Raw genomic sequence first — 113,251 nt, 5'->3', positions numbered from 1 at the left:
ATCCAGCAGGTTGCGGACCGCTTGGTCGGGGCCCGCAATGCAGTCGAGCAACAACCCGGGGCACAGCTCGAGGTGTTGGAATCGGATGCGATGACCGTGCTCGCCGGCCGAGCGGTAGGGGAGCGGCTGGCTGCGCGCGGTCGGGGAAGCCTGCCAGACGCAATTTTCTGTGCGAACGACCTCCTAGCCATCGGTGTCATGCAGGCGATCCTGTTGATTCGCGACTTCCGGATTCCTGAGGACCTCGCACTGATCGGCTATGACGACATCGACTTTGCGCAGTCCGCCGTGGTTCCCCTGTCAACCATCCGTCGTCCCACCCAGCTGATGGGGCGTACGGCGATTGAACTTCTTCTAGAGGAAATCGAGGACAAGGAGGCCAAGCACCGTCATGTGCTTTTTCAGCCTGAGCTTGTCGATCGCAGAAGCACGCTCTGAACCCTGCCCTATTGGAGGGCAGAACCTACATTCGGGGAAAGCGGCTGGAGACTACCGGTCGCCTGAAGGTCAGCACAACCGTTAGTTCAGGCCGCCCTAACCGCGTACAGAGTTCTGCCCCAGTGAGCCAGCGTGGGTCGTTGAGTTTCAATCGCGGTAGACGCAACAAGAACGCACGCGTCGCGGGCGGCGCGGATGGTAATCCCACCGCGCTTGAGAACAGGAGTCCTGGAATGGATCCACGTAAAGTCCCTGCTGCTGGATGAAGGATCAGGAACCCGCGCTGGTCTGCGGCCCTGCCGCGGGTTCAGCCGGACAAAGCCATCTCGTGGGTTGGATTCGGGTTTGGCTTGTTTGATTGGGATGCCGGTCTCGGGATACGGACGCCCGAGGTGCGTTCGATCGCATGATCGAGGCGGTCGTCGATGCTTGCTACGAGCCGGACGACGAGGGTCTCGAGTTGTTCGAAGTCTGCGTCGTCCCAGTCGCTGAAGATCGCTTCATACGCTGCGCTTGAGACCCCAACGATGCGCTCGGCGACTTCCTGCCCGGCCGGGGTAAGTCCGACTAAGCTCTGTCTGCCGTCCTCCGGGTCTGGCATCCTGCCCACTAGGCCAGCGATTTCAAGTCGTCGAACAATCTTGCTGACATTGGACCGACCCGTCCCGATCGCGTCAGCCATGTCTGTGGGACGTGCAGTGGTGCGGTAGATCAGCTGATTGAGCAGCAGGAACGCGGGCATATCTCCCGGCAAGGGAAAGTCACTTTCGATCATGATGCTTTCGCGTACTGCCGTGGAATTCATCGCCGTGACAAGCGCCTGCAGGGCAACAGAAAAGTCGGTTCCCTTCCCACGTAGTAGGGGCATCGAGGTGAGCTCCACGTCCCGTAGATCCACACTTTCTTGCGGTCTCCTTGCCATGGACTCATTATGCCGATACAGCGCCCCATTCCAAATGATTGTCTTCAGGACAATCAAGCGGTACAGTGATCTAAGTCTCCCGATTGATTCGTTTCAATTGCGGGTCGACTGAACCCCGGCTCCATCATTTTCTTCAAAGGAGAAGCTCGTGTCCCAGCTCGCATCGGACCGCAGGACCCGCCCCTGGTGGACTGCCATCGTGTCGGGGATGGCCTCGTACATCGACGCGGCCGCCATCGTCAGTTTCGGAACTGCGATGGTTCTCTACCAAGGGGCGATCGGTCTAACCCCCCTTGAAATCGGCCTCGCCTCGGGTGGTCTGACGCTCGGCATCGCGTTCGGCGCCTTGGGCGGCGGGCGGCTGGGCGACCGGTTCGGACGTCGGCCCGTCTTCACCATCACCATGATGCTCATTATCGTCTCCGCAATCGCTCTGGCGCTGGCCGGGTCTTTCCCCGTCATCCTGATCGCGGCACTGATGCTTGGTATCGGAACCGGCGCTGACCTGCCCGTTTCCTTGTCAACGATCGCCGAAGCCGCGTCGGATGAAAACCGTGGGAAACTCATCGGCTTCTCACACCTGTTGTGGTCTGCCGGAATCATCGTCTGCATGTTCCTCAGTGCCGGCGTAGCAAGCCTCGGTCAGCTGGGTGCGCAGATCCTCTTCATCCACATTGCCGTCGTCGCTGCCTTGGTCTTGGTCGGCCGTCTGACTATCCCTGAGTCAGCCACCTGGCTCACTGCACGGGACGAGCGCCGCCGAGGTATCAACACCGTGCGTGCAGACCGGGCCTCCGTCAAGGATCTGCTGCGCGGCTCGTACCGGGCGCCCTTCCTTGGCCTGCTTTTCTTCTACGCGCTCACCAACCTCGCTGCTAACACCGGCGGTCAGTTCGGCTCCCTCATCCTGGTGAATGCCGGGGGCGTGGACCTGCAGACCGCGACCCTGATCGGTTTGCCATTCATCCCACTGGGCATCATTGGCGCCTTGTGGTTCATGAAGATCGCCGACTCCGCGAAGCGGTTCACGTACTTCAAGATCGGTGCGGTCTGCTGGGTTGTCTCGCAACTGGTCTACGTATTCTTCGGTATCAGCGTCACCACCGCGATCGCCGCCGGGCTCATCGGGCTGGTGGGCAGTACCTTCGCGTCCGAGGGAATCATGAAGGTGTGGACCCAGGAACAGTTCCCCACCCTTCTGCGCACCACCGCCCAAGGCACCATCATCGCCGTCGCGCGTCTGTTCGCCGCCGCGCTGGCCACCGTGACCCCGCTGCTGGTCGCGTACAGCCCGACACTGCTTTACACGTTCCTCGCAATCGTCATCGCGGTCGGCTGCGGGACCGCCTGGAAAGTATTCCGAACCCGCGACCGTCACAACGAATTCGACAGCGAAGCACAGCAGGACCTCGAGCCCGTGGCTTCCTAGTCAACGACCTCACCAATCGCCACCCGGACCTTCAGCACACAAAGGGAAGCCAGTGGTCGATTTTTGGGAGCCAAGAATGTGCCACAGCCTGTGGCACATTCGCCGGTCGATAGGGTTGAGGCATGGTGTCTATAGAGATCGAACTGCCAGCGGGCTATCCTGAGCTGCCGGAAGCACTGCAGACCCGGATAGCCGGTACGCGAACCATGCACAACGAACCGTCAATAGATTGGTCATGACCTTCACTGGTCCCTGAGGAAGGACATCATCCCCCAGCAGGCGAGCCAAGCCTGGGGGCTGGCGTCATCAAGAGGCTCGCCGTTGATCTCGCGGCTTCCTTCCCTGATATGAGGGGTCTGTCGTACCGGAATCTGCAGTACATGACCGCCATGGTCCGCGCTTGGGCGAGGCTGAAAACATGCCACAACCTGTGGCACATGTGCCGTGGGGCCACAGCCGCATGATTCTGGACAAGGTATCCACCGGCGAGGAACGTAACTGGTATCCGGCCGCAGCTGTTCAACACCGGTGCTGGGACTGATCCCGCAACCTCCCCGTGGGAAACGTGAAGGTTGGTGTGGGCCTAAGCTTCGACAGCGACGGCCAGTCGATGATAGCCGTGTCCAAGAAAGCCGGTGCCAGCGTCGCGTTTGACCTCGGCCTTGACGCCACAACACCCGTTCTGGATCTCGGAAGCGACCGTGCCGACGCCAGGATCGCCAAACGAGAAAGCATGGAAGCAGTCAGCCTCTCCATATCGCCCAAAGTGCTCACCTACGGGGCAAGAAAGGCCTACGAGGGCTGGTGGTGGACAAAGGAAGTTGGCCCGGTAGACAGGTGGATCGATGAGCACCCAGTAGCCGACGTTGACCTGAACGACGTCCTAAAAACCACATTCAAGTCTTCTGAGCTGAGCCGCGCACCCCTTGATGTCTTCGCGGCCGCGACCGACCACCCTGTCCAGGTCACGCGTCGTGACGGTGAGTCTCTTGTGCTGATGTCCGAGAGCGCCGACAAAGCGCGTGATGCACTGCTGGAGCTGGCCGCACAGTTGGTTGCCGTCTCGACGAGCACCGAGGGGACCCTCGCGAGTCGCATGAGCGACCGCTTCCCTTGGATGCTGGCTCTCAGCCCCGCTGACCAGGAAGCCTGCGCGAATGCCGTACTGGCGGCAGCTCGTGCATCTTTTGCCACCCATCAGCCCCATCTGGCCGTCGCAGAACTCACGTCCTGGCGTGAAACGGCCACCGCCATCGCCGCCGGCTTGGGCAAGGAGCCGGTTGAATGGCTTGACGAATCTGAAGCTGTCGAGCGCCCCTAAAGCATGGCGAAGGAGTCGAAGGTTGAGCGGCCCACAAAAAAGAGCGAATACGACATCCGGTTTGCATCAGTCCAGGCCCGGAAGGGTTGGACGGACCTGGCTGCAACGATCAGGAACCCGCTGGCCGATGCGTGGGACTTCCTGACCCGGACACCTGAGCGTGTAACACCCACCAACTACCGAATGAAGGGTGATCTGGCGCTGGTGACCCGAAACGGCTCCACGCATGACCGCTGGCAGCAAAAGCCGACACTCAAGGGCGACGCCCGCCTCTGGTTCTACATCGAGGGACAGGTGGTCTATCTGGAGCAAGTCCATACCAGCCACCCAAACGAGACGAAGGAGCGCCTGTTCCTGGCTGTCCCAGAGAAGACCCCACCTGATCCGATTTCTCGGCATTGGCGGCGCGAGTCCGGTTAGGAACTCCCTGTCACGAGGAGGACAAGCTTCCAATTTGACTGCCCTGGTGACGCCGAATGGACGGCTATGGGCGCAGCAAAGCAACATCTAAGCCGGGCGGCAGTCAGCAGCGGTCGCTGCGGGAGACCTGCAGAACGACACCGACACCGCGAACGCTGCCGCAGTAACTGAAGATTCATGGGACTCCGGCGATCGTCGCGCGCAGCTCGCCGAGCGGCTCATGGACACGTTCGGGCACACCGACGAAGGGAAGGAAGCCGTCACCGCCGTTCTCGCCGCAGATCGAGACCAAGGCACGCATCCCCGGGAAAGCGTTCGAAGCGGGCACAAGCTCGTGAAGGGGAAGAAGTTCACCCGCCGAGGCGCAGGTCGAGAACGTGAAGTTGGCTTGGGATAGAGACGTACCCAGGTCCTGCTCGTCTGAGCATTGAGCGCTTCTCCTACCCCTCATCGTGCACATCATCGTGCAGGTGAAACGCGCACAACGATTCGTGAATGGTGCTGGAACCGACACGAACACTTTCGTGTCACGTTGAGGGTTTCGGCTTGAGGGCACGGTACGACCCCCTGCCGGTCGGAGGCACACGCCGAAGAGAGCAGTGAAAACACCGCCACTTATCAACGGAAGTCACAGGCGTGCCACCAACCGGCAGCGCTTCGAAGTTCCGAATCGCCAAAAACGACGGTTTTGGGCTGCCCTAAATTTCACGCCGCGCCCATAAAGAACGTCAAACCCCTGCTCACCACCTGGCCGGAAAGGCAGGCGTGCATAATTGCTAGATGATTCCCGCTTTGGACACGACCACGTCGTACCTGCCTCTCGGTCGGTACGCTTGTACGCTCGACGAGTTGAAGCAGCGGTACGTGGACGACCAAGGTTTGGCACCATCCTCGACCAGGGCAGAAATTTTCGAGGACCTTCTTGCCGCGCGGGAAATGTTAGATGATGTATCTAACGATCTAGTTGAGGTGGTGTGGGTAGGTGGAAGCTTCGTCACTGGCGTACTTGATCCTGACGACATCGACTGCACCTTCGTAATCAACGGTCCAGCATTCAAAGCGCTTCCAAGCAACCGCAAACGAAACCAAGTTTTGGACTTCAACAAACGAGGTTGGCTGCGGGGAAAGACCGGGCTGCGTGTTGAGTCTTACATCCTGATACGTGAACCCGTTGCCAATCCGTTCCAGGGTGGAGGGATTCACCCAGACGCAATTAATTACGTCAGTGTTAGAGGGGCATGGGATGACTGGTGGATGCGGGTGCGCACCAACCCGGACAAGACGTCGGCCCCGGTCGTGGAAGATGCGGAACCCAAACGAGGTTACTTGGAGGTGAGTTGGAAATGAGAAGTAAGCGTGATGTGAAGGCGCTTTGGGCCGCCATGGCTAAGGGAGAGCCCGAGGTTGACGAAAGCGTGCTCATCACCTCCTCACACGTGAACCTACAGACTGCCGCCAGGATCGCCGGTCTAAGCGAGCGCCTTGAAGACGTGGACCGCATGAGGCTTCGCTTTTCCGGACAGCCGACGGCGGACCACAGGCTTGGAGTGCGGACCGCGACTAAGGGCCTGCTAGCGATGCAAGAATCTCTTAGTTCCGTTGGTGCCAGCATTGTGGACCACATCGGGAAGGCAGGGCGTTGGCCGGCGCAAATTCTCGCCGCGACTGAGCTCAAATTCACGCCCCGCGTCCTCCCCGGCTCTATCGAATTTTCCCTGGTACATACGCCTCCGGGGAAAGATGGGGATGCCCTATTTGAAGTAGAAGAAGCGCCGCTCTTTGAGCAGTCTCTGAAGGCCCTTCTTACTCTGTTCGCAGACCTGGCGGACGACAGCCTTAGTCAGAAGACTGTCACAGATCAGTTGGCCAATTTCGGACCTCGCACCTCAAAGCATCTTTTCGATCTCGCCCAGGTCTTGATTTCTGAGGGCCTGTCGTTGGAGGTGGAGTGGCAATCTCCGGAGGGCCAGGTGAGCGCTGCTTCCATAGGCCGCCGCTCGGCCGCCTACTTGAAGGAACTGGCAAAGGCGAGTGCTTCGAGCACCTTTGAGCGGGTACTTGTTGGGCAGTTGATTACCGTGAGCGAGGTCGAGAAACAAGGGCTGCTGTTGGATGACGGTTCCAAAATTCCGTTTGAGGCTGACCCTGGCTTTCAAGACGAACTAGCAGCGCTTTACCGCCAGCGAGTTCAAGCCACTGTCGAGGAGACACTTATCGTTAATCTTTCCACCGGTGCAGAAAGCAGAAACTACATCCTGGCCGCACTTACCCCACTAGGAGCGGAATCAGCAGCTGCCCGATCTTCGAATTCCCGGGGACCGACAGCAACGGTGGGCACTGGCGACGCATCGAGTGTGGCGGATGCAGCAGAAGAGGAAGCTGTTCAATCAACGCCAGTAGAGGTGGAAGACGCCGCTGCTGACGCGCCAGCCCAGGAAAATTTGGGGTTGCGTAGGCCGCCCGGCGAGTTGCCTGACGATCCTCGACTTTAACTGCAAAGCCCGCCGATTACCGTGTCTGGACACCACAGGTTCGGCGGGCTTGCTTGTTTGGGGCGCTGGCGCCCTTCTTACATTCCACGTTGCAACCAGCGGTGCGAGAATGCCGCCAAAATACTGCTGAAGGTATCCCTAAGTGCTTGGACAAGAGAAACGGCCGGCCGGGCCTCTCGTGAGAGTTTGGAAGTCCGGTGAGGGATGGGTGACCGTGTTTCGACACTGAGGAGCGCGCGAAAGGAAAAGTTGCTAGCTACTGAGGACCTTAGTAGGTGTTAGCGATATAGACATCGCATGGCGCGTTGTGTGCCACGCTGTTTGCGACGCTCCCGAGAACCCGTCCTATGCCCCGCATTCTCCGGTTGCCAACTACGATCAGCGTGGCGTTCAGTCGGGTAGCTTCTTGTACCAGCGCATCGGCTGGCTTACCTCGCGCAGCGAAGTGAGTAACAGTCAAGTCAGACTCGGAGCTTTTGACGAGCATACCCGCGACCCGTTCGGCGCTGTCTGCTTGCGAGATGACTACCTGATCTGAACCTTCTCCGAGGACTTCTGTGCGATCGTTCTCGTAGGCTGTCACGACGTGAAGGGAAGCGCCTAGTGCTATGGCAAGGGACCGGGCGGTCTCGGCCGCGTTTTTGGCAGTTTCGCTGCTGTCAACTCCAACAACTATGACACCACTCAACTTAACTCCTTCATAGGTCATCTTCAGCGATGGTCAGCTTGACCGTCATCTTTGTTTGGTGGGACTGGGCGGGGACTTCGGCTTCTCCGGGCGCGTGAGATAAGCCCGCGTTGTTGTACGGAGTAGCTACCGGAAAGGGCGCGTGGTGTGCCGAGGATCGTCTCATCGCAAGAGGTGCCTCCCTTTTGCGCAGCGCCTCCGGATTATGGTTCGTACCTCTTGGGGCGTGAGCCCGCTGACAAGGGCAAGATCGAAGCTGTCACATGAGGTCGAGACATAGGCGCTTGCTATGAATACCGCTCGCTCCTCCTCCATGGCAGCCTTCTTGTGCGTCGCAGCAGCGAGCTCTTTTGCCACGGCTTTTAAGTTCGTTATCTGCCATTCCTGATCCAAACGGCTGCGATCAAGGTCCTCGTACGCACGTCCTATCGAGCGGACGGTACGTGCAGTCTCTCCACAGGCCGCAGCTACCCGTTTGTCCTGGATTCCATCGTTCAACGCTTGGGCGATGAGAAAGTTTCGTTGAGCAGTCAGCGTGCGGATGGTGCTCGAAAGATGGGACATCCTCGAACGCTTGTCCTCGAATTCCCTACTCAACTTCTGAGCTTCAGTTTCGGGAGGCCGCGATTTGGTTGCCTCTTTCTGGTTAGCCAGGCCCCCACCTTTGGACCGGTAGACGTACATACGGCAGTCCTTTCTACCTCTCGGGGGACACTCGTCCTCCTCCCCGTTACTCGCGAGGAGGGGTTCCTTTCGACGCTAGAGCACTGTCGGCTGCGGCGGCTAATACGCATTCCCGGTGGGGTCATAGGCGAAAGTTTTGATCAGATCGCAAGCTGGCCGCCCCTCTGCGACTTATAGCGGGCATTTTTGGGGATGTCATAAGAGTGGCTTATCTGCCCACGCACTATTGGTCTTATCCAGACGTAAAGCCAATGCATACGCTCGACTTTGAATCAGCCTGAGAAGGCAGCCGTTCAAGGAGGAAAATTGGCGCACTACGAGCCCGCCCAACGGGTCACTAGAATCAAAGCCTCAGCGAGTGTCGCCGCGGCAGCGCGAGTGCGTGAGCTTCGTGCTGGCGGACGATCAATCGTCGACCTGACTGTGGGTGAACCAGACTTCGACACCCCCGAGCACATCAAGCAGGCGGCGGTGGCTGCGATGGATGCGGGCAAAACGAAGTACACCTCGGTAAACGGCACCCCGGAGCTGCAGGCAGCAATCATCGGACGCCTGGAACGCCACACTGGGATTCACTATCAGCCGAACCAGATCACGATCGGCGGCGGGGCGAAACAGATCATCTACACAGCACTTATGGCTTCTCTCAATACGGGCGACGAAGTTATAGTCCCCGCGCCTTACTGGGTGTCCTACCCTGACATGGTTCTGGCTAATGACGGCACCCCCGTCATAGTGGAATGTGGGGAAGACGCTGGCTTCAAGTTGAGTTCCTCCGCCCTTGAGCAAGCAATCACTCCGCGGACGAAGTGGCTCATTCTGAACAGCCCTTCCAATCCCACGGGAGCGGTGTACGCTGCCACGGAATTGCGGGCTCTCGGCGAGGTCCTCAAGCGGTATCCCCACGTCCACGTCCTCACTGACGAGATCTACGATGAGATCTACTTCGGTCAGGGGCGCCTCACGAGTTTGGTAACGGAGGTCCCGGAGCTTGCTGAGCGCACGTTGCTGGTGAATGGGGTATCGAAGGCGTACGCGATGACTGGGTGGCGCCTTGGCTACGGCGCCGGTCCGGAGCCTGTGGTTGCATCGATCAATAAGCTGCAGTCGCAGGTTTCATCATGCCCGTCGTCAATCAGTCAAGCCGCTGCCGCTGCAGCCCTGGCTGGTGACCAGTCGTTTGTCACCGACAGTGTCAAGGTTTATAGGGAACGCCGCGACGTCGCGGTTGAAGAACTGAATGCGGTACCCGGTTTGTCTTGCGCTGCGGCAGATGGGGCATTCTATCTCTGGGTCAACTGTTCGGGCGTGATCGGCAAGGCGACACCGGACGGATCGATTATCTCCAGTGATCAGGATCTGGTGCTCTATCTGCTTGAAGCTGCGTCAGTGGCAGTCATTCAAGGCTCAGCTTACGGTCTCACACCGTACTTTCGCATGTCCTTCGCCACTTCACTCGAGACCATCAAAGCCGGCACGGCCGCGATAACCGACGCGATCGCAGCCCTAAAATAACCATGAAAGAGATGCCATGATCCATGTGAGAACAAAGTTCGAACGCCCCACGGCAGATGTCGTGGAACGACTCTCCGCCTTCTCCTCAGCGACGATTCATGAGGCTCAGGGCAGGCGCGGCGCGTTGAGCTCCAGAATCAAGCCGATATCGCGGGATATGTCGTTCTGTGGCCCAGTTGTCACCGTCCGGTGCGCTCCACAAGACAACTTGATGCTCCAGGTAGCGATCCACTACGCCCAGCGTGGAGACGTCATTCTGGTCGGCGCCGGTGAGTTCGAGGAAGCCGGCACCTTCGGTGACGTCCTTGGGAATGCTATGAGCGCTAAAGGGATCGCGGCGATGGTGACAGACTCAGGTGTTCGGGACACCGACGACTTGATTGAGCTGGGTCTGCCCGTATTCTCCGGAAGCATCAGCATCAAAGGTACTGTCAAGGAAACTCTTGGGCCGGTGAACCACCCTCTGGTGTTTGGCGACGAGATCATCTACCCAGGCGACATCCTCCGAGGAGATGCTGATGGGGTAGTAGTTGTCCGACGTGAAGAGGCAGAGGAAGTGATCTCCCTTTCCCAAGCCCGAGATGACGCCGAACGAGACCTGATCCGGGCTTACCACGCCGGCGGCACCACGATTGAGCTGTGCAAGCTCACAGAGGTCCTGAAGTCGAAGGGACTTCTCGTCGAGGACTGACCTTCACCTGGAACAGAGAGGGTTCAGCACGCGATGGACAGGGGCCGCTCACCTACGGTGAGCGGCCCCTTTTCCGCTGCAACAGCTCAAATTCGTGGCCACTGTGCCCCAATCGACGCGCCACGCACAAGAACCCATTCGGTGCTGACCCCTTTATGGGCGGGCATGATGCTTCCTTTGAAGATGAAAAGAGGTTCAACGCGGGTGTCGACCGGACGCCATAAACCGTTGCGAGGACAATGGCAACCTGTACGGGATTTCAAATCCTCAGCAATTGAACTACGCTTTTTCATCCTCATTTTCCTCACGCTTATCCCAACTTGATCGTCGGGTATGACAACAGCCGGTTACTTAATGTTATTGGCCCTGCAGCGGTATGAATAAGACGAATGATGACTGCCTTGATAAGAAGAATCTATGGATGAGTCTTACTCGTTCTCACCGTACTGTCTGACCAGTTGGACCTGAAGCATCTCGCGCAAGAGCAGCAGTACGGCAGAAGCGGCCTCAGAAAGCGGCTCGTGATCCGGAGTGCACAGCGCTATACGTACTTGTAGCGCCGGGTCGCGGACCCTTAAGATCTGAAAGTTCTCGTGCGCGAAAAGCGCATCTGCCGCTGATTTTGGCAGGATGGTTGCTCCGACGTTCTGCTCAATCAGGCGAGCAAGAGACGGCACTGACTCCACTTCGCCCGCTAGCTGCAGCTTCAAGTTTTCTTTCTGGAAACCCTCCTCAATGACCTGTCGAAGCGTGTGATTCCGCTCCGGAAGGAACAGAGGGACGTTGGCAGCCTCGTCGAGGGAAATGCTGCCCTCGATAGGTGCGAGGGGTACCTCCGGAGAGCATACGAGGTGCAAGTCTTCGACGATCATCGTTGTGAACCGGACCCCGCGAATAGGGCCGGGCTCGTAGATCAGTGCCATATCCAGGCGGCCGTTTTTTATTGCCTCACTTAGGACACCACCGAATATCTCGGTCAGATGGAGCGTGATGTCCGGGTATCTCTGGCGAACCTCCGTGACGATGGCCGGTGCCAAGCTGGAAGCCATGCTGTAAGGAGCGATGGCGATCGAGACACGACCTGACGGTGTGGCTCCTGAGGACGCCACATCAAGTTTGGCTTGATCGACCAGTCGCAAAATGCTCTGGGCATGTCGGTACAGAGTATTGCCGGCTGCGGTGGGAGTCACTCCCTGTTTACTGCGCACAAGGAGCCGCTGTTTGAGTTCGTTCTCCAGCGAGGACAACTGCTGGCTCAGGGCCGGTTGAGCCACGTGCAGTGCGGCGGCAGCCCGGGTGATGCTACCCGAGTCAACAATCTGGACAAAGTATGCAAGCTTTCGCGTATCCATCTCAAGGCTCCTCAGGGCCCGCGTCGTCATAACCAAACCGTATGTGGGTACACATAACTGATCTTTGTGTGATGACCATCTCAGTCGTAGATTTAGAGCCTGAGCCGGTTATCGATGGTCTAATCATACGGCCGACCGAGAATCCGGGAAATGTTATCGCCCAGAGGCTTGTGAATTACTCTGAATGACTTCGATTGAAGCGATAACGAATGTCCAGATACAGGGCGCCGCAAAGAGGCGGAGATAGAAATCAAGACTCGGTGACTTCACTTAGTGAAAAGGATAGACATGAAGAAAACTTTCAAAGTCGGTATCGCAGCATCGCTGGCTATCGCATCAGGATTTGGGCTCTCTGCGTGTGGTGGTAGCAGTGGGGAAAGCTCAGGCGAGTCGAATTCTGCAACCTCAGGTGAGGTGAGCCTGATCGCTTATTCCGGTATTTGGCAGGACCAGTACATGAAGGCGGTCATCGAACCCTTCGAAGAGAAGTACCCCGACATCGATATCAACTTCGCTTCCAAGCGTTCATCCGCCGAGATGCTCAGTGCCCTCCAAGGCCAGAAAGGCAGCCCCGCAACTGATGTCGCCATCATGGATATCTCCGTATCCGAGAGCGGGAACGACCAGGGCCTGTTTGCGCCGCTGGATGCCTCCGCCGTTCCCAATCTAGAGAACGTTGGAGATGAGTTTCAGAACAAGGACGGATTCGGTCCCGTGGTGATGGCGGACGCTATTGGTCTGCTTTACGACAAGGAGACATTCCCGGAACCGCCGAAGAGCTGGGACGTCCTCTGGGATCCTTCATACGCCGGCAAGATCAACGTCAACGCCCCACCGTCGCTGCTGGGCCTCTCCCTGACTGCCATCACCTCCAAGATGGAGGGTGAGGACTACACGCAGAGCATCGACAAGTCGGTCGCAAAGTTGAAAGAACTAGCTCCTTCAGTGCAAACCTTTGCCCCTAACCCGGATGAGTACCAGAACGTCATCACCGGCCAGACTGTACTGGGTCTGGGACAGAACGCTCGAGGTCAGTACTACAGCGATGAGAGCAACGGAAAGATGGGCGTTACCTTCCCCGAGGAAGGAACCGTCTACCAGATGAACACCATCAACCTTGTGCAGGATGCTCCTAACAGCGAGGCGGCGAGGACTTTCATCGATTACGCGCTGTCACCAGAGGCGCAGTCAGCGTTCGCCGAGGCACTCTTCTACGCACCAACCGTATCCAATGCCGAGCTTTCCCCGGAGGTACAGGAACGCGTGGTGCCGACGGACGGTTCCTTGAACATCATCCCGTTGGACGTTGCCTTCCTTGCCTCGGCGCGAGATGAATGGACCGACGTCTGGAAGCGCGAAATCATCAGCAATTAATCCAGTCGCTATCGCGTCCGCTGCAGGAGACCCAACATTATGAATGCTTCCAAACTGTCCATCGTCGACCTGACCAAGAGGTACGCGCCGGGGATGGAACCAGCCGTCAACCGACTAAACATGCACGTCGAGGAGGGGCACCTCGTTGCGCTGCTTGGCCCGTCGGGCTGCGGAAAAACCACAACCCTGCGAATGGTTGCAGGCCTGATGGATCCAACTGCCGGCTCTATCATCGTTGACGGCAACGACATCACGCACACTCCCGTGAACAAGCGCGGAATGGGCATGGTTTTCCAGTCCTACGCGTTGTTCCCGCACATGGACGTTGCTGAGAACGTCGCGTTCGGCCTACAGATGAGGAAAGTGTCGGGTGCCGAACAGCGCCGACGGGTTGAAGAGGCGCTGGACATGGTCCAGCTCGGCCACCTCGCCAAGCGACGGGTACGAGAACTTTCTGGTGGCCAGCAGCAACGCATAGCCCTGGCGCGTGCGCTTGTTGTGGAGCCCACCCTCCTCCTCCTCGATGAACCTTTGTCCAACCTGGATGCGAAGCTTCGCGAGACCATGCGCAGTGAAATCAGGTCTATCCAGCAGCGGACGCGAGCGACCACGCTTTTCGTTACCCACGATCAGGACGAAGCGTTGGACATGGCGGATCGTATTGCCGTCATGAACGGCGGCCTTATTGAACAATTCGGCTCACCAACCGAAGTCTACGAGCGACCCCACACACGCTTTGTAGCTAATTTCATCGGCCAGGCCAACTTCCTTAAGGCGACAGTGTTGTCCGAGGACGGGCCGGCATCCGACAACGAGCGTTTCTACAAGGTGCAGGTTCCAGGACTCGGCCGGTGCGGCGCTGTCGGCCAGCCCGGGCTAACCGGCACATCCCAGGAGCTGGTCATACGACCGCACCGCCTGAAAGTCGCCCTGCAGGCAAAACCAGAGCACGACCCGTTGGCGGGAACAATAGAGCGCATCAGTTACACCGGTGACATGCTCGGGCTCTCAATCAATCTCGCCGGACAGGTAATTGACGCGCAACTTCTCACCTCAAGCGCCGAGGTTCCGCAGCTCGGTGACTCCGCATATCTGAGCTGGGAGCCGGCTGACGCCTACCTGATCCCGGAGTCTACTGCTGAAGCTGGTGCACAGTGAGCACGTTGGCGCAGGAAAGGAAGGATTTTCGGCCGAAAGGGGAAGGAGAGCTTGAACGGGCAAAAGCTACCCGCGACCGGCGCACCTACCTGATCTTGCTGTTGCCAGCGCTGCTAGGACTGCTAGTAAGTTTCGTATTCCCGCTGGTCTACATGATCCGGATGTCATTCAATAGGGGAGCCCCCGACGGCGTGGTCGAGGAGACTTTTACCCTCGACACTTACGCACAGCCCCTCTCGGATCCTTACTACTGGAACGTGACACTCGATACGTTCCGCATGGGCGTAGTGGTCGGACTCCTCTGCGTGCTCGTCTCGTATCCCATCGCGCTCTTCCTAGCACGGACGACGAGCAAGTGGCGCGGCATCTTGATGGCGATCGCGATCGCACCGTTGCTCACCTCAGCTGTCGTGCGAACCTATGGATGGATGGTGATCCTAGGAACAAACGGTCTGGTGAACTCTTCGTTGCAAGGGCTCGGAGTCATCGAAACACCGTTGAACTTGGCCAACAACATGACCGGGGTAACGATAGGGCTGGTCGAAATATTCATGCCCTACGCGATACTCGCGATGATCTCCGGCTTCGGGCGCCTCAATACGCAGCTTGAAGAGGCCGCCGGGTCACTTGGCGCCAGCCGGTGGAAGGTATTCCTCCGGGTAACGCTGCCTCTGAGCCTTCCGGGTATCCTCACTGCCTTCCTCATGGTCTTCGTACTGTCGATCAGCACGTTCATCACTCCAAGGCTCCTAGGTGGAGGTGTGGTCCAGGTGCTGGCAACGGAGATCTATGACCAAACAACCGGCTTGCTCAACTGGCCATTCGCAGCTGCCCTATCGGTAATCCTGCTAATCCTCTTCGGCGCAATCGTCGCGCTATATCAGCGGGTAACAAAGAAGCTTGGAGACCAGTGATGAGCGAAATTCGCGAATTCAAACCACGAGTCAATCTAGCGAAACCGCTATTCGGGGTCCTGGTATTTTTTCTGTACCTTTTCCTACTAGCTCCGCTGATCATAGTCTTCGTCATTTCATTCGCATCCAACCAGTTTCTGTCGTTCCCACCAGATGGCTTCACCCTGGATTGGTACAAGGCATTGCCCGAACAGCGTGCCTTCACAGAAGGCATGAAGGTCAGCCTCATCGTGGCCGCAGCCGTCACGGTGATAGTCCTTCTAATCGGCGTGCCCGCGGCACTGGCGATAGACAGGTACAAGTTTAAAAGCACCGGCGCAGTACTGTCCTTCTTCCTCTCGCCTCTTCTTGTTCCGAGCATCGTGCTCGGCCTCGGCATGGTGTTACTGTTCAGCCCGCTCGGCTTAACGAATACCTACGCGGGAATCATTATCGGGCACGTCGCAATCACCTTCCCCTTCGTCGTCAGGACCACGTTGATGAGCCTGGCAACCTCAGACACGTCCTGTGAATCGGCTGCTCGAGTGCTCGGGGCCGGCCCTTGGACTGTGTTCCGTCGAGTGACTCTGCCCATTATCCAACCAGGAGTGATTGCTGGCGGCGTCATAGCTTTCATCGTCTCGTTCGACGAGGCTGTGATAGCACTCTTCGTCGCGGAATCCGGGCTGCCTACCCTCCCGGTGCAGGTTCTTCGCTACGTGGAGAACTCGGCGGACGCTGCAGTAGCGGCTCTTTCGGTCATCCTCATCCTCTTTTCCCTCCTTGTTGTAGTGATCGTGGAACGAGTAATGGGCCTGCGAAAAGCTCTATAGAACCGGGCATATCGGATTGCTATCCGGACATATCAAATAGGTCTTTGTCTCCCGATTCAGGCAGTGCAACGATTGATTGTATTATTCGGCCCGAATCGGTTTCCATACAACCTGCCAATAAGTTCTCACCGAACCTCCCGGCTGAGGCGCTCGAAACAATATATATTTCAGGAAGTGGTAACGGTGAATCAAATGATTGACCTGGTAGCCGACCTTGGCGAGGGATTCGGTGCCTACGCGATGGGCAACGACGAGCAGTTGCTAGAGATCGTCTCGAGTGCCAACATCGCATGCGGGTTCCATGCCGGCGATCCGGACATCATGGACAGAACTGTCGCAGAATGTGTGCGTCGAGGCGTTGGGATTGGTGCACACCCGAGCTTCCCGGATCTCAGAGGGTTCGGCAGGCGAACAATGGAGCTCAGCTCCGATGAAGTCCGAACGGATACCACATATCAGGTTGGGGCACTGACGGCTTTTGCCGCTCACCACGGTGGCACGGTTTCGCACGTCGCACCGCATGGCAGGCTAGGGAACCTCGTCGCGGTAAGAGCCGATTACGCGGATTCGGTTGCATGCGCCGTAGCCGGCGTCGATGACAGCATGGTAATCGTTGCGCAGGAAGGTGAGCTTTCGATGGCAGCCCGCCGTCATGGGTTGCGGGTGGCGATTGTCGGCATAGTTGACCGGGCCTATCAGGACGACGGCACTCTCGTGCCACGAAATCAACCCGGTGCAGTCCTGCACGACCCGCGGCACATTGTCGATCGGACCGTCCGGATGGTGTGCGACGGGATGATCGAGAGCGCCTCCGGTGCTGATGTGGAGGTCAACGCTGACAGCATTCTGCTGCACGGAGACAACCCCGGTGCGGTGGACCTCGCCCGGCTGATCCGCAAAGAGCTCGAGGCTGCAGGGGTGCGCATCGCTCCGGTTCGCGACGTCCTGGACGCGAAGTAGAAGGCGGCCCAGAGATGTCACGCGTACGTGCAGAGCATGTCGCAATTCAGGAGTGCGGAGACGCGGCCATCCGGGTCGAAGCGGCGTCCTCCAATACGGAGGACAACTGGTTGACTGTACATGGGTTGGCGAACTGGCTGGAAGAGTGCGGTGCAGAAGGCATCCTCGCAGCGGTGCCCACTTATGACTCGGTGCTGGTGGAGTTTGACCCCTTCGTCATCTCGGCGCGCCAGGTTCGAGCCTTCGTCGGGCTGGGTCTGCGCGATGAACGATCACAGGACGGTACGTCTCCCCGGGAGTTTGTTGTCCCGGTAGTATACGGAGGATCCTTTGGGCCGGACCTCGAGCGAGTCGCCGCCCATCAGGGCATCTCGCCAGAAGAAGTGATTGCACTTCACTCAGGCAAGACCTACACGGTCCGCTGTCTTGGTGCGCCGGCGGGATCACCAATGATGGACGGGCCGGATTTCCCCAAGCCAGTCCCGCGCCTTAAGGATCCCCGGGTCAGTGTGCCCGCTGGAGCGGTATCCGTCGCGGGCCGCCAAGCCGTCATAGCCCCGGCCGTCGCGCCGGGCGGATGGTGTGTCATTGGACAGACTCCTCTGAGGGTGCTGGATATTGAAGGGCCCTCTCTTGTTCCCTACCGGCCCGGTGACCTCCTGCACTTCGAAGCAGTGTCCATTGACGAATACAAGCTGCACGAGGGACGGAAAATGGAGCCGAAAGGATGAGCGGGCAAATCCTAATCACCCAACCCGGGCTTTCGGTGATTACCGACCTCGGCCGCTCCGCTGGACCGAAATTCGGGCTCCCGGTGAACGGCGCGCTCGACCAGTACTCAGCCCGTGCCGCTAACATCCTCGTCGGCAACGTTGATAATGCTCCGCTCATCGAAATCACAGCGCTGGACTTCCGGATGATCCCGCAGACAGACGTCCTGATCGCTGTCACGGGGGCATCCTTGCAACTCATGGTCGGTGGCAGGGCGTGCAAGCAGTGGGAGCCAGTGTCCGCCCGAGCAGGGGATCAGGTTGTCATACGCGGAATACACGCTGGACTCCGCGCTTATCTCGCAATTCACGGCTCCGTAGAAGCTCCCATGCTTCTCGGTAGTTGCGCGCCGGACACGGTGGTGGGATTCGGCATGCAGCTAGGGGAGGGGACCATCCTTGATGCCCGACGCACCGTGCAACCTCTTCGCCACCCGCACTTCGATCTACCGCTGTTCCGGCTCCGCCTGGAACGGCCCAGGATGGACCGGGATCACCTCATTGAAGTTACTGATGGACCAGACAAGTCCGACTTCGGAACATCCGGTGAACTGTTGTTTTCCGGTGTGTACCAAGTGGGAAGTAGAAGCAACCACATCGGGTTGAGGCTTTCCGGAGCTTTACCCGAAAGGCAGAGCTCCGGGGAAGTGCTCTCACGGGGTGTGCCGGTTGGTGCCATAGAAGTGCCTTCACGCGAAGAACTCCTGGTTCTTCACCGAGGCCGAGGGGTTACTGCCGGCTACCCGGTGCTCGCCGTGGTGACCCGTCTGGGGCTTGACTCTCTTGCTCAAGCAAGGCCCGGTGACGCTGTGCGCTTCAAACCCACAACCGTTGCGGCTGCAACGGCAGCTTACCGACGCTCCATGGATCAGCTTGCATCCCTTCGCGCGTCCGTGAACGCGATTTTCGAAGCGCTTGGGATGGCCGACGAGGCGGGACCGGTCGAGGTGCCCTTGCCGGCGTGCGGCTGACACAACCACCTATTACTTCTAAAGTAGAAAAACCGAAGGAAACACATGTCAACGACAACCAGAGCGGCCGACTCTCAAGGGGGCGCCCTGAACGCCAAGCAGACGCGGAAAGTTGTGACTGCTGGCTGTGTGGGCATCTTCGTTGAGCTGTACGACAACGGCATCTTCGCGTTCATGGCAGGGACCCTGGCGCTGGTCTTCCTTGCGCCTGGCAATCCCGACAATGCGCTCCTGTTCGTCTTCGCGGGTTATGCAGTTTCCTTCTTTGTCAGACCGCTGGGCGCCGTTGTATGCGGGTACTTGGGGGATCGAATTGGCAGGCAGAAACTGCTGGTATTCGTCATCATGCTCATCAGTGTGGCAACCGCTGGCATTGGCCTCCTACCTCCCTATGCCGCCATTGGTATCGCTGCTCCGATCCTGCTAGTAGTCCTGCGCCTCCTTCAGGGTTTCTCCGTTGGTGGTGAAGCGGCAGGCGCAATGACCTTCCTGGCTGAGCACGCACCACATGGCAAGCGCGGCATCATCACTTCCTACGCTCAGATCGCTTCATTCGCGGCCCTGCTCACAGGAACACTGGTCGCCTTCGCAATGTCGCCGTGGCTCACAGAAGAAGCCATCAACGGTGGCGGATTCGGGTCCTGGGCGTGGCGCATACCGTTCCTCGTAGCCATACCTATGGGTGTGATCGGGTGGTACATCCGCAAGGCGATCAATGACACACCCAACTTTGAGAAGCTCAAGGAAGAGGGAGGGCTGTCGCAAAACCCCCTGAAAGAGTCTTTCGCCTCGCCGGTGCACCGCCGGGCGATGCTCCTAGCGCTGTTCATTCCGCTGATGAACGGGTCCGGATACTACGTCCTTTTCTCTTACATGCCCACCTTCCTCAAGGGCGAGCAATTGAACTTCACCATCGGAGAAGCGCTAATTGTGACGGCGTGTAGCCTCGTGGTGATCTGTGCCGCGATTCCCTGTATGGGAGCACTGTCGGACAGGATCGGTCGCAAGAAAGTCATTGCCGGCGCTGCCATCGCCATGGCCATCGTAGGCATCCCCTGCTACGCACTCATTGCCACGGGAAGCATGGGCCTTGCCATCCTGGGCGCCTCCATCATGGCCATCGTGTTCGCCGGTCACACAGCTGTGATTCATATCCTTATCGTGGAACTATTTCCCACCCGCGTGAGGTACTCCGCTTACGGGCTCGGCTACAACATCTCATCCGCTCTCTTCGGTGGTACGGCGCCCCTCCTGATGACCTGGCTGATCGGTAGCACAGGAAACATTTATATGCCCGCCTTCTACGCTGTGCTGACTGCGCTTGGCACGCTCGCAGCAGTCAGCACGGTCAAGGACCGGGCACACGAACCCTTACGTGACGCGTAAGTAAAACAAGACCTGCAGGCGCTGCCCGTCATTCCGCCTGAAACTCAACACACTTAGAAGCTAAGGAAACACCATGTCTTTTTCCGATTACCGAACTGCCTTCGTGACCGGCGCATCAACCGGGATGGGAGCCGCGATCGCGGAGCGCCTAAGTAAGCGGGGACTCAGCGTACATGTAGCGGCCCGTAACGAGGAGCGGCTGAAGGAGCTTTCGGATCGTACGGGGGCAATCCCTCACGTCCTCGATATCACCGATTCCACCGCGCTGACTAACGCTGTGGAGGGCCTGGAGATTGATGTACTAGTCAACTGCGCCGGGGTGTCCCGGCCCGGAAACATCCTTGATTCCTCCGAACAGGATCTGGACGAAATTGTGGACGTCAACCTCCGCAGCCTCCTTCAGCTCACCAGATTGGTTTTGCCCGGCATGGTTGACAGGGACCGCGGCCATGTGATCAACATCAGTTCGATTGCGGGTCTGTACAACTTCTACGGTCATACTGCCTATCACGCGACCAAGGCCGCAGTTCATCAAATAAGCCGTCAGCTGCGGAACGATACCGTCGGGAAGAGGATCCGGGTCACGGAGATCTGCCCAGGACGGGTGGAAACAGAAATCTTTGGCCGTAATCTCGGCGGCACACCCGAAGCGATGCAGGAAGCCTGGCAGACGTACTACGAGGGCTATGAGTCGCTCACGACGGATGACATCGTCAATGCTGTTGATTATGCCGTTGAGACCCCACGGCACGTCAACGTCGGTCTGCTCGAACTGATGCCTACTTTCCAGGTGCCCGGCGGCCTTACCTTCGACCGCCGCTCATGAGCGGTCACAGCGGAGCCTTCGATCTAACGGACAATATTGCCCTGGTTACGGGGAGTAGCCGGGGGATCGGAAAGGCGATCGCTTCCGGTCTCCTAGAAGCAGGAGCCAAAGTCGTCCTCAACGGTCGGAACCAGGAAGCCCTCGAAAGAACCCGTGACGGATTTGCGGAGCGCTTCGGATCCGGACGCGTGCATGTCTCTGCCTTCGATGTCACTTCCCCCGACGCTGTAGCAGAAGGGGTGCAGGACATCGAGGATGCAGTTGGCCCCCTGGAGATCCTCGTCAACAATGCGGGCGTCCAACATCGGGTTCCCATGCTGGACCTGGAACTGGCGGACTGGGAACGTGTGCTCGCCACCAACCTGACCAGCGCGTTCCTTGTAGGACGAGAAACTGCTCGCCAGATGATTCCTCGTGGGCGCGGTAAAATCATCAACATCTGTTCCATACAGACCGACCTTGCACGTCCAACGATCGCACCCTACGTAGCCTCAAAGGGCGGGCTAAGAAACCTGACCCGAGCCATGACGGCGGAATGGGCCTCGCACGGCCTGCAGATCAACGGTCTCGCCCCAGGGTACATCCACACGGAAATGACCCAGAGCCTGGTCGACGATGAGCAGTTCAACAAATGGATCCTCGGGCGAACGCCCGCGGCCCGATGGGGAAAAGCCGAGGACCTCATCGGCCCAGCCGTATGGCTGGCTTCCAGCGCCTCCGACTATGTCAACGGACAAACAATTTTTATCGACGGAGGGATGTCAGTTGTCGTCTGAGGCTCCCCTCGCCGGAAGGCAGGCGCGGCCGGTTACACCGGATGCCGCCACCCAAAACGTCCCCATCCAACGGTCCGCCCTTGCCGTGATCGCCCACGGTGCCGGCGACCTTCGCGTAGAACCGATTTCTTTAGCTGCCCCACGGCAGGACGAAGCGACAGTGGAAATCGCCTACGGCGGTGTTTGCGGTTCCGATCTTCACTACTGGATGCACGGGGCAGCAGGTGAATCCATACTACGAGAACCGATGGTGCTTGGTCACGAAGTCGTAGGAACTGTCATCGAAGCCGCAGCCGATGGAACCGGCCCATCCGCCGGGACCCCAGTAGCAGTTCATCCCGCCACTCCTGGCGACGGTTCCGTGAGATACCCACCAAACCGCCCAAACCTGTCGCCGGGATGCACCTACCTCGGCAGCGCGGCGCAGTTCCCGCACACCAATGGAGTGTTCTCCCGCTACGCAGTGTTGCCCACCCGAATGCTCCGGCCGGTGCCACCGGAAGTCCCACTACGCACGGCCGCTCTCATCGAACCCGCCAGCGTTGCACTGCATGCTGTCGGGCGCGCCGGCGACGTCCGAGGGAAAGATGCGCTCGTGGTAGGAAGCGGGCCCATCGGAGCACTCATAGTAGCTGCACTGAAAAGGGCTGGCGCGAGGAACATAACAGCCGTCGACATGTTCGAGAAACCGCTAGAAATAGCCCGAGCGCTCGGCGCGACTCGGACTATTCTCGCAACCGATATCGAAGCCATCGCAGCAACGGAAGCCGACGTGGTTATCGAATCCTCGGGAAACCACCGAGGGCTCTCCTCAGCCATTCGAGGCGCAACGCGCGGCGGAAGGGTTGTCATGGTTGGACTGCTTCCGACAGGCGATCAACCGGTTCCCATGTCCCTGGCAATCACCCGGGAACTCGAACTTGTCGGTTCCTTCCGGTTCAACGAAGAAATCAACGAGGCCATCTCTGCGCTTGCGGACGGCACACTCCAAATCTCGGCAGCGATAACGCATGAATTTCCCGTTGCGCAGGCGTTGGAGGCCTTCTCCATCGCGAAGGACGCCGCTACATCGGGCAAAGTGCTGCTCAGATTTGACACCGCGACCTGACCACGCCGATAACCAATCGTGAATTACCGCTTTCGGAGGCAAAATGAAGCTCGTCAACACAGTAACGCTCCCAGATCAGGAAACCCTCGCCAATCTCGGCCGTACGCCTGAGGGGATCCGCACAGCGGTGTGGGATATGAAGTCGGATCCACAGGGGGTTGATCTGAGCGAGATCCACGGTGTCGTTCTTCCATATCTGAATGCCGGGGAAGTACTTGGATCGTTGAAACAGGTACCGAATCTGAAGTTCGTCCAAGCGCAGTCCACCGGTTTCGACGGGATCAGGGAAGCCGCCGGGAACAACGTCGCCGTCGCCAACGCACAAGGTGTTCATGCCGCAGCCACCGCAGAATTGGCCGTTGGTTTGATCATTGCCAAACTGCGTGGAATTGACGTAGCCGCCCGGGACCGGCTGACCCGAAGGTGGCGCCCGGAGCGACGTCCTTCTCTGGCAGACAGGAAGGTCCTGCTGATAGGAGTCGGAGGAATAGGAAAAGCGATCGCCAGTCGCTTGGCGCCGTTTGAGGTTGAATTGACCAGAGTCGGATCTTCAGCTCGCAACGACGACGCCGGCCACATCCATGGTGCCGAAGAACTGATCCACTTGGCACCTGATCATGACATCCTCCTGGCTGCTACTCCGCTCACAGCCGGAACGAAGCATCTTGTCAATGACCGCCTACTGGCAGCTCTCCCAGACGGGGCGCTCGTCGTAAACGTTGGGCGTGGCGCCGTGATCGATACAGATGCCCTCACAGCTGAAGTGCTCTCTGGCCGACTACATTGCGCACTCGACGTCATGGATCCGGAGCCACTTCCCGCTACGCACCGTCTGTGGCGGGCGAACAACGCACTCATCACTCCCCACGTAGGCGGAAACGCCTCCGCCTTCGAACCGCGCATCCAGAAACTACTGATACGGCAAATCGAAGCACTAGCTGCCGGACGCATCCCCGAGAACCTTGTACAACAAGGCCCTTTCACCAATCCTGATGCGGCACCCCAAGAATTGAACTCACTCTCAACAACCGCCTCTCCTGCAGTGTGAGTTAGCAGGTTCAAGCAGCTAGAAGTTGCCATGGCCAGTGCGTCAGGATCATGGGAAGAGGTGCCCACGGACGTTCATGTTCTCCTAGTGGACACCCACGTCATGGGTAGGGCGGAGATGCTCATACATCAGTTGCGCATCCGTTACGTCTGACGCGACCGCGAAACAGTGTGAAGTCACAATGGACGCACGAGAAAGCGCACGCTGAGGGATCTGGTATCGGTCCGACGGAATCTGCATCGAGGCCGGCCTTACGTCGTTCTGGTTTGGCTGGTTGGATGCGTCCTGAGGTTTGTGCTGCTCAGGGCGCTTCGCGTGGGTGTGCCGGTGTCGGTTAGGAGGAGGTGTCCGGTGTTGTGAGGTTGATGTCAGCGGTCATGGGCAGGTTCCCGACGCTGGTGCCGATGAGCAGACGGTAGGTGCCCACTTCGTATTGCCATCCGTTGTTCCAGTAAGCGAGCAGCCGTGTGGGGACGTCGATCTGTGTCTTCACGGTGGCGCCGGCATCGGCGAGCACGGGGGTGGAAGCGACCAGCCAGCGAACCGGGCGGTCTACGGCGGAATCATGTTTTCCGGCGTATACCTGCAGGACCTGCTTTCCCTGCCTGGATCCGGTGTTGGACACCGTGACCTGCAGAGGCAGGCTGTCTCCGGCGACCACTCCCTCCGGAGCATCGACGGCGTCGATGGTCCATGTGGTGTATCCGAGCCCCGAACCGAATTCGTAGGCCGGTGCGGTGTCGGATTTGAGCCATGCGCGGTACCCGATGTGGATGCCCTCGTCGTAGCTGAGTTTCCCATCGGCGTCGGGGGCCACGTTGATGACCGGGACGTCTTCCTGGGTTGCGGGCCAGGTTGTTGGGAGCCGGCCGCCGGGTTCGGTACGGCCGGTGATGACCCCGGCGATGGCGTTGCCGAATTCTTGTCCGCCGAAGTATCCGATGAGAGTGGCCGCAACCTCATCCCGCCAGGGCAGAAGGACCGGGGCGCCGGAATTCACTACGACGACGGTCCGTGGGTTCGCGGCAGCTACTGCGGACACCAGCCGGTCCTGAAGTCCGGGCAGCGCCAGTGTGGTGCGGTCGTAGCCTTCCGACTCGACGCGCGAGTTCGTTCCCACCACGACGACGGCGACATCGGCACCCTTAGCGGCAGCGACTGCTTCGGCGATCAGTTCTTCCGGGTCGGTATCGGCCGGTTCCGTTCCGAGGAAGATGCTCAGGGCACTGGCAAGGGGGCCGACACGGTCGTGGGTGTCGAGTTCCACGCGGATCGTTAAGGGTTCACCGGCCGTCGCCAGCTACAAAGATCACCGTACTCGGGGATCAAGTTGCGCTTGAGAAGCCTCAAGTTCGCGTTGACCGGGCACAGCCTGGTTTCTGACGTTGGAAAGCGTTCCATGAGAGTTCGCGCCTCAGTTCCGACGACTTAGGTACTCGGAACCCCTTCTGACTAGGGCCTTTATTATGCCGATAATTGTCGTTATGTCAAACCGAAGGGCATGAGGCGCCGCACGTGCAGGCTGAACGTCGAGACAGGATGACCGCGACCACACCTAGCGCCCTATGGGGCACGGTGAGGAATTCTTCCGCCAATTTCAGGCGCAGCGATGACTTTCGTGAAGTCGATCCGTCTATCAAGTATTGAACGACTAATCGGTCGAAAACACGTACAAGCGTCAGGAGTGCTCACCATGGCTGCACCTCTCATCTACATCAACTTTCCCGGAACCGCCGAGGAAGCTCTGAGTTTCTACAGGGACGTTTTCGGGGGCGACTTGTCACTGCACTCCTATGAAGACTTCGGGAGGACCGATGGCCCACCGAGCGCTGTGGCGCACGGCGTCCTCGACGGCGTGGTCGCCCTGGCTGGCTCAGACGCTGCTACCGGAGAGCAGCCGGTACGGGTGGAAGGCCTCACCCTTTCGCTGCTGGGTACAGCTGAACCGGCAGTTCTGCATCAATGGTTCGACAAGTTGTGTGTCGGTGGAACAGCTGTCGACCCCTTGGTGCAACGGCCCTGGGAAGGCTCAGACGGGCAGGTCACGGACCGATACGGCCTCCGCTGGCTCATCGGATACGAGTCAAAAGCGTGAATGATGACTTACTACTGACTCAGCTGGTGAAGGAACGAGCCCACGTACTAAGAGCCGTCACCGGCATATCAGAACCCGCGATGGGTCGGTCTCTGGTCCCGTCTGGCTGGACGATGACACGGATGTTGAACCACCTCGCGTTCGACGACGAGCTGTTTTGGATCTCCGCCGTTCTCGGCGGTGAAACGAGGGCGATCGCCGCTCTTCACAATGGCTGGGCGTCCGAGCCGATGACAGGTGCAGAAGCGATCAGGATGTACCAGCATGAAATCGCGGCCAGCGACGAGGTCCTCGCTCGGACAGACCTGAACGAGCCTCCGCGCTGGTGGCCTCCGGCCAGCGAGTTCAGCGCACCGCCCATGTCCACCGGCCGAGAGGTTCTGTTCCGCGTACTCATCGAGACATCCACCCATGCCGGTCACCTCGATATCGTGCGTGAGCTAAGCGACGGCCCTCGCCGGTGACGTCGAGGGCCACCGGATCCTTGACGCGGGGTGCGGCTCCGGACCCCTGTCCGCGGCGCTGGCCGCGAAAGGCGCTACCGTGACCGGCTTCGACTCCAGTGCCGCCATGCTGGATCTGGCACGACAGCGTTTGGGCCCGACGGCGGGCCTGCGCCTGGCCGATCTCAGCAAGCCGCTTCCTTTCGCTGATGATTCCTTCGACGATGTTGTCTCATCCTTGGTCCTGCATTATTTGGAGGACTGGTCAGCACCACTTGCCGAGCTAAGGCGTGTGCTGAAGCCAGGGGGCCGTTTGATCCTGTCGGTCAACCACCCCACGGTGAGCGTGATCACCCAACCCGACGAGGACTACTTCGCCATCCGGCAGTACTCGGAGGACTACGAGTTCAATGGCCAGCCCGCGGTCCTGACCTTCTGGCACCGACCACTGCACGCGATGATCAATGCCTTCACATCGGCGGGATACCGCATAGTCACCGTGAGCGAACCACCGCCATCCCCAGGCACTCCCCATGAACTCCTGCCACCGCGCATCCTCACCGGCGAGAAGACAGCCTTCTTGTCCTTCATCTTCTTCGTCCTCGGGACTGATGGTGAGGGCGTGTAGACGGACAAGGCTGTCGGACGTCAGAGATCCGCCAGTGCTGACGCCGGGCTCTCGATGGCGTCCGCGACGTGCCGGAGGAAACCGCCCGCAGTTCCGCCGTCGCACACGCGATGGTCGAAGACGAGCGTAAGCTCAACCATTTTGCGGATTGCGAGTTCGCCGTCGACCACCCAGGGCCGGTCGATGATGCGGCCGACACCGAGGATAGCGACCTCGGGGTAGTTGATGATGGCCGCTGATCCGTCCACGCCGAATACTCCGTAGTTGTTCAGCGTGAAAGTGCCGCTGCCCAGCTCCGCGGGAGTGGCCTTCCCTTGCCGGGCGACGCTGCTGAGGCGACGGATCTCGGCATCGAGCTGGCGGGCGCTGAGACGATCGGCGTTACGGATGGACGGAACCACAAGACCACGCTCCGTCTGGGCGGCGAAACCGAGATTGACCCCGTCGAAGCCGATGATCTCCGCCTCCTCGTTCTCCGCCGAGTAACGGGTGTTCAGCTCCGGATACTTCTTCAGACCCGAGAGAACGAAGCGGGCGATGAAAGCGAGCAGCCCCGGCGTGTTCTCCGGGTCCCGCTTCTTCAGATCGGCGCGGAGTTCCACCAATGCGGTGGCATCCACATCCACCCAGACCGTGGCTTCCGGAATTTCCCGGCGGCTTCGGGTCATATTGGCAGCCACTGCCTTGCGCACACCCTTGACCGGAGTCCGTGAAGACACGTCAAGACCGGTCCTTGAGTCCAGATCCGCTGAGCCGCCAGCCGACGCGGGCGTGGTGCTCGCCGAGGCGGGCTGGTCCTGCGAGCTTCGCACGGCGGGCGCGTGCGGCGTGGAGAGGGCTGATTCGACGTCACGGCGGGTGATGAGGCCGGCGGGCCCGGTTCCGTGGAGGGAACCAAGGTCGACGCCGTTGTCCTTCGCGATCCGCCGAACAAGTGGGGAGCTGACAGCCATGCGCTTCCCTTCGCCAGGCGAGACCGTCGTCGTCGTGCTGGCGTTGGCGCCGGCGCTGGCGGGTGCACCGGACCCGGCCCTGCGCGCCCGGCTCCGGCGTGCCTGGCTGTGGCCGCCGGGGGTGCCGTATCCGATCAGGACGTTGCCGGAACCGGCCTTCTCCTCTTCCCGGTAGGCCGTTGCTGCAGCATCGGCTGCCGGTGTGGCGCTCTCATCGGCGAGCGGCTTGCGGGCAACGGCACCGGGAGCTCCGGCAGCTGTCACGGAAATGAGCGGCTTGCCGACGTCGAGAGTCTGCCCGGGCTCTCCGTGGAGAACTGCCACTGTGCCCGCATAGGGCGACGGCACCTCGACCATGGACTTGGCCGTTTCCACCTCGGCGATCGGCTGATCGACTCTGATTTCATCACCAACGGAGACGAGCCACGTGACCAGTTCGGCTTCGGTCAGACCTTCGCCGAGGTCGGGGAGGAGGAATACGTTCGTTTCGTTCATGATTAGTCGTCCCACTGAAGGTCGTCGACGGCGTCGAGGATGCGATCGACGCTGGGCAGGTAGTAGTGCTCAAGTTTTGGCGCGGGGTAGGGGATATCGAAGCCCGTCACCCGCCGGATCGGAGCCGCCAGGTGGTGGAAACAGTTCTCCTGAACCCGGGCCACGATTTCCGAGGCTACGGACGCGAAGCCATGGGCTTCGGCGATGACGACGGCGCGTCCCGTCTTCCGGACGGACTCGTTCACCGTCACGTCATCGAAGGGGACGATGGAGCGGACGTCGATGACCTCGAGGGAGCGGCCTTCCTCCGCGGCCGCGGCAGCTGCGGCTAACGCCGTCGGTACGGACGGCCCGTAGGCGATGAGGGTGGCGTCGGTGCCGGTTCGGGCAACGGCAGCCCGTCCCTCGCTGGCGACGCCAGCTGCCCGATTGGCAACATGTTGTTCGCGCAATGCTTCCAGGTCCACCAGGTCCTTGGACCAGTACAGTTTCTTGGGTTCCATGAAGACCACGGGGTCATCGGAATCGATCGCCTCGCGGAGCATCCGGTAGCCGTCAGCGGCGGTGGCCGGTGCGTACACCTTCAGTCCGGCCGTATGCGCATAGTAGGCCTCGGAGGAGTCACAGTGGTGCTCGACGCCGCCGATGCCTCCGGCGTAGGGGATGCGGATCACGATGGGCAGTTTGACCGCTCCCCGGGTGCGGTTATGCATCTTGGCGACGTGGCTGGCGATCTGCTCGAATGCGGGGTACGCGAAGGCGTCGAACTGCATTTCAATGACCGGCCGCATGCCGTTCATGGCCATGCCCACTGCCATGCCGACGATGCCGGACTCCGCCAGCGGCGTGTCGAAACACCTCTGTTCCCCGAAAGTCTCGGTCAGACCATCGGTGATGCGGAAGACGCCGCCCAGCAGCCCGACATCCTCGCCGAACACAATGACGGCGTCGTTCTCCTGCATGGCGTCGGACATGGCCGTATTGAGCGCCTTGGCGAGGGTGACGGACTCAGGCCCTTTACTGGATTCAGCGGCTCTGGCGGCAGCCGTGGCGGTTGCGGCACTGACGTTGCCGTTTGCCTCGGAGGAAGTGGTGATCGTGGGGCTCATTCTGCGGCCTCTTCCCTGGAGAGCTCATCGGCGAGCAAGGCTGACTGTTCCTTGAGCTGTGGGGTGGGGGTGGAAAACACGTACTTGAAGAGGTTCTGGGGGTCCACCGGGACGTCTTCGCCGAGTCCTTCACGGAGCTGGCCAGCAACTCCTTCAGCCCTGTCCGTTATCCGAGCCTCTACTTGCTCAGTCAGCACACCCTTCTCGGTGAGATAGGTCTTCATCCGTGTCAAGGGATCCTTGGCCTGCCATTCGGCGACTTCACTGTCCTGGCGGTAGCGGGTGGCGTCGTCGGCATTGGTATGGGCCTGCATGCGGTAGGTGTGCGCCTCAACGAGAAGCGGCCCCGACCCTTCGCGGGCGAGTTTCACCGCACGGCCCAGCACAGCGAGCAGAGCGACGAGGTCGTTGCCGTCGACGCGCTCACCTGCCATCCCGTAGCCCACTGCCTTGTGTGCCAGCGACGGAGCAACGGACTGATGCGCGAGGGGGACGGAGATGGCGTACTTGTTGTTCTGTACGAAGAAGATGACGGGGAGCCTGAAGACAGCCGCGAAGTTCAGGGCTTCATGAAAATCGCCCTCGCTGGTGGCTCCGTCGCCGCACATGGCCAGAACGACCGTTTCCTCGCCGCGCAGCTTGGCCGCGTGGGCTACACCCACAGCGTGCAGAAGCTGTGTTGTCAGCGGCGTCGACTGGATTCCGACGTTGCGCTCATAGGGGTCATACCCTCCGTGCCAGTCACCGCGGAAGATGGTCATGACCTTCACGGGATCAACCCCGCGGGTCATGACTGCAACGGAGTCCCGGTACGTCGGGAACATCCAGTCGCCCTCTGCGAGACACAGTGCTGCCGCAACCTGGCAGGCCTCCTGGCCGTGGCTGGACGGGTACACAGCCATGCGTCCCTGACGAACCAGGGCTGAGTTCTGGTCGTTGACCCGCCGTCCGATGACCAGTTCCTCATAGGCTGCCAGCAAGGCTTCATCGCCCGGAAGCGGGTACTCATGTCCGGGCTGGGTTCCCTGTTCGCCGGCGGGCACCAGTTTGCCGTCAGGATTCACCATCTGGATCGGATGGCGTGCGGGGAGGAGGTAATCCTCGACCGTGATGCCGAACTTCCGCACTGATTCAGCGATGGGATCTGCGGCGGGCGCGTTGGCTTCCCCTTGGGGATGAGCGGAGATCATCATTGTTCCGTCCTTGCTGGATCACTATTTCCAACAATTATCCGCCCGGGGCCACCTGTTGGACAGCTTTCCCGAGCAAGCGCGGAACTTTAGTTTCACATGCAATGGTTCAGTGGACGAATTGTCAGTGTGACCCGCATTACTCCGCAACGAGTGGACGGATGGAAATTACTGAGCCGGCGCGGGCCTACCGATTATCCAGATCTTCGAAGATCAGGAAGGTCTGCGTGTCCAGGACACCTGACATCGACTGCAGCTGGTCGAAAATGATGCGGCGCAGGTCGGCATTGTCCGTCCCGCGGACCAGCAGAATCACGTCGAAATCCCCGCCGACCAGCGCAATGTGCTCCACCTCGGGAAGTGCGCGGAGAGCCTCCTTGAGCTCCCGCCACGAGCGCTGTTCCACCTTGAGCGTCACGTACGCCGAGGACTTTCGCCCTACCTTGATCGGGTCCACCAGTGCTGTGAACTTCCTGAGCACACCGTCATTCGTGAGGCGGCTGATCCTCGTGTAGGCGTGGGCGCGGGAGATGTGGACATTCTCAGCAACCTGGCTGACGGACATGCGGCCGTCCCGGGTTAGTTCAGCGAGGATCTCGCGATCGATGCGATCCAGTTCCGTGGGGACGGGCGCTCGCGTTTCCTTCTCGTCGGCCACGCCCGTGCTCCTTCGCTACCCGAACCGGATATCAACGATCAGTACTCGAGCCCCCACTATATGTGGCCTACACGTCATTGAAGTAGGCGAAGAGTCTCCGCCAAGCGCCTGCTCGAAGACCTTCTGCTTAACCCTCACGCATCTATGGAGAGCAGCAGTGTCACCCTGTCGCCGTCGTCAATCCCCTCGTCCTGACGGACGAAGTCCTTGATCGGCACGATGTAGCCGCCGTTCTTCGGGAACATGGCGGTGGTCCAGGTGGTGCCGCCGATGGTCACCGCCGCCGGGATCATTCCCCAGCCGTAGCTGACCACCTTGGACACCGCCCGGACCTCCACGCACTGCTCCTCCGGCACCGTTACAAAATGGAACGGTGCCGGGCCCCGCCAATACCAGATGTCACCCTCGAAGGTCAGCTGCACGGGGCCAGCATATTCCGGGTGCGCCCTCGGGCGTTAGGTCAGCCGCCCATCCAGAGCGTGATGGGCCCACGGGCGAAATAAACAAGGAATCCCGCGGCCACTACCCACAGGAGCGGATGGATTTTGCGGGCCTTGCCCGAAGCCGCGCGGATGATGACCCAGCTGATGAAGCCCGCTCCGATGCCGTTCGCGATCGAGTAGGTCAACGGCATGGTCACGATGGTCAGGAATGCAGGCAGCGCGATCGAAAAGTTCCGGAAGTCGATCTCGCGGATCTGCGCCACCATCATCGCGCCGACGACGACGAGTGCTGCCGCAGCTACCTCCAACGGAACCACCGCAGTCAGCGGAGTGAAAAACATGGCCGCCAGGAAGAGCCCGCCAGTCACCACGGATGCGAGGCCCGTGCGTGCACCCTCGCCGATGCCGGCGGCTGAATCGATGAACACCGTATTGGACGAGGCGGATGTTCCACCGCCGGCAACCGCGCCGACGCCTTCAATCACAAGTGCGGATTTCAGGCGGGGGAAGTTGCCCTGCTTGTTGGTCAGACCTGCCTGCTTCGCGAGCCCCGTCATGGTGCCCATGGCGTCGAAGAAATTCGTGAAGACGAGCGTAAACACCAGCATGGTGGCGGCGAGAGCGCCGATGCGGTCGAACGCCCCGAAGAGATCGAATGCTCCCACGAGACTGAAGTCAGGCAGCGACACGATGTTCGAGGGGATCACCGGAGCGTTGAGGTGCCAGCCGGTGGGATTGTCGGGCCCGCCCGCGCCGAGGCGCATGGACATCTCGACAATGATCGCGATGACGGTGGTCACCACAATGCCGATCAGCAGTCCACCCTGAATCTTGCGAGCGATCAGGATGCCCATGGTCACCAAACCGATGATGAAAACGAGCGTCGGCACGGTGGTGATGGAGCCGCCGTCGCCCATTTGAACCGGCGGACCGCCGGCCGTGCGGGTGACGAAACCGGAATCCACGAAGCCGATGAAGGCAATGAACAGCCCGATTCCGACGGTGATCGCCGCCTTGAGCTGCCGTGGTACAGCGTTGAAGATCGCTGTCCGCGCGCCGGTCACGGCCAACAGCACGATCAGCAGACCGTTGATGACCACGAGGCCCATCGCTTCGGCCCAGGTAACGTCACCCACGACGGAAACGGCGAGGAACGAGTTGATTCCCAAGCCCGCAGCGATGCCGAATGGGAGGTTGGCCACGATCCCGAAGATGATGGTCATGACTCCCGCGGTCAGCCCCGTCACGGCGGCGATCTGGGTGGCTTGAAGCCAGCCTCCCTCGACATCGAGTGCGGCGGCGTCGGGGCTGAAGCCGCCTAGGATCAACGGATTCAGGATGACGATGTAAGCCATGGTGAAGAACGTGACGAAGCCGCCGCGGACTTCCCGGCCCTTGGTCGAACCGCGTTCGCTGATCTTGAAGAACTTGTCGACTGGGCTGAGGGGTGCGGGCTGTAGGGGTTGCGCCGGACGCGTGCCGGAGGGCTCAGGATGGCTGCCGGGTTCGATGAGGATGGCCATGGCCTGCTCCTAGTAGTCCACCCGCGCGGCGAGTGTGCTCCACGCTTCGAAGGGTGCGGTGGCGATGACCTGGGCCGATGACGTCAGGTCGTAGTGGCGGACCGGCATGGACCGGTTCTCCACAGGGGTGGCGAAGTAGTCGTAGAAGACTGCATCATCGAAGCCCGCTTTGGCGGCGTCGTTCCGGTCGGCAGCGAAGACGACGGCGTCCACGCGCGCCCAGAGGGCGGCCGACAGGCAGAGGGGGCACGGCTCGCAACTCGTGTAGAGGGTGCTGCCGGAGAGGTCGAAGGTTTCGAGGGATGCGCACGCATTGCGGATGGCCATGACCTCGGCGTGCGCAGTTGGGTCATTGTTGGCGGTGACCCTGTTGACGCCGTCGAACGTCTTGCCGTCCAGAGTCACGATGAGCGCACCGAACGGGCCGCCCGAGTTGTGTACGTTGTCTGTTGCCAGAGAGATGGCTCTGGAGAGGAACTGCTCTTCTTTGGTGGTGGTAGTCACGGAGATACTCCCGAACGTGGGGCAGCAATCGCTCGCGTCTACGGGCGCCAACAAAGGGAGCGGTGTCATGCGACCAGACTGCTGCGGTATGGGATTTGCAGGTCCACCTGGTAGATAGCTCCAAGAGAAGGAGCCCGCCGTTGGCTTCGTTATCCGACGTTAGCAGTGCGGTGTGACTTACACCATACCTTTCGTGAAATAACTTTCTCATTCAGCGGAAAACTTTTGCTCGACGCGAGGCTTCTCCAGTCACAATCCGACACGACATGCCCGGCGCTTCCCGGGCTCCCCGGCATTGGGAGAGTGCGCTGTCAAAATCGTGGGGGAAGCATAGCTATTTGGAGGTCCACACACATGAGTGCCCAAGACAACACCGCCGGTCGCCTGAAGGCCATTGTCCAGATCCTCGCCGAGCAGCCTGGAGCCGCAGTAAAGGGTGCAGATGTGCTGGCTACGGCTGTTGCGCGCGTGCCGCTCAGCGAGTGGGAGAGCGAAGTCCTCAGCGGCGGCGTCGCCCGCGGCGTGAAGCGGCTCTCGGCTGCGACGGCATCCCTCGTCAAGGAGGGATACATCGTCAAGGGCCGCACCGGCTGGACCATTACCGAGGAAGGCTCGCGCTACGCTACCGCGCCCGACGCCGTCGCACTGGCGGGCAACTTCGGCCACCGCCTGGGTGCCGAGGACTGGGCACCCGCCGGGGAGCAGGTGCAGATGGCCTACAGCCCCGTCTCACAGCGCTGGGAACTGACCGCACAGCTGCCTGCCGGCACCTACGAATACAAGGTCGCCATTGACCGTTCGTGGGAAGAGAACTACGGCGCGTTCGGCGTGCGTAACGGCGCAAACCACGTACTCCAGCACGACGGCGGTGTGGTCACCTTCCGCTATGACCACCGCTCGAAGGACGTCGAAGCAACGGTCCTCGTCGGCGCCCTGGTCTAGCCCTTCACGCTACTTTTCCTCACCCTGAGGTTCCCTGACCGGGTTCTCTCTGCCCAGTTCGTCCCAGTGCCCTGAGTCGTCGGCGGCGTCTTCCGGATTGTCCCCGGGACCGTCGCCTCCCACGTAGGCCGCCGGGACGGCGCCGGCAGCGTGCGTTCCCTGTTCTTCGCGAATGTTGGCTGCGCGCCCTGCCTCTGGCGTGGGTTCGATGACCGCCTCGCGGGGATCGTCGTCGTGCGTGTGGGTGCTCTCGGTGCTGTCGGTCATGCATGCGATCCTTTCATCATCGTTGCGACCGGCGCCAGCGTAGCGTTGTTCGTACCTGCGCATTTCACCCGCATCCGGAGGAGAGTTGTCATGTCTGTGTTGCCCACGGCTGAGCTGCATCTGCACATCGAGGGAACGCTGGAGCCGGAACTGATCTTCGCGCTCGCGGACCGTAACGGCATTGAGCTGCCCTACGCGGACGTGGAGGCGTTGCGACTGCAGTACCGGTTCACGGATCTGCAATCATTCCTGGACCTGTACTACAGCAACATGGCGGTACTTCGGACGGAGCGGGACTTCGCCGACATGACTCGGGCCTACCTGACTCGTGCCGCCGCGGCGGGCATCCGGCACGCTGAGATCATGATGGACCCGCAGGCGCACCTGTCCCGGGGGATATCGCTTGCCACCTGCGTGAACGGGGTTGCGTCGGCCCTGGCTCACAGCGAGGAAGAGTTCGGGATCAGCACCGAACTGATCTCTGCCTTCCTGCGTGATGAGCCCGCCGAGGAGGCGCTCGCAGTCCTTGAGGAGCTGCTGGCGATGAACGCGCCCATCATCGGTATTGGGCTCGATTCGGCGGAGGTGGGGCATCCGCCGAGCAAGTTCACCGGCGTCTTTGAACGAGCGCACGAAGCCGGGCTGAAGTGCATCGCCCACGCCGGAGAAGAAGGACCCCCGGAGTACATCTGGGAGGCGCTCGATGTGTTGAAGGTTTCCAGGATCGACCACGGTATTCGCTGCATGGAGGACGAGGAGTTGGTGGAGCGGCTTGCTGCCGAGCAGACACCGCTTACCGTCTGCCCGTTCTCAAACGTGCGGCTGCGGGCGGTCGACACCCTCGCCGACCACCCGTTGCCGCGCATGCTGGAACGTGGGCTGAATGTGTCGGTGAACTCCGACGACCCGGCGTACTTCGGCGGTTATGTGGATGACAACTTCGCCGAACTCCGCTCCCTTTTTGGGCTTACTGACAACCAGCTGAGGCAGCTCGCCGAGAATTCCGTGCGGTCCGCCTTCGTCACCGATACACGCCGCAGGGAGCTCCTTGCCGAGATAGCGGCCTGGCACTCCGGCCGGTAACGGCCCGTTCCGAACCCCTCAGGCAAGCACGTCCTTGGTGCTGAACCGGCCGTACGCCAGGGCGCCGAACACCACAATATAGCCGGCTTGCAGCAGGGCGTTGGCGGCGAAGGAGTCCCACACAATCGGATCACGCAGCAGGTCGGCGAACCCGAGCCAGTACTGGGTCAGCAGCCAGGGGTGAAGCAACTCCAGTTGCGGGAGTTGCCCCATCACCTGGCTGACTACCGATGCAACCACGGTTGCGGCCATGGCTCCCACCGGAACGTCGGTCAGGGTCGACATGAAGAGCCCGACGGCGCACAACCCCAGCAGGGACAGCGTCACGTAGAGGCATACCAGGGCGATCCGGAGCAGCGCCTCGGGCGGGTCGATGGTGGTTCCCGACAACAGGGTCACCGGTCCGATGGGAAAGAGCAGCGCGCCCATAATGGTGCCCACCACCGCAACGGTGAATGTGGCTGCAAGACAGAAAACGACGGCGCCCACATACTTCACCACGAGAAACCGGCCTCGTGCCACGGGAGACATGAGCAGATAGCGCAGCGTACCCGTGCTTGCCTCCCCGGCGACGGTATCTCCGGCGACCACCCCGACGGTGAGCGGCAGGAACAGCGGAATGGCGACGATGGTCGCGACGACGGCGACGAACAGTCCGTTCTGGCTCACCTGGTCGAGGAACGCCGGACCCCGCCCGCGGGGCGGACCGGAGGACAGCTTCACCGCGACGGCAATGAGCACGGGAATGGCGGCAAGCGCGGCGAGCAAAGCCCAGGTGCGCCGGCGGCGGAAGAGGACGGAAAGTTCGGACCCGAGGAACCGCCACCCCGCCGACCTCCTGACGGGGGCAACCGTCTCCCTGGTGACGGTGACTTCACTGGACAACGTCGAACCCCTCCCCGGTGAGCGCAACAAACAGGTCTTCGAGACCCGCCTGGTCCACGGTAAAGCCGTTCACCCGGACATCCGCTTCGACGAGGCTCCGAACCACCCGGTCCGGAGTCAGTCCTGCCGGAAGCGGCGCGGTGACGCTGTGTGCTCCGGAGGGGGCGCCGTCGTCGTCGGGGGTGGTTCCCAACCGGCGGAGGACGGCGTGAGTCTCCGGCACATCCGGGGTGACCACGCGAAGGCGGGGCTCACCGGAGCGCCGTAACTCGTCGAGGCTGCCCTGCGCCACAAGGGAACCGGCGCTGAGCACTGCAGCGTGCGAGCAGATCTGCTCCACCTCCGTGAGCAGATGGCTGGAGACGAACACCGTAGTGCCCTCCTCCGTCAGCGAGCGGACGAGATGACGGACTTCGCGCGTGCCCTGGGGGTCGAGGCCGTTGGTGGGCTCGTCGAGCACGATGAGTTCGCGGTGGGTCAGAAGGGCGTTCGCAATCCCCAGGCGCTGCTTCATGCCGAGGGAATACCGGCCGACCTTCTTGTTCGCGGCCTGCGAGAGGCCGACACGTTCCAGCGCTCGGTCAACCCGCTGGCGCCGTGTGGAGGGGGAGACGTAGCGGTCCGCGGCGTCGAGCCGGAGCAGGTTCGCGGTCCCGGAGAGGAACGGATAGAAGCCTGGGCCCTCCACCAGCGCACCGATCCGGGGCAGCACGTTCTGAGTGGCACGGGGTATGGATTCACCCAGAACCTTGACGTCCCCCGAGGTCGCCGATGCCAGGCCGAGGAGGATTCGGATGGTGGTGGTCTTCCCCGAACCGTTGGGGCCAAGAAATCCGAATACGGAACCGCGAGGCACAGCGAGGTCAATCCCGTTGACCACGTTTCGTCCGCCCAACCGCTTGGTCAGGCCCGTTGTCTCGATGACGAGGTCCCCGGCCCCGCTCACTGTCCGGCGGCTACTGCCTGCAGGCGTTCAACCGTGACGGAGCCGGCGAGGATCCGGCCGTCGTCGGTGATCAGGACGTTCACCAGCGTGGTGGAGAGGAGCTGACCGCCCTCGACCGGCGTGCTGAGCTGCGTCAGTTCCGGTGGCAGCTCCTGTTGGCCGGCGGGAATAACGACGACGGCGTCCCAGCCTTCGCCGACCACGGTCGGTTTCTCTGCCGCATTCTTATCGACGTGGTCACGCTCGTGGTCGCGTTTGTGGTCGCCCTGGTGCTCACCGGGTTGGATCTCGGTGACGGTCGCTCCGGCCGGCGGAGTGAAGGCGAAGAGGTCGGCGGCCGGTTCCTCGTAACTGATCTCCGTGAATACGGAGCTGAATGCGGGATCGCTGCTGCCGGCGGCCGCGACAGTGACGCCCAGCGGGAGGCCGGTTTCGCCGTCGACCGCGATGGTTACGGACCCGAGCAGTGTCTCTGTGGAACGCGGCGTGAGGATCAGGTCATATACCGGGCGCCCTGCGACCATGCGGTCGGAGCCGACGGTGACTTCCGTGGATGCATCGATCTTCTCGAGGAAGTGGGTAGCGATGTCATCCGGGGCTTGCATTTCGCCGTCGGGCTTTTGATGGTCCTCGAGGGTGGCGTGGATGGCCTCGTTCTCGTCCGAGTTGTAGTACCAGAGGTCGGCACCGTTACGGATGACGTTGCGTTCCTCAAGTTGGTCGAGCACCTGCAGGCGGGCCTGGTCGGGTGCGTTGACGAACACCTGGGCCGTATGGGAGCCGGTGAGAAGTTCCAGGGCGGCGCTCTCCGGTGAGGGCTCGCCGTCGTCGTTGTTTTGACCACCGGGTGGACCACCGGGTGCGGTGAGTCCCGCGAGGTCGGGGAGGCCGAGGTTGGAGGCCTGTTCCACCGTGCCGGAAAATGCGTCGACGTCCTTTTCCTGCACCAGGGCGAGAACTTCGGCGGCCGTTTTGTCGGGGAGGTCAACGGCTGCGTTGGCGGTGAACGGGGCAACGAGGGCCGCTGCACCAACCGCCCCGGCTGCTACGGCTGCCGGAGTCCACTGACGCCATGATTTTCGGCCTGTACGAGTCATCACGAACTTCCTCGTTCTGGTGGTGTAGCTGAGATCGGATCCTGTGCGTCACGGTACACCTGCAACCTGAGAATTGAGTCGGAGTTTCCGCCTCTAGGATCGCTTGAAGGTAGCGGGCGAGAATTGCTGCATGGCTCCTCAATTCTTCGGTAACCCGCGGTTCTACGAGCGTCGGGCAGCCGCCTACAACGCAATGGTCAGATCCCCGCTGTACAACAGGGTGGCATGGGGAACTCATCCGGGGCGGTTCGAGGAGTTCGCGGCTCGGGCGGTGGGGTCGGCGTCGGGGCCGTTGCTGGAGGTAGCTGCCGGCACTGCTTCCCCCACCCGGCTGGCGCATATAGCCGGTCGGCGGCAGACCACGCTGGTTGATTCCGCTGCTCCCATGCTTGAGATCGCGGCGAAATCCATCGCGTCGGCAGCCGGCGGCACGGTACCGGACTGGATCACGTTCCAGTGCCGGGATCTGCTCGATGCGGCCCCCGGAGTCCGCTACGAAACTATCCTTGGCATGGGGCTGCTGCATCTGGTGCCGGACGTTCCCACGGTGGTGAACGCCCTTCTCGACCAACTGGAACCAACAGGAACCCTGTACCTCACCAGCCTCATCCGCGGATCGCGGCGATCTTCCTCGTACCTGGATCTGCTGCACCGCTCCGGCGAGGTGGTGGCGCCCCGGACCCTGGACGAGCTGCGTTCTGAGCTGGCACGGTCCAGTGCGAGCCGGGTGCGGGTCTACAACCACGGCAGCATGGCCTACTCGGAACTGTCACGGTAGTCGGAACGGGTTCAGGGTAAGTCACAACCGGTCCGCATAGGGCTCCTTCCGCTACCGTGAAATCCATGGAAACCGGTACGCAACGACGCGTGGAAACCACTGACCGACCAAACCCGCATTCGGTGACCCTGCGGTTTCTCGCGGCTCCCACCGACCTGGGACATAGCGGGTCCGTCGACGCCGGTACGGTGCTCGAGTGGGTCGACAAGGCCGCGTATGCTGCAGCGGTCGGGTGGGCCAAGAGCTACTGCGTCACGGCGTACGTGGGAAACATCCACTTCGCGGACCCGGTGAACGTCGGCGACATGGTCGAGGTTGAAGCGACGCTCGTCTACACCGGAAAGTCTTCCCTCCACATCCGCACCGTTGTCTCTTCGGGGGATGTCAAGGGCGGAGAGGCGACCATGCGCAGCCAGTGTCTGGTGATCTTCGTGGCCGTGGGGCCGGACGGAAGACCCGTGCCGGTGCCGCAGTTCGAGCCCGTGACGCCCGAGGAGATCGAACTGCGGGATCACGCGGTCGCCCGAATTGAAGTGCGCGATGCCATCGTCGCCGCCATGAGCGGCCAGGAATACACCGACGCCGGTACGGCCGAGCGGGTGACCCTCCGCTTCCTTGCCGCACCCACTGATGTGAACTGGGGCGGCAAGGTTCACGGCGGAACGGTCATGGACTGGATCGATGAGGCTGCCTACATCTGCGCCACCCGCTACTGCGGCAAGGAAACGGTGGCGGTTTTCTCCGGGGGCGTCCGCTTTTACCGTCCGCTGCTGATCGGCGACCTCGTCGAGGTGGAAGCACGGCTGGTCTACACCGGCAACAAGGGCATGCACATTGCGGTGCACGTCCGGTCCGGCAGCCCGACGGGCCGCGACATGGAGCTCACCACTTACTGCCTCACCGTGATGGTGGCACGGGACGAAACGGGCACGGCCGTGCCGGTACCGCCGTGGGTTCCGCGCTCGGACGAGGACAAGCGCCTCGCCGCGCACGCCCGCGAACTGCTCGAGATCCGCGGACGTGCGCCGGGAAGCAAGCTCCCGAGCCACCTCGCCGGTTAGTAGCTGATTGCCTGGGGTGCGCCGAGTTGCTTGAGGCCTTCGACGCCGAACTCGAGGCCGTACCCGGAGGTTTTAATGCCACCGAAGGGGACGCGGGGATCGACGGTGCCGTGCTTGTTGATCCATACGCTGCCGGCCTCAATTCGGGCGGCGACCTTCAGCGCGGATTCCTTGTCGGAGGACCATACGGACGCCCCGAGGCCAACATCGAGCCCGTTCGCCATCGCAATCGCTTCGTCAACGTTGGAGTACTTCACGATCGGAAGGGCGGGGCCGAACTGTTCTTCAGTGACGAGGGGGTTGTCGTTATCGATGTCCGCGACCAACGTGGCCGGGTAGAAGTACCCTGGCTGGTCACTCTCGGGGTTGCCGCCGAGCAGGACCCTGCCACCTGATTCACGAGCTGCTTCGACGAGGCTTGCAACGATGTCGTACTGGGACTTGTTTTGCAGTGGACCGAGAACATTGTTCTCATCCAGGCCCACTCCCATGGGCATAGATGCGGCGACCTTGGTGAGCTCCTCACACACCTCGTCGTAGATTTCCTCATGCACGTAAAGGCGCTTCAGGGCCGCGCAGGTCTGACCGGTGTTGATGAACGCACCCCAGAACAGGTTCTCTGCGATGGCCTTCGGGTCAGCATCCGGCAGGACGATCCCGGCGTCGTTGCCGCCCAATTCAAGCGTGAGGCGTTTGACCGTGTCAGCCGAGGATCGGATGATGTCCTGCCCGGCAGCGGTTGATCCGGTGAACATGATTTTGGCGATGTCGGGGTGACTGGTGAGTACGGCGCCGACATCGCGTCGACCCGATACCACGTGCAACAGATCAGCAGGCAGAACGGTGTTGATGACGTGGGCTAGGCCCAGCACCGACAACGGAGTGTTGCCCGAGGGTTTCACAACCACGGTATTGCCCATCCGCAAGGCGGGAGCGAACTGCCACACCGAGATCATCATGGGCCAGTTCCACGGTCCGATCGCTCCCACTACTCCAAGGGGACGGTAGTGCAGTTCGGCGCGGCCTCCGTCGTCGTTGACGAGCACTTCGGGCTCGAGTTCGAAGGCTGCAGTGGCGCGCAGCCACGCGGCGCAGGCGCCGACTTCGAAGCGGGCGTTAGGACCATTCAGAGGCTTGCCCTGCTCACGGGACAGAAGTTGTGCCAGTGCTTCTGCTGACGCCTCGACCGCCTCGGCCGCCTTATTCAAGAACGAAGACCGTTCAGCATGCGAAAGGTCGCCCCAGGCAGGCTGCGCCGCCTTCGCCTTCCGAATTGCATCCTCGAGATCCGAAACTCCGTGCTCCGGCGCCCGGCCCACGGTTCCACCAGTCGCCGGATCCTTGATTTCCCGACCGCCCTCGGCTGGCTGGATGGCGGCAAGCAGCTCATCAAAGGTTGTAGGTGACGCGGTCGCAGTAGGGGCTGTCATGACAGTGTTCTCCTCATTTGGGAATGATCTTGATCTGTTGCAGACGGATGGAAACCGCGTCAGGCTCCAACTGAGAAAGCCTGGACGGCATCTGAGGAGGTGTGCGAACCCATCAGTATGCCTCTCGGTTGCATCAGCGAAACCAGAAGTACGAGGTACTACCCGAAGAAAAGTGACGTGGTGCACTCGACACGTAAACTATGCATCCGCTGAGTTGTGCATGTCAAGGTTCACTAGGTAGCGACGTTCCTCAGTGTGGCTATTACTCCGTGCAACAAATTCGCCGATGGAGCGGAGGCGCTCGGAACACGCAAAGGATGCTAATGGGAGGCCTGCGGGACCCGATCCCGAGCCACTGGTTGCATGAGCTCGCCCAGACGAACAATCGCCTGATGAATCTCCTTCACGTCTGCAACCATCAACTGTTGCAGCATGAGGCCATCGAGTGCAGCAAAGAGTGCCCTCGCGGCAGGCTTGTCGCTGGGGTAGCCGGCATGCTTCAAGAGCTGTTGCATGAGACCGATATAGCTCTCGTACAAATTGCGCGAAATCCGCTGCAACTGCGGGCTTCTCCTTGCTGCAAGGATCATGTAGAACTGGAAAATCTGCAGGTTTGGGTCAGTAAGGGTCATCTTGGTGACCATGTCGGCAAGAGTGTGGTCGATGCCTGATGCGAGAGTAAGATCCGCGAGCTGTTGGGAGCGTTGCACTGCCCATACCGTGGCCTCCTCAAGGAGGATGTCTTTCGACCCGAAGTGATGCGATATCAGCGTGTTGTTCACCCCCGCGCGTAGGGCGATTTTCCGGTAACTGAAGCCATCCAGGCCACCTTCCGCCACCACGTCAATTGCTGCCCTGATGAGCGCTTCCCGCCCCGCCCCGTACTTCAGTGCTCCAATGCTCATGCTTGAAATGGTAGCTCCCGGAGAAGATGGCCCAACATCCACCCTTGACGCGAGAACTAAGCGAGTGCAGAATTGTGAATGGCCACGATGGAGTGACCCGCATCACGCCTCGTGTCACCTGATGGTTTGACCACACACACTTCACGACTTTCACACTAGTTTCCTGCCCGGACAGCTCAGACTGCGGCAGACCCCACTCAAGGAACCCAGATGTCTACTCCGAATACCTCCGGCGCCACGCCGGGGTCGACGTCCACCCCGGCCGCTGCTTCCCATTCAAACGATGGCAACAAACTTCACGCTCGGCTGTCCTGGAAAGATGCTTTCGCGATGGCGATGGCCGTCTCGGGTGGCCTGTACGTTTCCTTCGGCGCAACGGTCGCGGTGGTGGGAGGCCTTTCCGCACTCGTCTTGTGGGCAGTTGCCGCTCTCATCGGCTGGGTGCAGAACAGCCTCTTCGCTGAGATGGCTTCGATTTTTCCGAACAAGCCGGGTGGCGTACCAATCTACGCTCATGAAGCCTGGCGAGAGCGGTTTGCCCCGGCTGGAGCGCTGGCGTCCTTCGGATACTGGTTCGGCTGGTCCGCCGTAATCTCCATTGTGTCCGTTACCGCCGGCGCCGTCATCACAGCCCGCTGGCTGCCAGATGTGACCTGGGTACTCAACCTCGGTTTCGCACAACTCGCCCCTGCCCAGCTGATCGGCATCGGGTTGATCCTGGTGATCATGGTGCCGAACCTCTTCGGAGCTCAACCAGCCGCCTGGGTAAACAAAGTAGTAGGTGTCCTTCTGCTGGCCTCATTCGCTGTCTTCATCATCGCCCCGCTTGCCTCCGGACAATGGGAAGCTCCAAACCTGACCTGGGGCCTGGGCGATATCACCACAGACCCGTGGGGGACGATCCAGCTCGCTCTGGTTTGGCTCTATCTCATAGGGTGGACGGCCTACGGTACCGAGATGTGCGCAGCGTTCCTTCCCGAATACCGCACTAAGAGCGATGCACGCAAAGCACTCTTCTCCTCCGGCGCCTACACGTTCGGTATCTTCCTGCTGGTCCCCTTCGGCGTAGGCGGTCTAATCACCCAGGAGGAGGCAGGAACGGATCCGCTTGGGGTGTTCGTAACAGCATTCACCCGCGTCCTACCGGCAGGGCCCCTGGCCGATGTCATGTTGTTCGCTATTCTGGCCGCCCTGTTGATGGGCGTGAACGCCTCCATGGCGGATGGCTCCAGAGCCCTCTACGGTGCGGCGGTCGATGGATTGGTGCCGAAACAGTTCGAGAAGCTCAATAAGCATGGCGTTCCAGCCCGCGCCATATACGCGGCCGTAATCCTGAACGTCGTGTTGATCATTTTCATCGCGAATCCAATCTCGATCCTCGTCGCGGCGAATCTTGGCTACCTGCTCGCGATCCTGCTCGCACTCTCCGGATTCCTGCTCCTGCGCCGGGATCACCCCGAATTCGCGCGCCCCTTCCGGGTAGGCCGTCATGCTGTGCCCTTGGCCACCGCTCTGGTCATCTACACCGCTGTTGTGCTCGTGGTCGGAGCCTTGTCAAGCGATCTGTCCGGATATGGCGGGCCACTGGAACTGGCGATCGGCATCGCGATTCTCGCCCTCTCGCTGGTGTTCTTCGTATGGCGGCGCCGAGTCCAGGAGCGTCTTCCTCTGCTCCACGATATGAGGACTCCGACCGAAACAGCCTCCGCGGTCGAGCCAGTACCCGGTCACTGACCCAGCTGATATACCCACACCCAACTAGCCCTAAGGAACCCCACCATGTCTGATATGCATGCCTTGGTAATCAACGCCGACTTTGCTTCGCTGCCCGCTGAGCCCTTCGAGGTCGGCACCGTTCGATGGCTGCGCAAGCCCGGTCAGGGCGGGCGCGAAGCGTTGTCGGCCGGCATCTGGGAAGTCACTCCCGAGCAGGCCCCGGAGGCCTTCGACCTCCCCATCCATCAGGACGAGACCATCTACATCATCTCCGGTCATCTGCGCATCGCCGTTGAGGGCGGGGAGACATTCGACCTCGTTGCCGGTTCCATGGCCTCCTTCAACGAAGGGGCGATGACCCGGTGGCAGGTTCTGGAACCGACGACCGAGTTCTTCGTCTACAGCTGACGCTGACGCATATCAAGACCAGATCCGACCGACCGAAAAGGAATCATCATGACCACCTCTGAAAACGACCTGCAGGACTATGTTCCCGTAGACCAGTGGCCCTCGGTATCGACCATGCTCGACGGCTTCGGGGAGCAGACGCTCCCGCCGTCGTCCGCGCTGGCCGGGCAAACCCTCATTCTGGAAGGGGAGGAGAACCGGACGTTCAAGGCGACCTTCCACGACGAGTCCTCGCTGACGTGGACAAGCACGCGAAAAGAGGCTTCAGAATCGGTTGAGGCGTCTTACAAAGCGATTGAAGCTCGGCCGGGGATCTTCATCATCGATTTCGTGCACGGTGAGGGTCACCAGATGCAGGACGTCACGGTCATTCTCAATAAGGACAGCGGAGCAGCAACGCTCGCTGTTTCAACCCTGCGCGAGGAGGAGGGCGTCGTCAAGGGCGGAACCGAGTTCACCCAGGCGCGCGTCGAAGGAACAAACCCTCCCCTTCACCAGCGATCTTCGGGGCTGGTAGGGAAGCGTATCTACTATCGCTACAGCGACGTAGAAACGTACGAACACATCTACCTGACGCCCGGCACCTTCGTATGGCACTGCATACGGGGCGGAGAAAAAGGGCTGGCCGACGTTGATCGCACTCTGGCATTCGAGGTAGCAGAGGACCTCTTCATGTTCTTTTGGACCGAAAGGGTCATGGTCGTGGAGTCGGTCCTGCTGGTGGACCTCCGTGAAGAGCGATCCATTGGCCGGATGTTCGGCTGGGATGACACCATCCAGGAGCCGCTCGTCCTCCCGTTCAACTCCCGTCTCTCCGTGCTCAACACCACCGAGTATCCCGAGGACCACCAGAAGCACTAGCCCACATCCATAGCGGCAACACCGCATTGAGGCCTGGTCCTGGTGCGGGTAGGAGAAACGAATGGAGCCTTCAGCAGGCAACGTGCAGCGCGTAGCGCTCATCACCGGCGGCGGCAGCGGCATCGGTGCGGCCACAGCAGAAACACTCACATCCGCAGGATGGCATGTGGTGATCTGCGGCCGGCGCGCAGACGCCCTTAACCGAGTGTCAGAACGGACGGGGGCGCACCCTGTCGTTACTGACATGACCGATTCGGTCGCCCTTGACCGTCTGACCGAGAGAATCGAAAGGGAGTTCGGCCGACTGGATGGCTTGGTGCTGAACGCAGGAATCGTGCGACCGGGAGCAGTTGGAGACTTGAGCGACACAGACTGGCAAGACCAGATTGACACTAACCTCACGGCTCCTTTCGCTCTCACGCGCGCCGCACTGCCGCTCCTGATGAAGTATTCGGGCGCGGTGGTCGGCGTTTCCTCAGTCAGCGCTCTACGCGCCAGCGGAGCCACAGCCGGATATAACGCGACCAAGGCAGGCCTGAGCATGCTTATGCAATCGGTGGCCGTTGACTATGGGCCCGCGGGGGTGCGTGCAAACGTCGTATGTCCGGGGTGGACGCGCACAGAGATGGCGGACGAGGAAATGGGCGAACTCGGTACGCAACGCGGGATAGGCGTTGAGGAAGCATACGAGCTTGCGACTGCCGTTGTACCAACATCCCGGCCGGCCAGAGCGGCCGAAATCGCCTCCACCATTGCCTGGTTATTGTCTCCGGCGGCCTCCTATATAAACGGCGCGGTACTGCCCGTCGATGGCGGGCTAACAGCGGTTGACGTTGGGGGATTATGTTTCGACCAGCGGGTATCGATCGCCTCCGCCACGCCAAACCGTATCCCCACCGGACGCTAGGAGACGCGCTGTGGATCTTCACCTGTCAGGACGCATAGCGGTAGTGACCGGGGGTGGGTCGGGTATCGGCCTTGCCTGCACGAATGCTCTGATTGCGGAGGGCGCGAGCGTGGTGGTACTCGATAAGGCCCCCGCTACCGCCGGGATAGTCGGTGAGCTGCAGGCACAGGGAAAACCCGTGGATTTCATTCAAACGAATGTTGCAGAAGAACCGAGTCTGCAACACGCTATTGCTGAAATCCTCGCAGCCCATGGACGGATTGACACTGTTATCGGCTGCGCAGGCATCTCAGGTCCGGTAGGGGACCGGGTTACCGAGACAAGCGCCGAGGATTGGGACCACGTAATGGCCGTTAACGTGCGCGGCAACTTCCTGCTGGCTAAGCACACAATTCCCGCGATGGCGGACAGCGATGTTCCCACCATTGTGTTCCTGGCTTCAGACGCAGCACTGGCGGCGTTCGAGGGCATGGCTGCGTACGCGTCATCCAAAGGGGCTGTTCTTATGCTGACGAAGTCCCTATCGGTCGACCACCCGTCGATCCGGGTAAATTGCTTATGCCCGGGAGTGGTCGACACGCAAATGTCGCGGACGGACCTCGGTCGCCCCGGAGGCTTCGAAGGGTCCGGCTTGCCCGTGATGCGCCCCGAGCAAATTGCGCAACACGCAATCTTCCTCGCCTCCCCGGTCAGCGCCCCGATCAACGGAACATCCCTCGTCTCCGACTTCGGTTACCTCGCCCGCTCCTCCGTGCCACCGTTGGACTTCACCGGCGCTGCGCTTTAGCTCCCTATCCCTTCACGGCTCATTCGAGAGAAATTACCTATGAACGAGACACATAAAGACGTTGTTGTTATTGGCGCAGGCTTCGCCGGTCTGACCGCTGCCAGGGAACTGTCCTCGCGTGGTCACACCGTCACCGTACTGGAGGCCCGGGACCGAATTGGAGGACGAACCTGGCTCGACGAACGCCTTGGACGACCACTCGAGCTAGGCGGCACCTGGGTGCACTGGCTCCAACCCTTCGTCTGGGCCGAAATGGGTCGATACGGGATCAAACCTGTCTCCGGACCGGAATTCACCACCGGCTATCACCGGTTCGGCAGCAAAATCGTCAAGAGCGATGCCGAACAGCTACTCGACCTGATGGACGATGCGAATACCCGCCTGTTGGCGCGGTCCCGAGAGGTTTTCCCCCTGCCATGGGAGCCGCTGACCAGCCCGCATTGGGCCGAACTGGACCAGACTTCCCTGGCTGAAGCTATCGACGAACTCGGACTCGAACCCGAGGTGCGAGACCTCGTTCGGGCTTTCTGGGCACTGAACTTCAATGGGTCCCTCGATGAAGCCGCTTACACTCAAGCCCTGCGTTGGGCAGCAACCTCCAACGGGGATTGGAAAGCGATGTTCGAGGTCTGTGCCACCTACAAGATCGAAGGTGGCACGAGGCGCCTTATCGAGGCGATTAGAGACGACGCCGACATTGACTTGCGCCTGAACAGCGTCGTTACCGTGGTTGAGCAAACCGCACAGTACGTGACCGTTAAGACCGCCGACGGGCGGTGCCTCACAGCCTCGGCGGCTATAGTGACACTTCCTTTGGCTGCTCTTCGAACGGTTCAATTCATTCCCGCCTTATCCGCTCCGAAGGCCAGAGCGGCCGAGCGCGGCCAGGCAGGCCGCGGCGCGAAGCTCTGGATCAAAGTCGCCGGCCGGCAAGAACGTTTCGCTGCCTTCGCTACAGCAGAGTCACCGCTGCACTTCGTACAAGCAGAGTACCTGGACGAAGACAGCACCACCCTGGTGGCTTTCGGCCCCGACGGCATGTCCGTACCTACTGATGACGTAGTCGCCGCACAAGCCATGCTCGACCAACTCGTCCCCGGTCTGGAGGTCCTAGAGGTAGCCGGGCACAACTGGGTCGACGACGAATACGCCGGAGAGACGTGGCCGATGCATTACATCGGACACCTCACCGAATCCTTCGAAGACCTGCAGTCCCCCGATGGGCGCATCTTTTTCGCCGGAGCAGACTACGCCCGAGGATGGGGAGGGTTTATCGACGGAGCAATCGAAAGCGGCCTGACCGCAGCCAATCGAGTGAAGCAACTGTTGAGCTCCGCGTCGGATCACCCTGCCAGGGCCATGGGTATCGTTCAGTAACAAAAGAATTCGTTGAACGCCGCGCCACAAGCGCTCAGAGGAGCGAACCTCTGGGAGTCACTGTGGCCCAATCAGCGATCGTAGGGGTCCGCGATGCCGATGTACTGGGTTGTGGTGTACTCCGCGATTCCCTCCGAACCGCCCTCACGGCCCAGCCCGGAGTGTTTCACTCCGCCGAAGGGTGCCGCGGCGTTCGAGATGACACCGGCATTGAAGCCGACCATGCCGAACTCGATCTGCTCCGCCACCCGCAACAGGCGGTTGAAGTCCCTGCTGTACACGTAGGAAGCGAGTCCGTATTCGCTCGCATTCGCAAGCCGGATCGCATCTTCCTCGGTGGCGAACGTGGTTACGGGAGCCACAGGGCCGAAGATTTCCTGACCCAGGATCTCGGCGCCGTTGGGCACATTGCCGAGCACCGTGGGCTGGTAGAAGTAGCCGGCACCCTTCACCGGTGCACCGCCCGTCACAGCCGTAGCACCGGCGTCGACGGCGGCACTGACCAAGGCATGGACGTCATCACGCGCGTCGCCGTCGATCAGGGGGCCCACCTGGGTCCCCGGCTCGGTGCCGCGTCCGGTGGTGAGTGCGCCCATGGCTTCGGCGAACCTCCGGGTGAATTCCGCAGCGACTGATTCCTGGACGAGGAACCGGTTTGCGGCAGTGCAAGCCTCGCCCATGTTCCGCATCTTCGCGGCCATGGCTCCCTCAACGGCCTTGTCCAGGTCGGCGTCGTCGAACACAATAAATGGCGCATTTCCACCCAGTTCCATGGAGGTCCGCAGCACGTTCTGCGCGGCGTCCGCCATCAGGCGCTTTCCTACTGGCGTGGAACCCGTGAAGGAAATTTTGCGAAGCCGGGGATCAGCAAGCAGGGGACCGGAGATGCCGGAGGCGCTGGACGACGAGACGACATTCAGTACTCCGGCGGGGAGGCCGGCGTCGAGCATTGTCTGGGCGAACAGCTGGGCTGTCAGCGGAGTCAGCTTTGCCGGCTTGAGCACCATGGTGCACCCGGCAGCGACGGCAGGAGCAACCTTGCGTGTTGCCATGGCTAGCGGGAAGTTCCAGGGCGTGATGAGCAGGCACGGGCCCACCGGCTTGTGCTGGACCAGGATCTTGTTCTTGCCCTCGGGGGTGGTGAGGTAACGGCCGTGGTCGCGGACCGCTTCCTCTGAGAACCAGCGCAGGAATTCCGCGCCGTACGTTACTTCGCCGCGCGCTTCGGCCAGCGGTTTGCCCATCTCGAGGGTCATCAGCAGCGCGAAGTCCTCTGCGCGCTCGGCCACCAGGTCGAAGGCGCGACGCAGGATCTCGGCGCGATCGCGGGGTGCGGTCCGCGCCCAAGAGGCCTGTACGGCGTCGGCAGCATCGAGCGCGGCGACAGCGTCGTCACTGGTCGCCGAGGCAAGAGTGGCGAGCACTTTTCCGGTGGCGGGATCATGCACGTCGAAAGTGCCGCCGTCGGACGCGTTCCGCCACTCGCCATTGATCAAAAGACCGGTAGGCACAGTCGAGAGGAGCTGCGCTTCGCGCTCAGGCGAGACGGCAGGGGGGAGTGCTGGAGTAACTGTCAAGGGAAGTCCTTCGAGAGGTCAGTAACTGGCGCGGGAATCGCGATCGGATGCAGGTATGAACTGGGCGGCGAGGGCTTCGGAGCCCCTGGCCAGCAGTGCGACGTCGGCGCCCACCAGGATGAAGCCGGCGCCGATGTCCAGGTAGTGACGCGCGGTCTCGGGATTGAAGGCGTTCACACCGGCCGGCTTGCCGGCCTCCTTCGCAGCTACAAGGCAGCGTTCGACGGCGGCGCGCACCTCCGGATGCTCCTGCTGGCCGAGTACGCCCATGGAAGCAGCGAGGTCGGAGGGGCCGACGAAAATGGCGTCCACGCCGTCGACCTTGAGGATGTCCTCCACTGCTTCAACAGCCGCTGTGGACTCGATCTGCACTGTCACGCTGATGGTCTCACTGGCGCGGGTTAGATAGTCGGGCACACGATTCCAGCGAGCGGCACGAGCCAGCGCCGAGCCGACCCCGCGCACACCCTCCGGCGGGTACCGGGTGGCGGCCACAGCGGCCTCGGCCTCTGCCACCGAGTGCACCATCGGGATGAGCAGGTTCTGAACACCGAGATCGAGGTACTGCTTGATCAGCACGGTGTCGTTGACGGGTGGCCGGACCATGGCGTGCACGGGGTAGCCGTGGACCGCCTGGAGCTGTGCGAGGATCGATTCCAGTCCGTTGGGACTGTGCTCGGCATCGACCAGGAGCCAGTCCAGGCCGGCTCCCGCGCAGAGCTCGGCGATCAGCGGGCTGCCCGAGCACACCCACATTCCCGCCAGCGGGCGGCCGGTGTCAGAAAGCGCTTCACGGAACGTGGTCTCTAGTGGAAGTGGCATGTCACAGCTCCGAGTGGTCCGTAATCGGCGTGGACGGTGTCGCCCTTGTGGACCCAGAGGGGGCGGGTGAAGGAACCGGCGAGGATGATGTCACCGGCCTTCAGCGCATCCCCGTGTGGGGCGATTTTGTTCGCCAGCCAGTGGACGCCCGCAGCGGGATGGTCCAGCACACCGGCGGCCACGCCGGTCTCCTCCACGGTCTGGTTCTTGTAGAGAATGGCCGCGACCCAGCGGAGGTCGACGGCGTCGGGCTTCACCGGGCGGCCGCCCACCACCATCGCGCCCATCGCAGCGTTGTCCGAGATGGTGTCCACTATGGTCCGGCCCTCCATTTCGATCCGGGAGTCCAGGATCTCAAGGGCCGGAACCACGTAATCGGTGGCATTCAGGACGTCGAAGATTGTGCAGCCCGGACCCTTCAGCCCGTCCTTCAGAACGAACGCGAGCTCCACCTCTACCCGGGGATGGGTGTACTTGTCCCACTCCACGGAGCAGCCCGTTTCCAGCACCATGTCATCGAAGATGGCACCGTAGTCGGGTTCGGTGATGCCCGTGGCCGCCTGCATCGCTTTCGACGTGAGGCCGATCTTGCGCCCCACCAGGGTGCGCCCGGCTTCCTCATTACGACGACGCCACAACTGTTGGACGGCGTAGGAGTCCTCGACGGTCATCTCCGGATAGCGTGCGGTCAGCCGGGGAACGGGAGTACGCGTTCGTCCGGCTTCCACCAGCTCGTCTGCAATAGCTTCAATCGTCGCGTCATCCAGCATGGTTACAGCTGCGCTCCCAGCTTGAAGCCCTGCTGGGCGGCAGCGCCGTCATCGTCCTGCTTGCGTGTGTAGGAGAAGCCGTCAGCGCCGACGGTGACCGCCATCTCGCTCTTCTCCTCGCGCTCGATGACCGGCTGCGGGTTGCCGTCGAGGTCCAGGACCAGGGACGCCTCGGTGTACCAGGACGGCACAACCGGGTTGCCCCACCAGTCACGGCGCTGGTTGTCATGGACGTCCCAGGTGATCGTGGGGTTGTCCGGGTCGCCGGTGTAGTAGTCCTGCGTGTAGATCTCGATGCGGTGGCCGTCCGGATCCAGGATGTAGAGGTAGAAGGCGTTGGAGACGCCGTGGCGTCCCGGCCCGCGCTCGATCCGGTCGCTGATGCGCAGCGCGCCCATCTTGTCGCAGATCTGGATGATGTTGTGCTTCTCATGGGTGGCGAACGCGACGTGGTGCATCCGCGGGCCGTTGCCGCCGGTGAGGGCAGTGTCATGAACCGTCTGCTTGCGGTGCATCCACGCGGCGTAGGTGACGCCGTCGGAGTCCTTGATGTCTTCGGAGACCCGGAAGCCGAGGTCCTCGAGGTACTTGCGGCCGCGCGGCACGTCGGGTGTGACCTGGTTGAAGTGGTCCAGGCGCACCAGCTCTCCGGCGGAGTAGAGGTCGTACCGCTGGGTGAGGCGCTCGACGTGCTCAACCTCGTAGAAGAACTCGTAGGGGAAGCCGAGCGGATCCTCGACCCGGACGGAATCACCGATGCCCTTGGTGAACCCTTCCGTGCGGCGCTCGGTCCGGCAGCCGAGCTCCTTGTAGTAGGCCTCGGCGGCGTCCACCTCAGCGGGTGACTTCACGCGGTAGGCGAAGGCGGCGACGGCGGCTACCGGTCCCTTGCGCAGCACCAGGTTGTGGTGGATGAACTCCTCCAGGGAGCGCAGGTAGATGTTGTTCTCATCTTCCTCGGTGACGTGAAGGCCGAGGACATCGACGTAGAACTCGCGTGACTTCGCGAGGTCGGTGACCACGATCTCCATGTACGCGCAACGCACAATGTCCGGAGCCGGAGCGGTGGGGGTGGGAACAAAGTCGGTCATGGTGTTCTCTCTTCTTCTTCGAGGAGGTAAAGGAAAGGTGGATTAACCCTCGTTGGCGGCGGAGGCTTCTACGCTGCCGAACTTCGGGGTGTGGACGGTGCCGAGCGTGATGTGCACGGCCTGCTGGTCGGTGTAGAAGTCGATGGAGCGGTAGCCGCCCTCGTGTCCCAGGCCCGAGGCCTTCACTCCGCCGAACGGGGTGCGGAGGTCACGCACATTGTGGCTGTTCAGCCACACCATGCCTGCTTCCACGTTTTGGGAGAAGTTGTGCGCACGGGTGAGGTTCTGCGTCCAGATGTAGGCGGCCAGCCCGTACCTGGTGTTGTTGGCGAGAGCCAGGGCTTCGTCGTCGTTCTCAAACGGGGTGATGGCGACAACTGGTCCGAAGATTTCTTCCTGGAAGATCCGTGCGTCGGGCGCGACGTCGGCAAAAACGGTAGGGGCGATGTAGTTGCCTTCGGGAAGGTGCTCGGGGCGGCCGCCGCCGGCGAGGAGCCGGCCCTCGGACTTGCCGATCTCCACGTACGAGGCCACTTTGTCGTAGTGCTCGGGGTGGACCAGCGCGCCGACCTGGGTCTTGGGATCATGCGGATCGCCGACGACGATGGTCTTTGCGCGGGCAGCGTACTTCTCGCAGAATTCGTCGTAAATTGCCCGCTCCACGAGGATGCGGGAGCCCGCGGTGCAGCGTTCGCCGTTCAGTGAGAAGACGCCGAAGAGGGCGGAGTCGACGGCTGCGTCGAGGTCCGCGTCGGCGAAGACGACGCAGGGGGATTTTCCGCCGAGCTCCATCGAGAGGCCCTTGAGGTTGGCGGCCGCATTGCGGAAGATCGTCTGGCCGGTGGTGGTCTCGCCCGTGAAGGAAATCAATGGAACCTCGGGGTGCTTGACCAGCGCGTCACCGGCTTCCTCGCCGAGGCCGTTGACCAGGTTGAAGACACCGTCCGGCAGTCCCGCGTCCTTGAAGATCTGCGCCCAGAGCGATGCGGAAAGAGGCGTGAACTCGGCAGGCTTCAGAACCACCGTGTTGCCGGTGGCCAGCGCCGGGGCGAGCTTCCAGGATTCGAGCATGAACGGCGTGTTCCACGGGGTGATCAGCCCGGCGACACCGATGGGCTTGCGGTTCACATAGTTGATCTGGGAGCCGGGAACCTTCATGGCGTCGTCGAACTGGGCCACGATGAGGTCAGCGAAGAAGCGGAAATTCTCTGCCGCGCGCAGGGCCTGGCCCTTTGCCTGCGTGATGGGCAGGCCGGTGTCGAACGTCTCCAGCTCGGCGAGCCGGGACTCCTGTGCTTCGACGGCGTCGGCGATCTTGTTCAGCACGCGGGCACGCTCTCGGGGCTTCATCTTCGGCCACGGACCGTTGACGAAGGCTTCCCGCGCAGCGGCGACGGCGAGGTCGATGTCTTCCTTCTGGCCGGCTGCCGCGGTCGCGTAGTTCTTGTTGGACACGGGATCCAGCACATCGAACGTCTTGCCGCCGACCGAGTCGACGAACTTGCCGTTGATGTAGTGCTGAATGTGCGTGGGCAGGTCCTGGGGCACGTAGTGGCTGGTTTCAGGGACGGTAGACGTCATTGTTCTCTTCCTGACTGCTGGGATTTATGTGGTGATGGCGGGCGCTTGCGCGAGGTAAGCGTCGAGGGTGGCGGAGCGGTGCTGCCGGGCAGCGCGCTCGATGGTGTCGGCGTCAGCATTCGATTCAATGAGCTGGAGCAGCGTTTCATGTTCGCGCACTGATTCGCGTGCGCGGCCTGGAACAAACCGAAAAGTCGAGGATCTCAGCGAAGCCAACCGGTTCCAACCCCGGTGAACGAGGTCGAGAATGTGCGGATTGGGGCAGTTCTCAAAGAGGACGCTATGGAAGTCCTGGTTGAGGCTGGTGAAACGAACCGGGTCAAAGTGGTCGAGGCATTCGCGCATCTCGTCGTTGATGGTCCGCGCCCGGGCAATCGCTGCTGAATCGACGAGCGGCGCTGACAGGGCGGTGGCAGCACCCTCCACAATGCTGAGGGTCTGCATCGTATAGAGGTACTCGGTCGGGTCGATTCCCGACACCGTTGCGCCGATGTTACGTTCGAACTTGACGAGTCCTTCGGCTTCCAGCCGCCGGATCGCTTCCCGCACGGGCACCACGCTGAAACCGAGATCCTCGGCAATCTTTGCCAGAACGAGGCGGTAGCCGGGGGAGAAGGTCCCCTCCACGATGCGCGCTTTGATAGAGGTATAGGCCTGCTCGGACTTACTGCCGGTCTTGGTGGCACCGGCTTCCCGCACGACGGCGGAACCTGCGACGGCGGTTTCAGTCACCTGATTTTCCTTCCGCGCTCGTTGCCCACTCCTGGTACTTCGCCTTCCATTCAGCATTCATCGGGAAGAGCCCGTCAACGCTGTGGCCCTGCTCGACCATCTCAAAGATGAAGACCTCTTCCTTCTCCTGCTGGATGCAGTCTTCGGCGACCTCTTCAGCCAGGGCCGGCGGAATGACCAGGATGCCGTCGGAGTCGGCCACGATGATGTCGCCCGGTTGGACGGTTGTTCCACCGCAGGCGATGGTGATGTCTGTATCCCACGGCACATGACGGCGGCCAAGGACAGCCGGATGCGGGTTCGAGAAGTAGGTAGGGATATCGAGGTCGGCAACGGCCGAGTAATCGCGGACACCGCCGTCGGTGATGATGGCGGCCGCACCACGAACCTGCGCACGCAGGGCCAGTACGTCGCCGATTGTCCCGGTGCCTTTTTCACCACGAGCTTCCATGACAATGATCTCGCCCTCATTCACCGAATCGATGACGCGCTTCTGGGCATTGAAGCCACCGCCGTGAGTCTTGAAGAGGTCTTCCCTGTTCGGGACGTAACGAAGAGTACGTGCCAGTCCCACCACGCGGCGATCGGGTCGCGTGCTCTGCAGGCCGTCAATGCTCACGTTGTCCAGCCCCCGCTTCCGCAGCTGTGAAGAGATAGTGGCGGTGGCGACGCCTTCGAGCTTCTTCTTCAGCTCCGGCGAAAGGGCCGGATCCGCCGGAGCCAGGCCGGCAGCCTCACGGGATCCGTATGCTTCCTCGCGCTGGGCATCATCCGGCTTGGGTTTGGCACCGAAGTCGGCGAACGGCATCGTTCCTTCCGCCACCCGCGTGGTGAGCATGCCGCTGGTATAGCCGCCGGACGTGACCTCGATTTCGATGACGTCGCCCGGCTGGGCAACCGAGGCGCCGGCAGGAGTGCCGGTAAGGATGACGTCGCCGGTCTCGAGGGTGAGGAGTTGGGAGAGATCGGCCACGAGTTGGGCGAAGGGGAAGAGCAGGTCCTCGGTGGTGTCGTCCTGGACACGCTCGCCGTTGTGCCAGGTGCGGATACGCAGTGCTGCGGGGTCCACCTGACCGGCGGGGATCAACTGCGGGCCGATGGGTGTAAAGCCGTCGCCTCCCTTGGATCGGACGTTGGATCCCTTGTCGGCGTAACGGAGGTCGTAGACGCCGAGGTCGTTGCTGGCGGTCACCCACTCAACGTGATGCCAGGCTTCGTCAGGTGTCACTCGACGGGCCGGCGTACCGATGATGAGCGCGATCTCCCCTTCGTAACCCAGCAGTTCACAGCCGAGCGGGCGCTCCACGGTGCCCGGTGCATCCGTGGATCCCAACGCGAGCGACGACGGCGGCTTGAGGAAGTAGGACGGCTGTTGCGGCGTGCGGCCCCGCTGCGCGGCGCGGCTCGGGTAGTTGATGTGGACGGCGATGACCTTGCGGGTGCGGGCAAGCAGATCCGCGCCCGCTGCCTGGACTTGAGACTCCATCGTCATGCCGGTTCTCCTTGAACATCAAGTGTAGAAATCAATGTACGAAATCGTATACGATGAGTATGTCGCGTCAGCGAGGCCACGTCAACCCCCTTTCAAGCGGCCCGAAGAGTGGTTGTGTTCCACGTCATGCACGTCGTACAGTTTTGACACCGCCATTCGTTATCTGAACCTTGTGTTCAAATAACGAACACCGTCCGGGTGGGCAACCAAAAAGTTCCACAAAGATGTGAGTGAGGAAAGCCCGTGCAGTTTCACCATCACGGTTATGTATCCGGTGACCCACGGGTCCAGCCAGCTGCCGGAACCGGCATAGACAGGCCTGAGGAGTTACCCGATGAGGTCGATGTCCTCATCGTCGGCAGCGGTCCTGCCGGAATGCTTGCCGCTGCCCAGTTGTCCCAGTTCCCGAGTATCACTACGCGCATCGTGGAGCGCCGTCCCGGAAGACTCGCCATTGGGCAGGCCGACGGGATCCAGGCCCGCAGTGTCGAGACCTTCCAGGCTTTCGGATTCGCTGAGCGCATCACTTCCGAGGCGTATCGCATCACGGAAATGGCGTTCTGGAAGCCGGACCCTGCGGACCCGTCACGCATCGTCCGGACCGCACGGCCGCTCGATGACCCCACCGGCATCAGCGAATTCCCGCACCTCATCGTCAATCAGGCGCGCGTTCTCGATTACTTCGCGGAATTCGCGGCGAACGCACCTACCCGCACCAAGCCGGACTATGGGTACGACTTCCAACACCTCGAGGTGGCCGGCGAGGGCGAGTACCCCGTGACCGTCACGCTGCTTCACACGGCGGGACCGCTTGAGGGTCAGGAGCGCACCGTCCGCGCGAAATACGTCATCGGGGCGGATGGGGCACGCAGCAAAGTCCGCAAGGCAATCGGCTGCACGCTCGCCGGCGATGCAGCCAATCATGCCTGGGGCGTCATGGATGTCCTCGCCGTAACGGACTTCCCCGACATCCGGCTCAAGTGCGCCATCCAGTCGGGCGGGGGCGGAAGCATCCTGCTCATTCCGCGTGAGGGCGGCCATCTCTTCCGGATGTACGTCGATCTCGGTGAAGTTGACGCCCACACGAAGGGCGATATCCGCAGCACCACCATCGATGAGATCATCGAGAAGGCTAATGCGATCCTTTCTCCGTACACCCTCGATGTCCGCAATGTCGCCTGGCACAGCGTGTACGAGGTGGGCCACCGCCTGACGGACAGGTTCGACGACGTCCTTCCGGAGGAGCTCGGAACGCGTACTCCGCGCGTCTTCATTACCGGCGATGCCTGCCATACGCACAGCGCGAAGGCCGGTCAGGGGATGAACGTCTCCATGCAGGACGGTTTCAACATCGCCTGGAAACTGGGCCACGTCCTTGAAGGCCGAAGCCCGGAGAGCCTGCTGTCAACGTACTCCGCTGAACGCCAAGTGGTTGCAAAGAATCTCATCGACTTTGACAAGCAGTGGTCAACGTTGATGGCCAAGAAACCCGAAGAGTTCGAAGACCCCACGGAACTGGAGAACTTCTACGTCCGCACGATGGAGTTCCCCGCCGGCTTCATGACGGAGTACTCGCCGTCGATGATCGTGGGGGAGCCGATACATCAGGAGTTGGCAACCGGGTTCCCGATCGGTAAGCGCTTCAAGTCAGCGCCCGTGATGCGGGTTTGCGACACCAATCCGATCCACCTCGGCCACCACGCCACGGCAGACGGACGATGGCGCATCTACGTCTTCGCGGACGAGCCCCTGCCCGGCAACCCCTCGAAGGTCACCAACTTCGCCGAGTGGCTAATGAAGTCGCCGGAATCGCCGTTGTCGGCCGCGCCTGCGGGCGCGGATCTTGACGCCTGGTTCGATGTAAAGGTGGTCTATCAGCAGGATCACCACTCCATCGATATCAACGCCGTGCCGGAAGTATTCAAGCCTCAGGTCGGGCCGTTCAAGCTGAACTACCTGGAAAAGGTGTTCGGCGTAGACCCGGCCCAGGATATCTTCGAGCTGCGCGGGCTCGATCGAGACGGGGTCGTCGTCGTCGTTCGTCCCGACCAGTACGTAGCCAATGTCCTGCCGCTGACTGCGACGGCGGAACTCGCCGCTTTCTTCGCGGGCATAGAGGCGGGCGCGCGGGTCTGAGCCGGCGCTGAGGATCAGGCGGCCTGCTTCAGCCAGCTCGGGTTGTCTCCGGAAAGCGCAGTACGCGGTCGAGGGTGTCCAGATGCTCTTCGTGGAAGAGTTGCTCTGGCCCGGCAGGAGCAAGACCGTTGAATGGTGACATGTACAGGTGACGCACCTCCTCACACCATGGCGGACAAGATGGATCACGCGACCATTCAGTGTCTTCGACGCAACCGGCCCCTACCAAGTTGGACCTAGAAGAACTGCAAAGGCTGCTGCTCTAAAGTGGCGCCGGCTCGCGTGAGGATCTGGAGCGTGCGGCGTCAGAAGGATTGGGCCACTTTGTGCGGTCGCTGGTGGGGCTCACGCGAAACTGAAAGGGCGGGGGCTTGCCGGGCTCTGTCAGTAGAACGTTGCTGTAACAAAGGACCGGTGTGTCGTTCCGACGCCCCTTACAGCGAAGTTCCTCGCTTAAGCTTGAACGCACCAAAGGGGTGAGGTGGCCGATGCCGTGCACGGCCACCACAAATAAATCAGATTGATGAGGCGGGGGAATGAACGGCGGCAGACACTTGTACAAAATTATCGCTTTCACAGCGATGCTTGTTCTTGGGGCAACGGGATGTGCGAACACAGATGACCTTGGTGCAGGCTCGGAACGGGACCCTGCCCCGTCCCAGTCTGTGACGGCATCGGAAGAGGCTGTTGTGGAGGCCTCAGAAGAGGCTGCGGAGGAACTGGACGCCGACGAATCCGAAGCGTCGGAAGAAGACTGGCGATTCGTGGAGAAGTTCGCTGAACCTTTCGTGTGGGAGGACAGCGGGGTACGGCTATCGATCACCGGCGTCGGCATAACCGATGCAACTTCAAGTGAAGTGCCTGCCGAGGTTAGTCAGGTGCTAGGCGAAGATACCCAGACCGTTGTAGTCCTCGAGATGACGGCGTCGAATGACACCGGTCAGGTCATCAACTTCTTCCCCGGCCAAGGCACAATTCAACTCCTTCGGGAGCAGATAACCTCAGAAATTTTCCTCAGCGACTCAATCGCGGGAAACGACTGGCGTGACGGCGTGGACGGTGACGGTCAGGTTTTCTGGGCGCTTCAAAACACCAGTTTCAGGGAAGCAGTAGATGCGGGTGAACTGACTTTCATCTCAAGCGCCGCATCCTCAACCGAGGATTTCCAAAGCCTGACGGCAGAGGTTGAGATCGCCGTCAGCTGGGGCTAGCGGAAACCAGATTCCATTGGCGGAGGCTGCTGGTGCGTGGTTCCGGGAAGGGGATCACGCGCCGGCTGTTTATTCGAAGTAGTCCTCGTCGAGGTCGACGACGTCGTAGGTTTGATTCACCTGGACGCCTACCCGGTACTTGATCATAAGGTTCACGAGCCGGACGCTGTCGATCAAGATCACGCGGGACGGGATGCTCGCGGCGTAGGTGCGCGCATGGTCGGTGAACCTGCTCGTAGTAATGAAGACGCCCCGCGATGCGCCGGCACCATGGAGGGCGCCGACGAAAGCCTGAATGGTTTCGCGACCCACGTTGTTGCCGTCCCTGTAGCGTTTGGCCTGAATGTAGATTTGGTCAAGCCCGAGTGCGTCTTGATCTATAACGCCGTCGACGCCGCCATCGCCAGTTCCGCCGATCCGCTTGCCACGTTGTTCTGCGCCGCCGTAGCCCATCTTGAGGAGCAGATCGACGACGGCTTGTTCAAAGAATGCGGGATGGCTGTCCCTGAGCCGCTGAAGCAACTCGTCTCCGACTTTGGCGTGAATCTTGTCTACGCTGTCCTCAATTTGCTCGACCGGGTCAAGATCCTCGAGCAATGTGTCATCTGCTTGTTGCTCGCTTCCAGATGATGCCTTCGCGGTCTTTGGCCAGAAAGGCGCGAAGAACGCATGGGCTTGTGAGTAGTCCATGCCGTTGGGGTGAACCGCGTACCACGCACGACCGGCGTCGTTGATCTCGTACTCACCCCGAGTTGGGCGGGAAAGAAGTCCTGCTCTCATGAGATGGCTGAGTACCCACCCCATCCGCTGCTCATATCGCAGATTCCCCTTCTTCAGCCGCTCGGCCCGAGCAGTCTCGCTCAAGCCGGCGACATCGGCCGCCCGGCTAAACAGCTCCCGTCGGTGATAACGCTTACCATCAGACAAGACTTCGAGAACCGGCGCGAGAAGGGCGGGCCAGATGGGAACCTGAGTTGTAGCTGCGTCGGTTACTGGCTCGGTCATCAAAGTTCTCCTTTGGACGCACGGTGCTGAAGAGAGGCGAAGAGGGTTGAGTTATCGCCGCTGGAATCCTTGGTCAGCTCGTCACGTAGGATCGGAAACATGTGCTCGGAGAAAAGAGTGAACTCTTCGTCACGCGAGAAGTCCTTGAACTTGCTCCACCGACGGTCGCTCTGGCTGCGGCCGCGATGATCAGTGCCGTCGGGGAAAATCGAATTCGTGATCTGTTCACCACCCATGCGGTTAGCTTGTCGTCCCAACGCAGTTTGAGCTTCGTCGAGCCGCTTCAAAAACAACAGGTACTTAATCTGTTCAATGACTTCCAATGGGTTCGAGATGCCGCCCGTCCACAAGGTATCCCGAACCTTGTCTACCTGCGCGCGCACTGTCCCGTTGATCACGTGTTCCAGCTTAAGCTGTCAGCGCGTCGGGTCGATGATCGTCATCCCGGCCGGCTTTGCCCGGTCGAACCCGGGCAACAGCACAGCCGCCTCCGCGAGACCCACGGTTCGTTCGATCAACAGATCGGGGCGCAGCGAACCCTGCTCAATGAGGGCCAGCATTCCCGGATAGTCGACGGCCGCCATGCCATGGCTGCCCAGCACATCGAGCTCCCATGCGATCACCCGGGCAATGGGCACCCGGGGATGCCCGCCGATCGGAGGGATCAGTCCAATCTGCACGTGCCTGCCGCGACGCCGGAGGCTCCAAATGGCGTCGGCGGAGGTCTGCTCGCTGCCGACGGCATCGACGGCGACATGGCTCCCGCCGCCCGTGATGTCGCTGACCACAGCAGGAAGGTCGGTCCCGCCGTCGGCAATCAGCGTGTGTTCTGCGCCTAGCCGGGAAGCTACCGACAGCGCCTCGGAGTTCCGGTCAACAGCAATCACCCGGGCGCCCAGCGCCTGGGCAATCATCACCGCACTCAGTCCGACCCCGCCGGCTCCGATTACCGTGACCCACTCATCCGGCTGCACCCTCGCCCGACCAACCAACGCGCGATACGCCGTCGCAAATCTGCAACCCAGACTGGCGGCTGTGGAGAAGTCCACCGCCTCGGGAATGGCCACCAGATTCGTGTCGGCAGCGTGCAAAGCGACGTACTCGGCGAACGATCCCCAGTGGGTGAACCCGGGCTGTTGCTGGTGAGGGCAGACTTGGGCGTCACCGGCGAGGCACCATTCACAACGGCCGCAGCCACACACAAAGGGAACCGTGACGCGGTCGCCAATCTTCCAGCGAACGACGCCTGTTCCGACCTCGATGATGACACCGGCCAGTTCGTGGCCCGGTACGTGGGGGTACGCGATGTCGTCGTGCCCGGCCCAGGCGTGCCAGTCACTGCGGCACAGACCGGTCGCCCTGACTTCGACGACGACGCCGTCGGGCTGCACGGAAGGCGCAGGCACCTCGCGTACCTCCGGCACCCCTTGAACCTCATCAACAACTACTGCGCGCATTGCTGGAGTCTAAGCTGCCGAATACCTTCGATGCGCGTCACCGGCCCTTCCGGCAGCATCCTGTAACCCCTCGTGATTGAAACGTGATTGTAGTGATGCAGATTGCATCGCTACTGATCTTCGGTAAGCTACAAATTCCTTGATGGTGGTTCGTGTCTGTGGAGGAGTTGTAATGAATAGTAAATTCAGATTGACCCCGAGCACCCCGATGCCAGAAAATCTGGAGCTCTTGGAAGATGAAGCTGTGCATGTGCTGCATAGCAGGCTGCGGCGTCAGATGGACGCAGAATACTCCAACGGCTGGTTCTCCTATGAGACCGAAGTGCGCCTGGACGAGGTCCGGGCAGAGCTGGATCGCCGGGAAAGTGGAGAATCTGCCGCAGTAGTTCCCGAGTCCCGAGCAGGCCGGCTCGTCGCAAGCTGACCGCCCCGGCAGTGCAGCCATTTACTCAAGCTCCTACTCCTGGCTGAGGTCCTGAGCCACCGGGGAGTGTTACTGATGCCGCTCATATGCGGCAGTGGGGATGATGATGGATTTTGCCAATTGGCCTACTAACCGGCTTCTCAACACCGCCGCCCGACTGACCGAAAACACCTCGACGGATCTCTTCCGGGGTCTGGGGATCACTCCGGCCGGTTTTGCCGCCCTTCGTGTCCTCTCCCAGGGGCACGAAATGGGTCAGTCCGAGCTGGCTGAGCGGCTTCGTGTGCGGCCTGAGACCCTGGCCAAGGTGATTGATCGGCTCGTGTTGAGTGAGCTGATCGTGCAAAGCGCGAGAACGAGTGACAAGCATGACGTTCAGCTGCGTATCACTCAAGAAGGGCGGAAGCTGATAGCCCGTGCGGACGCGCTTGAAGAGGAGCAGGAGCGCACACTGGGATCCGACGAACAACTGCGAACCGAACTCATCAACCGCATCAGGGCGCTCGGCCTCGACGCCGGTGCTGACCAGAAACGTCCAACCCTGAAGCTGGTACCGAAGATAAGCCCCCAGGAGGGTGACGACGGCGGGTCGCGCTCCGCAGTCGTCTGACGGCGAATCTCGAAATAGAGCTTCGGCCGGATTATGACGGTGTAGCGCTCTCATCTGCAGCCCTTGCCGCCTGCTCGGAAAACGCTTACCGTCGGGTCATGCCCCCTTTGAAGATCACCCACCGCGCCTGGGATGCTCCCGAAACCCGCCCACGGATGGCCAACGACGTGGATCACCGGCCCGGACTTGGACTCACCAACAGGAGCATCCTCCGAAACGGGCAGCCTTGGATACCGGTCACCGGCGAAATGCACTACAGCCGCCAGCCCCGCGAGCGGTGGGCAGAGGCATTGCAGCTCATGAAGGCCGGAGGCGTAACTGTTGTAGCGACCTACATCTTCTGGATTCATCACCAGCCAGGCGAGGATGAACCGAGCTTTGAGGGGAACCTGGACCTGGCAGCTTTCGTGGCACTCTGCGCGGAGACAGGGCTGGAGGTCATCCTTCGGCTGGGACCCTGGTGTCATGGTGAGGTCCGCAACGGTGGTCATCCCGACTGGGTGGTCGACGCCGACTATGCCGAGCGCACGAATGATCCCGCTTATCTGGAGGCCGTCCGGACCTGGTTCGGCTTCATCGGCAGGGAGGTCGCAGAGCTGTGCGGGAGCCACGGACCGGTGATCGGCATCCAGCTCGAGAACGAACTGTACGACCAGCCGGATCACATCCTCGCCCTGAAGGACATCGCGCGTGAGGCGGGGCTGCACGCGCCGCTATGGACGGCGACCGCCTGGGGGAGTGCCGATATTCCGATCGGTGAGGTCTTCCCGCTCTACGGTGGATACTCGGACGGCTTCTGGGTGGACTCCGACCAGGGCTGGGACGAAAGCTTTCAGGCCCACTTCACCTTCTCCCACCAGTGGGACGATCCCGGCATCGGCAAGGACCTCGCAGGCAAGGACTGGACCGGTGTTGTCGGCGCCAAGCACCCCGATTTCCCTGCTGCCACCTGTGAACTCGGTGGAGGTATGGCCACCGCCTACCACCGCCGTCCTGCACCAACCGCCCGCGATATCGCCGCAGTGGCGCTGTGCAAGCTGGGAAGCGGGTCAACCTGGCAGGGCTACTACATGTATGTCGGCGGCACGAACCCCCGGAACGCGCTACAGGAGTCGCACGCTACCGGTTACCCGAACGATCTCCCTGAGTTCAATTACGACTTCGCGGCTCCCATCGGGGCGCACCTCCAAACCCGTGAAAGCTTCCACCGGCTACGGAATCAGCACTCGTTTTTGGACGCTTTCGGATCCCGCCTCGCGGCGATGAACGCCACCATTCCAGACAACGACGGCGGCCTGCGCTGGGCTCTGCGCAGCGACGGCACAAGCGGGTTCGTGTTCATCAACAACCACCGGCCCTTCGAACCGTTGCCTGCCCACGCAGGCACCCAGTTCGAGATCACCCTCGCTGACGGACAAGTCTGCCTCCCGCACCGCCCCGTCACGATCCCGCCGGGGGAGTTCATGTTGTGGCCGGTGCAACTGGAGGTGGGAGGCGTCGTCGTACGTTGGGCAACGCTGAGCGTCCTGACGGTTCTTGAGCCGGAGAACGAGCCTCCCGTCCTGGTACTCGCAACCCATGAGGGTGTCGATGCACACCTCGCGGTACCGGCCGGTTACCGGGTCGACGGTCATCCCGGTGTGGAGAGAGACGGGGAACTGGTGCTTGAGGAGCTTCAGCCTGGCCTCATTCTCCTCACCAGCACCTCCGGCGCCAGGCTGCGCCTGTTGATTCTTTCGGCTGCCCAGGCGTTGGAAGCGTGGACGCCCGTTATCGGGGGTGCCCGAAGACTGGTGCTCTCCCGCAGCGGCATCGTTGAGCAGGACGGCAGTCTGGCCGTGATTGCATCGGAGCCGGCTGAGGTGTCTGTCTTCCCTCCGTTGGGTGGCCCCAATGACAGCGAGTTCTTCTCCCGTCACTCAGTTCGCCTGCCGGAGCAGAAGTTCCAGGTCGTGGTTGAGGAAATTGCTCCCGCCTCTCCGCCGCCGCCTGCAACCATCGGCGTTCCGGGCCGCGCTTCGGCGCCGAGTCCCGAGCAGTTCAGTCGCCACGCCGCGCGGTTCCGGATCACGGTCAAGGGGGAAGCGGCGGCGGGTGTCCGCTCGTTGCTGAGGCTGCAGATCGTCGGCGACGTGGCGTCGTCGTTCTTTGAGGGACGGAAAGAGGACGTTTACTGGAACGGATCAGCCTGGGACATTGACATCACGCCGGGCGAGGCCACGAACCGCCGTGAGGTGAAGGTGCAGATCTACCCGCTGAGCGCTGACACACCCGTTTGGCTTCCCGAGGCCGCTGCCCGCATAAAATCCTCACTGGTTCGGCCGACGGCGGACATTGCCCGTGCCGCTGTTGTCACCGTCGGGACCGTCCAGCTCGCTGGAGGCTCCTGAGCCTGTAGACAGCCGCGCTACTGCCTCTGCCGCCTGGGATGCAGCGAGTCCGGCACTATCGGACTGCGCCCTGGAAAGATGATGGAGCGCTCTATTGACATGTGACGCAGATCATCTGTAGATTGATCGAACTGCTGATGGAGCGCTCTATCAACTCCCGCACCAAGCCGTCCCCGTTGGTCTGACAACGCCCCGAGCGAAGGTCAGTCGGTGCGAACTCCCATGTCCCCTTCCGCTCAAGCACGCACACAAAGGAGTGACCGTGATTCTTTCACGACGCACCAGAATGATCACCGCCCTCACCGGCACCGTAACCCTGGCACTCGTAGCCACCGGCTGCGGCAGTAACAGCGACGAACCGGCCAGCGCCGAGAACCCCGTCGAGCTCACCGTTACCACCTTCGGCAACTTCGGCTACGACGATCTGTACGCCGAGTACGAAGAAGCAAACCCGGGCGTGACCATTGAGGCGACGAACATCGACGGCAGTGCCAATGCCCGCACAGACGCGTTCACCAAACTCGCGGCCGGATCCGGTCTCAGTGACGTCGTGGCAGTTGAAGAGGGCTGGCTCGGCTCCATCATGGAGGTGTCGGACCAGTTCGTAGACCTCAACGAGCACGGTGCACAGGACATCAAAGCCAATTGGGTTGACTGGAAATTCGAGCAGGGCACCGACCCCGATGGCCGCGTGATCGGCTACGGCACCGACATCGGGCCGCAGGCACTGTGCTTCAACCAGGACCTCTTCGAGGAAGCAGGCTTCCCTACTGACCGCGAGGAAGTCGCCGAACTCTTCGGCGGCGACGACGCTACCTGGGAGACCTACTTCGACCTGGGCCGCCAGTATCACGAGGCGACAGGCAAAGCCTGGTACGACCAGTCGTCGTTCGTCTGGAACTCCATGGTGAACCAGATGGAAGAGGGCTACTACACCACCGATGGTGAGCTGAACGTCGAAGGCAACGAGGCGATGCGCGCCAAGTTCGATCTCCTCGCTGCCGGTACGGCGGATGGCCTGTCGGCCAACCAGAAGCAGTTCGACTGGGGGAAGGGCAAGGCCTTCGTCGATGGCTCGTTCGCGGTTCATGTCTGCCCCGCGTGGATGCTCGGCACCATCAAGGAACAACTTGAATCCGCTGGCGGAGGACCCGAGAGTGGCTGGGACGTAGCCGATGTCTTCCCGGGCGGTGCCTCGAATTGGGGCGGAGCGTTCCTTTCCGTCCCCGAAAGCTCCGAGCACCCTGCTGAAGCAGCCAAGCTCGCCGCTTGGCTGACGGCCCCTGAGCAGCAGGTCAAGCAGTCTGCCGCCGCGAACAACTTCCCGAGCACCCTCGAAGCCCAGCAGAAAATCGTTGAGGATGCGGTGCCGAACGAGCTCTTCAACGACGCTCCCTACGGTGCGATCTTCGCCTCGCGTGCCGAAGGCGTCGTCGCCCAGTTCAAGGGCCCGCACGATTCCGTGATCCAGGAGAGCGTCTTCGCGCCCGCGCTGAACATGCTCGATACCGGCACAGGAACCGCCGATGAAGCCTGGGATGAAGCGGTCAAGCTCCTCAACGACCTCGTGGTCAACAACTAGCAGCATCGGCTGTGGGGCCTCCGGCACAACCGGAGGCCCCCTGATGGATCTGGAATCGCCATGACCACGACACTGAATCGCCCCGCAGCGGGCAACCCAGCTGCCAGGAAAACTGCACCAACCTTCCGTCAGCGACTGAACATCCTCGACGTGAAAGCGTCACCCTATCTCTACATAGCCCCGTTCTTCGTCCTGTTCGGCCTCGTGGGGCTCTTCCCCCTTGGCTACACGTTCGTCGTCTCTCTTTTCGACTGGCACCTGTTGAAGGGGCAGGGCGAGTTCGTGGGCCTGCGAAACTTCGGCGAGGTACTCCAGGACAGGTTCTTCTGGAATTCCCTTTTCAATACCGTGAGCATCTTCCTGCTCTCCACCATTCCGCAGCTGGTCGTCGCAACCGCCATTGCTGCGGTTCTGGATCAGAACCTGCGTGCCAAGACCTTCTGGCGCATGAGCATTCTGCTCCCGTACATCGTCACCCCTGTCGCCGTGGCGCTGATCTTCACGAACATGTTCGGCGAACAGTACGGCCTCATCAACAACATCCTGGCAAGCTTCGGCGTCGACCGGGTCATGTGGTTGAACGAAACCCTGCCCAGTCACATCGCGATTGCCACCATGGTGAACTGGCGGTGGACCGGGTACAACGCCCTGATCCTGCTGGCGGCAATGCAGGCCGTGCCGCGGGACATCTATGAATCCGCCGCGATCGACGGCGCCGGGCCGTTCCGCCGCTTCTTCAACATCACACTTCCGAGCATCCGGCCCACCATGATTTTCGTGGTGATCACCGCCACCATCGGTGGCCTCCAGATCTTCACCGAACCGAAGCTCTACGACCCCAGGACAGCGGGTGGAACCGCACGACAGTTCCAGACCACCGTGCTCTACCTGTGGGAGATGGCGTTCCAACGTCAGAACTTCGGAAAGGCCGCAACCATAGCGTGGCTCCTGTTTCTCATCATCGTCCTCTTCGGCTTGGTGAACTGGCTGATCTCGCGACGCATCGCGACCACCGGTGACGGACGTTCGCGCCGTCCCCGGCCCGGGGGCTGGCGTGGGAAAAGCCCTGCGGCTCCCGCCGTCGTACTCCCCGCGATCGGGTCCCAGCCGCCCGCCCCTTCGAGGGAGCAGGAATCATCCGACGGGCAGACGGATACCGCAGGAAACCCGACCACGAGGAGAGGGCAATGACGGCCATCGACAACAGAGCACGGACCGCCGCCGGCGACCGGAGCGCGCGCCCGCCGGTTCTTCGGAGGAAGTTGTTCGGCAATGGACACCGTCCAGGTTTTCTGACCTATGGATTGTTGTTTGCCTTCTTCCTCGCCTCCGCCTATCCGCTCTGGTGGTCCGTCATCATCGGCAGCCGTTCCAACGAAGCGCTGGGGCAAACCTGGCCGCCGCTCTTTCCCGGAGGGAACTTCTGGACCAACGTCGGCGAAGTCTTCGACACCATCCCTTTTTGGCTGGCACTCGGGAACAGCGTCCTGATCTCCGGCATCATCACGGTCTCGGTCGTGGTCTTCTCAACACTGGCAGGCTACGCCTTCGCGAAGCTTCGCTTCAGGGGACGGGACGGCCTGATGGTCGCGGTAATCGCCACCATGGCGATCCCCACACAGCTGGGCATCATTCCGTTGTTCATGATGATGCGTACCCTCGGCTGGACGGGTGAGATCGGCGCCGTCGTGATCCCGACCCTCGTCACCGCGTTCGGCGTGTTCTTCATGCGTCAGTACCTGGTGGATGTCATCCCCGACGAACTCATCGAATCGGCCCGCATGGACGGCGCGTCCATGATTTCCACCTTCTGGCATGTAGCGGTTCCCGCCGCGCGGCCGGCAATGGCGATTCTGGGCTTGTTCACCTTCATGACAGCGTGGACCGACTTCCTCTGGCCACTGCTGGTGCTCGACGCCGGCAACCCAACACTCCAGACCGCGCTCAGCCAGCTCCAAGCAGGCAGGTACGTGGACTATTCGGTAGTCCTCGCGGGAGCCGTTATGGCAACGCTCCCCCTGCTGGTGCTGTTTGTGCTCGCCGGAAAACAACTCATCTCAGGAATTATGCAAGGAGCAGTGAAGGGCTAATGCCGCTTGACGAAACACACCATGAAACATCGGCGGGGAACCTGACAAGGACGTGGCCGAAAGGATTCCTCTGGGGTTCAGCCACGGCGGCCGCGCAGGTCGAAGGAGCCAGCCACGAGGGCGGCAAGGAGGACAGCATCTGGGACGCCTTTGCGCGCGTACCCGGGGCCATCGCCAACGGTGACACCCTCAAGCATGCGGTTCAGCACTATGACCGCATGCCGGAAGACGTCCGAATCATGAAGGAACTGGGCCTTGGCTCCTACCGCTTCTCCACGAGCTGGGCACGGGTCCGTCCGGGTGACCGTGGACCGAACGCCGAAGGACTCGACTTCTACTCCCGGCTGGTGGATGAACTCCTCGAAGCGGGGATACTTCCCTGGCTGACCCTGTACCACTGGGACCTGCCGCAAGCGCTGGAGGAAAAGGGTGGATGGGCCAACCGGGACACCGCCTACCGGTTCGTGGACTATGCCAACGACGTCTACTCGGCGCTAGGTGACCGCGTGCAGCACTGGACCACGTTCAACGAACCGTTCTGCTCCTCCTTGCTCGGTTATGCTGCCGGCGTTCATGCCCCGGGCAGGCAGGAGCCCCGCGCTGCAGTCGCCGCAATCCACCATCAGCATCTTGCACACGGGTTGGCGGTCAACGCACTCCGCTCGCGCGGGGCACAGCACCTGGGCATCACGCTGAACCTCAGCAACTCGATCCCCCGCGATCCCGCAGATCCGGTGGACCTGGATGCGGCCCGCAGATTCGACTCACTCCAGAACCGCATCTTCCTGGACCCCATCCTGCGCGGCGCTTACCCGCAAGACACGCTCACGGACCTCGACCAGTTCGGCATCCAGGAGGTCATCCAGTTCGGTGACCTCGAGATCATCGGAACGCCCCTTGATTTCCTCGGAGTCAACCACTACCACGACGATCTGATCAGCGGTCACCCGGATCACGAAGGTGGGGACGGCCACTCGGGTGGAGCTTCCCGCCAGACGTCGTCGTGCTGGATCGGATCGGAGGATATCGCGTTCCCCACCCGCGGACTGCCGCGCACAGCCATGAACTGGGAGGTGAATCCGGACGGTCTGCGGAAGCTGCTGGTCCGTCTGGGGGAGGAGTACCCCACCCTGCCGCCGCTGTACGTCACGGAGAACGGTGCAGCTTACGACGACGTCGTCAGCGCTGACGGTGATGTGCACGACGCCGAGCGCACCAGCTTTGTCCTCGATCACGTCGCCGCCGTTGGCGAAGCCATCGACGCCGGAGCGGACGTGCGCGGATATTTCGTGTGGTCCCTGCTCGATAACTTCGAGTGGTCCTGGGGCTACGGCAAACGGTTCGGGATAGTGCGAGTGGACTACAACTCTTTCGAGCGGACAATTAAAGACAGCGGCCATGCTTACCGGAAGCTGATCGACACTGCGAGGGCGAACGAGGAGGTGAAACCACTGAAAGGACAGGTCCTGGCGGCGTCCGGGACCTGAGCCGACCTAGAGTGGACCGATAAGTTTCAGCACCACGCACGGAGAGAAATTGTGAAGACAGACGCAAGCCGTACCCGGCCAGTGCCAACGCTTGAGATGGTTGCAGCGCTGGCCGGCGTCTCGCGGTCGACTGTGTCCAGGGTCGTCAACGATGCACCGAACGTGGACCCGGACATCGTGAAATCCGTGCAGAACGCGATTTCCACCCTCAACTACATTCCCAACCGTGCTGCGCGGTCTCTCGCGAGCAGGCGCACCAATTCAGTTGCCGTAGTTGTTCCCGAGTCGACGTCGAAGGTATTCGCCGATCCGTTTTTCGCCACCATCGTCGAAGGCATCGCACAGACGTTGGTGGAGACCAAGTACACGCTCACAATGATCGTTTCGTCTGAAGCTCGTCCTGAAAAGACCAGAAGCTACCTGCTGGGAGGGAACGTTGACGGTGCGCTGGTGGTCTCGCACCACAGTGGGGATCACTCCTGGACCAGAATCAGCGAATCCCTCCCAGTGGTCTTCGCCGGACGCCCCTTCAAGGCCGAACGCGAGAGCTACTTCGTTGAGGTCGACAACTTCGCTGCGGCATCCCGCGCCGCACAACATCTCATCGATGCGGGCCGAACGTCCATCGCGACAATCACCGGCCCACAGGACATGTATGCGGGCATCGACCGGTTGCGGGGCTGGGAAGCGGCGCTGCGCTCCGCCCGGCTCGATACCTCACTCGTTGAGGTCGGAGATTTCACGGAGGCTTCCGGGCAGGAGGCAATGCGCAGACTGCTTGACCGCGGCCAAAAAATCGACGGGCTTTTCGCTGCCAACGACCAGATGGCTGCGGGCGCCTACGCAGTGCTGGCTGAACGTAACATCAGCATCCCGGCGGATATAGCGGTTGTCGGCTTTGATGACGACTCGTTCGCTACATCCCTGACCCCTGCACTGACTACTATTCACCACCCCATCGTTGAGATGGGACACCGAATGGCTGAGAACCTTCTCTCGTTGATCGAGGGCGGTCCGGCCGAGCGAGCAACCCTGCTGCCTACCTCCCTGGTGGTCCGCGGTTCCGCCTGAGTTCTGAAGGAAGACTATGCGCCAACACCTGTTGCCCGTTCCGCCGTGCGCCGAACCCGGCGTCAACCCCCTGGCTGCTACCGGGGACAGGCTCCGCTGGGGCGTCGTTGCTCCGGGTCAGATAGCCCGCCGCGTCACAGCCGACCTCGCACTGCTTGAGGATTCCGTGTTGCAAGCAGTGAGTTCGCGCAGCGAAGCCAACGCAGCGGGATTCGCGAACGATTTCGGCTTCGAGTCCAGCTACCATGACGCCCAAGGTCTCACCGGGTACGAGCGGCTTTTCGCCGACCCGGACGTCGACGTCGTTTACATCGCGGCCCCTCATGCCCAGCACCGGGAGGTGGCAGAAGCGGCGCTGACTGCCGGCAAGCACGTTTTGTGCGAGAAGCCGTTGACTTTGAACGCTGCAGAGGCCCGCGTACTGGCAGAGGTTGCCCGCACCAACGGCGTCTTCCTGATGGAAGCGGTTTGGACGCGATTTCTCCCGAGCATCAACCGGGCGTGGGACATCATTGCCTCGGGGGAACTCGGAGAGATTCAGTGGGTTCAGGCGGACTTGGGTTTCGTTGCCGCCTATGACCGCCGGTCCCGTCTCTGGGATCCGTCCGCGGGCGGGGGAGCCCTGCTGGACCTGGCGGTCTATCCTCTCACCTGGGCTTTCGGCGCCCTGGGTTTCCCCGCCGAGGTGCTGGCCCAGGCGACTCTCACAGACGACGGCGTGGACATGCGAAATGCACTGACGCTTTCCTATGAAACCGGTGCGACCGCGCAGCTGATCACCTCGATTGTCGCGTCCTGTCCCGGAACCGCGACAGTAAGCGGAACCGCGGGATGGCTGACCGCCTCGACGCCTCAGTGCAACCCGTCCGAGCTCACCATTACAACGAACGACGGCGTTTCACGGGTCGAAGCCTTCGCTCAGATCGGAAGCAATTACGTGTACCAGCTTCGTGAGGTTACACGATGCATTCAGGAGGGAATGGTTGAGAGTCCCACCATGCCGTGGGCGGACTCGATTGCCACCATGGACCTGCTCGATTCTGTCCGGACCCAGGTGGGCATCCAGTACCCCAATGACCAACCGCTCCGTTCAACGGGACGGCGATCTGTGGGGTTGGCACCAACGAGGTAACGCGCGCTCTGTTCAGCAGGGCAGCGGGATGATCCCTTCCGGGCGCGGATCCGTAGCGAGCCTGGCATGCGTTTCGACGTCATAGCGCTCGACGCCGTAGCGGAGTTTGGCCCGCTCGATGCCTTCAGCCCGAAAGCCGGCCCGTGCTGCAACTCTGCAGGACGCGGGATTGTTGACGCGGTGGCCCAGTTCCAACCGGAACAGGCCCTCTGAAAATGCCCATTCCGATGCGGCGGCGAGGCCCCGGGTAATGAGGCCGCGGCCGCGGAACTCGGCGCTCAGCCAATAGGAAACCCAGGCGGTCCCGTGCTCGAACTCCATCGAGGTGATTCCAATGTCGCCCACCGCAGCACCCCCTACGGCGACGGCGAAATGGCGAGCGGATGCGCTCTCCAGTCCGAGCTGGTTCTCGATGTGTTGGCGGCACACTTCGAGGTTTGAGAGGTTCCGTTGTCCCAGTTGAATGCGGAGGTCGTCGCTTGCAGCTTCGGCGCGGCGAAGGGACTCGGCATCGTCGACGGTCCATCGTCGGAGAACTGCGTCCTCGGTGTTCTGCACGGTCAAGCACTCCTCACATCGGTGATTCTGGAGCCCGATCCCAGCGAGTGGGGCGGCCCGGCCGGCACCTCTTCACAACGATAGCAAGCTTGCTTATGATCGTAGGCACAGGTCCCACTCATCTTGCCGGACCTGTGCTGTCCACAAACCATTACGCAGGAGAAGGGACTGATGATGACAACCGCACGCGACATCATGACCGGCGGTGCAGAGTGCATCGGCGAGAACGAAACCCTGGAAGAAGCGGCCCGGAAGATGAAGGACCTGGATGTCGGGTCACTGCCCATCTGTGGGGAGGACAACCGGCTCAAGGGTGTCCTTACGGACCGGGACATCGTGGTCAAGTGCCTTGCCGGCGGGTCCGACCCGCGCGAGGTCAAAGCCGGCGAGCTCGCCGAGGGAAAGCCCGTGACGATCGGTGCGGATGACAGCATCGAGGAAGCCATCAAGACCATGGCCGACCACCAGGTCCGACGGCTACCCGTGATCGACGGACACGACCTCGTCGGCATGCTGAGCCAGGCCGATATTGCCCGGAACTACCCCGAGGACCGGGTAGGTGAACTCGTCGAGTTGATCTCCTACTGAACCATTCCTCCGAGGGGAAGCGGAGGAGCACTTGAGGGTCAAGGAGGATATGCAATGCCCACCGATGCCAAGGACATATTCACCGCCAATGACGCCGACCGGCTTGAACAGCAGCAGGAGGTCACTGACGAAACACCCGACGACGACGGCGACGGACTTCTGGGAGCAACGCCCCGGGAGGCAAACGAAGCCGACGTCGTTGAGCAGGCTCGTTCAGTGACGGGCGACGACGATTACCCCCGCGGACCGATTGACGAAGAGCCCGCCTGACAGTCCCATGCTTCCGTCCGCCCGCCGTGGGCGGGCGGACGCAGGATCACCTGCAGCCGACGTCGTACTGCAGTGCTACTGTGCCGTTCCCAAAGCGGCGGCTGGACTTCAGCCGGAGCTCCAGGGTGAGGTCCGGCGGGAAGATGCTGAGCCCTCCGCCGATGATCACGGGATTCAACATCAGATAGAACTCGTCAACGAGGTCCGCACGGAAGGCAGACGCGGCGAGCGTCGGTCCGGCAATACCGATGTCGGACGAGGAGGATTGTTTCAGGTCCTCCACCGCGGCGGGATCGAACGTCCGTTCAATCCGGGTCCTGGACGTCGAAGCTGACTCGAGGCTTGTGGAGTAGACAATCTTGTCCGCAGCCTGCCAGATGTTCGCGAATTCGACGGACTGCGGCGTGTCGGCCACGGACCCAGGATCAGATCCCCACACCGTCATCAACTCGTAGATTCGTCGCCCGTAGAGGTAGGTGCCGACCGATCGTTCCTGCTCGTTCAGGTATTCGAGGACCTCTTCGTCGGGCTCGGCCCAATCGAAGTTGCCGGAACTGTCCGCGACGTAACCGTCGAGCGAACCGATCATGGAGTAGATTAGCCGCGCCATACGGGACATTCGACACTACCCGCGGGCGAAAGGAAAGGCTCGGCAGAAATAAAGCGTGCGAACCTACCGGCGGGTAACTATTGACGATATGATGAAGTGCTCAAACGCCCCGGCAACCGCCGACGGGCTTCGTAGGGATTGTTCTCGACATCTGTCCAGCCGGTTCCTTGCACGCGAAGGACTCTGATCCTTGGAAACTTTTCCGGGAGCGCACAGACCGCTGTATGAAGTGAAAGCCAACCTGTTCAAAGGTATGGCGCATCCGGTGCGCGTGCGCGTTCTCGAGATCCTTTCGGCTGCACCCGACGTATCGGTAACTGACCTCATCCTGGATATGAACGTTGAGGCCTCGCGTCTTTCACAGCACCTTTCCGTCTTGAAAACACATCACCTCGTTGTGTCGGAGCGCCGTGGCAGCCAGGTGTTCTACAGTCTCGCCTACCCACGGGTCGCCGAACTTCTCGCCACTGCGAAGATGCTGCTGGGAGAGGTTCTGGAGTCGACCCAGCAGCAGTTGCTCGCCAGCGAATGGACTGCCCCCCAGGAGCCTGCGGCCGATACTCGGGGGCCGTCAACAATTACGAGGCAGTAGCGCGCCGCTTCACATGGCGCACGAGCGGCCGTCGGGTAGCGGGCTCCGAATGATCGCGGATGTGCCCCATCGCAGCATTCTCGCGTACCGCGGTGATGGCCGTCACAGCCTCCCGCTTCCGGTTGTAGCCTGAGGACGTTACCAGCACGCACCCATCCTCGTCGATGAGTCGAAAGCGGTATAGCGCGTCATCGTCCCTGAAGATTTCAAAGTTCCCTGCCAAATTTCCTCCCCCGAGGTGCCGGCGCCACGTCGCGCCTGAGGACTTTATGTTTTCATCAAACCGGAACGAAGGGAAGGTGTGTGACGCGCTTTACAAGGAAAACCTAGGAAATGGGGAGACCTGGGTGAGCCCAGCCGTGCCGGTTCAACCACTTGCCGCACAGGGCGGTCCACTCATCCGGGCCGGCTTCGCCCTCTCCCAGGCCGAGCCCATGGGCGCCATGCGGGAAGACATGCACCTCCACCGGCACATTGTTCCGCACGAGTGCACGGGCATAGGCGAAGGTGTTCTCCACGGGAACGGGCTCGTCGTCGGCGGTGTGCCAGAGAAATGCCGGCGGCGTTGTGCTGGTGACGTTCAGTTCCGCCGACATTCGTTGGAGGAGGTCCGACGACGGCGACCCGCCCAGTAGATTGTCGATGCTTCCCTGATGGACTGCATCGATGAACGACACCACCGGGTAGCAGAGGACCGAAAGGTCAGGAATTGCTCCGGTGACGTCCAGATGTGGATCCCCGCAGGGGGTGTCTGTAGAGAGGGTTGCCGCGAGATGCCCACCTGCAGAGAACCCCAGGACTCCGACACGGTTAGCGTCGACGGCTATCCCGTGCTCCCCGCCGCGGATCCACAGCATCGCCTCCTTCGCGTCGGACAACGGTGCCGGGTGCTGATGAGGTGCAACCCGGTACCGGAGCACGAAAGCGTGCACGCCAAGCCCGGCGAGCCATTCAGCGACGGGTTCTCCTTCGTGGGCTGAGGTTTGCCCGTATCCGCCTCCCGGCAGAACAAGTATGGCCGGTCGGGGAGTTTCCTCGCCGTTCCGGGCGGGAATGAACGTCAGGTTCGAAGGGACTGAAATTGGCATAGTTTCACCGTACCCACTCAAGCTGACGGTCAGGCATTACGCGCAATGAACGACACCAGTGCCGGCGCGAGTGACGCGCCGATCTCCTGAGGGCTCCGCCTGGTGCCTTTGACCGCAAAGGAGTGGTCGGCGTCGGGCACTGATTGCAGGGTTGCCCTTCCCTCGAGTTTCGAGATCACGGCGTCCAAAAGGTCCTTCCGGGCGAAGGAGTCATTGCTGCCCTGAAGGAACAGCATGGGAGCTCCGACGCTGTACAGATGCTCATCGCGAATGTTCTCCGGTTTCCCCGGCGGGTGAAGGGGATATCCGAGGAATGCGAGGCCTGCTGCCTCCATACCCTCGGACACGGCCATGGATGCCATGCGCCCGCCGAAGGACTTCCCGCAGGCCCACACCGGTTCGCCGTCGGAGCGCTCTTCGGCGCTGGCCATCACTTCGCGCCAGGCGGCGATCGCTTTCGGAGGCCGGTCCGGGAACCGCTTGCCCTGATCCATGTAGGGGAAGTTGAAGCGCATCGTGGCCAGTCCCGCAGCGTTCAGGGCATCACTGAAGCCGATCAGGAAGGGGTGATCCATGCCGGCGCCGGCCCCGTGTGCGATCGCGACGGTCGCGGTGGCCCCGTCCGGCCGGAAGTACGCGCAGGTGAAATCAGCGCCGTCAACCTGTAGCGTGAAGCGCTCTGAGGAAGCCATCTGCCCATCATGCCGTAGGTTCGGCTTCTGTTCGACGCATACTTGAGCCATGGCAGCGCCGATAACCCGGGACCACCTGATGCAGCTCCGGCTGGCCAGTCACTTTTCCGCCACAAACGACGACGGTTCCGCACCGGGCGCTGTGGATGTGGTCAGCAGACTGCTCGCTGTGCAGGCACAGGAGTTCGGGCAGGCGCTGTGGGCAGTCGGTTTGCGCGTGCCCGGATCCAGTCGGGAGGACATCCTTGCCGTTCTTGACAGCGCCGAGGTAGTGCGTTCTTATCCGATCCGAGGAACCCTGCACTTCGTGCGTCCAGCCGACCTTCGCTGGATGTTGAGCCTGACCGGTGAGCGGATGCTGAGGTCGGCGACGAGGCGCCTGGGTGAGCTGGAGTTGGACCAGCGGACCCTTGAGGGCGCCGGAGACGTAGCGCGTGAGGCGCTCGCAGGGGGCCTCGAACTTCCGCGCGATGAGTTCCTTGAAACCCTGGACCGGGCCGGTATCTCCCCGGCCGGTCAACGCGGATATCACATCATTTGGTACCTCGCGCATACCCAGGTCGTCTGTTGGGGACCTCCCGCCGGAAGCCAGCAAGCCCTGGTGCTCCTCGACGAATGGGCGCCGTCCGAGGGCCTGAAACCGGATCGGGACGAGGCGCTTCGACGGTTTGTCCTCGGCTACTTCACAGGCCATGGTCCTGCAACGCTGCACGACTTCGTCTGGTGGTCCAAGCTCACCGTCGCTGACGCCAAGCAGGGGCTGGCGCTCGCCCGCAGCGAGTTGACGGAGTACGTCTACGACGGCGCGACCTACTGGGCCGCCGCCGAACTGGTGCCGGAATCAAGCCCCCAGCGGGGGCTCCTGCTGCCTGGCTATGACGAATACATTCTCGGTTATCAGGACAGGGCTTTGACGCTTCCCCGCGAATACGCAGCGCGCGTCATGCTGGCCAAGAACGGGGTCTTCAAGCCCACCCTTGTTCTGGAGGGGGAGGCTGTTGGCACGTGGCGTCGAAGCCCCGGCAACTCGACCGCTGATATCTCGCCCTTCCTGGAGAGCGACATCAGTGACCCCCATGTGTTTGACGTCGCCATTGCGGCCTACGAGCGCTTCCTCACCTCCTGATACGGTGCCACCGTGCGAAAGCGGTAAGCCCATGGCCGACTTCTATCAACGCGTCGTCGGACCAGGACGCGTGGTGAACCGGCGTCTGTATTCGGTAGGAGTGGTGGAGAAGGCCGCTCCGAAGTTCTGCCGGAAGGTCACGGCATTGCCGAAGCCGCAGTCGGCCGCGATCTGGTCTATGGACAAGTCCGAGGTCTCCAGGAGTCTCCTGGCGGCATCGAGCCGATGGCTGCGAATCCAGCCTGCCGGTGTTGCCCCGGTCTTCGCGCGGAACGCGCGGACGAAGGTTCGGCGGCTCATGTGTGCCTGGTCAGCCAGGCGCTCTACTGTAAGCGGTTCACGAAGATTGGCCAGCGACCATTCAAGTACGCGTGCGATGGGATCGTCACCGGCCCGCTCCGGGACAGGGTGCTCGATGTACTGCGCCTGTCCACCCTCGCGGTGTGGAGCGACGACCAGACTGCGCGCCACCTGATTGGCAGCGTCCGCTCCCAATCGGTCCCGCACGATATGCAGGCATGCGTCCAGCCCCGATGCGGTTCCCGCTGACGTGAGGACGTCGCCGTGGTCGATGTACAGCACGGATTGGTCGAGGGAGATATCCGGGTGCCGGTCAGCCAGGGTCGTGAATGCCTGCCAATGGGTAACGGCACGGCGTCCGGCGAGAAGGCCCGCGTCGGCGACGGCGATCGCTCCGAGGCACAGTCCGAGGACTGCGGTGTTGCGCTCATGAGCGCTCTGCAGCGCTGAACGCAGACCACCGCTGAGCGGGCGGCCGTCGTCGAACCAGGAGGGCACCACCACTACGTCAGCGTCCTCGGCGACCTCGGGTCCCTGCACGCCTCCCAATTCGTAACCCTCGGCAGTGCGGACCGAGCCGGGGCGATCCGAGAAAAGCACTGTGGTCCAGTCGGCGAGCCCCTGCCGGGTGACCTCATCGAACACCATCTGCGGGACGGCGAGATGGAACATCGTCACACCATGGAAGGCGTAAACAGCGATACGCATGTAGGGCTCCATTCTTTGGCCTAAATCCATCGTACATGTGCCGTTGTGCCACTGTCGGCCCTCGGCGCTTGCCGGGACGATTGATTCATGGCCATCAGGCCGGTTACCTCTACCCGGGAGATTGTGAACTATGGCTACTCCGCGCCGCGCCCTCGTCCTCGTTGATGTTCAGCAGCAGTATTTCGGCGGCATCTTTGAGATCCAGTACCCTCCGCATGAAGAATCTCTGCCGCGAGTCGCAGCGGCAATCGACACCGCCACCGCGGCGGGCATGCCAATCGCGGTCATTCAGCACACCGCCGGTGAGGGTGCTCCCGTCTTCGCGCCCGGTTCTCCTGAATTCGAACTGCACCCCGAAGTCGAGAGCCGGCGGACGGGTGAGTGGAAGAGCGTCGTGAAGCAGTACGGCTCTGTGTACGCCGGTACCGACCTGACCGACTGGCTCCGCCAGAACGACGTCGACACAGTCACCCTTGTCGGATACATGACGAATAACTGCATCCTGGGCTCGGCCGTTGAGGCTGAAGCGATTGGGTTCACCACCGAAGTGCTTTCTGACGCCACCGGGGCGATCAACCTCGCCAACGACGCCGGCTTCGTCGATGCGAAGACGGTGCACACCACCCTGCTCACCCTGTTGAATTCGAACTGGGCTCAGGTGGGCACCACCGATGCCTGGATCAGTGCCGTCAACGCGCAGGAAGCGCTGCAGGGAAGCGACCTGGGTAGTTCTGCCGTGGCTGGGGCTGAGCGCGCTTCGTGAACCATACACACTTCTCGGGCACCGCACCTTTCGCGCTGTCCGTCCTCGACAATGCCCTCACCGGTGTGGGCTACTCCGCGGGGGAGACACTCGCCGATGTAGTTGCGTTGGCGAAGCTGGCGGACGAGCGGGGTTACCGACGGTTCTGGATGTCTGAGCACCACGCCATGCCCGGAGCTTCCATTTCGTCACCACAGCTCATGGTGGCGCGCCTCATCGGAGAAACGCAGCGAATAAGACTGGGAGCGGGCGGGATCATGCTTCCCAACCATGTACCGCTGGTCATCGCAGAGCAGGTTGGCATGCTGAGCGCGCTTGCACCCGGGCGGATCGACCTCGGCTTGGGGCGAGCGCCCGGTACGGACGCGGGAACAGCCGCCGCGCTGCGCCGCCACCACGCGGCCAACGATGCGTTCCCTGAACAGATTGCCGAGCTCCTTGGATTTCTGAACAACGACTTCCCGCAGGACCACCCCTACCGGAATGTTCCGGCGGTGCCTGGACCATGGCAGGCCGAGCAGAACCGGCTCCCCGGCGAGACGACTACCGCTGACCTCTGGCTCCTTGGATCCTCAGTCTATTCAGCACGGTTGGCTGCCGAACTCGGTCGACCCTATGCCTTCGCACTTCAATTCGGGCGCGCCGATGTACTCAACGCCCTGCGCATCTACCGGGAGAACTTCCGCCCGTCGAGGTGCCTCGCTGAACCCTATAGCTTGGTCAGCGTCGGAGTGATTGCTGACGAAGACCCAGTCGAGGCGCGCCGCCAATCTGCGACGTTGGCCATGGCGATGCTCAGGATGTTCCAGCGCAAGACCTTTTCCGTGCTTCCCCCTGAGGAAGTCGAACTTTTCCGCGCCAGCACGCAGGAACAAGCGATCCTCGATGAGTACACCGATCAGACGCTGCACGGGACACCGGAGCAGGTGGCAAAAAGCCTCGAGGAGCTCCACGCTCACACTCGCGTCGACGAAATCATGCTTGTCATTCAGGGGCACTCCCGCCGTGCCCAATCACGCACTCTGGAACTGGTGGCCGACCACTACAGCATGAGTACCACCGGGGCGACCAGCCTGTAACCGCATCACCCCGCACCGAGGTTCGTGATGCGCACCAGACGCCAGCCCTCCCATCGCGGGTCGCTGCAGATATCGAAAACAAGGATGGGGGACGCCGGTCCCGTCTGCGCCCGGAAGCGCCAGTACTGCAGCGTCATGACGCTGCCTTGCCCCATTTTTCCGGCCTGGCCCGGTTCCCACCAACTCCGGGAACTGGTCCAGTGCATGGGCTCCCCGAGCACCTGCCAGATGCTCGCCCGCCAGCGAAGCGCCAGGGGTGCGCCCCTGGAGGTGAAACGTACGTCAGCCTCCTCATTGAGGGACCGCGAACCCGGCTGGACCTCTTCGATGTGCTGCGCCGTCATAACCCTTCACCTTCTTCAGTGCCGGGTTTAAAACTAGAACAGATTTTCGATTAAGTCATCCGGGTGAGCCCGCTCAGCCCTCCTGCTCACGGCGGTTCAGCTCGAGGTTGACTTCCTCAAGCCGTGCTTCGGTTTCGGGCTCTGGGAAGCCCTCCGCGTATTCGGCCTCAAGCTCCCGGTGGATCCGGCTGTTGAGCACTTCCACCTCGACGTCGTCCAGGACGGTCAGGTCTTCCGGGAAGGGGTCTTCCGGGGAAATCTTGTGGTTGGTTTCCATGGATCACTTTCGGGGCTGAGCGGTGTTCTTCTCCGAAGTGTAGCCATGCTGTGTTTCCTGCGCGAGAGCGTATGACGGAACCCGCAGTTCCCGAGCCCATGTGTAGGAGCTGAGGCCTGCTGGAGGTTGTCCTATCGGGTCGAACCGGGGGTCCCGGTGTTGATCGTCACACACCCTCAGCCGTAGAGTGCCGGAGCGGGTCCAGGGACCGCGCAGCCGGCTGTAATGCAGGCCCCACTGGAGTTCGCCGTCGTAGGAGCGAAGCTCGGAAAGGGTCCTGAGGTCCGGGCCAGGGCCCTCCCGGCGCACGGCCAGCAAGACTGGCCCGCCGCTTCCGCGGAATGGCATCAGTGAGGTGAACGGTCCGTCCACTACCGAGCGACGCGGAAGGATCATGAAGCGCCCGGGCACCCCGCCTCCGGTCGTGGACAGCAACACATCGGCCTCACCGATACGCAAAGCCAGGCCGACGACGTCGGGCAGGGCATCCGGCAGTCCCACTGAGCGGGAGACGCGCGCAAGAACCTGCTCCTCATCGGAATTGTCCAGCCATTCCTCGCCGCTGAAGACCCGCGAATGGGTAAGGGTGCCCTCGAGCAACACGCCGTGGGAGTGAATCGGCCGGTGCGGCCTGAACACCTTCATCCCGGCGAAGACCGCTTTCAACCCGCGTCCTCCCGCCCTTGATAGCACGGGCAGGGCTTTCACGAGTGCACCTCTTTCAGCAGCTTCTTCTCTTCAACGAGCGGTACGGATAATGACTTGTAGCCGTGCTCCTCGAACAGTACGGTGACGACGTCGTTTTCGTAGCCCATGACCACGCCCTCGCCCCACTCCCCGTGGCGCACGGTGCTCTGCAGCGCGAAGGGCTGGTTTTCGACCTCTTCGTGGTGATCGGCGGAGCGGCCGGTGTCGCAGTTGTCGCAGGCATCGCACAGGCCTTCGCGCTCCTCGCCGAAGTAGCCGAGCAGGAACCGGCGACGGCACCCCCGGTACTCGGCGTACTGCCGCGCCATCTCCACCCGTGAGCGGTCCACCTCCTGCCGCCGCTTGCGATGCTCGACGACGTCGGCAATCACCTGGTCCGCGTCATCTGCTGCAGCCCGATACTTCCCGCTGCGCTCTCGGACAGCCCCCACCTCAAGCAGTTGATTCAGCAGTCCCGACAGCTTCCGCTGAGTCAGTCCGGTTGCTTCCCGGATGCCCGCGGCATCAAGAGAGCCATCGGCCGACCGGAGCGCAGCGAGCAGTTCGCGGAGGCCATCCTCCTGCACGCTCTTGGCTGCGAAGAACCGCCGGATCCCGAGATCCTCCTGGCGATAATGCAGCACGACGTCGGCAGGATCCCCGTCTCGCCCCGCCCGACCCACTTCCTGGTAGTAGCTGTCGAGAGAATCTGGAATGTCGGAATGGATGACGAACCGTACGTCGGGCTTGTCGATGCCCATGCCGAACGCGGTGGTAGCCACCACGACGTCCAGTTCACCGGCGTGGAATGCGTCATGCAATGCCGTTCGCTCAGATTTCTTCCGTCCTGAGTGGTACGCATCAGCACGCAGGCCCGCATCCCTCAGCTCCTGTGCGTATTCGTCCGTCTGCCGGCGCGTGGCGGTGTACAGCAGTCCCTGGCCTTCACGCGAGGTCACCTGCTCAAGGACTGCGTGCTTCTTGTCCCGCTCCGACTCGTGCTGGTGAACGCTGAGGTGCAGGTTCGGTCGATCGAAACCTTCCGCGATGACGAGTGCGTCGTCGAGCTTCAGCCTTTCGAGGATTTCCTGCCGAACAGGGGGTGAGGCTGTTGCGGTCAGTGCGATAACCGGCCGCTTGAGCCGCCGCACGAGGGAACCCAGCTGAAGGTAATCCGGCCGGAAGTCGTGACCCCAGGCGGAGACGCAGTGGGCTTCGTCGATGACGAGGAATGACACGTCCAGGGCCTTGAGCCGCTCGCTTACCTCTTCCCGTGCCAGTTGCTCCGGCGCGAGGAACAGGAACTTGGCGCGACGCTCTTCGTCGGAGTCCTCGGCGGCTGCCCATGCTTCGTCGACCTCGGCGTCGGACGCTGTCGAGTTCAGCACGTACGCGCGAACTTCGCCGAGCGCCTCGTTGATGGCTTCCACCTGGTCCCGCTGCAGCGAGATCAACGGCGAAACGACGACGGCGACTCCCGGAACTGACATGGCCGCCACCTGATAGATGGCCGATTTGCCATAGCCGGTGGGGAGGACGCAGAGGACATTCCTGCCGTCGTCGGCCGCGTTCAGTGCCTTGCGTTGTCCCGGAAGAAGGGAGTCCCAGCCGAAGAGTTCCCGCGCTGTCTGATCGAGTTTCGGATTCATTCTGCAACCGCCGTAATGAGAGCAAGAAGGATTGAGTAGATGATGAGGCCACCAAGGAACCAGGGGAAGCTTGATCCGCGGTTCGACGGCAACTCCTCCCGAAAAACGTTCAGGAGTACCGATCCGCCGAGCAACGCTGTGAGGATGGCAACCACCACTGTGCTTGTCGGCGCAAAGACCGCCGACAACAGCCAACCAAGAAGCAGCGCGCCCGCAAGAACGAGCCGGCCGCTCGACGCGAACCGGTGCGGGTAGTGCTCCTCAAGATGGCGGTCCGTGAGCACGAAGTGGAGACCCATCGCGATGGCAAAAAGGATCGCGAACAGATAACCAGTCTCGACGCGCAGAGCCATCGTGTAGGTGATGAGCGTGTTGTAGAAGGCAAAAGCACCGAGGTGAACCCAGTAGGCTCCTGCGGAATCGCGGCGTCCGCGTCTCCGTCGGGTGGTCGCGAGGCGGTCCAGACCGTAGAAGACAGTAAAGCCGGTGAGAGCCACGACGAAGATCCCCAGGTCGAAAAGCGGGGTGACCTCAATGGTGTCTTCGAGCAGGTCGCCGACCGCCTCGTTGCCCTCGGCGATTTCCGGCAGCAGGTGTAGGAAGACGTAGGCAACCGCGAGTCCTCCCGCAAACGAACCAGTTACACCCTCGGGTACGAGGGGCAGCTTGCGGATCCGTGGAGCGGCCAGGTGCAATCCGGCCAGCACCAGAGCGATGACCAGGGATCCCGTCAAAGCAAGGCCCACAGCTACCGCGTCTCAGCCCGCTGGCCGGCGTTGGTCCGCTTTGAGACGACGGTGCTGATGACGTAGAGGACAACACCTACACCGATCAGAATCGCTGCGCGCAGCCAGATCTCCGCCGACTGCTGGGTGAGGAGCACCAGGCAGGAAGCGACACCCAGGTAGGGGATCACCGTCGGGATGCGGAAATGCTGGTGCTCCACCCGGTCCCGGCGGAGCACCAGGACCGCGACGTTCGTGCTGATGAACACGAAGAGCAGGAGCAGGACGACTGTCTCGGCCAGCGAAGCAAGGTCACCTGTGAGGGTCAGTGCCATGGCGATCGCCGTCGTCGCAATGATGGCCACCCACGGAGTGCGGCGGTTGGGTAGCACCTTACTGAGTACCGAGGGCAGGAGCCCTTCCTCGGCCATGCCGAAGGTCAGCCGGCTCGCCATGATCATGGTCAGCAGTGCGCCGTTGGCGACAGCGACGAGGGCGATCAAACTGAACAGCCACGGCGGGATGCCGAAGCCTGTGGCGTTGACAACGTCGAGGAGGGGCGCGGTGGACCCTGCGAGGTCCTCGGCGGGCAGCGCGGCCGCGGATACCAGGCCGATCAGTAGGTACACGGCGCCTGCGGTGGCGAGGGCTCCGAATAGGGCTTTCGGATACACGCGGGCCGGATTGCGTACTTCCTCCGCGACATTCGCCGACACCTCGAAGCCCACGAAGGAGTAGTAGGCGATGAGAGACGCTCCCAGGACGGCAACTGCCGGATTGGCGTTGGCCGGGAACTGTGAGATTTGCTCGGGATTGCCATTGCCCTGGCCGAGGAAGACAGCCACCAGGACGATGACCAGCACCAGTCCGGAAACCTCGATGACAGTCATCACCACGTTGGAGCGGACTGACTCCTTGATGCCGCGGGCATTCAGCAACGCCAGCAGGACAAGGAAAACGACGGCGGCCCAGGCCGGCGGCACGGCAATGAAGGCGGAGAGGTAATCACCCGTGAAGGCGAGGGCCAGGCCGGCAGCACTGGTGACCCCGGCCGCGAGCATGCAGAACCCCACCAGGAATGAGATGAACGGGGTCTTGTATGCCCGCTGGGCGAAGACCGCCGCACCGCCTGCCTTCGGGTATTTGGTCACGAGCTCCGCGTAGGAACCCGCGGTGAGGAGCGCCAGTGCCAGTGCAACAACCAGTGGCACCCAGATAGCCCCACCAACCTCAGCCGCGATGACACCGACCAGCGCGTAGACGCCGGCGCCGAGTACGTCGCCAAGGATGAACAGGTAGAGCAGCTTGCCGGAGATCCCTTGCCGGAGCTTTGAAGGGGCGGCGGTTTCGGTGGTCATCGTGTGCGTCCTACTCGGTAGTGATCCTGCAGTTTCTAGTGGTGCTCGGCTCAGGTGGGTTCGGATCCGGCCGGCGGCATGTCCGGATTCAACGGCTCCATCCTCGGGTCTTCCGCCGTCCACACCTGCAGGACCGCCCAGGTCACGGCGGCTATCGGCACGGACAGGACGGCGCCGATGATGCCGGCGAGGATGGTTCCGGCGGTCAGGGCCAGCAGGATCACCAGTGCATGAAGCCGCAGCGACTTGCCCATGACGATCGGCTGCAGTAGGTCACCTTCCAACTGGTTGACGGCGATGACGACGCCGACCACTATCAGGGCGACAATCGGGCCGTTGGCCACCAGCGCAACGAGCGCTGCCAGAACGCCGGCGATGGTGGCGCCCACCAACGGGATGAAGGCACCGATGAAGACAATCATCGCGAGCGGTATGGCCAGAGGTACACCGAGGATCAGCAGCGCGATGCCGATAGCAACGGTGTCCACCAGGGCGACGATCGCTGTTCCTCGGACGTAGCTACCGAGTACCTCGAGGGTACGGGCTCCCGAACGACGCAGTTTCTGTTCGCGCTCGCCCTTGAAGGGGCGGAGGAAGAATTCCCAGATCTTCTTGCCGTCTTTCAGGAAGAAGAAGAGGATCACCGCGGTCAGGGTGGCACCGGTAAGGAATTCCGCCACAACGGAGACACCCGAGATCGCACCCGACCGGAACTGCGCGCTCGTCGCGTAGTCGATGATCGCGGTACGTGCCTCGCCGAGTTGCTCCGGGGAGATCGGGAACGGCCCGCTCGTGAGGAAGGCCTGAAGCTCATCCAGGCCTTCGGTGGCGGCGGCGATCAGTTCATCAGCCTGGCTGCGGACCGAAAGCACGATGATCGTAATGATCCCTGAGAGAACGACCAGCAGGGCCAGGAACGCTATGGCTGTGGCGAGTGCGCCGGGCACCCCTCGGCGGCGCAGTAGATTCACGAACGGGCCTATGGCTGCCGCGAGAATCAGCGCGATGATGACGGGAATCACCAGCAGGCGGATCTGCAGCAGCCCGTAGATTGCGACCACCGCCAGAGTGAGAATCAGCAGGATCTGGGCGGCCCGGGAACCAGTGCGTCCCAGGCCGTCAGCCCACGGGCTGGAGCGGGTGCTGTGTAGGTGGGAACCTGCCATGTGTTGCCCTTCCCGAGGAATAAACCTGTATGCCGTCAAACTAATTGCTAAGCATACTGTGTATTTTCCGGGCGGCTGGAGACAGGTTGGTCCGAGCGTCAGTAGTCGATGCGGTCGGGGAGGTGAGCCCAGGCGCGGAACGGTTCGGCGCTCGCTGAGTCAGGAAGCTCCATTTGCCGCACCTGCATGGAGCGTTCTGCAACGGGTGCTTCGAAGAATTCGTAGAACACGGCGTCGTCGAATCCTGCCTTGGCTGCATCATGCCGATCGGCCGCGAAGGAAATGCTCTCGACGCGCGCCCAGAGTGCGGCCGCCAGGCATAGGGGGCACGGCTCGCAACTGGTGTAGAGAGTGCAGCCCGTCAGGTCGAACGTACCGAGGGATGAACACGCGTTCCTGATCGCCATCACTTCGGCGTGGGCGGTTGGATCATTGTTTGCCGTCACCCGGTTGGCGCCCTCGAAAGCACGCCCGTCCGGGGTGACGATGAGGGCACCGAAGGGGCCACCGCCGTCGTACACATTCTGGGTTGCGAGGGCTATGGCGCGGGCGAGGAACTGCTCCTCCATAGTGCTCATGCTGGAACCCTACCCCTGGCTGTTGACCTTGACGCTACGTCAACCTATACGGTGAACAAACAAGGCAGGAGGGCACATGGACCGCTCGATACAGGACGTAGCGAGGCTGGTGGGAACCACGAGCCGCACGCTGCGGCACTATGACCGGCTGGGGCTGTTGCGCCCGTCGCGGGTGGGCAGCAACGGCTACCGCTATTACGACGACGACGCCCTGGTGCGTCTGCAACGGATCCTCCTGCTGCGCGGCCTGGGGTTGGGGCTACCTGCTATCACGAAAGTGCTGAACCGGGAAGCTGAGCCTGCTCGCGCCCTCCGGAAGCACCTGGAGCTGCTGAGACAGGAACAGGAGCGGCTGGCGCGGCAGATCGCGTCGGTTTCACTGACCATCGACCAACTGGAAGGAGGTGAACAACTCATGGCAGAAAACATGTTCGACGGTTTCGACCACACCCGGTACAAGGACGAAGTTGAGGAACGGTGGGGCGCCGAGGCGTATGCGACCGGAGATCGCTGGTGGCGAGGCATGAGCGAGGCTGAACGCACGCAGTACAAGGCGCGTACGGCGCAGCTCGGCGCTGACTGGACTGCCGCCGCGGAACAAGGGATTGCGCCTGACAGTGACGCTGCGCAGGAACTGGCACGCCGGCACTTCGAGTGGCTGTCCGGTGTCCCGGGCCTGCCCTCGTCTGACGGTCGGCCGTCGAAGGAGTACTTCGTGGGCCTCGGCGACATGTACGTCGCTGACGATCGCTTCGCAGCGAACTACGGCGGCCGGAAGGGCGCGGAGTTCGTGCGTGACGCACTGAAGGTCTTCGCTGACCACCGGCTGTAGCGGCTGCCGACGGACGACGACGGTGCTCACCCGGGCACCGCCGTCGTACCTGCCGTGGATAGTGTTCAGGTATGACGATTTCCGCTGGGGCTGACCGCTCCTGGTCCGATGAAGCGATCCGACGCATCGAAGCTGAAGGCAACCGGTCAGCAGACACGCACCTGCTGGCGCTGCCCGTGCCCGAGAGCTGGGGTATCGACGTCTACCTGAAGGACGAGTCGACCCATCGGACCGGAAGCCTGAAGCACCGGCTTGCGCGCTCGCTGTTCCTCTTCGGGCTGGTGAACGGCTGGATCCGGGAAGGAGCCACGATCGTCGAGGCGTCGAGCGGTTCTACCGCCGTGTCCGAGGCCTATTTTGCACAGCTGCTGGGGCTGCCGTTCATCGCGGTGATGACCCGCTCCACGAGTCCCGAGAAGATCACCCTGATCGAGCAGTACGGCGGGACCTGCCACTTCGTCGAGAATGCCTCGGAAGTTTACGACGCTGCAGAGCACATCGCCGCCGAAACGGGCGGACACTACATGGACCAGTTCACCTACGCCGAACGGGCCACGGACTGGCGGGGCAACAACAACATCGCCGAATCGATCTACCGGCAGATGGAGCAGGAGCGGTTCCCCGTCCCGGACTGGGTGGTGGTGGGCGCAGGGACCGGTGGAACCAGTGCCACCATCGGCAGGTACCTTCGGTATAACCGATACCCCACGCGGCTCGCTGTCGTAGACCCCGAGAACTCGGCGTTCTATCCCACCTGGGCAGGTGGGGCCGCAGCCGTCGGGAAGCCCTCGCGCATCGAGGGAATCGGACGACCGAGGCCCGAGCCGAGCTTCGTCCCGTCCGTCATCGACGCGATGATCCAGGTGCCCGATGCCGCATCGGTTGCCGCATCACGCCACCTGCTGGCATTCGCTGGAATCTCCGCTGGTCCCTCCACCGGCACCAACCTGTGGGGAGTGTGGCAGCTTGTTGCGCAGCTGAAGGCTGCCGGCCGGCGTGGGAGCATCGTGTCGCTCCTGTGCGACTCCGGCGATCGGTACGCCTGCTCCTACAACGACGACGGTTGGTTGGCCGAGCGCGGGCTGAACCCCGCCCCTGCGCTCGCCGTGCTGCGCCGATTCTTCGAGACGGGGGAGTGGCCTTCAGGCTGACCGTTGTGGATGTCGCCGGTTGCCGATAGTTTCTGGGTAGCCGCGATGCGGCTGAAGGCAATGAGGAGTCCCACATGAGCCAGCTACTCAGGGTCCAGAACTTCAACGTTTCCAGTGACGGCTTCGGCGCGGGCGAAAACCAAAGCCTGGAGCGACCGTTCGGCCACGCGGACCCCGGAGAAATGTTCGCGTGGGCAGGCGCTACGGCGAGCTGGCCGAACCGGACCGACCCCGGCGGAACGCGCGGCCTCGACGACTACTTCACGCGTGACTTCAAGAACAACATCGGGGCCGAAATCATGGGCCGCAACAAGTTCAGTCCCCACCGCGGCCCCTGGGAGAACGAGGACTGGCGGGGATGGTGGGGTGACGAGCCGCCCTTCCACACTCCGGTGTTCGTGATGACCCACTACGAGCGGCCATCCTTCACCCTCTCGGACACCACGTTCCACTTCATCAACGTCGATCCTGTCGCTGCACTGGGGAAGGCGAAAGAGGCCGCGAACGGCAAGGATGTCCGATTGGGTGGCGGAGCAACGACGATCCGGGAGTTTCTCGACGCGGACCTCGTGGACACGCTGCATGTCGCAGTGTCACCGATGAAGCTCGAATCGGGATCGCGCCTCTGGGGATCACCTGAGGAGCTTCTTGACCGTTTCCACCTCGACGTCGTGCCCAGCTCCAGCGGCGTGACGCATCACCTGTTCTGGCGGCGCTAGTCAGTCGCCTCCGCCCAGCACGTCCACATGCACGTGATCGAGATGGCGCAGGATTTCGTTGCTGGGATCAGGGGCGTCGTAATCGTGCCACTGCGCTCTGGAGAGGTGCGCGCTCCAAAACCGGTCGTCGAAGATGACGTACTGAATGTCGAGGTCCTCGGCGTGAGCGACGAGCCAGTGGGCCAGCATCCAGCCGTCGCGCCGATTGTCCTCCGACACCGGACGGAAGAAGATGTCGATGGCTCGTCCGTCATAGTGCGTCGACGCCGCTCCGTGCCCCTGACTGACGCCACCCGGGGCGTACCCGCCGAGACTCTGTTCGCCGAACACCCCAGTCATCGCCTCGAGCACCTGCTCGGCGCGTGGTGTGAGACCGCTGGCACCCAGCTGCTGTTCCTCCAGGCCGCCGGACGCTGAACCGCGGCATGCCAGGCTGGGTCCGGCGTCTTCGGCGGGCCCGTCGGTCAGCCGCTGTATCACGGCGTCGTCGATATCGGAGGTGTCCGGCGCTTCCAACCCGCGAGCCAGGAGTGCGGCGGCGGTCGTAGCCCGCTTGGCCTCGTCACGGTCGAGTCCAACCTCCCCTTCCGCGGTGTGGACGGTGCATTCCGGAAGCCCCAGTGACAAGCTGCCCCCGCTGGGTAAACCGGACACCACGAGCACTGCAGCCGACGCGAGTACCGCGAGCAGCAGGAGCATCACGAACAACCCGACGCGGCGTCGTCGGCCGCCATTGGGGTTGTCGTTGATCATCAGGAGTGGTCCTTCCAGCAGTAAGAGCGGAGGGGACTGGTGAAAGTTAAAACGACAGCTGGTGCGGTGAGTTCCCCGGTGGGCCCTGTGCCACCCCTGCACTCAGGGTTCGCACCAAGAAACTTCCTGCCGCTGTACCCTGAAATACTCAGGGCACTACAGGAGCGGTGATGTCAACGGACGAGAATTCTCGGGCACGGGAGGCCGCGGACGTCGCGGAAGAGGTGTCGGACCATAAGGCGCTCGACGTCGTCGCCCGCTTCGGGTTCGCTGTTCTCGCTATAGTGCATGTGCTCATCGGAATCATCGCTTTGCAGATCGCGTTCGGGGGAAACGGCGAGGCGGAGCCTACGGGGGCGCTGGAACGCCTGGCTGGGGGGACCCTCGGCCCGTGGACCATGTGGGCGTGCGCCGTCGGCTGTTTCGGGCTGGCTGTCTGGCAGTTCAGCGAGGCTACCCTGCGGGCCCGTCACCTTCCGACCGGGGAACAGATCTCGAAGACAATCTCGTCAGGGTCGCTGAGCATCATCTACGGCAGTATGGCCTTCACCTTCGCGAGATTCGCGTTCGGCGGCAAGGCTGACTCGAGTGAATCCACGCGTGACTTCACTGCGGCGATGATGGGTTCGCCCTTCGGGGTCTTCGTGATCCTCGCGGTGGGCGGGACCGTGTTCGGCATTGGGGTGTACTTCGTTTTCAAGGGGATCCTGCGCAAGTTCCGGCCTGAGCTCCGTCACTTCGAGGACACGCGGCGGGGTGCTCTCATCGAGATACTCGGCGTGATCGGCCACGTTGCAAAGGGCCTCGCTCTCATCCTCGTGGGAGTTTTGTTCGTGGCCGCGGTGGTCACCCATGATCCGGAACGGTCCACCGGGCTGGACGGCAGCCTGAAGGCGTTGACCGATCACCCGTTCGGCATGCCGCTGCTCATCTCGATCGCCGTCGGCCTGATTTGTTACGGTGCTTTCGCGCTGGTGCGCTCGAAGTTCGGGCGGATGTGACGGGAGCGCTACTGCTAGTTACCGCTGGAAACTCCGGCGCCGCGAACCCGCTCTTCGACTTCTTCTGCTGACAGGTGTGTTCCAACCGTGCTGAAAGATCCTAGCGGCGCAACCGAATTGACGATGGTTCCGGGGTAGACATGCACGAGGTTGTGGCCCTGGCCGCCATCCCACCCGCGGGCGCCGCCGTCGGGCACGTGCAGATCCTGGGTGTAGCAGGTTGCCGATGCCACGGAGACCGGGATGCCGGCGAACATCGACGAGGTCGAGACATGAAGGTGTCCGGCAAGGATGAGCCGTACGTCCGACCCTTCAATGACCCGGCGCAGACGGTCCTGGTTCCGCAGCTCCGTCAGCACCGCAAGGTTCTGGATCATCGGGATGGGAGGATGATGCATCGCAAGAATGGTGCCCTCCGGTGCGGGTGTCGCCAGTTCTGCCGCTAGCCAAGCGAGTTGTTCGGAATCGAGCGACCCATAGTGGTACCCGGGCACCGAGGTGTCCAGGGTGATGATCCGCAGTCCACCCAGCAGGTAGCTCCGGTACAACGGGGTGGCCGCAGGTGCTTCCCCCAGAAGACAGGCGCGGAGATTTTCACGGCGATCATGATTGCCCATCAGCCAGATGAGCTGAGCGCCGGTCTCTCGGGCCACCGGTTCGACGACGCTGCGCAGCTTCCGGTACGCCGCCGGCTCACCCCTGTCGGTCAGGTCCCCCGTGAGGATGAGGGCGTCCGGCCGGAGATTCGAAGCCCGGATGCTCCCAAGCAATTGCCGGAGCCGGGCCTCGCTGTCCACGGCTCCGTACAGTGGCTCGCCCCTGCCCAGGATGTGGGTGTCGCTGAGGTGAAGGAGCAGGTGTCCGGGCGGCGGGTACTCGGAGGAGAGATAAGTATCCGCAGCTCTGTTGCCGGCAGCCATGGCAGCTAAGCAGTCGCCTCGGCGGCATCGGCTTCTGAATTGGCGTTCGCAGCCGTGAACACCAGTTTCTCCATGAGCCCCGCAATACGGTCCCAGTGGTGGTGCTTCATAAGCCGCTTCAACTCGGTAGCCCGTGCCTTCCTGCCGGCCTGTCCCTGAAGGTCGACACAGGCCGCCGCAAAACCACGCGCATCATTCCTGAGCTCCACCACGCCCTCGAAATCGGCCACTACGTCGGGTACCCGGGTTGATACAACCGGAAGACCGGCCGCGAGGTACTCAAGCGTCTTCGTGGGGCTGATCGATCTGGTCGATTCGTTCAAGGCAAATGGCATCAGCGCCACATCCAGGTCAGCCATCAGGCGGGGAAGATCCTCGTAGGCCTGCTGACCCAGATAGCTGATGTTCGGCGCTTGCGGGAGATCCGCGGCGTCGATCTTGCAAATGGGGCCGATCATACGGATCTCCCAGTCCGGAAGCCGTTCGGCGAGCTCTGCCACCAGGGCGAGATCAAGTCGTTCGTCGAGGACTCCGACGTACCCGGCAGTTCGTGTGCTGCGGTCCGTGCCGGCCGCGCGGCCGGCCGCGGCGTAGTGCTCCGCAGCTACCCCGCTTGGCACGAGATGTGCGTCCTCTCTGCCCTGTTTGACGACGGACCGGTGGAGCGATCTCCCTCCAGCGAAAACGACGTCGGCTTTCCTCAGGGCCTGCCGCTGGCGCACCAGAAGCTCAGGAGCGGCATCCTTGAAGGCCGCAAGGTCATCCATGATGTCGTACACCAAAGTGGTGGGTTTGAGAGCGAGGGCGGCCTCAAGTGCAAGCGGCGTATAGATCCAGACGACCCGCTCACCCTCGGGCTCGCCGATCAGCTTCGGGAGTTGTTCCACGTAGTCGGGCATCACTTCATCGAAGAAGCCGACGTGCCTGCCCTGCTCGGGGATCTCAAGCCAGACGCGTGTGAGACCGTCGACCTCGTTGCTGTTGAGCCGATTCTCGGTGGTCCCACCCGCAGGAGTGAGCGGCTCCTCCACGAACCATGTCTTGCGCGCCGGCGCTTTGCCGAGCCTCGACACGAGTTGCTGCGGCCGCTGCCAGACCCAATCCCAGCGGAGGTGTGACAGGACAATGAGTTCACTTTGCATCGACGATCCTCAATTCCATACGTGTGGTTGTTCGGGGGAGGCTGGATCCAATATCGGTAGAGGGTGGCTCCTGCCAATTCCAGTGCGACATCTGCGGTAGATAGCCCTTGAGCCAGGCATCCACGGGTTGCTGGAACCGGTAGGCGGGAAGGTCAAGCGCTCGTGCACCGCCGGCGGCCAGCGCATACGAGGTCGCCATGACGGAGCTCCGCCGCTCGAGGTTCTCGTCCAGCCAGTAGACCCCCACGGGGTCAATATGGCCGTCACAGCGGAACAGCAGGGAATCCCAGTCGGTGGAGTCGATGACGGGGAACCAACACAGGCCTTCGAGGGGAACCCCCCGTTCCTGCGCGATCTCGCACTGTTCAAGGACGTACTTGAACCAGGTTGCGCGGTCAGAGGTGTGGCCACGGACGTTCGTCTCGGTGATCATGCAGGGAAGCCCGTAGCGCTCCCAGTACTGCCCGATCTGATCCGCCAGGGGAAGAGGCGTCGGCGTGGGGGTTGATCCTCCCGCTATGGAGAAGTTCCACTGGCAGTGAGCGTAGTAGTCCAGCCCGAGGACATCCACGAAGCCGGGGACCAGGCCCTTCAGGCGCTCGCCGCCCACCGGCTCAAGATCGCGTGCGAGCTGGCCGCCGTCGTCGTAGTCTCTGCCGAGGAAGGCATCGAGCACCAGGAAGCGGCGCTCGTTCGCCATGTCAGCGTAGGACTGGCCCGCTGCGTCCGACCCCGTGTGGAACTCGCAGGTGTCTACCCAAACGTGGCGAGCGTGGGGCAGCAGCGTGCGGTAAAGGCGGCTGGCCTCGGCTACCGCGGGCAGCACGTTCACGATCAGATCGACGAAGCCCTGCAGGCCGGAGTGATACGGCGGCCAGATAGCCTCATGGCCGCTGAGGAACAGGGTGGAGAAGGGTTCATTGAAGAGGGTGTATTCCTCGATCCACGGGTAGCGTCGAGCAAAAGCCTCCGCGTAGCGAAGGTAGGCGTCACCGAACCGTGCATCGGCGAACCCGTCGGAAAGCCAGCGGGGGTAGCTCGTGTGATGGACGAGGTCAACGATGGGGCGGAAGCCCTCGTCCCGGAGGAAGCCGAGAACCTCATCGGTCGTCGACCAGTCATAGCTGCCCTCGGTCTCCTCGACGCGATGCCACCTGACCGGGTATCGCAACCGCACAATGCCGGAGTTGCTCAGTAACCGCAGGTCCTCCCGCCACCGGAGGTCATGTTGGGTGGTTTCGAAGATGTCCCGGTCATGAGCCGGCAGGAACGTGCTTTCAAACCCGCCGATCACTTCGATGGGTCGGTTACAACGTGGCCCGGTCATGGCGGTCTCCCAACTCCTGGTAGACGACGTCGAGCAGTTCGGCTGCGCGCAGGTTCAGCCTGCGTGACTCGTCGAGGTCGGCGTCGAGGCGTGCTACTTCAGCTTTCAGCGCCTGCACTTCCAGCTGGAGGTCCGCCAGCTGGTCCATGACGTCACGGTGCGATGTCCGCTTTCCTACCCGGATCCTCTTCACCTGTTCTCCTTCCGTACGACGACGCGTCTGTGTGTCGAGCCTGCATCTGCCTCGTTCTGTGCAGCTTCTTCCTCGTCCTCGATGCTCAGCTCGTAACGATGGAGCTGCTCCTGGAAGCGATCCCAGTCAACAAGCTGGCAGCCGCTCCACCGGACTGGTTCGCCGGTGCTGCCGGTCCTGATTTCGAACAGTGCGCGACTGCCGCTGTTGTTGAGGAGATGTTTGACCAACATCAGGGTGGTGTCCCAGCCGAGCGGACTCAGCGCGTCGAAAAGGTGATTCCCGTAGACATGTACCGGGTTCGTGAATGCAGTGCACAGCTTCCGCACGTGGAGGGCGGAGCGCGCTGAGTTCAGGTTGGCCGTTTCGAAGTGAGAGGACCCTGTAGCCGGGTCTTGTTGAGCCCGCGCGTACTGGATGGCTGGGCGGCTGTAATCAATTGCCAGAACTCCGAACCCAGAGGCTGCAAGGAATCGAGCATCAGCGCCTAATCCGCACCCGAGTTCCAGGACGGTGGAGCCCTCTCCGAAAACCTGGAGAGCCTTCCGGGCAACGTCTGACTCGGTGTCGGCTGGGCCCGCGGCGATGTCCACCCTGTGGTGATCCTCCCAATTCTCCCGGTCGACATCGAAGTGGTTCAGCCACCAGTAGAACCGGCGGAATGCAGGAGGCGGGGTGACGAAGGTGAAGGTCGGATCAGGCGTCTCCCAGGTGGGCCCATAGATTGCTTCGAGGAGTTGTCCGGGCTCCGCTGGACCGGGGAGCAGGCGCCCGTTAACGGGAAGCGGCTTCAGGGGGAGAATGGTTACGCGCTCGGCACGCTCCCGTGCGTGGAAGGTGCCGTAGAACCATCCGGAACACACGAAGTAACTGAAAATGTCGATGTAAAAGCGGTCAGTGATGCTTCCGCCCGGAAACATCAACTGGAGGTGTCCGCTCGAATGGCGCACCACTTCATACCCGTGGGTTAGCAGTGTTCGTTCTATCGTGAAGCTTTCCAGGGCAACGTCGGACGGATTGCCGTGCGTGCTCAGGTAGGCGAGGTCGGCGTCGTCGTCGTTTGCCATGATTCTGCCGTTGCGGACAGGTCCCAGCAAGGTGCCGCCGGTGACGAAGAGGTCGATCCCCAGTTCGCGGCGGAGGACGCTGATCAGGTGCTCGACCTCGTCGAGGACCTCCTCGACCAGGGCAGCATCCCTTCCTTCGAAGGAGCGGGCAACGCGCCCCCACTTGTTGACCACCTGGGGGAAGCCCGTGCCTGGTTCTGTCAGGTGCAGTTCGTCGGTTGTGCCGTCAAAGGAGACGAGATGCTCTTCCACCACTCGAATACCATTGCGCTCGACGGCGAGGGCTGCGCGTCCGGCCAGCCGTTCAGCCAGTGCAGGTGGCCACTCCACAGACCAGCTGGGCGCCGCCGCAGCTTCGCTCGGCGCCTTGAAGGTCCAGATTCGCCGGCCACCAAGCAGGAGGGAAAGGGGTTCGCCGGCAGGGACGGTCACCTTAGAGACGGTCAGCCGCAGCGTGTCCGCCGTCAAGGACCCGTTCAAAGGACCGATTCCAATTCCGTGAGCAGGGGGTCTGTCTGCGGTAGGCGGACATCGAAGATCTGGCCGGTGGAGTCGGAAGCCAGCACCTGAACACTTGAGGAAGCAACGGTGGCCGCCTGCACCAGCGTGTTCTGGTCCTCCATCCCGAAAGCCTTCTCCCGCATTGGTGTGGCCGTGCGGCTGGGACTGATGCAGTTGACGCGGATGTGATCGCCACTCCATTCATCAGCCAATGCCTGGGTCAGGTTTACCAGTGCAGCCTTGGTAGCGGAGTAGACGGTGTACTTGGCGCGGCCACGGGTGTAGGAGCTGGAGGAGAAGAGCAGGAGCGAGCCCTGCGACTCCCGGAGGTAGGAGTGTGCCTCCTGCGCCACAACGAACGCCGCCATCAGGTTGACTCCGACATCATGCTGCAGCTGCTCGTCTGTCAGGGTGACCAGTTCGCCCACGGTCAGGACGCCGGCGGTGAGCACGATGTGATCTATTTTCCCGAAGCTTGCCGCTGCGGAAGCGAGTGCGCTCCGGACGGACGCCCGGTCTTCCACGAAGGTTCCGCTGCCGGTCCGGCTGTGGCACACGACGTCGGCCCCCGCCTCCTTCAGCTGCCGGGCAAGCTCAGCACCGATGCCCGAGCTTCCTCCGAGCACTACGACGGACGCGCCTCGCAGCGTCGACGTGGGTAGTGGGATCGCCCCGGGGTGCTGGTGCTTGAGCTGGAACAGCTTGTCGGCAAGGTGGATGTCGATGGGATGGGTGAGCTTGATGTTCGCTTCATGTCCGGGGACAACGAAGATCGGCACCTCCGGCTGGTACTTGAGGACCACGCTGCAGTCATCCGTTGCGGCGAAATCCGGGTCCTGCCGGGCCAGTGAGTAGGCCCGCATCAGCACCTCCCATCGGAAAGCCTGCGGTGTCTGGCCACGCCTGAGCGATGCGCGAGGGGGTACGGCCCGGATCAAGTCGTGCTCGTCCACCTCGATGATGGTGTCGGCAGAGGGAATGGCGGTGTCCACGGCAGAATAGGTGTCCAGAGCGTCGACGCAGGACGTGATGATTCCGGCGTCGAGAAGGGGGCGGACGGCGTCGTGGAAGATCACCTTCGCGTGGGGATCGGCGATCTCCTCCAGGGCAAGGAACGACGTTTCATTGCGGTCCCGGCCGCCGGCGAGGATTGCCGTGATTTTGGAGTAGTGCGCCGTCGGCAGTAGCTCTCGCGCCCGGTCGATCCAGTGCGGGTCCATCATCACCAGGACTTCGTCGATGAGCCCACAGTTCTGGAAGATCTCTGTGGTGTGCTCGAGACTCGTTTTCCCCGCGATGGGCACCAGTTGCTTTGGAATATCAAGGCCCATCCGGGTTCCGATTCCACCGGCAAGAATCACTCCGACAGTTCTGGAGCGAGCCGACGTCCGGGCGTGCATGTTCCCGCCGAGCGCTTCATTTCTATCCACCATGGTCCCACCCTGTTCCCGGTCGAGCAGCAGTTTAGTAAGCATACTGACGACCATGATGTTGCACCACGACGTGTTTACTGCCGGTTGGGGTTGAGTTCACCCGGGATTGGTGTCGAATTCATTGCGAACTAGCGGAATGCGGGACCGGTGCATGCCATTTCGCTGGTCCCTGAACTCCAGAAAACTTGCTCAGATCCAGGGGCATAAAGGAGCGTAAACCACTGAATCTGCCGGAAAGTTACGTCGCTTACGCCGTCAAGCCCTGGACACTCCGGCGAGGCGGAGGACAATCCGGAGGCCGTCGTCGTCGCCCTTCCAAAGGCTGGCCACCAGATCAGGGCCGGTCCGCCGGATCACCGCGCGGAGGATGACGGCGACCACAATCACGTCGTCGGCGTAACCGAGGACCGGGATGAAGTCGGGAACGAGATCGATCGGGAGGACGAGGTACACCAGCAAGCCGACAATGAGCATTCGGACGACCGTCGGCACTTCGGGGGTAGTTACCAATGAGCGGAAAAGCCTGAGCAGGTCCGGCAGCAGTCTCATCGCGCTGCGCATGCTCACCGTTTCCGGGTGACGGCGCGCGTAGAGGTAGAGAAGCACGAGCGCCACCGCGTACAGCAGGAGGAGCCCCGCCAGGATTGCGAGCACCGGTTCCCACCACATGCTCCCACTCTAGGCGGCCACATTTCCACGGCGGCTGTGACCAAACGGACGTCGTTACGGGTCAGGGCGCTCCGGCAGGCGTGGGGATCCTGCGCCGCACCGGCACCGTAAGCACGGCAAGGCTCGCGATCACGAGCGCGACGCCGATCCATCCGGCCGCGGGCAGCCTCTCACCCACGATGACGACGGCGAGGATCGCAGCCACCACCGGTTCCGCCAGGGACAGAGTGGTCGCGGTGCTTGCCCTGACCCGGGCGAGGCCGAGCCCGAAGAACACATAACCGAGGAACATCGGGACCAGCGCCATGTAGGCACCGACCGCGAAGTTGTTCCAGGATTCAAGCAGCGGTGCTCCGGTGGCGAGGAGCACCGGCATCAGAAGGACTCCGCCCACTCCGAAGATCGTGCCCATGGCAACCCGCGACGGCACGCCACCCTGCATGGTGCGGTGCGCTGCCCACGAGTACAGCGCGTAGGTGGCCCCTGCCAGCAGTCCAAGCAGGACTCCGACGCCGGCGTTGCCGGCTTCAGCCGCGTGCGCGGGCTCCACGAAGGTCAGGAGCACCACTCCCGCAAGCCCGACGCCGGCACCGCTCACCCAACGCCGCGTCAGCTTGTGCCCGTCAATCACCCGCTCGATGACCGCAGACGCGATGGGTGCCGAGCCGATGGAGATGACCGTGCCGACTGCCACGCCGGCCAGGCGCATCGAGCTGTAGAAGGCGAGAGGGTAGATAGCGACAGAGAGGCCGCCGACGGCGATGGTGAGCCACCGCCGTCGTAATTCCTGACGTGCCTGAGCCAGACCGGGGCTGGCGAGGGCTGCCTGCAGGAGTCCGCCGACCCCCATGGCGGCCGCGCCGATGGCGAGGGGTCCGACGTCGGGAGCGAAGCTGGCAACCGTCCCGGTGGTGCCCCACAGCACCGCGGCGATGAGGACGAAGAGCGCGCCGAGGCCGGCACCCGGATGGTGGGTCACCCGTAGAGCTTATCGAGGTGGAAGGGCGCCCCGTCCGTACGAGCGCGCCGCTGCGAGAGCAACCTGATCCGCAAAAGTGCCGGGCTTGCGCAAAAACGTGGACACTACCCCGCGATCCTGCCACTTATCGGCGCTCTTGCGGCGCCGCATTGGTCAGGGGCGCGGGTTAGGGCCTGTGAGCGTCCCACACCTGAAGCCGCCCGCACATCCCGAAGGCCCGTGGCTCCGGCCGGGGCACGGCGCGCACGACGACGGCATCCCGCAGGTGCGAAGCGTCGCCTTCTGCGAGGGAGGCCAGTTGGGCGCGCGTCGTCTCAACGTCGGCAAGGACGGTGTCCGACCAGAGGGTGGTCCATTCCTCCACACGGGGCTGCACCAACGCCGTGGCAGCTGCGTAAAACTCCTCGAGCGGCCCCCTGTCGCCGTCCTCCAGGGCAGCCAGGAGGAAGCGGTAGCCTTCGATCGCAAGATCGCGCCGCCGTCGTGCTGCGTCTGCCCGCTCGCTTTCGTCCCCCTCGGGCAAGGTGGCCGCCAAGCGATAGCGGTCAGCATCCCGCACGATCTCGAGTGGGAACGTGAGCACCGCATCGCCGGCCTCGGGCAGGCCCGAGTTCTGCATGACCGTCAGGATGTGCAGGTCCCCGGAGTTGATGAGCCGGTGCACGGTGCCCGGACTGAACCACAGCACAGAACCGGCTTTCAGGGAATCCCAAGCGTAACCCTTCGACGAGAGCGTGTGTACTTCCCCGGACCCGCCGACCACCACGTAGCCCTCGTTCGAGACGGTATGCAGATGCGGGGTCCCGCCGTGATGACCGTCTTCGGTCTCCCACTGGTAGACACGCAAATCGCTCATGCCCACGCTGCCGGGGAACAGCGGCGGCGAAGCGCTCACAGGGCCGCCTGTTTGGCCAACCGCTCGACGTCGTCGCGCTCGCAGATCCGGTCCACGAAGACGTACCGGTGCTGCAGCCGCAGTGACTCTCCCGGTGCCAGCGAAATCTCCTCGTCGAACGCGGGGGAGGGGGCCAGCGCCGCGAACGGCTCGCTGCGGACAAACCACTTCAGCGGAACCGACGACGACGACGTCCCCGCCAACGCCACAATGGTGGCACCGCCGTCGAGCTCGTCATTGTCCCCAACCAAGGCAATCCAGGGTGCGGAGGTGCCCATCATCGCTTCCCCGTCGACGCCGTCAGGACCGACGATCGCACAGCCGGTCCAACTGCGGGGACCACGCCAGAAGAACCCGGTATAGCCTGCGTTCGGGCGTCCGTGCGTGGTGGGACTGCCAAGGTCGAGAACGCGGTCGGAGATGTTGGTGAGTTCGGTACTGAAATCCAGCTGCCAGGACTGTTCCTGCAGGTCCACGCTGGAGAACACGGTCTCGCGCTGCTCCGAGATCCACCGCTCGCCGGCGGAGTTGCGCCACGTCAGCTCCTCACCGAGCGCGATGCGGTCCGGGGCTGCGGACACAGCAGGGAACCCGTCGTGCTCGATCGAGCCCAGGTTGTCCCTCCACTGATAGTCGGTCTCCGGAGAGAAGGTGGGCCCGCCCCAGAAGTTCTGTCCGGAAACGTGGGACCACGTCATCTGCAGGCCCTTGTGCCAGCGATGGTCCCAGGGGCGGAAGCCGGTCAGGGGCGCCCCGCTCAGCGTCCGGAGAGGATGCAGATACGGCTTTGGCGCTTCGGACCGGGTGGCAGGTGGAATGAACACGTACGTCGCCAGGTCCACGGAGCCGCAGGAGATCACGAGCTCGCTGTTGTTCGGACGGCTGAGCTGCAGGTCAGGCATTCGCTGTTTCCCCGATCGTTGAGTGTTCACCATTCATGGACCAGTAGAACGGATTGTCGCGGGTCAGCTGGTTGCGCCGCACCCGCCGTCCTGTGATGGCCGACTGGTACAGGCCTGCCACGAGCTCAAGTACCCGGCGTCCGTCGTGACCGGATGCTGCCGGCCGTTCCCCACGTTCGAGGGAGGACACAAGCTCCTCTAGCTGTACGGCATGCGAGCTGGCGAGGTTCCGGGTAGGCGCCCAGGAGCTTACGGTGTCAGGGTTGACGTGTGGCGCCGGCGTCCACTTCCAGTGCGAATTGTCGTAGCCGTACAGGTGCTCGACCTCCACGGTGGCATCGGCGAAGTCGAAGCGCAGGTAGCTGGTTTCCCGGGGAGACAGCACACTGTTCACCACGGACACGATCGCGCCGTTCTCGAACGTGACGTGGGCAAAGGATACGTCCTCGGTTTCGACGTCACGGCCGAGAGTTGCCATGGTGGCGTTGATTTCGGTCCAGTCACCGAGCAGAGAAAGCAACAGGTCCATCTGGTGAATCCCGTGTCCCATGGCAGGACCACCGCCCTCGGTCTCCCACTTGCCCCGCCATGCGACGTCGTAATAGGCCGCGTCCCGGTACCAGAGCGTGTGGCAGATACCGATCAGGGGTTGGCCCAACTCACCGGCTGCGATCTGTGACCGCAGCGTTCGCGCAGCCGAGCCGAACCGGTGCTGGAAGACGTAGGACGCATACGGGCCGTCCTCCCGCTCGTGTTCGAGGATCGCGTCGTACTCGGCGAGCGACAGGGTCGGTGGTTTCTCACACCAGACCGAGGCGCCGGCGTCGAGTGAACGGATCACCGCGTCGGTGTGGGAGCCGGGGGGAGTGCACACCACGACGAGGTCGGGTTGCACCGTTTCGAGCATGTCCGGCACCACCGTGAATGAGTGCGGCGCGCCCCATTCACGGGCCACCTCGGCGGCGCGGTTGCCGTCCATGTCCACGATCGCCGCAATCTCGATCCGGTCGCCGAGCCCCCGCAGCCCGGGCAGATGCTGGCCCTGTGCGATTCCTCCGGCTCCCACGACGGCGGTACGGATGGGTGTGGTGCGAACTGTCACTGTAATCCTTTGCCTTAGCTGTTGGTCAGTGCTGCTTCGACATGCCTTGACGGCTCATAGCTCTGAGTCTGTGCCGTGCTCCTCACAGCCGCTCGGATGTCGGCGAGGGTGGCGCCCTCACCGAGTGCGCCGTCGGCCCGCGCCTGGACCAACACGTTGCCAAGCGCCGTCGCCTCAACCGGACCGGCAACCACGGGCAGGCCCGTAACGTCGGCGGTCAACTGGCACAGCAGCCGGTTCTGCGATCCGCCGCCCACAATGTGGACGACGTCGATCGGTTGTCCGCTGAGGTCGGCGGCTTGGGCAAGCGTGCGAGCGTAGACCTGCGCGAGGCTGTCCATAATGCAGCGGACGACGGCGGCGGGGGACTCAAGCGTGGAACCCGCCGCGGCCCGGATGCGGTCCGGCATAGTATCCGGCGCAATGAAGTCATCCGAATCGGCGTCGATCTGTGGGCCGCCGGGCGGCAGAGCAGCCGCCTCCGTCAGGACGCTCTCAAGCGTGACCGACGGCCCCCATTCACGCAGGCACTCCTGCAGCAGCCACAGGCCGCCGCAGTTGCGCAGGTAGCGGATTGTTCCGTCGACGCCGCGTTCGTTGGTGAAGTTTGCGGCGCGGCTGGCTGCGGTGAGGATCGGTTCGGGAAGCTCGACGCCGACGAGCGACCAGGTGCCGGAGGAAATGTAGGCGAAGTTCGCTTCGCCGGCGGGCACCGCGGCCACGGCGGACGCGGTGTCGTGGGATCCGACGGCGACGACCCGGGTTGCGGCATCCAGTCCGATGCGTTCCGCGATCGACGGCAGCAGGGACCCAAGCGCCTGTCCGGGTTCGATCAGTGTCGGGAAGATCTGGCGCGGAATCTCGAGTGCGTCGAAGAGGTGGCTGGCGAAGTTGCCCGTCCATGCGTCGAGCAGGCCGGTGGTCGAGGCATTCGTCACCTCGGTTCGGCGCTCCCCCGTGAGCCAGAACCCGAGCAGATCCGGAATCAGCAGTGCCTGGACATTCGCGAGGGAGGGCTCGGCCGCCAGCTGGTAGACCGTGTTGAACGGCAGGAACTGCAGCCCGGTTGTTTCGTAAAGCTGCTCGAACGGAACGGTGGCGTGTACCTTTTCCGTCACATCCGCCGTGCGGGAGTCACGGTAACTGTGCGGCTGGGAGGTGAGTTCGCCGTCGTCGTGCACCAGGCCGTAGTCCACGGCCCAGGTGTCGACGCCGATGCTCACCACCCGCTCGCCGGCGGCCTTCGCCCGCTCCCCCGCGAGTGTGAGGCCGTGCAGCACTTCCTCGAAGAGTGCAGCGACATTCCAGCGCAGTGCGCCGTCAAGCTCCTGCACGCCGTTCGGGAACCGGTGCACGACTTCGAGGGACGGGCCGTCGGTGGCCATCCGGCCGAGGATGACCCGGCCGGATGAGGCGCCGATATCGATGGCTGCGTAGACCGCAGGCTTCGAACTCATCGACGGAACTTAGCGGAGGAACGCGGCGGCGACGCCGGCGTCGACGGGGACGTGCAGCCCGGTGGTGTGGGACAGTTCGGCGGAGGTGAGTACGACGGCGGCGTTGGCCACGTTCTCGGGGAGCACCTCGCGCTTGAGGAGGGTCCGCTGGGCGTAGTACTCGCCCAGCTTCTCCTCGTCCACGCCGTAGACCGCGGCGCGCTTGGCGCCCCAGCCGCCGGCGAAGATGCCGGAGCCGCGGACCACACCGTCGGGGTTGATGCCGTTGACCCGGACACCGTACTCACCGAGTTCAGCGGCGAGCAGGCGCACCTGGTGGGCCTGGTCTGCCTTGGTCGCCGAGTACGCGATGTTGTTCGGGCCGGCGAAGACGGAGTTCTTCGAGGAGATGTAAATGATGTCCCCGCCCATTTCCTGGTCGATGAGGACCTTCGCGGCGGCCTTCGAGACCAGGAACGAGCCCTTGGCCATCACGTTGTGCTGCAGGTCCCAGTCCTTCTCGGAGGTTTCCAGCAGCGGCTTGGAGATGGACAGGCCGGCGTTGTTGACCACGAGGTCGAGCCCGCCGAAGGCCAGAACGGCTGCGTCGATCGCCTGCTGAACCTGCTCGGGGCTGGTCACGTCGGCCTGGACGCCGATAGCAACGTCGGAGCCGCCGAGTTCCTCGGCTACTTTCTCAGCGTTTTCGAGGTTCAGGTCGGCGATGACCACGCACGCACCCTCAGCGGCCAGGCGGGTGGCGATGGCCTTGCCGATACCCGAGGCCGCGCCGGTGACCAGTGCGATACGGGTGGCGTGAGACTTGGGCTTGGGCATCCGCGCGAGCTTGGCCTCTTCCAGTGCCCAGTACTCGATGCGGAACTTCTCCGACTCATCGATCGGTGCGTAGGTCGAGATCGCCTCAGCACCGCGCATGACGTTGATGGCGTTGATGTAGAACTCGCCTGCGACGCGGGCGGTCTGCTTGTTCGCCCCGTAGGAGAACATTCCGACGCCGGGGATCAGGACGATCGCGGGGTCGGCTCCGCGCATGGCCGGGGAATCAGACTCGGCATGGCGCTCGTAGTAGCCGCGGTAGTCCTCGCGGTACTCCTGGTGCAGTTCTTTCAGGCGGGCAACGGAAGCCTCGATGGAAGCATCTGCCGGCAGGTCCAGGACCAGCGGCTTGACCTTCGTGCGCAGGAAGTGGTCCGGGCAGGAGGTGCCCAGGGCTGCCAGCCGCGGATGTTCGGAGGCGCTCAGGAAGTCCAGGACAGCGCCGTCATCGGTGAAGTGCCCGACCTGCGCACGGTCGGTGGAAGCCAGGCCGCGGATCACCGGTGCCAGCGCTGCTGCCTTCGCGCGGCGCTCCTCCGGTGCGAGCGCCGCGTAGCCCTCGAGGGGTTCACCGAACGGGTTCGGGCGGCCGTTCTCGGCGATGTAACGCTCAGCGGTCTCGATGATCCACAGGGAGTTGTTCTCGGCCTCTTCGGAGGTCTCGCCCCAGGCGGTGATGCCGTGCCCACCGAGGATGGTGCCCACTGCCTGCGGGTTCTCGGCCTTGATCGCGGCGATGTCCAGGCCGAGCTGGAATCCGGGACGGCGCCAGGGAACCCACACCACCTTGTCACCGAAAATTTTCTCGGTGAGGGCTTCGCCGTCCACGGCGGTGGCGATGGCGATACCGGAGTCCGGGTGGAGGTGGTCAACGTGCGCGGCGTCGACGAGGCCGTGCATGGCGGTATCGATCGAAGGGGCGGCGCCGCCCTTGCCGTGCAGGGTGTAATCGAACGCGGCGACCATCTCGTCCTCGCGGTCAAGGCCCGGGTAGACGTTGGTCAGGGCGCGGAGGCGGTCCAGGCGCAGCACGGCCAGACCCTGCTCCTTGAGCGTGCCGAGGTCACCACCGGAGCCCTTTACCCACAGCAGCTCGACGTTCTCACCGGTTACCGGGTCGGTGGCGGGGCCCTTCGCGGACGTGTTGCCGCCCGCGTAGTTGGTGTTGCGCTTGTCCGCTCCGAGCCGGTTGGAGTGCTCGATGAGAGCCTGGACTGTGCTGTTTACTGTGCTCACTGCGTTCTCCATCGTTACGCGCCCCATCCTGCCTGCTGCCCGCCCTGGCGGTCTGCATTGATCTTTTCCTGGTAGCCGCTGGCTGCGTAGGCAGCCATCGGGTCCGCGGGGAGGCCGCGGGATTCACGCCACTGCGCGAGCGCCGGACGGACGTCGGTGTAGAAGGCATCCATGAAGAGGGCATGGGCGCCGAGTACGTCGCCGGCCTCCTGCGCCTTGGTCAGCGCCGCGCGGTCGACGAGGAGCGCACGCGCGGCCATCTCCTGGACATTGAGCACCGAGCGGATCTGCCCGGGGATCTTCTCTTCGAGGTTGTGGCACTGGTCCAGCATCAACGCGACGTTGCTGGCGGGATCGAGCGCGCCGCCGCGGACAACTTCGTACATGATGCGGAACAGCTGGAACGGATCTGCCGATCCCACAATGAGGTCGTCGTCGGCGTAGAAGCGTGAATTGAAGTCGAAGGATCCGAGCTTCCCGAGACGGATCAGCTGCGCCACGATGAACTCGATGTTGGTGCCGGGTGCATGGTGGCCGGTGTCCAGGCAGACAAACGCCTTCTCGCCCAGGGCCAGCGTGTGGGCGTAGGAGGTGCCCCAGTCCGGAACGTCGGTGTGGTAGAAAGCCGGCTCGAAGAACTTGTACTCGAGGACCATGCGCTGGTCATCGCCCAGGCGGGCGTAGACCTTCTGCAGGGAGTCATGCAGCCAGTCCTGGCGTGAGCGCATGTCACCCTGCCCCGGGTAGTTGGTGCCGTCGGCCAGCCAGATCTTCAGGTCCTGGGAGCCGGTGACGTTCATGACGTCAATGCACTCGTACATATGGTCCAGGGCCTTGTTGCGCACGGACGGGTCACTATGGGTCAGGGAACCGAACTTGTAGATGTCGTCCTGGAAGGTGTTGCTGTTGATCGTGCCCAGCTTGATGCCGAGGCCCTGCGCGAAGTCCGACAGCTCCGAGTAGTTCTCGACCTTGTCCCATGGGATGTGCAGGGCAACAGAGGGAGCCAGACCGGTCAGTTCGGTAACCTTGGCGGCGTCTGTGATCTTTTCCTGCACAGTACGCGGGGTGCCCGGTGTCTGGAACACCTTGAAACGGGTTCCGGAATTGCCGTAAGCCCAGGACGGCACCTCGATAGCGAGGTTCTCCAGGGTTGGCGTGATGCCGCTCAGGTCAACCATTACTTCTCCACATCTACTGCTGCTGGCTACTTGGCCGGCGCGCGTCGTCGTTGTTTTGCGCCGACTCTTCACAGGACCGCTGAGGCTGAGGTGGAGAGTCAGCAAATGAAATCGAATTTGAATCGATTCATTGGCACGATTCAAAGGTATCCTTGGCTCAAAGTGGTGTCAAGCAATCTTTTCGAGACTGCACATTTTTGAACATCACTTGCTCACAGCTACCAATCCCACGAAATGAGGCGTAGCCGCAATGGTCAGTATCAAAGATGTCGCAGACCAGGCGCAGGTCGCTGTTGGAACAGTGTCCAATGTATTGAACAACCCGGACCGCGTCGCGGAAAAAACCCGGGAGCGGGTTCTCGGCGTCATCTCTGAACTGGGCTTCGTGAGGAACGACGCCGCCCGGCAACTGAGAGCCGGAATGAGCCGCACGATCGGCCTCATCGTGCTCGACGTGAGCAACCCGTTCTTCTCCTCCCTCGCTCGCGCCGCCGAGGACCGCGCGGCAGAGTCGGACAGTACGGTGCTGCTGGGGGACAGCGGACACGACGGAGAGCGGGAGAGCCGTTATCTCGACGTGTTCGAGCAGCAACGCGTCAAGGGTGTGTTGATTTCACCGGTGGGAAACGTGGACGAGCGGCTCAAGCAGCTCCGTGCGCACGGAGTTCCGGTGGTCCTGGTCGACCGCGTCGACCCGCAGCGTCGCGTGAGCTCCGTGTCAGTCGACGACGTCGCGGGCGGGTACATGGCCGTGAAGCATATGCTCACGCGCGGGCGGCGGAGGATCGCTTTCGTAGGCGCATCGACGGACATCCAGCAGGTAGCGGATCGCCTTGCCGGAGCGCAGCAAGCAGTCGCTGAGTATCCGGATGCGGAGCTCGAGGTCGTTGAAGCGGCCGCGATGACGGTGCTCGCCGGGCGGGCTGCCGGTGAGCTTCTTGCGGAGCGAGGCCTTGAAGCGCTGCCCGACGGCATCTTCTGTGCGAATGATCTGGTGGCGATTGGCGTCATGCAGGCGGTGCTGCTCATCCGAGGGCTCCGCATCCCGGAGGATCTGGCCCTGATTGGTTACGACGACATCGACTTCGCGCAGTCCGCGGTCGTCCCGCTTTCCACCGTTCGGCGTCCCACCGAGCTGATGGGCAGGACCGCCATCGAACTCCTGCTTGAGGCCATCGACCGGCCCACATCGGAAAGCCGTCAAGTCATTTTCCAGCCGGAGCTGGTCAGCCGCGGGAGCACGCTCTAGCGTCTCCAACGCGCTACTGCTCGGCTTTCTCCGGTGATAGCATCTGCCGTGAAACGATTCACTATGCCACTCGAACAACGCTCAACGAGGAGAATCATGGAACGCGTCTGCTTCCAACTGCAGGTGAAGCCCGACCGCATCGAGGAATACAAGGAGCGCCACGCGGCGGTCTGGCCGGAGATGCTGCGTGCTCTGAAGGACACTGGGTGGAACAACTACTCACTTTTCCTGCGCCCGGACGGTCTCCTGATCGGCTACGTCGAGTCGGATGACTTCGCCGCCGCGCAGAAAGCCATGGCGGAGACCGGCGTCAACGCCCGCTGGCAAGCTGAGATGGGGGAGTTCTTTGTGGCTCTCGAGGGCCGTCCTGATGAGGGATTCCTTCAGCTCGAAGAGGTCTTCAACCTCGAGGACCAGCTCGAGCCGCACTCTAAGTGACCCGCCTCCCCAGGATCGTCACTTGTTCTCAGGACCGTCGCGATCTCTCGACGATCCTGCGGCACACCGACAATTTTGCGCCCTGCACCTAAGGATCCCGAATGACCCCCACCCTCCGTGCCGCCATCCTTGGCACCGGCGCTGTTGCACACCTGCACGCCGAGGCACTTGCAGACATCGCCGGCGTCAACGTCATCGCATCCGCTGACCCCAGCGACGAGCGCGTCCGCGATTTCAACGCCCGGCACGGTATCCCAGCCGGGTACGGCACCCTGGAGGAGCTGCTCGCGGAGGAGGCTGTCGACGTCGTGCATATCTGCACTCCTCCTGCCGGGCACGCGCAGCAGACTGCAGCGGCGTTCGACGCCGGTGCCCACGTCATCGCCGAGAAGCCGCCTGCGCTGTCGCTGGCCGAAGTTGACGCCATGCAGGCGGCCGCCGCCGCAGCTGACCGGCAACTCGCCGTCGTCTTCCAGCAGCGCACCGGTACGGCGGCAACGCACATCCGGAACCTGCTGCAGTCCGGGGAACTCGGCCGGCCGCTGACCGCAGTCTGCCATACGCACTGGTACCGCGGAGCAGAGTATTTCGACGTGCCGTGGCGCGGAACCTGGGAGTCTGAGGGCGGCGGCACCACCCTCAGCCACGGGATCCACCAGATCGATCTGCTCTCCTACCTGCTCGGCGAGTGGAGCTCCGCCTCGGGGCAGCTGTTCCGGTTGGACCGCGATGTGGAGACTGAGGACACCTCCTGCGGCGTCGTCGTGTTTGAGCGCGGCACCGTGGCATCCGTGATGACCACCGTGCTCGCGCCCCGCGAATCGAGTTTGATCCGGATTGACACCGAGCACGCGACCATTGAGCTCGAGCACCTCTACGGCCACCATCATGCGAGCTGGAAGCTGACGCCGGCCCGCCATGTGACATCAGAGCGCGTCGCCTCCTGGGCCTTGCCGGAGGTCGAGGTGCCGAGTGGACACGATGCGCTTCTTTCCGAGGTGTACTCATCGCTCTTCGCCGGTGGCGAGGTGCCGCCGGTCGCCGCGGATCCTGCGCGCGCCATCGAGATCGTCGCGGCGTTGTATGCCTCAGCCGGGCGCGGACGGCCCGTGACCAGAACCGAGTTGGCCGAGCCGGACTTCCGCGGAAGCATGCGCGTACCGGTCCGCGACCTGCGTCCCGGGCAGTGAGCGCGCCGCTGCTGTCCGACCCGCTCGGCGGACCCACCGATCCAACGGTCATCCGGGATGAACAGACCGGGCAGTGGCGGATGTTCTACACCCAGCGGCGCCCCTCGGACCCCGGTCACGGCGTCGAGTGGGTGCACGGCAGCCGGATCGGCATGGCGGTGTCCGACGACGGCGCTCACTGGCATTATCGCGGTGTGGTCGACGGGCTCGACCCGGCGGATGAGCCCGGGTTGAACACCCACTGGGCGCCCGAAGTCGTGTGGGACGGCGGGCAGTACTCCATGTACCTCACGTGGATCCGTGGGGTGGCTTCGACCTGGGCGGGCCACGAGCGCCGTATCGCCCACCTGGTCAGCGACGACCTGGAGAACTGGGAACACCGCGGGTCTCTTGAGCTGAGTTCCAACTACGTCATCGATGCCGCGGTCGCCCGCACCCCTGACGGACTGCTCCGCCTCTGGTATAAGGACGAAGCGGACGGCTCCACCACCTGGGCTGCAGTAAGTCCGGACGGACAGTCGTGGACCGTGGAAGGGCGGGTCATCGACGGGTTGCCGCACGAAGGGCCGAACGTTTTCCCGCTCGCCGGCTGGATGTGGATGATTGTCGACGAGTGGCGGGGCCAGCGCGTCTACCGGTCACATGACGGTGTGCATTGGACCGCTCAGGGTCTCATCCTCGACGCGCCGGGAAAGCACCCCGAGGATCGGCAGGTGGGCAGGCATGCCGACGTC

At 62.3% G+C, this 113,251-nt stretch carries 115 protein-coding genes (2 of these 115 cut by a window edge); 58 read left to right on the top strand and 57 right to left on the bottom strand.

The window, feature by feature from the left end; all coding sequences use genetic code 11:
• Positions 1–438 carry the 3' end of a LacI family DNA-binding transcriptional regulator gene (locus M1D74_RS15800; protein ID WP_458115935.1) on the top strand. It extends 561 nt beyond the left edge of the window, so only the last 438 of its 999 coding nucleotides appear in the window; its start codon lies off the left edge, out of view; the stop codon is at positions 436–438.
• 307 nt (positions 439–745) lie between these two features.
• Here the strand turns inward: M1D74_RS15800 and M1D74_RS15795 are convergent, their stop codons facing one another.
• Positions 746–1,336: a MarR family winged helix-turn-helix transcriptional regulator gene (locus M1D74_RS15795; RefSeq protein WP_458115934.1), complete on the bottom strand. Its 591-nt coding sequence runs from the start codon at positions 1,334–1,336 to the stop codon at positions 746–748.
• Between the two features lie 172 nt (positions 1,337–1,508).
• On the opposite strand from M1D74_RS15795, the gene M1D74_RS15790 reads away from it, so the two are divergent.
• The 3 genes from M1D74_RS15790 to M1D74_RS15780 all read left to right on the top strand — a co-directional run bounded on the left by M1D74_RS15790 (position 1,509) and on the right by M1D74_RS15780 (position 4,530).
• Positions 1,509–2,789, top strand: coding sequence for an MFS transporter (locus tag M1D74_RS15790; RefSeq protein WP_458115933.1), 1,281 nt, complete (start codon positions 1,509–1,511; stop codon positions 2,787–2,789).
• Positions 2,790–3,660: 871 nt separating this feature from the next.
• Positions 3,661–4,110 (top strand): prevent-host-death protein, encoded by a 450-nt coding sequence (locus M1D74_RS15785; protein WP_458117201.1) that lies wholly within the window; start codon positions 3,661–3,663, stop codon positions 4,108–4,110.
• Between the two features lie 3 nt (positions 4,111–4,113).
• Positions 4,114–4,530: a hypothetical protein gene (locus M1D74_RS15780; protein WP_458115932.1), complete on the top strand. Its 417-nt coding sequence runs from the start codon at positions 4,114–4,116 to the stop codon at positions 4,528–4,530.
• Between the two features lie 175 nt (positions 4,531–4,705).
• Here the strand turns inward: M1D74_RS15780 and M1D74_RS15775 are convergent, their stop codons facing one another.
• Positions 4,706–4,831, bottom strand: a complete 126-nt coding sequence (locus tag M1D74_RS15775) for a hypothetical protein (protein WP_458115931.1) — start codon at positions 4,829–4,831, stop codon at positions 4,706–4,708.
• A gap of 479 nt (positions 4,832–5,310) precedes the next feature.
• On the opposite strand from M1D74_RS15775, the gene M1D74_RS15770 reads away from it, so the two are divergent.
• Positions 5,311–5,877: a DUF6932 family protein gene (locus tag M1D74_RS15770; RefSeq protein WP_458115930.1), complete on the top strand. Its 567-nt coding sequence runs from the start codon at positions 5,311–5,313 to the stop codon at positions 5,875–5,877.
• A complete protein-coding gene (locus M1D74_RS15765) occupies positions 5,874–7,022 on the top strand; it encodes a hypothetical protein (RefSeq protein ID WP_458115929.1) in 1,149 nt (382 codons plus the stop codon). Before M1D74_RS15770 ends, M1D74_RS15765 begins: the two co-directional genes overlap by 4 nt.
• Before the next feature lie 268 nt (positions 7,023–7,290).
• Here M1D74_RS15765 and M1D74_RS15760 read toward each other — a convergent pair whose 3' ends face one another.
• Positions 7,291–7,710, bottom strand: coding sequence for a universal stress protein (locus tag M1D74_RS15760; RefSeq protein WP_458117200.1), 420 nt, complete (start codon positions 7,708–7,710; stop codon positions 7,291–7,293).
• A gap of 990 nt (positions 7,711–8,700) precedes the next feature.
• Here M1D74_RS15760 and M1D74_RS15755 point away from each other — a divergent pair.
• Both M1D74_RS15755 and M1D74_RS15750 read left to right on the top strand, forming a co-directional pair.
• A complete protein-coding gene (locus tag M1D74_RS15755; protein ID WP_458115928.1) occupies positions 8,701–9,909 on the top strand; it encodes an aspartate transaminase in 1,209 nt (402 codons plus the stop codon).
• A 16-nt stretch (positions 9,910–9,925) separates the two neighbouring features.
• Positions 9,926–10,600 carry a 4-carboxy-4-hydroxy-2-oxoadipate aldolase/oxaloacetate decarboxylase gene (locus M1D74_RS15750; RefSeq protein ID WP_458115927.1) on the top strand — a complete coding sequence of 225 codons (675 nt, stop codon included), beginning with the start codon at positions 9,926–9,928 and terminating at the stop codon, positions 10,598–10,600.
• 428 nt (positions 10,601–11,028) lie between these two features.
• On the opposite strand, the gene nac is transcribed toward M1D74_RS15750, so the two are convergent.
• The gene (gene nac, locus M1D74_RS15745; RefSeq protein WP_458115926.1) at positions 11,029–11,952 is read right to left on the bottom strand and encodes a nitrogen assimilation transcriptional regulator NAC; all 924 of its coding nucleotides are present in this window, start codon (positions 11,950–11,952) and stop codon (positions 11,029–11,031) included.
• A gap of 288 nt (positions 11,953–12,240) precedes the next feature.
• Between nac and M1D74_RS15740 the strand changes: the two genes are divergently transcribed.
• From M1D74_RS15740 to M1D74_RS15685, 12 genes are all read left to right on the top strand, one after another.
• Positions 12,241–13,326: an ABC transporter substrate-binding protein gene (locus tag M1D74_RS15740; RefSeq protein ID WP_458115925.1), complete on the top strand. Its 1,086-nt coding sequence runs from the start codon at positions 12,241–12,243 to the stop codon at positions 13,324–13,326.
• A gap of 39 nt (positions 13,327–13,365) precedes the next feature.
• Positions 13,366–14,484 (top strand): ABC transporter ATP-binding protein, encoded by a 1,119-nt coding sequence (locus tag M1D74_RS15735; protein ID WP_458115924.1) that lies wholly within the window; start codon positions 13,366–13,368, stop codon positions 14,482–14,484.
• On the top strand, positions 14,481–15,398 hold the full coding sequence (locus M1D74_RS15730) for an ABC transporter permease (protein WP_458115923.1): 918 nt from the start codon (positions 14,481–14,483) through the stop codon (positions 15,396–15,398). Before M1D74_RS15735 ends, M1D74_RS15730 begins: the two co-directional genes overlap by 4 nt.
• Complete coding sequence (locus M1D74_RS15725; protein ID WP_458115922.1) at positions 15,398–16,210, top strand: ABC transporter permease; 813 nt, start codon at positions 15,398–15,400, stop codon at positions 16,208–16,210. The genes M1D74_RS15730 and M1D74_RS15725 overlap by 1 nt, the downstream gene beginning before the upstream one ends.
• Positions 16,211–16,402: 192 nt before the next feature.
• Positions 16,403–17,170 carry a LamB/YcsF family protein gene (locus M1D74_RS15720; RefSeq protein ID WP_458115921.1) on the top strand — a complete coding sequence of 256 codons (768 nt, stop codon included), beginning with the start codon at positions 16,403–16,405 and terminating at the stop codon, positions 17,168–17,170.
• A gap of 14 nt (positions 17,171–17,184) precedes the next feature.
• Entirely contained in the window at positions 17,185–17,901 is a 717-nt protein-coding gene (locus tag M1D74_RS15715; protein ID WP_458115920.1) for a 5-oxoprolinase subunit B family protein, read from the top strand.
• Positions 17,898–18,911: a 5-oxoprolinase subunit C family protein gene (locus M1D74_RS15710; protein ID WP_458115919.1), complete on the top strand. Its 1,014-nt coding sequence runs from the start codon at positions 17,898–17,900 to the stop codon at positions 18,909–18,911. Before M1D74_RS15715 ends, M1D74_RS15710 begins: the two co-directional genes overlap by 4 nt.
• Positions 18,912–18,956: 45 nt before the next feature.
• Positions 18,957–20,297, top strand: coding sequence for an MFS transporter (locus tag M1D74_RS15705; RefSeq protein ID WP_458115918.1), 1,341 nt, complete (start codon positions 18,957–18,959; stop codon positions 20,295–20,297).
• Positions 20,298–20,370: 73 nt separating this feature from the next.
• On the top strand, positions 20,371–21,123 hold the full coding sequence (locus M1D74_RS15700) for an SDR family oxidoreductase (RefSeq protein WP_458115917.1): 753 nt from the start codon (positions 20,371–20,373) through the stop codon (positions 21,121–21,123).
• Positions 21,120–21,899: an SDR family NAD(P)-dependent oxidoreductase gene (locus tag M1D74_RS15695; protein WP_458115916.1), complete on the top strand. Its 780-nt coding sequence runs from the start codon at positions 21,120–21,122 to the stop codon at positions 21,897–21,899. The genes M1D74_RS15700 and M1D74_RS15695 overlap by 4 nt, the downstream gene beginning before the upstream one ends.
• A 64-nt stretch (positions 21,900–21,963) precedes the next feature.
• Positions 21,964–23,007 (top strand): L-idonate 5-dehydrogenase, encoded by a 1,044-nt coding sequence (locus M1D74_RS15690; protein WP_458117199.1) that lies wholly within the window; start codon positions 21,964–21,966, stop codon positions 23,005–23,007.
• Between the two features lie 43 nt (positions 23,008–23,050).
• The gene (locus M1D74_RS15685) at positions 23,051–24,055 is read left to right on the top strand and encodes a 2-hydroxyacid dehydrogenase (protein WP_458115915.1); all 1,005 of its coding nucleotides are present in this window, start codon (positions 23,051–23,053) and stop codon (positions 24,053–24,055) included.
• 334 nt (positions 24,056–24,389) lie between these two features.
• On the opposite strand, the gene M1D74_RS15680 is transcribed toward M1D74_RS15685, so the two are convergent.
• Positions 24,390–25,322, bottom strand: a complete 933-nt coding sequence (locus M1D74_RS15680) for a glycoside hydrolase family 3 C-terminal domain-containing protein (protein ID WP_458115914.1) — start codon at positions 25,320–25,322, stop codon at positions 24,390–24,392.
• 426 nt (positions 25,323–25,748) lie between these two features.
• On the opposite strand from M1D74_RS15680, the gene M1D74_RS15675 reads away from it, so the two are divergent.
• From M1D74_RS15675 to M1D74_RS15665, 3 genes are read left to right on the top strand one after another with little or no spacing between them, the layout of a single operon-like run.
• Positions 25,749–26,150: a VOC family protein gene (locus M1D74_RS15675; protein ID WP_458115913.1), complete on the top strand. Its 402-nt coding sequence runs from the start codon at positions 25,749–25,751 to the stop codon at positions 26,148–26,150.
• Complete coding sequence (locus tag M1D74_RS15670) at positions 26,033–26,614, top strand: mycothiol transferase (RefSeq protein ID WP_458117198.1); 582 nt, start codon at positions 26,033–26,035, stop codon at positions 26,612–26,614. Before M1D74_RS15675 ends, M1D74_RS15670 begins: the two co-directional genes overlap by 118 nt.
• 16 nt (positions 26,615–26,630) lie before the next feature.
• Positions 26,631–27,221: a class I SAM-dependent methyltransferase gene (locus M1D74_RS15665; protein ID WP_458117197.1), complete on the top strand. Its 591-nt coding sequence runs from the start codon at positions 26,631–26,633 to the stop codon at positions 27,219–27,221.
• A gap of 20 nt (positions 27,222–27,241) precedes the next feature.
• On the opposite strand, the gene M1D74_RS15660 is transcribed toward M1D74_RS15665, so the two are convergent.
• The 7 genes from M1D74_RS15660 to M1D74_RS15630 form a co-directional block, all read right to left on the bottom strand.
• The gene (locus M1D74_RS15660) at positions 27,242–28,669 is read right to left on the bottom strand and encodes a dihydrolipoamide acetyltransferase family protein (protein WP_458115912.1); all 1,428 of its coding nucleotides are present in this window, start codon (positions 28,667–28,669) and stop codon (positions 27,242–27,244) included.
• A gap of 2 nt (positions 28,670–28,671) precedes the next feature.
• The gene (locus M1D74_RS15655) at positions 28,672–29,778 is read right to left on the bottom strand and encodes an alpha-ketoacid dehydrogenase subunit beta (RefSeq protein ID WP_458115911.1); all 1,107 of its coding nucleotides are present in this window, start codon (positions 29,776–29,778) and stop codon (positions 28,672–28,674) included.
• Entirely contained in the window at positions 29,775–30,971 is a 1,197-nt protein-coding gene (locus tag M1D74_RS15650; protein WP_458115910.1) for a thiamine pyrophosphate-dependent dehydrogenase E1 component subunit alpha, read from the bottom strand. The genes M1D74_RS15655 and M1D74_RS15650 overlap by 4 nt, the downstream gene beginning before the upstream one ends.
• 184 nt (positions 30,972–31,155) lie before the next feature.
• Positions 31,156–31,626 (bottom strand): Lrp/AsnC family transcriptional regulator, encoded by a 471-nt coding sequence (locus M1D74_RS15645; protein WP_458115909.1) that lies wholly within the window; start codon positions 31,624–31,626, stop codon positions 31,156–31,158.
• Positions 31,627–31,760: 134 nt separating this feature from the next.
• A complete protein-coding gene (locus M1D74_RS15640; protein ID WP_458115908.1) occupies positions 31,761–32,048 on the bottom strand; it encodes a DUF1905 domain-containing protein in 288 nt (95 codons plus the stop codon).
• 38 nt (positions 32,049–32,086) lie between these two features.
• Positions 32,087–33,592, bottom strand: a complete 1,506-nt coding sequence (locus M1D74_RS15635) for an NCS2 family permease (protein ID WP_458115907.1) — start codon at positions 33,590–33,592, stop codon at positions 32,087–32,089.
• A 9-nt stretch (positions 33,593–33,601) separates the two neighbouring features.
• Positions 33,602–34,096 (bottom strand): nucleoside deaminase, encoded by a 495-nt coding sequence (locus M1D74_RS15630; protein WP_309070900.1) that lies wholly within the window; start codon positions 34,094–34,096, stop codon positions 33,602–33,604.
• A gap of 354 nt (positions 34,097–34,450) precedes the next feature.
• Between M1D74_RS15630 and M1D74_RS15625 the strand changes: the two genes are divergently transcribed.
• Positions 34,451–35,038: a pullulanase X25 domain-containing protein gene (locus tag M1D74_RS15625; RefSeq protein ID WP_458115906.1), complete on the top strand. Its 588-nt coding sequence runs from the start codon at positions 34,451–34,453 to the stop codon at positions 35,036–35,038.
• Positions 35,039–35,047: 9 nt separating this feature from the next.
• Here the strand turns inward: M1D74_RS15625 and M1D74_RS15620 are convergent, their stop codons facing one another.
• Complete coding sequence (locus M1D74_RS15620) at positions 35,048–35,305, bottom strand: hypothetical protein (RefSeq protein WP_309070899.1); 258 nt, start codon at positions 35,303–35,305, stop codon at positions 35,048–35,050.
• 90 nt (positions 35,306–35,395) lie between these two features.
• Between M1D74_RS15620 and M1D74_RS15615 the strand changes: the two genes are divergently transcribed.
• On the top strand, positions 35,396–36,388 hold the full coding sequence (locus M1D74_RS15615; RefSeq protein ID WP_458115905.1) for an adenosine deaminase: 993 nt from the start codon (positions 35,396–35,398) through the stop codon (positions 36,386–36,388).
• 18 nt (positions 36,389–36,406) lie between these two features.
• On the opposite strand, the gene M1D74_RS15610 is transcribed toward M1D74_RS15615, so the two are convergent.
• The 3 genes from M1D74_RS15610 to M1D74_RS15600 are packed head-to-tail and all read right to left on the bottom strand — an operon-like array spanning position 36,407 to position 39,316.
• Positions 36,407–37,273, bottom strand: a complete 867-nt coding sequence (locus M1D74_RS15610) for an ABC transporter permease (RefSeq protein ID WP_458115904.1) — start codon at positions 37,271–37,273, stop codon at positions 36,407–36,409.
• On the bottom strand, positions 37,263–38,219 hold the full coding sequence (locus tag M1D74_RS15605) for an ABC transporter ATP-binding protein (protein WP_458115903.1): 957 nt from the start codon (positions 38,217–38,219) through the stop codon (positions 37,263–37,265). The genes M1D74_RS15610 and M1D74_RS15605 overlap by 11 nt, the downstream gene beginning before the upstream one ends.
• Positions 38,216–39,316, bottom strand: coding sequence for a LolA family protein (locus M1D74_RS15600; protein WP_309124270.1), 1,101 nt, complete (start codon positions 39,314–39,316; stop codon positions 38,216–38,218). The genes M1D74_RS15605 and M1D74_RS15600 overlap by 4 nt, the downstream gene beginning before the upstream one ends.
• A 130-nt stretch (positions 39,317–39,446) precedes the next feature.
• Between M1D74_RS15600 and M1D74_RS15595 the strand changes: the two genes are divergently transcribed.
• Both M1D74_RS15595 and M1D74_RS15590 read left to right on the top strand, forming a co-directional pair.
• Positions 39,447–40,094, top strand: coding sequence for a hypothetical protein (locus M1D74_RS15595; protein ID WP_458115902.1), 648 nt, complete (start codon positions 39,447–39,449; stop codon positions 40,092–40,094).
• Between the two features lie 65 nt (positions 40,095–40,159).
• A complete protein-coding gene (locus tag M1D74_RS15590) occupies positions 40,160–41,155 on the top strand; it encodes an acyl-CoA thioesterase (protein ID WP_458115901.1) in 996 nt (331 codons plus the stop codon).
• Here the strand turns inward: M1D74_RS15590 and M1D74_RS15585 are convergent.
• Both M1D74_RS15585 and M1D74_RS15580 read right to left on the bottom strand, forming a co-directional pair.
• Positions 41,152–42,585 (bottom strand): aldehyde dehydrogenase family protein, encoded by a 1,434-nt coding sequence (locus M1D74_RS15585; protein WP_458115900.1) that lies wholly within the window; start codon positions 42,583–42,585, stop codon positions 41,152–41,154. The two genes, M1D74_RS15590 and M1D74_RS15585, sit on opposite strands and share 4 nt — an antisense overlap.
• Positions 42,586–42,905: 320 nt before the next feature.
• Positions 42,906–43,490 carry a TetR/AcrR family transcriptional regulator gene (locus M1D74_RS15580; protein ID WP_458115899.1) on the bottom strand — a complete coding sequence of 195 codons (585 nt, stop codon included), beginning with the start codon at positions 43,488–43,490 and terminating at the stop codon, positions 42,906–42,908.
• Between the two features lie 210 nt (positions 43,491–43,700).
• Here M1D74_RS15580 and M1D74_RS15575 point away from each other — a divergent pair, with 210 nt between their 5' ends.
• The 6 genes from M1D74_RS15575 to M1D74_RS15550 all read left to right on the top strand — a co-directional run bounded on the left by M1D74_RS15575 (position 43,701) and on the right by M1D74_RS15550 (position 49,546).
• Positions 43,701–45,224: an APC family permease gene (locus M1D74_RS15575; RefSeq protein ID WP_458115898.1), complete on the top strand. Its 1,524-nt coding sequence runs from the start codon at positions 43,701–43,703 to the stop codon at positions 45,222–45,224.
• Between the two features lie 45 nt (positions 45,225–45,269).
• Positions 45,270–45,614 (top strand): cupin domain-containing protein, encoded by a 345-nt coding sequence (locus tag M1D74_RS15570; protein ID WP_458115897.1) that lies wholly within the window; start codon positions 45,270–45,272, stop codon positions 45,612–45,614.
• Positions 45,615–45,662: 48 nt separating this feature from the next.
• The gene (locus tag M1D74_RS15565; protein ID WP_458115896.1) at positions 45,663–46,475 is read left to right on the top strand and encodes a MoaF C-terminal domain-containing protein; all 813 of its coding nucleotides are present in this window, start codon (positions 45,663–45,665) and stop codon (positions 46,473–46,475) included.
• 61 nt (positions 46,476–46,536) lie between these two features.
• A complete protein-coding gene (locus tag M1D74_RS15560) occupies positions 46,537–47,382 on the top strand; it encodes an SDR family NAD(P)-dependent oxidoreductase (RefSeq protein WP_458115895.1) in 846 nt (281 codons plus the stop codon).
• Between the two features lie 10 nt (positions 47,383–47,392).
• Positions 47,393–48,169 (top strand): SDR family NAD(P)-dependent oxidoreductase, encoded by a 777-nt coding sequence (locus M1D74_RS15555; protein WP_458115894.1) that lies wholly within the window; start codon positions 47,393–47,395, stop codon positions 48,167–48,169.
• Positions 48,170–48,208: 39 nt separating this feature from the next.
• On the top strand, positions 48,209–49,546 hold the full coding sequence (locus M1D74_RS15550; RefSeq protein WP_458115893.1) for a flavin monoamine oxidase family protein: 1,338 nt from the start codon (positions 48,209–48,211) through the stop codon (positions 49,544–49,546).
• Positions 49,547–49,617: 71 nt separating this feature from the next.
• Here M1D74_RS15550 and M1D74_RS15545 read toward each other — a convergent pair whose 3' ends face one another.
• From M1D74_RS15545 to M1D74_RS15515, 7 genes are read right to left on the bottom strand one after another with little or no spacing between them, the layout of a single operon-like run.
• Complete coding sequence (locus tag M1D74_RS15545) at positions 49,618–51,123, bottom strand: NAD-dependent succinate-semialdehyde dehydrogenase (RefSeq protein ID WP_458115892.1); 1,506 nt, start codon at positions 51,121–51,123, stop codon at positions 49,618–49,620.
• Positions 51,124–51,141: 18 nt separating this feature from the next.
• Positions 51,142–51,945: an HpcH/HpaI aldolase family protein gene (locus M1D74_RS15540; RefSeq protein ID WP_309124272.1), complete on the bottom strand. Its 804-nt coding sequence runs from the start codon at positions 51,943–51,945 to the stop codon at positions 51,142–51,144.
• A complete protein-coding gene (gene hpaH / locus M1D74_RS15535; RefSeq protein ID WP_458115891.1) occupies positions 51,930–52,715 on the bottom strand; it encodes a 2-oxo-hept-4-ene-1,7-dioate hydratase in 786 nt (261 codons plus the stop codon). The genes M1D74_RS15540 and hpaH overlap by 16 nt, the downstream gene beginning before the upstream one ends.
• Before the next feature lie 2 nt (positions 52,716–52,717).
• Positions 52,718–53,806 carry a 3,4-dihydroxyphenylacetate 2,3-dioxygenase gene (gene hpaD / locus M1D74_RS15530; RefSeq protein ID WP_458115890.1) on the bottom strand — a complete coding sequence of 363 codons (1,089 nt, stop codon included), beginning with the start codon at positions 53,804–53,806 and terminating at the stop codon, positions 52,718–52,720.
• Positions 53,807–53,848: 42 nt separating this feature from the next.
• Positions 53,849–55,387 (bottom strand): 5-carboxymethyl-2-hydroxymuconate semialdehyde dehydrogenase, encoded by a 1,539-nt coding sequence (hpaE, locus tag M1D74_RS15525; RefSeq protein WP_458115889.1) that lies wholly within the window; start codon positions 55,385–55,387, stop codon positions 53,849–53,851.
• Between the two features lie 24 nt (positions 55,388–55,411).
• Complete coding sequence (locus tag M1D74_RS15520; RefSeq protein ID WP_375164434.1) at positions 55,412–56,119, bottom strand: GntR family transcriptional regulator; 708 nt, start codon at positions 56,117–56,119, stop codon at positions 55,412–55,414.
• Entirely contained in the window at positions 56,112–57,611 is a 1,500-nt protein-coding gene (locus M1D74_RS15515; protein ID WP_309072558.1) for a fumarylacetoacetate hydrolase family protein, read from the bottom strand. The genes M1D74_RS15520 and M1D74_RS15515 overlap by 8 nt, the downstream gene beginning before the upstream one ends.
• 243 nt (positions 57,612–57,854) lie before the next feature.
• On the opposite strand from M1D74_RS15515, the gene M1D74_RS15510 reads away from it, so the two are divergent.
• Positions 57,855–59,747, top strand: a complete 1,893-nt coding sequence (locus M1D74_RS15510) for an FAD-binding monooxygenase (RefSeq protein WP_458115888.1) — start codon at positions 57,855–57,857, stop codon at positions 59,745–59,747.
• Between the two features lie 665 nt (positions 59,748–60,412).
• Positions 60,413–60,958, top strand: a complete 546-nt coding sequence (locus M1D74_RS15505; protein ID WP_458115887.1) for a hypothetical protein — start codon at positions 60,413–60,415, stop codon at positions 60,956–60,958.
• A 69-nt stretch (positions 60,959–61,027) separates the two neighbouring features.
• Here the strand turns inward: M1D74_RS15505 and M1D74_RS15500 are convergent, their stop codons facing one another.
• From M1D74_RS15500 to M1D74_RS15490, 3 genes are read right to left on the bottom strand one after another with little or no spacing between them, the layout of a single operon-like run.
• On the bottom strand, positions 61,028–61,963 hold the full coding sequence (locus M1D74_RS15500; protein WP_458115886.1) for a restriction endonuclease: 936 nt from the start codon (positions 61,961–61,963) through the stop codon (positions 61,028–61,030).
• A complete protein-coding gene (locus M1D74_RS15495; RefSeq protein ID WP_458115885.1) occupies positions 61,963–62,361 on the bottom strand; it encodes a type I restriction-modification system subunit M N-terminal domain-containing protein in 399 nt (132 codons plus the stop codon). The genes M1D74_RS15500 and M1D74_RS15495 overlap by 1 nt, the downstream gene beginning before the upstream one ends.
• An 18-nt stretch (positions 62,362–62,379) precedes the next feature.
• A complete protein-coding gene (locus M1D74_RS15490; protein WP_458115884.1) occupies positions 62,380–63,420 on the bottom strand; it encodes a zinc-dependent alcohol dehydrogenase family protein in 1,041 nt (346 codons plus the stop codon).
• Positions 63,421–63,592: 172 nt separating this feature from the next.
• On the opposite strand from M1D74_RS15490, the gene M1D74_RS15485 reads away from it, so the two are divergent.
• The 9 genes from M1D74_RS15485 (at position 63,593) to M1D74_RS15445 (ending at position 74,206) form a co-directional block, all read left to right on the top strand.
• Entirely contained in the window at positions 63,593–63,844 is a 252-nt protein-coding gene (locus M1D74_RS15485; RefSeq protein ID WP_309124291.1) for a hypothetical protein, read from the top strand.
• Positions 63,845–63,944: 100 nt separating this feature from the next.
• On the top strand, positions 63,945–64,454 hold the full coding sequence (locus tag M1D74_RS15480; protein WP_458115883.1) for a MarR family winged helix-turn-helix transcriptional regulator: 510 nt from the start codon (positions 63,945–63,947) through the stop codon (positions 64,452–64,454).
• 98 nt (positions 64,455–64,552) lie between these two features.
• The gene (locus M1D74_RS15475; RefSeq protein ID WP_458115882.1) at positions 64,553–66,844 is read left to right on the top strand and encodes a beta-galactosidase; all 2,292 of its coding nucleotides are present in this window, start codon (positions 64,553–64,555) and stop codon (positions 66,842–66,844) included.
• Positions 66,845–67,130: 286 nt separating this feature from the next.
• Entirely contained in the window at positions 67,131–68,426 is a 1,296-nt protein-coding gene (locus tag M1D74_RS15470; RefSeq protein ID WP_309072393.1) for an ABC transporter substrate-binding protein, read from the top strand.
• Positions 68,427–68,486: 60 nt separating this feature from the next.
• A complete protein-coding gene (locus M1D74_RS15465) occupies positions 68,487–69,617 on the top strand; it encodes a carbohydrate ABC transporter permease (RefSeq protein ID WP_458115881.1) in 1,131 nt (376 codons plus the stop codon).
• A complete protein-coding gene (locus tag M1D74_RS15460; protein ID WP_309072390.1) occupies positions 69,614–70,516 on the top strand; it encodes a carbohydrate ABC transporter permease in 903 nt (300 codons plus the stop codon). Before M1D74_RS15465 ends, M1D74_RS15460 begins: the two co-directional genes overlap by 4 nt.
• Entirely contained in the window at positions 70,516–72,003 is a 1,488-nt protein-coding gene (locus M1D74_RS15455; RefSeq protein ID WP_309123832.1) for a GH1 family beta-glucosidase, read from the top strand. The genes M1D74_RS15460 and M1D74_RS15455 overlap by 1 nt, the downstream gene beginning before the upstream one ends.
• Before the next feature lie 51 nt (positions 72,004–72,054).
• On the top strand, positions 72,055–73,074 hold the full coding sequence (locus tag M1D74_RS15450) for a LacI family DNA-binding transcriptional regulator (RefSeq protein ID WP_458115880.1): 1,020 nt from the start codon (positions 72,055–72,057) through the stop codon (positions 73,072–73,074).
• 16 nt (positions 73,075–73,090) lie between these two features.
• A complete protein-coding gene (locus M1D74_RS15445) occupies positions 73,091–74,206 on the top strand; it encodes a Gfo/Idh/MocA family protein (protein ID WP_309070265.1) in 1,116 nt (371 codons plus the stop codon).
• A gap of 12 nt (positions 74,207–74,218) precedes the next feature.
• Here the strand turns inward: M1D74_RS15445 and M1D74_RS15440 are convergent, their stop codons facing one another.
• Complete coding sequence (locus tag M1D74_RS15440; RefSeq protein WP_309070264.1) at positions 74,219–74,764, bottom strand: GNAT family N-acetyltransferase; 546 nt, start codon at positions 74,762–74,764, stop codon at positions 74,219–74,221.
• A 174-nt stretch (positions 74,765–74,938) separates the two neighbouring features.
• Between M1D74_RS15440 and M1D74_RS15435 the strand changes: the two genes are divergently transcribed.
• Positions 74,939–75,352 (top strand): CBS domain-containing protein, encoded by a 414-nt coding sequence (locus M1D74_RS15435; protein WP_309070267.1) that lies wholly within the window; start codon positions 74,939–74,941, stop codon positions 75,350–75,352.
• A 54-nt stretch (positions 75,353–75,406) separates the two neighbouring features.
• Positions 75,407–75,622, top strand: a complete 216-nt coding sequence (locus M1D74_RS15430; RefSeq protein WP_309070263.1) for a hypothetical protein — start codon at positions 75,407–75,409, stop codon at positions 75,620–75,622.
• Between the two features lie 46 nt (positions 75,623–75,668).
• On the opposite strand, the gene M1D74_RS15425 is transcribed toward M1D74_RS15430, so the two are convergent.
• The gene (locus tag M1D74_RS15425; RefSeq protein WP_458115879.1) at positions 75,669–76,232 is read right to left on the bottom strand and encodes a dihydrofolate reductase family protein; all 564 of its coding nucleotides are present in this window, start codon (positions 76,230–76,232) and stop codon (positions 75,669–75,671) included.
• 190 nt (positions 76,233–76,422) lie between these two features.
• On the opposite strand from M1D74_RS15425, the gene M1D74_RS15420 reads away from it, so the two are divergent.
• The gene (locus M1D74_RS15420) at positions 76,423–76,824 is read left to right on the top strand and encodes an ArsR/SmtB family transcription factor (protein ID WP_309070261.1); all 402 of its coding nucleotides are present in this window, start codon (positions 76,423–76,425) and stop codon (positions 76,822–76,824) included.
• Here M1D74_RS15420 and M1D74_RS15415 read toward each other — a convergent pair.
• From M1D74_RS15415 to M1D74_RS15405, 3 genes are all read right to left on the bottom strand, one after another.
• On the bottom strand, positions 76,811–77,047 hold the full coding sequence (locus M1D74_RS15415) for a YegP family protein (protein WP_458115878.1): 237 nt from the start codon (positions 77,045–77,047) through the stop codon (positions 76,811–76,813). The genes M1D74_RS15420 and M1D74_RS15415 overlap by 14 nt on opposite strands.
• A 103-nt stretch (positions 77,048–77,150) precedes the next feature.
• Positions 77,151–77,912 (bottom strand): alpha/beta hydrolase, encoded by a 762-nt coding sequence (locus M1D74_RS15410; RefSeq protein ID WP_458115877.1) that lies wholly within the window; start codon positions 77,910–77,912, stop codon positions 77,151–77,153.
• 29 nt (positions 77,913–77,941) lie between these two features.
• Positions 77,942–78,604, bottom strand: a complete 663-nt coding sequence (locus tag M1D74_RS15405) for an alpha/beta hydrolase family protein (protein ID WP_458115876.1) — start codon at positions 78,602–78,604, stop codon at positions 77,942–77,944.
• 49 nt (positions 78,605–78,653) lie between these two features.
• Between M1D74_RS15405 and M1D74_RS15400 the strand changes: the two genes are divergently transcribed.
• Positions 78,654–79,730: a winged helix DNA-binding domain-containing protein gene (locus M1D74_RS15400; protein ID WP_458115875.1), complete on the top strand. Its 1,077-nt coding sequence runs from the start codon at positions 78,654–78,656 to the stop codon at positions 79,728–79,730.
• Between the two features lie 45 nt (positions 79,731–79,775).
• Here M1D74_RS15400 and M1D74_RS15395 read toward each other — a convergent pair whose 3' ends face one another.
• Complete coding sequence (locus M1D74_RS15395; RefSeq protein ID WP_458115874.1) at positions 79,776–80,738, bottom strand: GlxA family transcriptional regulator; 963 nt, start codon at positions 80,736–80,738, stop codon at positions 79,776–79,778.
• A gap of 130 nt (positions 80,739–80,868) precedes the next feature.
• On the opposite strand from M1D74_RS15395, the gene M1D74_RS15390 reads away from it, so the two are divergent.
• On the top strand, positions 80,869–81,501 hold the full coding sequence (locus M1D74_RS15390) for an isochorismatase family protein (RefSeq protein WP_458115873.1): 633 nt from the start codon (positions 80,869–80,871) through the stop codon (positions 81,499–81,501).
• Positions 81,498–82,580 (top strand): LLM class flavin-dependent oxidoreductase, encoded by a 1,083-nt coding sequence (locus M1D74_RS15385; RefSeq protein ID WP_458115872.1) that lies wholly within the window; start codon positions 81,498–81,500, stop codon positions 82,578–82,580. Before M1D74_RS15390 ends, M1D74_RS15385 begins: the two co-directional genes overlap by 4 nt.
• 5 nt (positions 82,581–82,585) lie before the next feature.
• Here M1D74_RS15385 and M1D74_RS15380 read toward each other — a convergent pair whose 3' ends face one another.
• The 8 genes from M1D74_RS15380 to M1D74_RS15345 form a co-directional block, all read right to left on the bottom strand.
• On the bottom strand, positions 82,586–82,924 hold the full coding sequence (locus M1D74_RS15380) for a DUF6504 family protein (protein ID WP_309070252.1): 339 nt from the start codon (positions 82,922–82,924) through the stop codon (positions 82,586–82,588).
• 73 nt (positions 82,925–82,997) lie between these two features.
• Positions 82,998–83,201 (bottom strand): hypothetical protein, encoded by a 204-nt coding sequence (locus M1D74_RS15375; protein WP_309070251.1) that lies wholly within the window; start codon positions 83,199–83,201, stop codon positions 82,998–83,000.
• Positions 83,202–83,204: 3 nt separating this feature from the next.
• Positions 83,205–83,909: a hypothetical protein gene (locus tag M1D74_RS15370; protein WP_458115871.1), complete on the bottom strand. Its 705-nt coding sequence runs from the start codon at positions 83,907–83,909 to the stop codon at positions 83,205–83,207.
• On the bottom strand, positions 83,906–85,537 hold the full coding sequence (locus tag M1D74_RS15365; protein ID WP_458115870.1) for a RecQ family ATP-dependent DNA helicase: 1,632 nt from the start codon (positions 85,535–85,537) through the stop codon (positions 83,906–83,908). Before M1D74_RS15365 ends, M1D74_RS15370 begins: the two co-directional genes overlap by 4 nt.
• Positions 85,534–86,271: a hypothetical protein gene (locus M1D74_RS15360; RefSeq protein ID WP_458115869.1), complete on the bottom strand. Its 738-nt coding sequence runs from the start codon at positions 86,269–86,271 to the stop codon at positions 85,534–85,536. Before M1D74_RS15360 ends, M1D74_RS15365 begins: the two co-directional genes overlap by 4 nt.
• A gap of 14 nt (positions 86,272–86,285) precedes the next feature.
• The gene (locus M1D74_RS15355; protein ID WP_458115868.1) at positions 86,286–87,620 is read right to left on the bottom strand and encodes an APC family permease; all 1,335 of its coding nucleotides are present in this window, start codon (positions 87,618–87,620) and stop codon (positions 86,286–86,288) included.
• Positions 87,621–87,670: 50 nt separating this feature from the next.
• Entirely contained in the window at positions 87,671–88,786 is a 1,116-nt protein-coding gene (locus tag M1D74_RS15350; RefSeq protein WP_309070246.1) for an AI-2E family transporter, read from the bottom strand.
• A gap of 98 nt (positions 88,787–88,884) precedes the next feature.
• A complete protein-coding gene (locus tag M1D74_RS15345) occupies positions 88,885–89,364 on the bottom strand; it encodes a nucleoside deaminase (protein ID WP_458115867.1) in 480 nt (159 codons plus the stop codon).
• 76 nt (positions 89,365–89,440) lie between these two features.
• Here M1D74_RS15345 and M1D74_RS15340 point away from each other — a divergent pair, with 76 nt between their 5' ends.
• The 3 genes from M1D74_RS15340 to M1D74_RS15330 all read left to right on the top strand — a co-directional run bounded on the left by M1D74_RS15340 (position 89,441) and on the right by M1D74_RS15330 (position 92,066).
• Entirely contained in the window at positions 89,441–90,196 is a 756-nt protein-coding gene (locus M1D74_RS15340; protein ID WP_458115866.1) for a MerR family transcriptional regulator, read from the top strand.
• A 71-nt stretch (positions 90,197–90,267) separates the two neighbouring features.
• A complete protein-coding gene (locus M1D74_RS15335; protein WP_458115865.1) occupies positions 90,268–91,347 on the top strand; it encodes a PLP-dependent cysteine synthase family protein in 1,080 nt (359 codons plus the stop codon).
• A gap of 74 nt (positions 91,348–91,421) precedes the next feature.
• Entirely contained in the window at positions 91,422–92,066 is a 645-nt protein-coding gene (locus tag M1D74_RS15330; protein ID WP_309123825.1) for a dihydrofolate reductase family protein, read from the top strand.
• Here the strand turns inward: M1D74_RS15330 and M1D74_RS15325 are convergent, their stop codons facing one another.
• Entirely contained in the window at positions 92,067–92,819 is a 753-nt protein-coding gene (locus M1D74_RS15325) for a hypothetical protein (RefSeq protein ID WP_458115864.1), read from the bottom strand.
• 170 nt (positions 92,820–92,989) lie between these two features.
• On the opposite strand from M1D74_RS15325, the gene M1D74_RS15320 reads away from it, so the two are divergent.
• Positions 92,990–93,820 carry a DUF1206 domain-containing protein gene (locus M1D74_RS15320; protein ID WP_309070240.1) on the top strand — a complete coding sequence of 277 codons (831 nt, stop codon included), beginning with the start codon at positions 92,990–92,992 and terminating at the stop codon, positions 93,818–93,820.
• Between the two features lie 14 nt (positions 93,821–93,834).
• Here M1D74_RS15320 and M1D74_RS15315 read toward each other — a convergent pair whose 3' ends face one another.
• The 14 genes from M1D74_RS15315 to rhaI all read right to left on the bottom strand — a co-directional run bounded on the left by M1D74_RS15315 (position 93,835) and on the right by rhaI (position 109,640).
• A complete protein-coding gene (locus tag M1D74_RS15315) occupies positions 93,835–94,740 on the bottom strand; it encodes a phosphodiesterase (RefSeq protein ID WP_309070239.1) in 906 nt (301 codons plus the stop codon).
• 5 nt (positions 94,741–94,745) lie between these two features.
• Positions 94,746–95,882, bottom strand: a complete 1,137-nt coding sequence (locus tag M1D74_RS15310; protein ID WP_309070238.1) for a glycosyltransferase — start codon at positions 95,880–95,882, stop codon at positions 94,746–94,748.
• The gene (locus M1D74_RS15305; protein WP_458115863.1) at positions 95,872–97,209 is read right to left on the bottom strand and encodes a family 1 glycosylhydrolase; all 1,338 of its coding nucleotides are present in this window, start codon (positions 97,207–97,209) and stop codon (positions 95,872–95,874) included. The genes M1D74_RS15310 and M1D74_RS15305 overlap by 11 nt, the downstream gene beginning before the upstream one ends.
• On the bottom strand, positions 97,190–97,402 hold the full coding sequence (locus M1D74_RS15300; RefSeq protein WP_309070236.1) for a DUF6752 domain-containing protein: 213 nt from the start codon (positions 97,400–97,402) through the stop codon (positions 97,190–97,192). The genes M1D74_RS15305 and M1D74_RS15300 overlap by 20 nt, the downstream gene beginning before the upstream one ends.
• Complete coding sequence (locus M1D74_RS15295) at positions 97,399–98,901, bottom strand: class I SAM-dependent methyltransferase (protein WP_458115862.1); 1,503 nt, start codon at positions 98,899–98,901, stop codon at positions 97,399–97,401. The genes M1D74_RS15300 and M1D74_RS15295 overlap by 4 nt, the downstream gene beginning before the upstream one ends.
• Positions 98,902–98,945: 44 nt before the next feature.
• Positions 98,946–100,445: an SDR family NAD(P)-dependent oxidoreductase gene (locus tag M1D74_RS15290; RefSeq protein WP_458115861.1), complete on the bottom strand. Its 1,500-nt coding sequence runs from the start codon at positions 100,443–100,445 to the stop codon at positions 98,946–98,948.
• A 213-nt stretch (positions 100,446–100,658) separates the two neighbouring features.
• Entirely contained in the window at positions 100,659–101,072 is a 414-nt protein-coding gene (locus M1D74_RS15285; RefSeq protein WP_309123822.1) for a YkvA family protein, read from the bottom strand.
• Positions 101,073–101,133: 61 nt separating this feature from the next.
• The gene (locus M1D74_RS15280; protein ID WP_458115860.1) at positions 101,134–102,051 is read right to left on the bottom strand and encodes a DMT family transporter; all 918 of its coding nucleotides are present in this window, start codon (positions 102,049–102,051) and stop codon (positions 101,134–101,136) included.
• A gap of 166 nt (positions 102,052–102,217) precedes the next feature.
• On the bottom strand, positions 102,218–102,907 hold the full coding sequence (locus M1D74_RS15275) for a cupin domain-containing protein (protein ID WP_458115859.1): 690 nt from the start codon (positions 102,905–102,907) through the stop codon (positions 102,218–102,220).
• Positions 102,908–102,942: 35 nt separating this feature from the next.
• Complete coding sequence (locus M1D74_RS15270; protein ID WP_458115858.1) at positions 102,943–103,848, bottom strand: DUF6807 domain-containing protein; 906 nt, start codon at positions 103,846–103,848, stop codon at positions 102,943–102,945.
• The gene (locus M1D74_RS15265; RefSeq protein ID WP_458115857.1) at positions 103,841–104,950 is read right to left on the bottom strand and encodes a Gfo/Idh/MocA family protein; all 1,110 of its coding nucleotides are present in this window, start codon (positions 104,948–104,950) and stop codon (positions 103,841–103,843) included. The genes M1D74_RS15270 and M1D74_RS15265 overlap by 8 nt, the downstream gene beginning before the upstream one ends.
• 14 nt (positions 104,951–104,964) lie before the next feature.
• Positions 104,965–106,407: a rhamnulokinase gene (locus M1D74_RS15260; RefSeq protein WP_458115856.1), complete on the bottom strand. Its 1,443-nt coding sequence runs from the start codon at positions 106,405–106,407 to the stop codon at positions 104,965–104,967.
• A gap of 9 nt (positions 106,408–106,416) precedes the next feature.
• A complete protein-coding gene (locus M1D74_RS15255; RefSeq protein ID WP_458115855.1) occupies positions 106,417–108,471 on the bottom strand; it encodes a bifunctional aldolase/short-chain dehydrogenase in 2,055 nt (684 codons plus the stop codon).
• A 2-nt stretch (positions 108,472–108,473) separates the two neighbouring features.
• Entirely contained in the window at positions 108,474–109,640 is a 1,167-nt protein-coding gene (gene rhaI / locus M1D74_RS15250) for an L-rhamnose isomerase (protein WP_458115854.1), read from the bottom strand.
• A 250-nt stretch (positions 109,641–109,890) separates the two neighbouring features.
• Here rhaI and M1D74_RS15245 point away from each other — a divergent pair, with 250 nt between their 5' ends.
• From M1D74_RS15245 to M1D74_RS15230, 4 genes are all read left to right on the top strand, one after another.
• Positions 109,891–110,889, top strand: coding sequence for a LacI family DNA-binding transcriptional regulator (locus M1D74_RS15245; protein ID WP_458115853.1), 999 nt, complete (start codon positions 109,891–109,893; stop codon positions 110,887–110,889).
• A gap of 96 nt (positions 110,890–110,985) precedes the next feature.
• Positions 110,986–111,327, top strand: coding sequence for an L-rhamnose mutarotase (locus M1D74_RS15240; RefSeq protein ID WP_309070224.1), 342 nt, complete (start codon positions 110,986–110,988; stop codon positions 111,325–111,327).
• 101 nt (positions 111,328–111,428) lie between these two features.
• A complete protein-coding gene (locus M1D74_RS15235; protein WP_309070223.1) occupies positions 111,429–112,517 on the top strand; it encodes a Gfo/Idh/MocA family protein in 1,089 nt (362 codons plus the stop codon).
• Positions 112,514–113,251, top strand: the 5' portion of a protein-coding gene (locus M1D74_RS15230) for a family 43 glycosylhydrolase (protein WP_458115852.1). 180 nt of this gene lie beyond the right edge of the window; 738 of the gene's 918 nt are visible here — the first part of the coding sequence; its start codon is at positions 112,514–112,516; the stop codon falls past the right edge of the window. The genes M1D74_RS15235 and M1D74_RS15230 overlap by 4 nt, the downstream gene beginning before the upstream one ends.

It is taken from the genome of Arthrobacter sp. D2-10 (assembly GCF_054161285.1).
Note: the sequence above shows the minus strand (reverse complement) of the source record. Positions and strands in the feature narration are given on the sequence as shown.

Coding starts and splice junctions, on each gene's coding strand:
- M1D74_RS15780 (WP_458115932.1), top strand. CDS start 4,114: ATGGCGAAGGAGTCGAAGGTTGAGCGGCCCACAAAAAAGAGCGAATAC.
- M1D74_RS15775 (WP_458115931.1), bottom strand. CDS start 4,831: ATGCGTGCCTTGGTCTCGATCTGCGGCGAGAACGGCGGTGACGGCTTC.
- M1D74_RS15770 (WP_458115930.1), top strand. CDS start 5,311: ATGATTCCCGCTTTGGACACGACCACGTCGTACCTGCCTCTCGGTCGG.
- M1D74_RS15765 (WP_458115929.1), top strand. CDS start 5,874: ATGAGAAGTAAGCGTGATGTGAAGGCGCTTTGGGCCGCCATGGCTAAG.
- M1D74_RS15750 (WP_458115927.1), top strand. CDS start 9,926: ATGATCCATGTGAGAACAAAGTTCGAACGCCCCACGGCAGATGTCGTG.
- nac (WP_458115926.1), bottom strand. CDS start 11,952: ATGGATACGCGAAAGCTTGCATACTTTGTCCAGATTGTTGACTCGGGT.
- M1D74_RS15740 (WP_458115925.1), top strand. CDS start 12,241: ATGAAGAAAACTTTCAAAGTCGGTATCGCAGCATCGCTGGCTATCGCA.
- M1D74_RS15735 (WP_458115924.1), top strand. CDS start 13,366: ATGAATGCTTCCAAACTGTCCATCGTCGACCTGACCAAGAGGTACGCG.
- M1D74_RS15725 (WP_458115922.1), top strand. CDS start 15,398: ATGAGCGAAATTCGCGAATTCAAACCACGAGTCAATCTAGCGAAACCG.
- M1D74_RS15720 (WP_458115921.1), top strand. CDS start 16,403: ATGATTGACCTGGTAGCCGACCTTGGCGAGGGATTCGGTGCCTACGCG.
- M1D74_RS15715 (WP_458115920.1), top strand. CDS start 17,185: ATGTCACGCGTACGTGCAGAGCATGTCGCAATTCAGGAGTGCGGAGAC.
- M1D74_RS15710 (WP_458115919.1), top strand. CDS start 17,898: ATGAGCGGGCAAATCCTAATCACCCAACCCGGGCTTTCGGTGATTACC.
- M1D74_RS15705 (WP_458115918.1), top strand. CDS start 18,957: ATGTCAACGACAACCAGAGCGGCCGACTCTCAAGGGGGCGCCCTGAAC.
- M1D74_RS15700 (WP_458115917.1), top strand. CDS start 20,371: ATGTCTTTTTCCGATTACCGAACTGCCTTCGTGACCGGCGCATCAACC.
- M1D74_RS15695 (WP_458115916.1), top strand. CDS start 21,120: ATGAGCGGTCACAGCGGAGCCTTCGATCTAACGGACAATATTGCCCTG.
- M1D74_RS15685 (WP_458115915.1), top strand. CDS start 23,051: ATGAAGCTCGTCAACACAGTAACGCTCCCAGATCAGGAAACCCTCGCC.
- M1D74_RS15675 (WP_458115913.1), top strand. CDS start 25,749: ATGGCTGCACCTCTCATCTACATCAACTTTCCCGGAACCGCCGAGGAA.
- M1D74_RS15660 (WP_458115912.1), bottom strand. CDS start 28,669: ATGAACGAAACGAACGTATTCCTCCTCCCCGACCTCGGCGAAGGTCTG.
- M1D74_RS15655 (WP_458115911.1), bottom strand. CDS start 29,778: ATGAGCCCCACGATCACCACTTCCTCCGAGGCAAACGGCAACGTCAGT.
- M1D74_RS15650 (WP_458115910.1), bottom strand. CDS start 30,971: ATGATGATCTCCGCTCATCCCCAAGGGGAAGCCAACGCGCCCGCCGCA.
- M1D74_RS15635 (WP_458115907.1), bottom strand. CDS start 33,592: ATGGCCATCCTCATCGAACCCGGCAGCCATCCTGAGCCCTCCGGCACG.
- M1D74_RS15625 (WP_458115906.1), top strand. CDS start 34,451: ATGAGTGCCCAAGACAACACCGCCGGTCGCCTGAAGGCCATTGTCCAG.
- M1D74_RS15620 (WP_309070899.1), bottom strand. CDS start 35,305: ATGACCGACAGCACCGAGAGCACCCACACGCACGACGACGATCCCCGC.
- M1D74_RS15615 (WP_458115905.1), top strand. CDS start 35,396: ATGTCTGTGTTGCCCACGGCTGAGCTGCATCTGCACATCGAGGGAACG.
- M1D74_RS15600 (WP_309124270.1), bottom strand. CDS start 39,316: ATGACTCGTACAGGCCGAAAATCATGGCGTCAGTGGACTCCGGCAGCC.
- M1D74_RS15595 (WP_458115902.1), top strand. CDS start 39,447: ATGGCTCCTCAATTCTTCGGTAACCCGCGGTTCTACGAGCGTCGGGCA.
- M1D74_RS15590 (WP_458115901.1), top strand. CDS start 40,160: ATGGAAACCGGTACGCAACGACGCGTGGAAACCACTGACCGACCAAAC.
- M1D74_RS15585 (WP_458115900.1), bottom strand. CDS start 42,585: ATGACAGCCCCTACTGCGACCGCGTCACCTACAACCTTTGATGAGCTG.
- M1D74_RS15580 (WP_458115899.1), bottom strand. CDS start 43,490: ATGAGCATTGGAGCACTGAAGTACGGGGCGGGGCGGGAAGCGCTCATC.
- M1D74_RS15575 (WP_458115898.1), top strand. CDS start 43,701: ATGTCTACTCCGAATACCTCCGGCGCCACGCCGGGGTCGACGTCCACC.
- M1D74_RS15570 (WP_458115897.1), top strand. CDS start 45,270: ATGTCTGATATGCATGCCTTGGTAATCAACGCCGACTTTGCTTCGCTG.
- M1D74_RS15565 (WP_458115896.1), top strand. CDS start 45,663: ATGACCACCTCTGAAAACGACCTGCAGGACTATGTTCCCGTAGACCAG.
- M1D74_RS15560 (WP_458115895.1), top strand. CDS start 46,537: ATGGAGCCTTCAGCAGGCAACGTGCAGCGCGTAGCGCTCATCACCGGC.
- M1D74_RS15550 (WP_458115893.1), top strand. CDS start 48,209: ATGAACGAGACACATAAAGACGTTGTTGTTATTGGCGCAGGCTTCGCC.
- M1D74_RS15540 (WP_309124272.1), bottom strand. CDS start 51,945: ATGCCACTTCCACTAGAGACCACGTTCCGTGAAGCGCTTTCTGACACC.
- hpaH (WP_458115891.1), bottom strand. CDS start 52,715: ATGCTGGATGACGCGACGATTGAAGCTATTGCAGACGAGCTGGTGGAA.
- hpaD (WP_458115890.1), bottom strand. CDS start 53,806: ATGACCGACTTTGTTCCCACCCCCACCGCTCCGGCTCCGGACATTGTG.
- hpaE (WP_458115889.1), bottom strand. CDS start 55,387: ATGACGTCTACCGTCCCTGAAACCAGCCACTACGTGCCCCAGGACCTG.
- M1D74_RS15515 (WP_309072558.1), bottom strand. CDS start 57,611: ATGACGATGGAGTCTCAAGTCCAGGCAGCGGGCGCGGATCTGCTTGCC.
- M1D74_RS15500 (WP_458115886.1), bottom strand. CDS start 61,963: ATGACCGAGCCAGTAACCGACGCAGCTACAACTCAGGTTCCCATCTGG.
- M1D74_RS15490 (WP_458115884.1), bottom strand. CDS start 63,420: ATGCGCGCAGTAGTTGTTGATGAGGTTCAAGGGGTGCCGGAGGTACGC.
- M1D74_RS15485 (WP_309124291.1), top strand. CDS start 63,593: ATGAATAGTAAATTCAGATTGACCCCGAGCACCCCGATGCCAGAAAAT.
- M1D74_RS15480 (WP_458115883.1), top strand. CDS start 63,945: ATGATGATGGATTTTGCCAATTGGCCTACTAACCGGCTTCTCAACACC.
- M1D74_RS15475 (WP_458115882.1), top strand. CDS start 64,553: ATGCCCCCTTTGAAGATCACCCACCGCGCCTGGGATGCTCCCGAAACC.
- M1D74_RS15470 (WP_309072393.1), top strand. CDS start 67,131: ATGATCACCGCCCTCACCGGCACCGTAACCCTGGCACTCGTAGCCACC.
- M1D74_RS15465 (WP_458115881.1), top strand. CDS start 68,487: ATGACCACGACACTGAATCGCCCCGCAGCGGGCAACCCAGCTGCCAGG.
- M1D74_RS15460 (WP_309072390.1), top strand. CDS start 69,614: ATGACGGCCATCGACAACAGAGCACGGACCGCCGCCGGCGACCGGAGC.
- M1D74_RS15455 (WP_309123832.1), top strand. CDS start 70,516: ATGCCGCTTGACGAAACACACCATGAAACATCGGCGGGGAACCTGACA.
- M1D74_RS15445 (WP_309070265.1), top strand. CDS start 73,091: ATGCGCCAACACCTGTTGCCCGTTCCGCCGTGCGCCGAACCCGGCGTC.
- M1D74_RS15435 (WP_309070267.1), top strand. CDS start 74,939: ATGACAACCGCACGCGACATCATGACCGGCGGTGCAGAGTGCATCGGC.
- M1D74_RS15430 (WP_309070263.1), top strand. CDS start 75,407: ATGCCCACCGATGCCAAGGACATATTCACCGCCAATGACGCCGACCGG.
- M1D74_RS15425 (WP_458115879.1), bottom strand. CDS start 76,232: ATGGCGCGGCTAATCTACTCCATGATCGGTTCGCTCGACGGTTACGTC.
- M1D74_RS15410 (WP_458115877.1), bottom strand. CDS start 77,912: ATGCCAATTTCAGTCCCTTCGAACCTGACGTTCATTCCCGCCCGGAAC.
- M1D74_RS15405 (WP_458115876.1), bottom strand. CDS start 78,604: ATGGCTTCCTCAGAGCGCTTCACGCTACAGGTTGACGGCGCTGATTTC.
- M1D74_RS15400 (WP_458115875.1), top strand. CDS start 78,654: ATGGCAGCGCCGATAACCCGGGACCACCTGATGCAGCTCCGGCTGGCC.
- M1D74_RS15395 (WP_458115874.1), bottom strand. CDS start 80,738: ATGCGTATCGCTGTTTACGCCTTCCATGGTGTGACGATGTTCCATCTC.
- M1D74_RS15390 (WP_458115873.1), top strand. CDS start 80,869: ATGGCTACTCCGCGCCGCGCCCTCGTCCTCGTTGATGTTCAGCAGCAG.
- M1D74_RS15380 (WP_309070252.1), bottom strand. CDS start 82,924: ATGACGGCGCAGCACATCGAAGAGGTCCAGCCGGGTTCGCGGTCCCTC.
- M1D74_RS15375 (WP_309070251.1), bottom strand. CDS start 83,201: ATGGAAACCAACCACAAGATTTCCCCGGAAGACCCCTTCCCGGAAGAC.
- M1D74_RS15365 (WP_458115870.1), bottom strand. CDS start 85,537: ATGAATCCGAAACTCGATCAGACAGCGCGGGAACTCTTCGGCTGGGAC.
- M1D74_RS15355 (WP_458115868.1), bottom strand. CDS start 87,620: ATGACCACCGAAACCGCCGCCCCTTCAAAGCTCCGGCAAGGGATCTCC.
- M1D74_RS15350 (WP_309070246.1), bottom strand. CDS start 88,786: ATGGCAGGTTCCCACCTACACAGCACCCGCTCCAGCCCGTGGGCTGAC.
- M1D74_RS15345 (WP_458115867.1), bottom strand. CDS start 89,364: ATGAGCACTATGGAGGAGCAGTTCCTCGCCCGCGCCATAGCCCTCGCA.
- M1D74_RS15340 (WP_458115866.1), top strand. CDS start 89,441: ATGGACCGCTCGATACAGGACGTAGCGAGGCTGGTGGGAACCACGAGC.
- M1D74_RS15335 (WP_458115865.1), top strand. CDS start 90,268: ATGACGATTTCCGCTGGGGCTGACCGCTCCTGGTCCGATGAAGCGATC.
- M1D74_RS15330 (WP_309123825.1), top strand. CDS start 91,422: ATGAGCCAGCTACTCAGGGTCCAGAACTTCAACGTTTCCAGTGACGGC.
- M1D74_RS15325 (WP_458115864.1), bottom strand. CDS start 92,819: ATGATCAACGACAACCCCAATGGCGGCCGACGACGCCGCGTCGGGTTG.
- M1D74_RS15320 (WP_309070240.1), top strand. CDS start 92,990: ATGTCAACGGACGAGAATTCTCGGGCACGGGAGGCCGCGGACGTCGCG.
- M1D74_RS15315 (WP_309070239.1), bottom strand. CDS start 94,740: ATGGCTGCCGGCAACAGAGCTGCGGATACTTATCTCTCCTCCGAGTAC.
- M1D74_RS15310 (WP_309070238.1), bottom strand. CDS start 95,882: ATGCAAAGTGAACTCATTGTCCTGTCACACCTCCGCTGGGATTGGGTC.
- M1D74_RS15305 (WP_458115863.1), bottom strand. CDS start 97,209: ATGACCGGGCCACGTTGTAACCGACCCATCGAAGTGATCGGCGGGTTT.
- M1D74_RS15290 (WP_458115861.1), bottom strand. CDS start 100,445: ATGCTTACTAAACTGCTGCTCGACCGGGAACAGGGTGGGACCATGGTG.
- M1D74_RS15285 (WP_309123822.1), bottom strand. CDS start 101,072: ATGTGGTGGGAACCGGTGCTCGCAATCCTGGCGGGGCTCCTCCTGCTG.
- M1D74_RS15275 (WP_458115859.1), bottom strand. CDS start 102,907: ATGAGCGATTTGCGTGTCTACCAGTGGGAGACCGAAGACGGTCATCAC.
- M1D74_RS15270 (WP_458115858.1), bottom strand. CDS start 103,848: ATGCCTGACCTGCAGCTCAGCCGTCCGAACAACAGCGAGCTCGTGATC.
- M1D74_RS15260 (WP_458115856.1), bottom strand. CDS start 106,407: ATGAGTTCGAAGCCTGCGGTCTACGCAGCCATCGATATCGGCGCCTCA.
- M1D74_RS15255 (WP_458115855.1), bottom strand. CDS start 108,471: ATGGAGAACGCAGTGAGCACAGTAAACAGCACAGTCCAGGCTCTCATC.
- rhaI (WP_458115854.1), bottom strand. CDS start 109,640: ATGGTTGACCTGAGCGGCATCACGCCAACCCTGGAGAACCTCGCTATC.
- M1D74_RS15245 (WP_458115853.1), top strand. CDS start 109,891: ATGGTCAGTATCAAAGATGTCGCAGACCAGGCGCAGGTCGCTGTTGGA.
- M1D74_RS15240 (WP_309070224.1), top strand. CDS start 110,986: ATGGAACGCGTCTGCTTCCAACTGCAGGTGAAGCCCGACCGCATCGAG.
- M1D74_RS15235 (WP_309070223.1), top strand. CDS start 111,429: ATGACCCCCACCCTCCGTGCCGCCATCCTTGGCACCGGCGCTGTTGCA.